We start from the raw sequence: 115343 nt of genomic DNA, 5'->3' as shown, positions 1-115343 counted from the left end.
CGCAGCTGACGGGGATCAGTAAGCCGAGCTCGGATGACAACACGCGCTTTTTAGACATAGACGCAGATGGTTACCCGGAGCTGTTACATTTTGTGGGCAACAAGCTGTCTTATCAGAAAGGCATTAAAACGGGTCTGGCCAGTGGTGCAGCAAAAGCGCTGAAGTTTAACCTGTCGGCACCGAGTGGCTCAACGGCGACTATGATGTCGTACGATAAAGAAGACAACACCTTCCAGGCGATGGACTTTAATGGGGATGGTCGTGCTGATTTCCTCGCTAAAGTGCGAGTGAGTACTTATTATGACGATATTCATCCCCCCTGTGAAAGACCGCCTTTCTGTGAAGATCCCAGAGGGATTGAACCCACTCCAATGGCGGTTAAGGTTAACCATGTCGGGGCCTCTTCAAGCCTGGCAGATCGATTTGGTGGTCAGGTGGAGCGCATCGGTGGTGGTACGGTCACACAGCGTAGTGAATCAGCACCCATTACTCCGGTTAATCTGAGTCAGCTGAATCCGGTGAATATGGTGGGTGGTCCGGCAGCCAGTGCGTTATTACAGGCGGAGCAACAGGCAGCGCAGGTACAGTCACTGAGCCGGACATCTGGCCCTATTACCACTCAGGGCTATCGTAACAGTTACTACTGGAAAATCCTGGTTTCAACAGGGAATGACACCTTTGCAGAGCTTTATTCTTTAGGCAGTACCAGCTCGTATAAAGACATTCAGGCGGTTGAGCTGAATGGTGATGGTCTGGCAGATATTCTGTACCGCAATAGTAACAATGACTGGTATGCCCGGATCAACACAGGCACAGGGTTTGCCAGCGGAATTAAGTTATTTAACTATGACAAGCCGAGCCTGAAGGTGTTTGATATCAATGGTGATGGGATCCCAGAGGTATACCGGGAAGACCATGGAGACCATTTCTACTTCTACAATGGCACAGGATTCACGTATCGTAAACTGACCTCGCATGGCTCTAACTATGACTTTACGACCTTTATGGATGTCACTGGTGACGGTGCTGCAGACAAGCTGGTATTTCAGGGGCGCATGGGTCTTTATCAGAACTCGGATGCACCGACCAATCTGATTTCGTCGGTACGAGACGGCTTTGGTGCGTATACGACGGTGTCGTATTCGACGCTGAACAACCGTAATATCTATACGCCACACAGCGATGCCCGCACTAAGAGCTGGGGCAATGGCCGTGTTACGGATATGAAGTCAGGGGCGCGGGTCGTCAGTGCACTCATTAAGAATGATGACACCATTAAGTACAAGTATCATGGTGCAAAGGCCCAGGTGGGTCGCGGCATGCTGGGCTTCCGTCAGATAGAAGTGGAAAGCGTGAATGGTGGTACTAAGATAGTCACGACCTATCGTCAGGATGGGGATTACCGGGGCAGCCCGGAGCGGGTTCAGACCTATGTGCGCTATGGTAGCGATACGTCTTCCGGTGGTGGTTCAGGTGGCGGCTCTGGCGGTGGTTCAGGTGGCGGCGGTGGCGGGCCTATTGACCCGTGTGAAGTATTTCCTGAAACTTGTAACTGTCGCTGGGAAGCAGACCGAGCCTGTGAGTTACCAAGAGTTGCACCGATAGAGACATTCAGTGCGGCAGAGGGTTTCAACGGTGCACTGGCGTCACCTGTGCGTTCAAACAGCGCCCAGTTTGCGACCATGAGTACGGCTTCTGTTAACACCAGTATCTGGCGTTTAAAATCAGACATGACCTCAAGTTATGGTCGTAAGCAGGAAACAAGCTTTGTCACTGCGAACAGCACTAAGCCTTATCTGGTATATCCATCTAAAACGATCACTAAGCGCTATAACACAGACGTCAGCAGTCTGACGCTGATATCAACCAAAACTAAAACCGTGTCTTCAGTAGACAGTTTCGGTAATCCAGTAAAACACAGCAGTGTGATTGATACGAAAAACGGTTATGCAAAGACGGAAAAAACGAATACGTATGGTTACAGCTATTATGGTGGCCGGGTTACCAAAACGGTAGAGACCAAGCGTTATCTGAACCGTTTGAATGGCACAAATAAAGGGAACTATCAGAATACCCACACCTCAACCTTTGCCTATGACAGCAAAGGACGGTTAATAAAGACCACTGCAGATAACGGTGTGGCGAAAAGCTATACCCTGAACAGTTATGGTCTGATCACTAAAGAAACCGTCTCTAAGTCAGGTTTACCCACCAAGACGCTGGAAACCTACTATGACAGTACTTACCGCTTGGTGACCGGTGAGAAGAACAGCCTCGGGCATCGCAGCACCATAGGTTATGATAGCCTGGGTCGCAAGTCCTATACCCAGACTGCCAATGGTCAGCGTACTTACTATACCTATAATAAACTGGGTCGTCTGACGGGAGAAGTTTCAACCCCGGCCGACAACACAAGCAAAACAGGCGCTAAGGCGCTGAGCACTAGTCAGAGTAAATACTGGTGCACCAGTGGCTGTATCAGTGGGGCTGCTTATTACGAGGAAAATACATCTGAAAGTGGCCCGACGAGTCGACAGTACTTTGATAAGTATGGTCGTGTGCTGCGTGAGTCTAACATGTCTCTGAGTGGCACATTCATCAACGTTGACTATGTATACGATACGAAAGGTCGTAAATACAAAGAGTCCATGCCTTACTTCCACGGTGGCACGCCACTTTGGAATGTGTACAAATACGATAAGCAAAACCGGGTTGTGCAGGTAACCAAGGCAGATGGCTCTATCTGGAAAACCGAGTACAACGGCGAAAGTGTCACGACCATTAACCCGTCCAATCATAAACATACCCAGCTGAAGAATGTAATGGGCTTTCTGGTCAAGGTGACGGATGCCAACAATAAGTCGGCTTACTATGAGTATGATGAAAAAGGTAAAACCCGTCTGTTAACGGGGCCTAAGGGCAATAAGATCCAGGTTAGTTTTGATAAGTATGGTAACAAAACCCGGGTAATCGACCCGGATAAGGGCACGATCAGTTATAGCTATAATGCCTATCATCAGGTAACCCGAGAGTCAGACAGCAACGGTAATGTGATCACGTACCAATACGATGTGCTGGGACGCTCAAAAGAGGTGCAGCGTAAGCGCGGTAGTAAACTGGAACATCATGCGGTCAATACCTATGACAGTGGTGCGTATGCCAAGGGGATGATTGCGGTGACGACTGATAAGGTCACAGGATTTACCGAGCGCTTCTACTACGACAGTTTTGGTCGTACCCGTGAAAAACATACGGTGATTGACGGCAGTACCTATAAGGAAATCTGGTCGTTCAATAATGCCGGTCAGCTATATAAAGAAACAGATGCTTCGGGCAAGTCAGTGACTTATCACTACAATGCGCACAAGCACCTGAGTTCCCTCAAAGACTTGCAGACTAACAGTGTCGTCTGGCAGGCTTCGGCGGCGGATGCCTTCGGTAACATCACCACAGAGAAACTGGGCAGTCGCATTACCCGGACTAAGGTGTTCGATCAGAAGACCGGCTTGCTGACCAGTCTGAAGTCAACGGGCAGTGGCACGTTACAGAACTGGGCTTATAACTGGAGTAATCTGGGCAACCTGACCTATCGTCAGGACCATACGATTGGTAAGAAAGAAACGTTCGGGTATGACAGCCTGAACCGGGTTACCAGCAGTGCGATATCAGGGGGGCCGAGCACCACAATCAGCTATAATGAGCTGGGTAACATCACCTATAAAACAGGTGTGGGCCATTATCATTATCAGTCGAGCCGCCCCCATGCGGTGACGAAAGTCACGGGTGACAGAGCCAATACCTACCAGTACGATGCGGCAGGTAACATGGTGAAGGACAATGCCCGAGAGCTGGTATACAACACTTTCCACAAGCCGGTTTACATCAAAAAAGACAGCTACTGGATGGAGTTTGCCTACTCAGGTTCTGGTAAGCGTTATAAGCGTACTGAATTTGGTGGTGAAAAAGGTTTGCTGTTGCCTATCCTCAACGGGGATATCAGCACCTTTATTCCAATCGCACAGGAAACCCGTTATGTGGGTAATGTGGAGTTCGTTCGCTATGGTGGCCAGAGCACCTGGGTGAGCAAGCGCTACATTGCGGGCAAAGTACTTATTACCACAGTGAACAATCAGGCGACAACACGCTTTATGCTGGACGACCACCTGGGTTCAACGCATGTGATTGCGGATGCCAGTGGTAAGAAAGAGCAGGTGATGAGCTTTGATGTGTTTGGTGCACGTCGGAACGCGACCACCTGGGCGAGAGACTTCAGCGACCAGAATAAGTTCACCAGCAAACTGACACTACGTGGTTACACGGGTCATGAGCAGATGGATGAGGTAGGCCTGGTGCACATGGGCGGGCGTATTTACGACCCAATCCTGGGACGTTTCTTACAAGCAGACCCTATGGTGCAGGCACCGGAGAATATTCAGAACCTGAACCGTTACTCGTATGTGGTGAATAACCCGCTGAATAAGACCGACCCCAGTGGATATATCTTTGCGACGATTGCGGTATGGGCACTGAATGCGGCAATCAGCCAGGGAATTATCACGGGTGTGACAGCGACTGTACTCAGTGGTTTGCTGACAGCCTATTCATACTATGGCCTGGCACAAACAGCAGTAGGCATCATTCAGGCCATTAATGGAGGGGGAACGGCAATGGCCAATTTCCTAGGTGGTTATGCTAAAAGCTGGGCAGAAGGGTGTGCACTTTCGGTTGCCGGAGTTGGCTCCTGTGATGTGCCGTTTAGTGAGCTTAAGGCGCTCTACGTTGCTGGCAGCACACTTATGGATATGGCTACATCTGTGAATAAAGCTAAGGCATCCGAAGGAGCTAAAGATGCTATCAGTGTAACTGCCGCTGATGCTGAAGTAGAAGCACCTGAAAAAGAGGAAACCGCTAAGACGGAACCGCCAAAAGATATTGTTGGTACCCCAGAAATGGACAAGAAAGCAATAGAGTTATTAGGCGGTATGACAGATACTAAAAAAGAGCAGTCCGTTGTCGTGAAAAAAGATGGTGGATTGATACAGCCTGACAAATGTGTGAACGAGAAATGTTCGTTTTCTATCAAACCATCGGATGATCTCTCATTCGTTGCTCATACCCATGTTGAAAGTGATGAATCTAATCGAAAGCTTAGAAAATTGATCAATGAGAAGCGAGAAATCCCGGGTCCCGGTGACCATGGTTTCCTGGAGAAAAAGAATATTCCTAACTATATAAAAACCCCAACTGGTGCTATCAGGGTGCTGGAAAAGGTCGGTGGACAATATCGGGTCAGAACGCTGTCAGGTGAAGCAGTTCCGACAGAGTGGAAACCAAAGGACGCCGTCATTTCAATTAGTGCTATTAGAAGGGCAAGAAGGGGTAGGTAATGACACCAATGAAAAGTTACCTTATGCTTTGTATCCTTGTTTTCTCATCACTTGCTCAGGCAAGTGATGAGAAAGAACAATACAAACGAACGGTATTTGAAGAGTTACTCAAAAATCCAGAAAATTACCACGACAATTCCATCAGTATTCGCGGTGTGTACTTATTTGGCTTGGATTTTTCTACACTATTTCCAGATTATGAAAAATATGAAAAAGACGATTTTGAGAACTCCATTAGTTTAGTACTTCCTGATGACTCAAATCTCGAAACGGCATATCAGCTCAGTGAACTTCATGGAAAGTGTGTGGAGGTTACAGGTGTTTTTGATGCGGCCTTTAGAGGGTATGGAGGGTTTAATAAAGGAACGCTAATGAAAGTGTTTAGTATTGAGCCCTGTACGAAGCAGAATTAGCAGAGCGCTTGATCTATAGCATTAATGCAGAGCTTTCTCGCCACCTATTGTCTTAAATAGGTGGCGTTTTTGTGAAAGACACTAACTCGATTCAAGAGACAAATAGAGGCTGTCTATGCTCACTTAAGCTAAGTATGCGCTCCTAAATAACGATTTTTTAGTGACTTGTTAAATATATATATTTTTTGTCGTACAGCCCTAGCAGATCATTTTGCTTACTTCTCAGCATACTGAGATGCGGTGATAATAGGTGCCATGCCTGAGTGAGTTGCCCTTTTGTTTACATTAGAAATAGCTGTATGCAATTGATGATGGGGGTGTGAACTTGTGGTTTATTTTTTGTTCTTTTTTGGGTACCATTGTACCGATAACTAATAAAAGGACGTAATGACAATGAAATTCTCTACACTTGCTATTTCCGCTTTATTCATCACTTTCGCTGGTCAGGCTACTGCAAGCTGCGATAAGTACAGCTGTGAAGGCGTATCAAACGTTGTATTTTCTTCGGTTGTTGCCAACACCACTCAGGTAAAAGTGAAGTTCCCTCAGGGTACTAATGCCACTTTGGCTTGTAACCTGGATCAGGAAGAAGCGGCTGCACTGAATAAAACCAGCGAGAACTATCGCAATATGCAGTCTATGCTACTGACTGCTGTTGCCGCTAACCTGCCCGTTAAGCTCACTTTTAATCAGGCTTCTGCGAACTGCCAAATCGATGAAGTTGAAGTGAAGGTGGTTGAATAACACCACCGACCAAATTGTCGATACGGTTATACCTCTGTGCTCAAGTCAGAGCATTGCATTCAGATATCCTGATTTTGTGTGCAACAGGCTGCCCGTGTCTCTGTGACACTATCAAGGCCCCGGGTGAGAAATATGCTCATTCTGGGCTTCCCTGCGCGCGCGAGGTTTCTTCAAACTGAATGTGTGTAAATGCAGACAGGTATTAACGTCAGATAAAAATAACAAACAAAGTGAGCAAACATGTTTAAGTACAAAGGAACCCTGGCCCTGATGCTGGGGGCTTTTAGTGTGTCGGGACAGGCCAGCCCGGTCACCCCCAGCAGCGATGTCTGGGGAGACAGTAACGGCCACCTCTATTATCAGCAGCCTGTTAAACAGGTTACCACGGCGGATGACGCCCCGGTCAGTATTCGTGTCCATAACGCCATGCCCTATGTGCGCGTGGTCGAAACGGCAAACGGATACAAACTGGAGTATCTGTCAAAGCAAGACTTTACGGCACTGCGCAACGACCTGGACGTGGTCGGTAAGCGTCTGCGAAGTGATTTTGACGGAGATGGTCAGCCTGACATTCTGATGCAGTCCGATCTTGGACATGAATTGCTCATTTCAAATGGCCAGGTACGCCCTTACCGTATCGGCATTGACCTGCGAGACATCGGTACGCGGATGCAGGTACGCGATGTAAACTATGATTTTCGTAGTGACTTTGTGAACCCATCTGCCGAGCTGGTGCATTATGCTCAGGCGACGGGGCTGAGTTCAGCCATCAACACCAATGATTATGTGGGCTCACTGTCGGCAGAGAGTAACGTGTCACCCAGTGGTGAGTTTACTTATTCCATTCCCATCACCACGGGTGAATCAACGGGTGGACTGAAGCCGTCTGTTTCTCTGAGCTATGCGTCTAATCCCAACAATGGTCATGTGGGTGTGGGATTTGCCATTGGCGGACTCAGTGCCATTACCCGCTGTGAGCAGAATATGGAAACCGACGGCAAGGCCGGTGCGGTTAACTTTGATAGCAATGACCGCTTTTGTCTGGATGGCCAGCGTCTGATTGTGAAATCGGGTCAGACTTATGGCGCCAACAACACGGAATACCGTACGCGTCAGAACAGTGGTCAGAAAATCATTGCCCATACTTCCAGCACCAGCACAGGTCCGTATGCCTTCACGGTAACGGATGTGAAAGGCAATAAATATACCTATGGTAAATACAGCAGCACCTCGGATGCGTTGATTAACTCAAAGCAGGGTAAGGCATTTGCCTGGGCACTGAAGCGTGTTCAGGATGCTTCGGGTAACTACTACACCTACCACTATACTAAGGTCAGCGGTAGTCTGGAGTATTACCCGACGGCGGTGAAGTATTCAGGCTATGGTACAGGCGGCACCCGCAATGAAATCCGCTTTACCTGGGAAGACCGTGTAGATAAGAACAAAGTTTCTTATCTGAAAGGGAACAAGGTTGGCCTGACCAAGCGCCTGAAGCAAATCGACTCCTATTATTCAGGGAACCTGCTGCGTAAGTATAAGCTGACGTACCGCTATATCGGCACCGGCGTTACACAAAGTGCGCTGCAAAAAGTGCAGGCCTGCTCGTCGGACAACAGCTGTTTGTCGCCGACGGTATTTAACTGGAAGACGCGCGGTAGCATTCGCCTGGGGTCAGACATTGGTCGTGACTACTCCAGAAACAGCCGCTATAAAGCGCACCAGTTTATGGATTTCAACGGGGATGGTCTGACTGACATCGCGTTTGTGCGTAACGACCGGGGCAGCTCGTCAGATCATTTATATATGATCCCGAATACGGGCAGTGGCTTTGGCGATGAGCGTCGTTTTCATGATATTGCTACGAAAACCTTCCGTAAAACCTGGAAAGTCATTGACTATGATAAGGATGGTAAAGACGACATCCTGTATATGAAGGGCAGCAGCCAGTACTGGCAACTGATGCGTCATACTTCAGCAATGAATTTCACCACTACCCAACTGAGCGGGATTAGTAAGCCGAGCTCAGATGACAATACGCGCTTTTTAGACATAGACGCAGATGGTTACCCTGAGCTATTGCATTTTGTGGGCAACAAGCTGTCTTATCAGAAAGGCATTAAAACGGGTCTGGCCAGTGGGCAGGCAAAAGCGCTGAAGTTTAACCTGTCGGCACCGAGTGGCTCAACGGCAACTATGTTGTCGTACGATAAAGAAGACAACACCTTCCAGGCGATGGACTTTAATGGTGATGGTCGTGCCGACTTCCTGGCGCAAGTACGTGTGAGCACCTATACCAGCGGCGGTGGCGGTGGCGGTGGCGGTGGCGGCGACTGCGACTTTGAAGGCAGGTGTGAAGACCCGGTAGGGGTTCAACCAATAGAACCTTTTTCAGCCAGCACACAACACTTAGTCTCCCGCACGGCTAATCTGGGCGATAAATTTGGTGGTCAGGTAGAGCGCCTTGGTGGCGGTTCAATCCCACTAAACAATGAGTCAGCACCTATTAAACCAGTAGAACTGAGCCAGCTGAATTCGGTGAATATGGTAGGTGGGCCAGCCGCCATGGTAGCACTCCAGGCGGAGCAGGCACAGCAACTTAGCCGGGTATCAGGTCCCATTACCACACAGGGCTATTCACATGTAACTTACTGGAAAATTCTGGTCTCAAAGGGCAATGACACCTTCGAAGAACTTTACTCTTTGGGTAGTACTGGTGCATACAAAGACATTCAGGCGGTTGAACTGAATGGCGATGGTCTGGCAGATATTCTGTACCGCAACAGTAACAATGACTGGTATGCGCGGATCAATACCGGTACAGGGCTTGCGGGCGGGATCAAGTTATTTAACTACGACAAGCCAAGCCTGAAGGTGTTTGATATCAATGGTGATGGGATCCCAGAGGTATACCGGGAAGATCACGGAGATCATTTTTACTTTTATAACGGCACGAACTTTACGTACCGCAAAATGACTTCTAATGGGTCGAACTATGACTTCACGACTTATATGGACGTCACGGGTGATGGCAGCGCAGACAAACTGGTATTCCAGGGTCGTATGGGCTTATATCAGAACTCGGATGCACCGACCAACCTGATCTCGTCGGTACGAGACGGATTTGGTGCGTATACGACGGTGTCGTATTCGACGCTGAACAACCGCAATATTTACACACCACATAATGATGCCCGCACCAAGAGCTGGGGCAATGGCCGCGTTACGGATGTGAAGTCCGGCGCCCGTGTGGTGAGCATTCTGGAAACAAAAGGCGAAACCATTAAGTACAAGTATCACGGTGCGAAGGCCCAGGTGGGTCGTGGTATGCTGGGTTTTCGTCAGATAGAAATGGAAGCGGTCAATGGCGGGACTAAGGTTGTTACAACCTATCGTCAGGATGGCGATTACCGGGGCAGCCCGGAGCGGGTTCAGACCTATGTACGTTATGGCAGCGACACGTCCACCGGTGGCGGCTCAGGTGGTGGCTCCGGCGGAGGGTCGGGTGGCGGCTCCGGTGGCGGTGGTGACTTAGATCCTTGTGAAGTATTTCCGGAAAGCTGTAACTGCTCCTGGCAACCTGGTGAGCGTTGCGAAGCACCAAAGTTTGCACCAATAGATACTCTGGCTGCCTCAGCCAGGACTTTCAGTGCGGCAGAAGGCATTTCTGCTGCTGGGATACAGGCATCGCCTGTACAGGTAAGCAGTGCACAGTTTGCAACGCTGTCTACGGCGTCGGTGAATACCAGTATCTGGCGTCTGAAATCAGATATGACGTCGACTTTTGGTCGTAAGCAGGCAACGAGTTTTGTTACTGCCAATAGCACCAAACCCTATATTGTCTACCCGTCCAGAACGGTTACTAAAACCTATAATACAGATGTCAGCAGTCTGACGCTGATAGCGACCACAACTAAAAATGTTACGGTGGACAGTTACGGTAATCCGTTAACGCAAAGCAGCATAGTTGATTCGAAAAATGGCTATGCAAAGACAGACACAAGAAATACTTACAGCTACAGCAATTACGGTGGGCGTGTTACTAAAACGGTGGAGACCAAGCGTTATCTGAACCGTTTGAATGGCACAAATAAAGGGAACTATCAGAACACCCATACCTCAACCTTTGCCTATGACAGCAAAGGGCGCCTGATTAAGTCAACCGCAGATAACGGTGTGGTGAAGAGCTATACCCTGAACAGTTATGGCCTGATCACTAAAGAAACGGTTTCTAAGTCAGGCTTACCTACCAAGACGCTGGAAACCTATTATGACAGCACCTACCGTTTGGTCACGGGTGAGAAAAATAGCCTCGGGCATCGCAGTTCCATAGGTTATGACAGCCTGGGTCGTAAGTCCTATACCCAGACTGCCAATGGTCAGCGGACTTACTACACCTACGATAAACTGGGCCGTCTGACGGGAGAAACTTCAACTCCGGCTGACAATACAAGCAAGACTGGCGTTAAGGCACTGAGCAGCAGCGAGAGTAAATACTGGTGTACCAGTAGTAATGGCTGTGTGAGCGGTGCGGCGTATTACGAGGAAAGTGTGTCTGAGAGCGGGCCTACCAGCCGACAGTACTTTGATAAGTATGGTCGTGTGTTGCGTGAGTCTGGTATGTCCCTGAGTGGTACATTCATCAACGTTGATTATTTGTATGACACCAAGGGTCGCAAGTATAAAGAGTCCATGCCTTACTTCCACGGTGGCACGCCACTTTGGAATGTGTACAAATACGATAAGCAGAATCGGGTTGTACAGATAACTAAGGCAGATGGCTCTATCTGGAAAACCGAGTACAACGGCGAGAGTGTGACCACGGTTAACCCGTCTAATCGTAAAAATACCCAGCTGACAAATGCGATAGGCCTGCTGGTCAAGGTCACAGATGCAAACAGTAAATCGGCATACTATGAGTATGATGAAAATGGTAAGTCACGCCTGCTGACTGGCCCTAAGGGCAATAAGATCCAGGTCAGCTTTGATAAATACGGCAATAAAACCCGTATAATCGACTCTGACAAGGGCACCACCAATTACAGCTATAATGCCTATCATCAGGTAACCCGAGAGTCAGACAGCAATGGCAATGTGATCACGTATCAATACGATGTACTGGGCCGAAACACAGAAGTACAGCGCAAGCGCGGTGGCACGAAGCTTGAGCATCATGTGGTGAATACCTATGACAGTGGTGCGTATGCCAAGGGGATGATTGCTGTGACGACCGACAGGGTCACAGGATTTACCGAGCGTGTTTACTACGACAGTTTTGGTCGTAGCCGCGAAAAGCATACGGTGATTGACGGCACTACTTATAAAGAAGTTAAGCATTATAATAATGCCGGTCAGTTATATAAAGAGACAGATGCGTCGGGCAAGTCAGTGACTTATCACTACAATGCGCACAAGCACATGAGCTCCCTCAAAGACTTGCAGACGAACAGTGTCGTCTGGCAGGCCTCGGCGGCGGATGCCTTTGGTAACATCACCACAGAGAAACTGGGTAGTCGCATTACCCGGACTAAGGTGTTCGATCAGGAAACGGGTTTGCTGACCAGTCTGAAGTCAACGGGCAGTGGCACGTTACAGAACTGGGCCTATAACTGGAGTAATCTGGGTAACCTGAATTATCGTCAGGACCATACGATTGGTAAGAAAGAAACGTTCGGGTATGACAGCCTGAACCGGGTTACCAGCAGTGCGATATCAGGGGGGCCGAGCACCACAATCAGCTATAATGAGCTGGGTAACATCACCTATAAAACAGGTGTGGGCCATTATCATTATCAGTCGAGCCGCCCCCATGCGGTGACGAAAGTCACGGGTGACAGAGCCAATACCTACCAGTACGATGCGGCAGGTAACATGGTGAAGGACAATGCCCGAGAGCTGGTATACAACACCTTCCACAAGCCGGTTTACATCAAAAAAGACAGCTACTGGATGGAGTTTGCCTACTCAGGTTATGGTAAGCGTTATAAGCGTACTGAATTTGGTGGTGAAAAAGGTTTGCTGTTGCCTATCCTCAACGGGGATATCAGCACCTTTATTCCAATCGCGCAGGAAACCCGCTATGTAGGTAATGTGGAGTTCATCCGATATGGCGGCCAGAGCACCTGGGTGAGCAAGCGCTACATCGCGGGCAAAGTACTTATTACCACAGTGAACAATCAGGCGACGACACGCTTTATGCTGGACGACCATCTGGGTTCAACGCATGTGATTGCGGATGCCAGTGGTAAGAAAGAGCAGGTGATGAGCTTTGATGTGTTTGGTGCACGGCGAAACGCGACCACCTGGGCGAGAGACTTCAGTGACCAGAATAAGTTCACCAGTAAGCTGACACTACGTGGTTACACGGGTCATGAGCAGATGGATGAGGTGGGTCTGGTGCACATGGGCGGGCGTGTTTATGACCCTATTCTGGGACGTTTCTTACAAGCAGACCCCATGGTGCAGGCACCACAAAACATTCAAAACTTTAACCGCTATTCGTATGTGGTGAATAACCCGCTGAATAAGACAGACCCCAGTGGTTACATCTTTGTTACCTTAGGTGTTGGCCTGCTAAAACACGCAATCTTGAACGGTTTCATTACTGGTACCTTGGCAGCTGCTATTACTACTGCAATTACTGCGTATGAGTTCTACAGCACAGTGCAGTTTGTGGTAGGTGTGGTTCAGGCCATTGATGGTGGCGGAACTGCAATGGCAAATTTTGCCGGTGGCTTTTTAAAGGGAGCTATCAAGAGCTTTGGAGTAAATGCCTTGCTAAGTAGCACTGGCTTGGGTCATGAGGCGGATGAATGGGCTGATTATCAATCTGAACTGGCCGATGAGTATGGGCTTGAAGGGTTGTCAGATTATTTTGCTGAAGAAGCCGCTGAAATCCGAGCTGATAGAGAGCTAAATACTAAAGAGCTGACAGCGAGTCTGGCACTTGGGAACACTAATATGGGCAGGCGGGATGCTGAAGCGATGCTCGCTGGCAAAGTTACAGGCGAAGAGCTCACCATGGAACGCATCGAGGTTGTTGGTTTTGCAGTTTCTTTTGCGCCCGCGGTAGGCACCCCTGCATGGCTGTATCGCGTTTATCAATCCAGCCGTATATTTAAGCAAGCGAGGGTTGTTACAAACAGCATAGCTCGTTTATCTGATGATCTTGCAGGAACCTTTGCTGGTGGAAGATATACTTCAAGGGTGCTAGATAAAGATATGGTATTGTACCGAGCCGGTACAGGAGATAGGCCACTGGGGCAGTTTTTTTCAAAAGATAAGCCCATAAGCGAGATTCAAACAAGAATTGATAAAGCAGTATTACCTGTGTGGCCCGGCGGTGCAAAGTCTCCGATCGACACCGTTTTTAAAGTTCGAATTCCCGCTGGAACGACAATTCATACTGGCCGTGTTGGCTCTCAAGGTGGACACTTTGTCGGTGGTACTCAACAGATAGTAGTTGAGACACCTTGGTTGCTTAAAGGTGTTAAGGTTTTAGGTAGCTCGCCTCTAAAATAGGAATATATATGAAGAATGTAACTTTGTTAATTTCGGAAATTGAAAAAATTATTGAGCTCCTTGTCTCAGTTGGCGAAACAAACTGGGTCGGTTCATTCAATAACTTTAGGCAAAAATTAGATTCCACCAATGCGGAGAACTTAGAAACTCTTCGCAGTGAAATTCTGAGAGTATATGGCGGAATGGGATCTTTTAGCGACCTTGTTTTATATGAGCAAGGTCAGCCTATGATAAAGGAAAACCAAAAGTTAGATGAGTTGAGAACAGAGCTATTTCGCATCTTAAACGATAGATAAAGTTACAAAGGAGGTAACAACTGTTGCTCAATGGATGAGTTAAACAGAATACACTAAGTCCATAAAAGGCAGTGTATAAAATTTGAGTAGATACCCATCTTACAATGGCGTACAGGATGTACGCCGTCTACCTTTAGATAATGCTCAATGTTTTGAGGCTGACGGATTATGCCAATGGCAAGGAAGAGGCAGGTTAGCTTATTAGACACTAAGCACTACCACTTTATACCCGGTGTGTCCTCCGGGTATTACTGTGCGGGAAAGGCTGTGCAATGGGCATGAATTTTGGAAAACATATATGGACGCTCCAGCGGTATCAAGCTATCTCGCTCTTTTACGTGTTTTGCTAATCCCGATACTTAGTCTAGTTCGCTGTAAATGTGTTTCCTTTTAAAAGAGTGACGATTTAAATAACATTAATAATTTTTATAATAAAAAACGAGGGTGAAAAAATGGGAAAAATTATCGTAGTATTACTTGGGGTTTTATTTTCAAGTAACTTAGTAGCCTCTGATTTTACGGGGAAAAAGCTCACTGGCGCAGCTGTTTATCATCATGATGGCAAAAGTATTTTATTTGTCAAAATTAATGATACTAACCACATGGCAGCCTGTGCAAGTACTAAACGTTTTGCTATTGACAGCACAGCTGCAAACTTCAAGGAAATGGTCAGTGTTGCGATGATGGCTTATGCAACAGGGGAGACTGTTCATATAAAAGGTATAAAGGACAGTTGCAAATACTGGAGTAATTCTCAGGATTTGAAAGGCATTGCGATTGGTTCAATACCTTTTTAAACTTCAGTTTTCCAAAGGTGGTTAAATAACCTGTGTCCACTAATTTAAACCACTGCTTCAGGGCGTAATAATAGCGCCCTTAGCTGTGATTCGTTGATTTTGAGCTGGCTAGTATTTCGGTATAAACATATGGACGCTCTTGCGATGTAAGGCTGAATGGGCCTGCGAGATAGCTGATGTAAGCTATCTCGTTCTTTTGTCTGTTTTGCCATTCCCGATGTTTGGCGCAGTACTCTGTAAATATGTTGATCTGATATTTATTGGGCTGGTTGATTATTCTGCATCCTAAATGAGTTCCGAGCATGCAAACCTGTACTTTGCTGAGACACCGACCTAACCATTTAAAGCATAGCCACAGTTGGCTTGTGAGTTTAGGGGGGAGTTACACCCGAATCATCTCGATTAAGGAGCAAACCCTAAAATTACACTAGCCGCCAGATAAACCGACTGCCCGTTACAATTAGGGCCTGGCCGGTTATCTAGGCGAAAGTTTAATTCTGTGGTTCCCACCAGTTTGGTGTCTTACCAACCGGTAACGCAACGGCGTTCAGTTGCACTAAAGGCAGCCTTTCTTTGGTACTGACAATTGTGGTGGCAAATATAGTTGGTGTGAAAACTATCATACTGTTGGGCGCCTGTGCTCCTGATGCAGCTTGCCAGTTAGCCAGGTTCTGGGTAACTACTTCTGCTGCATCTGAAACCGTGTCGTTGCTGACAACCTGTTCAAACAAGAACACCGGAAGATCTGTGTTGAATGTTGATGCTTCGCTCGATAAGCCCGGCGTGACACTGGGGTCAGCTTGGTGAGCCATCACTTGATAGCGATAGTTGATCGCACTTTCATACCTGAGTGCTGGCCTGGAACCATTGGTAATACTCCCTGGAGGGGGCGTCTTAAGTTGTTGCAATAGCTGCTCAACCCCAGCTTGCAAATTGTCTGCATTTGGCAGTTCAACATTTTGTCCCACGTTAATCAAAGGCACTACTGGGTTTGGCCAGTATACGGTCTGAGTATGATAGACAAATGCAGGATTCGTCGTCTCGGGTGATGGCGCCAGGTTGCGATTTCGTTCGGTATAAGCGCTGGGGCGAACACTTTGGAAATCAAGAATATAGAAATTGGTCCAGTTCAACTCTAAATCAACAGGCAATTCATCTTGCTCGGCAATATAAGTCATGCTGCGATTATCCGCTTCATGAGGCATTTGCCGATAGCCGGTGATCTGTGGCCAGGGTGGGATCTCCTGACTTTGCTCGCCAATAAATGCCAACAGCAAGTCCCCACCTTCAAGTTGATCAATAGCATAATGCCATGACTGGGTGTCATCTTGCTCGGCCAGTTTGGTTGCTTCGCTATTTGGTTGCTCTGGAGCGTGCCAGCTAGGCCAAGTGTTTGCGACCCCTGTGACCAATTCGCTAAACTGTGTAACTGCATCACGATTTTGCTCTGAATCCTCTCGACCGATAGCATTGATATTTGCTGCCAGTTGCGGATATTCAAACTCGAACCTAGCGAGAGCCTCAAACAGATCTTCAGGTGCCGGACGAGAGGCAGCTGCATTTTGGCTGCTCATTAGCAAAGGCTTTTCACTTAAATCGTTGAGCGACAGGTTAAAGTGCAGCATTAAGTTTAAAGTATCCTGACTGGCAACCGGACGCGCCATGCTTACACTGAGATTCCAGCTTAATGCATCACCGATTGTATTAATGGTTTTACGCTGTACAGCACTGACTTTGCGCAATACTGGCAAAGGAGGGTAGGTCCGCAGCGGTATAGGAAGACGCACATCACCAATAGGTTTGGTCAATGTATTTTGATGCTCGTCGGATAAGTTTTTAGGATTCTGCTGAAGCACATAGGTCAACCAGCTGGAAGGCACATAGCCACACTTGGATGCCCTACTATCCCTTAAATGCTCAAGTTGACTTATCTGATAATTCAAACTGGTATTCACTGCGTTTTGCCGTGCGGGATCTTTGGCTGAGATCAGTGAATTTAGCCATCCTTTACCATCCACCAATGACAATGTTGCCGGAGTCAGCGAAAAAGGCAACTCACTTTGTTGCGATGCTGACTGGCTCTGTAAAGTCCCATATAATCGTGGCGGATATGCCTTGTCTCCATCAGGCTCCAACTCGCCATTGAGTTTGACATTGGCTTGCAATTGCATCAGCGCAGAGAAACCATAGTCCTTGCTAAGTGATTGTAACAGCGCCTGACGCCAAGTTTGTTGCGCAGAATTGATATCCCCACTGCCTTTGGCGAGGTTGTAGATATACTCGATGCTGTCGCCTATGGTTTCAGCGAGACTTTCTTTGTTGTTGACGAAGGGGTTGTATAGCTCATTGTCATGTGTCGACGCTCGGGCTGTACCGGTTGATATCATTGGGCTGAATACAGTTTCGACAGCATTGAGAAACTCCGCGCCCCAGGTATCCATATCGACTCCGTTGAATATCTGCGTCGTATCCTGCCATTGGCCGTCTGTGCTGTAATGCCTCAGGTTATCCACTTTGCGAGAAATTAACCGAGTACTCAATGGCGGCGGGGCATAATAAACCGGTTGATGCTGCTCGTCATTGAGGATCTCTACTGAAGTACCGCGTAGTTCACTCCAACGTTGCAGCCAAATGCTGCGCTTGCCAAATGACTGGTGGCCAATCTGGCTATCCATACCGGTAGCAACTTTAACCGTTCCCTCAGCATCGTCAAATTGATAGTAGGCTTTTTCAAAAGCAATCGCAAAAGTCGTCAGGCCACTAGGGGAGTTGGTTTTGTCATCATCATTATTGTTCGGAATAACTGCTTTTTGCTCTACCGGCTGTATCGCGGATATCACCCGGCGCACATTGGGCACTAAGCTGGCAATTTCATCCTCCACATTACGACGATAAAACTCAATACTCACCTGAAGCCGCTGTAAGTCATTTTTCCATGTCTGTGGGTAGTTTTTATCTAAGGGCAGCTCGATACTGACAGGGGAAAAAGGCGCATCTGGGTTAGCATTAGTAAGCCATACAATCACTTTTTCGATAAATGTCAAAAGGTTAGCCTGTACTTCATCTCCCTTGCTGGTTTTGTATATCAGCCCTCGGTTTAGCACCTCACTGGTGCTTACCCCTGTGTTCATGTTTTTGTCAGCTAATTGAGATGCTATTAATTGATAGTGTTGCAGTATATTGAGTCTTTGAGGTTCGTTTACTTGTCCCAGGTCATCCAGGATAATGTTGCTATCCAGGACAAACTCGAAACGTAGTTTATTGCCGCTGTTATCAACTACTTTGTAACTGGTGGTCACCCCAACCCAGTCACCGATGCCAAGAATGGTGTCATTGTATTGTACAACTAAGTCCGTTTTACGATTGAAGCTATCGGGCAGGCTGTTGCCAAATACATCCTCACTGGAGATCTCAATGGTTAGTACATCGCCAATAGCAGCGTAACGCCCGTCTGGCGTGCTCAAATCACCGCTGGCAAAGTTCTGTTGGTATAGCCATTTGGGTTTGGTGTCACTAACATCCTGTGGCGTTTGTCCACGGCTCCAATTGTACTTTTTCGGTTGGCCGTTAATAGCAGTAACTCGATAGCTAAGTATCTGGTAAAGTCCTTTAAGATAGTCGCTGCTAATGGCATCGGCTTCGATTGGCGCATTATCCCATTCGACCTGCCAGCCAACGTCGCCACCTGGATAAGCTGCATTATATTGCTTAATAGGCGTTCCTAAGCTATCTGAGGCCAGAGTAGCGAAAATACCATTGTCTTTTTCTGGTGGGCTACCAATCAAGGCATTTTGCCATGGCACGGTGCGAATTATACTGTCCTGTTGGGTAAGTTGAACCAGCAAGATCAGTTCCGCGTTACCTTGTTTGAACAGACTTTTGTCTAAGCCTTCGAGCTGTAAATAGAATCCTTTACTATTGGTTGTTGAAACCTCCCATACCAATTGCAGGAAGTCAATTTTCTGCTGCACACTCTCTGCGGGTTTAGAATAATTGATACAGTTGATAGGTCCATCGCTATCGGTGACATCTGCCCCATTTTGCCCACTTGGCATATTATTGGTGGATAAATCTGTACGAACTAATACTGACGGCGAGGTTGTAGATTGCCATTGTCCCTGGCCACTGCTACTTAATAGCTGAATTTCATCAACAGCGGCCTCTTCCGATGCGATTGCTTCGAGTAATTTTTGTAGCAAGGCTCTATGAGCTTCATCGCAACCCAATAAAGAGAAAATGTTGCTTATAATACTATCGTCCGGGCTGTTAGGATCGGGTATTGCCGCCAGTTCAACTGTAATTGCCAAGGCTGCACTGGCCTGCCAATCTGAGCCAGCACCATTCAAGTCGGCATGTGCGGTCTCGCCATCTTGCGGTCCATGTTGAGACAGTCTGAGCCATGGTGCATCTCCATCTTGTAGCTTGTTTTTCGCCTGAGCGATCGATTGCATCAGCCCTGCCGAAAAGCTGCCAATCACTTTTTCGCTGTTATCGCTTAAACGCCAGTTATTCAGTTGATTGAAAGCCAAAGTAAGGTTGGCTGGCGACAATGGTTGCAGAGGTTTCAGCAGCCATGGAGTATCATCCGGTCCTTTTTCGTGGACCATATCAGGGTCCAGTGACGCCCTGGTGTCCTTATTTACAGATAAGTATGAAGGTGCATCATCAGCTTTACTCAGGGTTGCATCCAATAGCCAACGATTACCGGATTTATGCAGTGTAAATTGTTGACCAGTAAGCGCGTATAGAGACTTCAATTGCTCGTTGTTGTCGCCAATCGGTAATCTGACACCGGCCATCATAAAGCGGGAAACAAACCCAGACAGGTCGCCCATACTTAATTTCTTAATCGCAGCGTCAAGAGTCTTTTGCTCGCTTTGTTTTAGCATTGCGATGAGTTGTTGTGCCAGCATCATAAAGTAGTTATTAAACACCATTTGGCACATCGACAGACCGGCCGTGCACGTCCCACTGTTTTCTGCCCGCCCTTGCTGGTCGAAATAGCGTCTGATGACATCGAGGTAATCCGGTTGCATCTGCTTGGCACCAAACTGATTTGACCCCTTATACAACTGCGAATCGTCAGTATTGTAATGCAGTATCAAATCTGGGTGGGCAGCCATCACGACGGTGGCTGTGTCCTCTGTGAACTGGGCTGAACCGATATTGAATCTGAACAGGGCCGACAACGCCGATTCCAAGTCTTTGGAGAATGCACCTTGCTGAAGTTTTACAAGGGTGTTGTCCAGCTGTGTAGCAAAATTGCCATCACCGCCATAATGACCAATCAGCCACTTTGCCAAACTAATGCACATTAAACCAAATGGTGATTCAGGCCCATCGCTGACCATGGTTAGGATAGCGACCCCTTGGGGTTTCCAAGTGATGTTGTCGTCGCTGACGGAAGTTGTCAGCAAGGAAAAATCAACAGGCAAGTCCACGGGATCGGCGGGGGTGTAGATAAACCCTGGCCCGGATTCAACAAAGTTTGCCTGCTGCGCACCAGGTGCCAGCGCATACTTGTCAATCAATGCCGTATTGTCTCTTTCTCCTAGTACATTATTAGGGGTTGGGTTGTCTAAACTTGCTGCAGGTCCTGAGCCGAAGGTAAAATTAAACAGATCCAGCCTAGTTTCAAATGAAAAGCTTAGCTTGACAAAGATTACTTTCAATGAAGCCTGGGCCTTGACCTTAACGTTAATCAATAACGGCGTACTGTGTTTGGTTTCTATGGCAAAAGCGATGTTAAAAGAAAGGCTGATAGAGACCGAAGCTGCAATCACTACAAAGTCAACTTTACCTGACAGCTTACCGGTTAAAGACTGGCTTATTGCCCACCACCAATAGTCCACGCCGTCTTCTGTTAAAGTACCGTTGTAGGAGGCTAAAAACCCTTGCACAGTAAGACTTTGGATCAGGCTTGCAGTGGCTGACAATGGCCCGACTTTATATTTTTCTTCCAAGCCACCTGCAAGCCCTGCACCAAACGACCAGATCAAATCAAAGTGGTCGCCAAACTGGTCTGGGGCAGCGGCACTACTGAGCTTGGCCAGATAGAAACCCGCTTTGGCTATCAGGGGATACGGACCGGCTTTAAATGCCACAGAAAAGGGATGCGCATCTTCCCCTTCAAATGGCCAACCAATAGCAAAACGCCAATCGCCATTCGTCCATATGGCAATACTAAAGTTGGGCAGGCTCAGCTTAAAAATCCCCAGTTTGAGATCTTTCAAATCGACATAAATGTCGGCTGACCACACCCCCAGTTGATCATTAACTTTGCGATATATGATGGTAAATTCAAAGTTATCGATGATTGAGAGAAAGCCCTTGCCTGGCTTGTCACCTGGTTTTGGGCCTTTCATCATTAGTGACGTTAACTCACCACCAGCAGGTGGTACAGGCTTACTTTTACTGGTATCGATTTTGACTTGTGCGCCATAAAACGAATCGTCATGGAGCAACACCGTCATACCTAAGCTTTTAAATTCGAACTGAAGGCCTGCCAGTACACCGGCACTGGAACTGTAGAAAGGGTCTTTGGCTGCCTGTTGCTGAATAAATTGTTCAACGGTTTTACTGGTATATGGATTCAACCGCTCAAATGTCTCTGAAATCACATTAGGGTTGGTGGGGTCGGTGACGATATCAAATGAGCGCCCAACGAATGTGCTGGGTACACCATCAAGGCTAAGAGCCAGCGTGGGTCCACTCCAATTGCTATCAATGGACTTACCCTGATACAGAATTGGATTTCCTGAGCCCGGTGAGCCAGGGGCGCCAAATAAGCCGAGATCTTTGGGCTTGTTGGAATAGTTAAACATCAGGTTCAGTAGTTGGCCTTGAAAGTGTACAAACAACAAGGCGTAAATAGAACTGTCTGGTAAAGCCACCTGGTTGAGTTGAACTCGCTCAAAACTGGTATTGATCACCCCTTCCAGTTCGAATCCACCTGCGCCATTAAGGGTTGACGGCAAACTCAGCACTAAGCCGACCCCCTCATTTTTCGAGCTTGCTTTTGGATCCCAACCTATTGATATATTCGCACTGAGCTCTGTCTTATCAGACAGCAACATGCCAAGTGACCCCAAAGGAACGCTAAAATTGATGGAGAAAACTGCGTTGCCGGAAAAATCTTCATCACCGACTGTGATTTCCCATACTCCAGGTAAGCTCTTTTCTAGGCCTCCAGGCTGATGGCTTAAGGAGTCAATCAAGCATGGGAAAGTGGCATCAAAACTCAGCTTTCTTGAATAGCTGAGTCCCTGGTCGACCATCAGTCCGGATAAATCTGTGGTTATCGGCCCTTCGATATCAGCACTGTTATCAGACCTGATCTCTGTCGTTATATTGAAGCCATAGCCAGATATGCAAAGGCCTGCTGTTGGCAAGTCTGGCTCGTTGGCATCATCAAATTCTCCATAGGAAAATAAGTCGCCACCAATGTCGTCGTCAAAGGCCAGCACACCATCTATACGAAAAGTCGAGTAGGCCAGCACAGTGCCATCCTCATCAGGCTCTTGTCTGCTAACAGGCACTAATTGTGCGTTGGTGATCGATTGGGCTATTAAGGGAGTGAAACATTGGCCATGACTATTGTATTTAAAACTGCGCGGTTCCTTGGTGGCAAAAAGTAAGGTTCCTGTGCCATCTTCAGTGAGCGTGTAGACACCATCGATCACTATGCTACCGGATGTTTTATTATCCTGCTCTGTTGCTACAGCCAAATCAACCGGGCACTCGAGCAACTGATCAATAGAGAAGCCAATCCGGGAATCGAAAACCACAAGTTTGCTGTTTGCATAGCGAACATTAAATAGCAACACCTGAAAATCAGGAAAGCAACTGGGTGCTTCCAGTTCGTGTTGATAATGGATCACACTGAACAGTGAGCTGTAATCGAGCCGACTACCCACACTATCGATTCGATTGGTGGTTATTCCAAAATGATGGGCGCGTAATTGCCCTTGTATACCTCCCAATAAAATCTGAATGTCTAACGGCAACGACTGGTAATCCAGTGGAACGTTAAAAAAGAGTACGCCGTTCCAATTGGGGTCCTCCGCCATTTGTCGAAAATCGGCAAACAGGTCTTCGCCATTTTTTGCCACCGCCAGATACTCTTGCAAGCGGCTCTGTACCTGGGTTAAATCTTGGTCACCGACCAAGCTGGTCCACCTGTCGGGATGGTTTATTAGTTCGGCTAAGCTGACGTCTGGCATAAACTTGAAGATGACTATGGATTCCTCTTCGCCATTGCCAGGTTTAATATCGAAAGTGAAATCTCCTAACTGAATTTTGTTCTGCATTGGAGCCAATGCGCTGGCATCGGTTGCGACCAAAAACAAATTATCGTTCAACATGGCATTAGCAAACAGCGGGTTGACTACGCCATTGGTGTTTGCTGTAAAGGCAAGCTGTTGATCTGGGTTTTGTGGGCTGGTGGCCAGGGTTATCTGATTAATGGTGCCAGCCGGAGGAAGCGTGTCGCTTACCTCATTTAACTTGGCCAGTAATCCCAGTGGGGTGTGCATATAGCCACCATCAAACGGTTGACCGAGATTGATATCAAAAAATACAGGACCATAGCTCTGGTTAAAATAACTCGATAATTGACGACGCCGGCAAGGTGCCACGACAAGATTTTCAAATGCAGCTAGTTGGCCAGCAGAAAGATTGGCATTGGGAGACGCTATCCCGTGTTTGTTATCTTGAAAAAAGACGCCACCGTACGGCAGCATAGGCACGAATGGGTTGTTTTGCGGATGAAACTGCACCAGGCTGGCACCTACCGCAATGGGAAATCGGTCACTTTGCTCCCCAGGTTTGTCGTTGACTGAAACAAAATAAGTAGCGCTGGCAGCCTGAATACAATAGCTGCTACCGAGTTTTCCAACGGCTTCTTTTGCCGCAGGAATGACTTGCAGCCAGCTCGAACTCAATGAGTCATCTGGCACTGCCCCTTCCGGATTTTGTCTTTTATCGATGTTGACAAAAGCAGGTAGGCCAACTTCAAACGCTAGTATATCGCCTTTACTCAATAGAAAAAATTCGTTGGCAGACACGCCACAGCGTAACGCGATAGACGAGTTTGAAAGCGCATCGTCGTTCGAGCCGACTTCGTAGTGGCCTACTGGGCATAAATAATAAGGGGTGTTATCAGTCAGACTGTTTCTGGCCCAGGCAAATCCGGCCGCAGCTTCAAGTTCAGTGCTTATTAACGGCTTCAGGGGAACAGCAGAGTTTGCTGTATTGTTAAAGTAACAGGATGATATATCGACCTGCTCAGTGGCATCCGGTTGCAATACCATTCGGGTTCTTCGCCCATCTAAGGGGGCCAGTTGCTGAAAAAACACTTTAAAATTAAGATTATTCTTGGTCAAAGCCTGCTGTTCAGCCGGGGTAAAAAGCGGGTAATTGATGGTGCTCGCCATGTCAGCGTCATGTCCGAAGAACATTTTTAATTCGCCGCTAAAATATTGATTGAGTTGATAGTGGCTCCATTGCCAGTCAAACACCATTGCACCACAACGGTCACCGCTAAGTGGAATATTGATGAGTTCCGGCTTGCTGCCAATGTCTATCTGTTGTTCCTGCTGTTGTAGTTGTACCGCAATTTTCTGGCCTTCTTTGGGGTTGTTGATGACAAATTGCTGCATCTTCGCGTCAAGTGTTAACGTTGCACGTCGGGTAAGCAGTAACCCCCAGCGATTGCTCAGACCGGCTTCTATGCCACCGGCATCTACCGCAAAAAAAGTATCTTCAAAGACTGCCCCGACATTAGTTGTTTGCAGCGTTTTATATCTTTCATCAGGCTCGTCACAATCGAACGCCAATCGCCAGGCAAGTCTCGAGGTTCCCAGGCCCGTTGTAATTATGTCGTCACTATTATCCAGCTCGGTCAGGAGTTGGTCAGGCGCAACCAGGTCATTACTAAATACGTAGCAACCAGATATATCTTCACTGTCTGCCAAAGAAAACTCAGCTAATGGTGCAGTGCTGCCGTGGCCAAAATAATAAAAATACAGGTGCCCCTTTTGCTGACCAAGCGGGTTGAAGAGATAGAGAGCGGTTTGCTGATCTGGATGGGATTGCTGCAAAACAAATTCATGGCCAGCATGTTCGTTATCCAAGCTACGACGGTTATCGGTTTCCAGGGGAATATCAAGATCAAGAATTTCTTCACTAGGGCTTACAAAAGTACGCTTGGCCATGGGGGGTCCTTAATAAAAATAGGCAGTTAAAAAACTGCCGTTTGGTAGGTCCAAATTTTCTCTGACTGAAATCGAGATTAAATCAGGTATTAATTAACACGACTGATATGAATACCGTCTGTAGAACCGGTTTGGTCTTCTCCAGTCACTTGATCTTGAAAAATAAAGTAATACTGATTCAAGTTGAGTAAGCGAGTATTGTTGGTGGTAATGGTGTAGCGGCTCGATGAGGCCGCGGCATCAGAGGTAACAACCAAAGTATTGTTACGATTATCAGCGCCAAAGACATCTCTGTCGTCCCGGGCTTTTATCGGGTAAGGGTGCGCCTGGGATTTTATAACTGAAGGTTGACCAGCATCACTGGTGATAACACTAAAGGGTTCCAGGGTGTATAATTCACCATCGTTTAAGCGTACTTGAATGGTATTGGTTGTTGAGTTGATAAAGCTTGCTGTAGCCATGTTTATGTCCTTTATATTAAATGGTCTGAGACCGTGGTTGCTTGCAATCGATAATTGCCGATTGATTAATATACTCATTTCAATAGCTAATGAAGCTGGTCGGTTCACTGCCAGGTATCAAAAGCCGTGGCCGTTTGTTGTTGAGAATATGAGAGGGTAAAGCAGCAAGTAACTTAGTCGCTTCGGTTTGAGAAAGCCTTTCAACTAAGATATCTTTGGTGCTGCCAAACTGGTCAGTTCCAACAACCCAGTCGCCATACACGTAGACACAAATCTCCAAGTTGACAGATACATTCGAGACAATGCGGTATGCTTGATAACTCTCGAACGCGGTTGAAAATATCAACAAAGTATTGTCATTACCGTTTGCCGCAAATACGTCTCTGTTTAAATGACTGGAAACTTGTGCTGACCAAGCGTAAAAAGTAAAAACCGTAGTTTGGCTTTCCCTGTCATCTGCAAGCGAGTCACCGGCCTTAATCACATGGTTTTCAAGTGCCGAATTCAAGTTAACCGAGAGCAGGTTTGGGCTTGCATTAATGATATTCGCCTTGGCCATATTACATTCGCTGTTTAAATCTCCTCGATATTGCAGGAATACGGGTGTAAAACATGAGCAGAGCTTGGATGAAAATGAGAAGAATTAATATTACATGGGCATTACGCCCATTATTTGATTTGACTCGCTGTCTGGCGAAGTAAGGCGAGAAGCAAGGCATGGGGTGCCGGTTGGTATGCGTCGTCTAAATCCCTTCTTGTCGCTAAGTATGCTTAGCTCTTCAAGTAATATACTGGATCTCAACTTGGCGCTGGGCACGCCTAAGTTGAGAACTGCGAGCACATTGGTCACCTTAAATTAACTGAATAATTAAAGTGCTAAAGGTTGACGACCTTGCTGCATGAAGTAGCAGTATCTGTGAGGTTTTGTTATCCCGTTTTTCAATCTTTAGTTGAGAGTTGTAACTGAAGGAACTCTGCACGATGTTGTTTATCGCACAGCTTGCGGCTAGCCGGATTGATCCACCGTCATATAGCCCGCTTAGGTATCGACGTCCTGTTATGTTTAGGCGGCAACTGGTTCTGTGTATCCTTCAGAATATTTGCCAATTAGGTTTCTGGTTTTGTCCTGTATACTCAGTTACTAACAACTGCGGGCAGTCAGTGTCATCCACTCAATTTGCTATCAATGATGAACCTGCTTATGTTGTTTAATTGCCCATGCAGTAAATAAACCTGCACTGATAAACATAAACAAGCTGTATATGCTTGGTGCAATAGACATCACTTCATTGCCTAATAAGCCTGTGGTCACTAACAGAGCGAGCGTACCATTTTGCAATCCGACTTCCAGTGTGATGGTGCGGGTTTGCGTGACTTGATGCAAGAACGTGCGGGCTACCAGAAACCCTGCCAGCATAGAAACGAGGTTAAGTACGATCACCGCAGGCCCTGCCAGAATTAGATAATCGACGAGCTTGTCTTCAAGCTTTATACAGATACTGATTATCACCAGCAGTAATACTGCAACAGAGAAACGACTGATATACGGACTGGCTTTTTTTGCAAATTCAGGCCATTTGGCATTGATGGCCATTCCTGCTAATACGGGGATAACTCCAACCACAATGAGTTGTAACCAGGCCTTGAGTACCGGAAACTCAAGTAAGGTGTTGTTTTGCCCGTAATAGCCGATTGCCCAGGCGGCCAGAAAGGGGAGAGTAAAAGGGGTTATAAAGCCAACAACCGCGGTTAAAGACACCGACAGGCCAACATCCCCTTTTGCTAAATAAGTGTAAAGGTTGGACGTTGTGCCACCGGGGCACAGAGCCAAAATAAATAAACCTATGGCCAGTTCGCCACTTAACCCGGTCAATGCAATGGTCGTAACAGCAAGCGCAGGGAGTAAAATAAGCTGACAGCTTGCTCCGATGAAAAAGCTCTTAGGTTGATGGTAGACGCGTTGAAAATCAGCACGTGTCAGACTCAGGCCGACGCCAGCCATGATCAGGATTAGCGCAATGGGTAAGCCTATTTCAATTAAAGCAGATGGCATGTTTTTGTCCTTGTTTTGCCTGGTTCAGCTTAATTTTAACAACGGATGTGATATGCCGTTACAGGTAATTTGTACAGGTAGGATGTGAAGGGCATATGACGACATGGCTGGGTGACAAGGATCGGCTTGTCACCCAAACAAGGCTAAAATTGATAATTGACTTTGAGGTAGCCGCGCCGTCCGACCGTGTCATAGGTAAACACATCGGTGTTGGCATCGTTCCATGACGTTAAAAAGGGGGGGCGTTTGTCAAAGAGGTTATCTATACCCAAAGATACAGAAAGTGTCTCAGACACCGAGTAACCGATTTGAGCATGATGATAAATAATGCTGGGTACCTCAGCGCCAATAGGCCCGCCACCATTTTCATCTTCTGCTTTGCCGATATAATGAATGCGATATGTGCCTTGCCACTTTTTTATGTCGAATTGGGCTGTGAGATTCGATTTCCATTTGCTAAAGCTGCCTCTGTCTGAGGTGATTTTACCCAGTAACACTTCTGTTTCTGCGCCGGCAAAAGCGGTATTGTCATGTTTCAGTAGGCGGGTGGTATCCCAGACAAATCGGAAGTCAAACGCCTGATGTGCAGAGTCGATACGAATGTTCAAATCTATCCCGGATACGTGTTCACTCGCTGCATTCATCGGGCGTTTTTCAAGCGCTGTGATTTGATGTGTAATAGGGTCTCTTGAAAAGCTGTCACAATAGGCGCTGTAGGTTGTCGGGTCGCTGTAGCAAAGGCGCAACATGTTCGAACCAGAAACAGCATTGATGGCGTTATCGACTTTAATATCGAAGTAGTCTAAAGAAGCTGACACCAGTGCATTTTGAAATACGACCCCTAACGTGATGGTATTGGCTGTTTCCGGCCCAACGCCAGGGTTACCGCCAACCCCTGTTCTGATGGTTGAGCCGTCCTGCACAAAATCATTGGGTATACCTTCAGCTGTACAGTGAACCAATATCTGACCCGTTGCACCTTCACAGGGGTCTATCGTGATGAGGTTTTCAACATTGGTGCCGCCAAATTGTTCGGTAATGGTTGGAGTTCTGAAAGCGCTGGAGCGCACACTTCTTAGTAGCCAATGTTGGTTTACACGCCAGGTTAAGCCGAGTTTATAGGTGGTTTCTGCATTAAAATATTGGTAATCGGAATAACGTAGTGCCATGTCCGTTTTTACTGACTGCGCATAGGGTAAGTCGTTTAGCAGTGGGACTGAAATCTCCAAAAATGATTCTTTCACTTCGGAGCCGCCTGCAATCGCATCCTCTTCACCATTGCTTATTGCGATGGGATCAGGATGACGCCAGCCATTTTCTTTGCGTATCGTTAAGCCGGTCGCAAATGCCAGAGTGCCCGTTTGCAGTTCCGTAATATCACCAGTTAATTCAAAATTAAGTGACTGAAGTCGATTGCCGCCTGTACCTTGGCGCTGATAGGTTACGTAGTTGATGACTTCTGGGGTAAGTTCATCAACCCCAAAGTAATCTCCGCAGGGGATGACCGCATTCAGTTTCGAGCTACAGACCTGTGCATTGAGTGTTTGGGCTACTCGGGCGTCGTCAAAGTCATGGCTCCAGCCATCTGTGCCCGTGTTTTTCCCCCAATTGTAACTGGCTTGCCACAACCAGTTATTTGACAATTCGCCTGACAAAGCAAAGGTTGTTTGGGTCGTGTTTGTTTCCTGATAAAACTTAGGATCGAGCACTTCGGTATTTCGTCGACGCTTTAAAGTAAGGTCTTGCCCGGTGGGGTTGAAGACAAATTGCGAGGATACATCAACTGGTTGAAAACTTCTGGGGGTAACGATTTGATCCGACTGGCGGTTGGCGTAAAGCACAGAAGCATTAAGCTGAACCGCCGCGGTAAGTTCATAGGAGACAAACGTTGCCAGGTTAAGGCGCTGCATAGGGCTGTATGCGTTGAGCGCTCCAAACCAGTTGTACCCATGTTTACTATTATCATAGGTTGCGTAATGGTCGCCATTTTGTCCGGCAACCTGATTAAACTGTACTTCCTGACCATCGGCTAACAGTGCCCGTCCACCTATGGTTGAACCTGATGAAATACAGACCAGTTTTCCGTCTGCTTCAGTTAACGGGCAGGGATTACGCCTGGATTGAAGCGCATTTCCGTTGTCGACGTAATTTACATTGATGGTAGCATGGCCTTTGTTGAACTGACTACCTGCGGAAAAATTCAGTTCTGCATTTTCGGTATCTTTTTTGCTACTTTGGCCAATTTTGGCTAAGAGTATTGCGCCTTCAAAGTCGGTTTTAGTTATGATATTGACAACGCCCGCAACGGCATCGGCACCATAAATTGCTGATGCCCCATCTTTTAAAATGTCAATGCGCTCGACACTTTCCATTGGGATCATATTAAGGTCCGGGCTGTCATTGGCGCCAGTTCCTCCTGCGACAATGCGTTTACCATTGAGTAAAACCAGGGTGCGCTTGATCCCCATACCACGCAGGTTAATTTGCGCTGTTGCATACCCGTTGTTGGTCCAGTACGCATTGGTAGCATTGCCAGCAGACCCTGCCGATATATTCAAGCCTTGCAGTACCTCTTCAAGGTTAGACAGGCCCGTTATAGACAGATCTTCGGCCGTTAAGGTAGTGATGGGGCTTGCCGACTCCAGTTCAATGTTTTGAATTTTAGAACCTGTGACTTCAAAGCGTTCTATATGAACAGTTTGCTGCGCAGAAGCAAAATACGAGAGACTCAAACCCATCAGCGCAACGGAAATTTTAGAATATGAAAACATAACGATGACTCTTGGAGAAATTGCCGCGAGTATAATGAACTTAAGTGAGTTTGAAATGTGGCAAATTGTCGCAGGGCTTGCCTATTCTGTAGGTTAAATTAAAAGCAATACAGTAATGAAAGTAAATAAATATGTCCGAGTGATGAACAGGCTTTTCCTAAAAGTTGATTATGATATAATCAATAAAGGTACAATCTGTTTTTCATAACGTATTTTTTAGAGTGTTTTTTTACTCAAAATGCTTTGTTTCATTTTAAAATATAGGGGAAATAAGAGAATGAAATTAGCAAGTTTCAAATTTGCCTTTGGAATTAGTCTTTTGCTTTTTAATGCCTTCGCATTCGCTGAGGGTTGGACTGTAGCAACCAGAATCACATCGGTGGGCCAATATGGCTCTAATTCAACTTTTTTCACCACTGAAGCTAACGTTAGCCAATGTGGAGATAAGAAAAAACTATTCTTTTTGACAAGTGATGCAACCGATCCTGACAAATTTTACAGCACTTTGCTGATGGCATATGCATCTGGAAAAAGAATGAAAGTGTATTTACATGATCCTGTTGTGTGTGGTCCCGAGAATGCTCAAAAAATAAATGCTGCAAACTTTTTCTATGTTTTTGATTAGTGTGTTTTACAACTAAAGTAAAAACGGCCTGTTTCTGAACAGGCCGTTTCTATATCTAGTATGTTATTGGTGCTGAAAGTTAATAGAAATCACTGTACTCAGCTATATAGATATTACTCAGACGCTTCAATTTCAAAACTATAAACAGCTGCCCCTTTTAAGAGTGAAGTATCGGTATACATATTTCCAGCCGCTCCCTTTTGAAACTCCAGTCTTAGGGCGTCAAATTCTCCAGTGAAATTCATTGCTGCCACATCCAAGTTTAGTTCAAAGCCTTCAACAGTGTCGACAGCCATATTTAGGCTTGTACCAAACTCAAAGGTGGGGATAGTTGCCTGGGGTTTACTGAGAATTTCCCATTTAACTTCGCCATTGATGGTATCGTCCCAGCGCAATGTGATGGCGACCAGGTTGATGCGATCATCAACATCGGAGAAGTCATACTCGAATAGGTTGCCATTGCTCTGCTGGGCCATAGACTGTGCAAACTGCATAAAGGCATTTTGTAAAGCCGCGTCATAAAGCAGCGGATCAGTTTCGCTGGGTTGACCGTCATCAGAAATGCTATGCACGGTGGCAGAACTGGTAAACATATCGAAGCCAGGTAAAGCTGCGCGCTCGGAAATAGAGTTGTATGCATAGCTGGTGGTTGCAAGTTCAGGAAAAATATATTTATGACGATAATTAGGACCAACTAGAAATTGCGTGCTGAGTTGCTCACTATCGTCGAATGACGCCAGGAGTACACGAGAGTTCACACTGTCTATTTGTGATAAAGGTAAGTCGACGACATTAACTCTCACACCTGGGCTATCAAATGCTTCATCCGTTAACTCGAGTGGATCTGAGCCTTCCAGGTTGAACAGACCACCACGAACATCACTGTAGTCTTCGTTACTAATATGTAGGATCGTATTTTTACTTTCAGCATCAATATATGTGCTGCCAGGTAGCGCGTCATGTAAGGCCATTTCGTCGCCTAGCAGCCCGCTGATATAGTAATCAGGTTGACTGGCAGAAAGTGCACTGAGATCAACTTCTTTTCTGGGGAAGTCACAGGTTTGCTGTCGGTCAAATTCAATGATGCCATAATCAGTGTTAGCAACATCCAGCAATGTAAATAACTGAGTTGCCATCGGTTCGTTATTCGTGCTTTTAGCGATTAGCGAAACATGATGTGTATTTTCTGGCAGAGTCTGCGCGAGTTTGCCATCTACGCCTGTTTTTGCGCTAGAGATGACCTTGCCACTGACATTATGAAAAATCACTTCTGCAACTGTCGGTGTGGTCGCGTTACTGCATGCGCTACCCAGTGTTGCTGTCACTGAAAATACAGGGGCTGGCTTGTCTGGCGTTGGTGTTGAGGTAATAATGGGTTTTGTTTGTTGTTCTTTGCTTGCAACCGAGTTATCGTTTGATGAGCCGCCACACGCCGCGAGTGTTAGTGCTGCACTGACAGCGATAAAAAGTCCTTTATACTTCATCTTATCTCCAATTTATAAACTCTTGTTTTTTGACATTTTAATATCAATTTCATTCTAACAAACTTCGCATGTACTTGTCTTGTGGACAGCATGCTTGATTTGTATTCAAAACTGATAGATTTGTTTTTTGATACCTGCGGGCAAGTCTGTGGGGGCGATAGTTGCATCAAGGCAGACTGCAGATAAGCGCTGCCTTTGTTAGTTTAAACTATTTGTGGGATTAGAAGTCGCTGCAGGGACCTGTGATCACACAAATCATCTCCTGTGCAGGGGCACAAGCCATCGAATCACCCGGAGGAGGGCAGTTACGATAAGTTCGATAGTTGCTGTTTGGTTCAATCTGGCCACCGGCCACATTGGGTGTCTGAGCCTGGTTAAGTTGCTGGGGTTGAGATAGAGATTTCAGATTCGACTCTCTTACTTGTCGTTTCATAACATTTCTTTAGTTATTGATTTAACTCGTACCCCCCAAAGATTTTCCTGTTGTGGGTACATTTAACCTGGTATCTAGAGCTGGTGTCGTCAATATGATTAATTTGTTGGCTTTTTGATTTTTTCTGCTCTTTGACTGGGTCTGGCAACAGCCCGCTCACATTGAAGCGCTGACACTGCATCCATCAGTGGTTTGAGCCGCTTAAAAGCGCTACAATTCATATTCAATATTTGCAGGCAGAGAACACCGCGTGACCGTTGATCGTCAACTTATCAGTACTTTACACACCGCATTTAACGGAATATTCCAACAATCTTTATATGCTGACAAAGTCATACAGCACCACTTATACGACAATCCCCACTGGCGTCGTGAAGACAAAGCGTATTTTGTTACAACTCTGTATGACCTCGTGCGCTTTATTCGCAAGTTAGCCTATATTAGTAATGCCAGCGAGCAAGATTTTTGGCCTGTTTGGCAGGCTTTTCAGTTACTCACTGATAAGCCGGTCCCCGATTGGCCAGAAATGCGAGACTTTTCAAAGGCTGAGCTATTAACTCGACTGAACACAGCGCCACAAGCGATTCAGCTTAGCTATCCAGACTGGCTGAATGCTTTGGGGAGCTCTCAGCTTGGCGAGCAATGGCCAGAGGTTGCTGAAGCGTTAAATCGCGCTCCGGGTTATTATATTAGAGCCAATACCTTAAAAACTTCGACAGACGCCTTGGCTAGTAAATTGGAGCGGGAACAGATCTCCTGTGAGCACGTTTCTGCTACGCTACCTGATGCGTTGGTCATTCAGGCGGTAGATAAGCTATTTAAATCCAGCGCATTCCAGGCAGGTGAGTGTGAAATGCAAGATGCAGGCTCTCAGCAAATTGCGCCGTTACTGGATGTTTCGCCAGGCATGAAAGTGGTTGATGCGTGTGCGGGGGCTGGCGGTAAAAGCTTACATCTTGCAGCCTTAATGAAGAATAAAGGCCGTCTGTTGTCGATGGACATCCATCAGCATAAGCTGGATACGCTTAAAAAGCGGGCAAAGCGTGCCGGCTGCCATATGATTGAGACGAGGGCGATTAAAAACAATAAAACCATCAAACGCCTCAAAGATAAGTTTGATCGGGTTTTACTTGATGTGCCATGCTCCGGGACCGGTGTGTTACGCCGTAACCCAGATAGCAAATGGCACCTTAGCGAGCAAAGCATTGACGATCTGATTGCGCTTCAGGCCGACCTGCTACAACGATATAGCCAGATGTGCCGTCCGGGTGGCAAACTGGTGTATGCAACCTGCTCTGTACTTCCGGTTGAAAATCAGCAACAGGTCGCACAGTTTTTAGACGCAAACCCTGACTGGACTCTACAACAGGAACTAAGTTTGCTGCCGGGGATAAATTCAGAGTTTGACGGATTTTATGGCGCCGTATTGCGCCGTAACGAACTACCACAAGATTAAAATAGGACAAAAACATATGAATCCCATTATTGCTTTACTCAAAGAGCACAACATCAGTGATGAAAAAATAAATGAGGTATTTCAGGCGCTGACTGAAAATCCGCTGATGGCTATGGCCGTTGTTCAGCAGCTTAATATTCCAGCTGAAAAACTACAGCAGCTGATGGCTTTAGTGATGCAGAACCCGGGACTGATTAAAGAAGCGGTTCAGGAGTTGGGTCTTGACTACGATAAAGTCGAGCAGGCAAAAGCGCAGCTTAAACAGTAAATCACATCACTTATACTCGTTGGCCGGGGATTCGGACCGGCCATTTGTTTCCTCGCTTATTTAAACTACCTATCAGACAAACTCACTTCCTTTGACTAAACTAGATACTATTCGCTTGGTAGCACTTATTTTAGAGAAGGACACTGAATGCTCTCCAGCAAAACACTCGAACACGATTCCCCTATGGTCTTTGTGCTGTTTATGGCCATCGCCTGTTTGTTTTTTTTCTTTCGACCCGAATTCATGCCGCCTGTACAGCAGAGTAGTGCGTCGAATGAGGTACTTTTTCCGAAAAACCTTAAGTCGTATCTCAGTGATCCTAATGCCAAGGCTGTATTGGGGATTGATGTGTCACACTATCAGGGCACTGTTGATTGGCAGAAAGTTTCGCAAGCAGGTGTGCAGTTCGTTTATATCAAGGCCACCGATGGCATGACCTATCGAGACCCACAATTCTATGCTCATTTTAGAGGGGCAAAGTCAGCGGGCTTGCAAGTGGGGGCATATCACTTCTTTGAATCGGACGATGACCCCACTAAGCAGGTCGATAACTTTATGGCAACCCTACAGGGGCTGGAATTGACACTGATGCCCATGCTGGATGTGGAGATCACCAGTAATCGTACACCGCAACAGATCAGCAATGGGGTTGCGCAGTTTATGGAAGCCGTGAAGCAGCGAACAGGGTGTGAAACCATTTTGTATAGTTATGGCGATTTTTGGCAAGAGAACTTATCGGCCCAGTTCGCTAACCAACCTTTTTGGCTGGCTGATTATGCTGACAGCCCCGATGTCCCTCAGCAGGCACATGCCTGGTGGTTATGGCAATATTCAGATTCTGCCCAAGTTGCAGGTGTGCGCACTTCGGTTGATATGGATGTGGTGATAGCGGGAGAGCCGGGGCTAAATGCTTTGAAGTGCACAAGTATGGGAGCAAAATCATGAACTTTGCGAAACAGCTTTGGCAACACGAGCACACGGTGATGCGGGCTCTGCTACTACTGGTGGTGGTTATTTTTTTTACCCTTGCGGTGATCCATTATCATGACTGGCAGCATCAACCGGATGCCGTATACCTGAGCAATCAGGCATACCTGCATCATGTTGAAGCGCAGGCCCTGGACGATTTGTTTTATCTGGCAGAGATTAACGGGCTACTCAAAGTGGTGGAAAGCAGCCAGGTGGGCGTGTCATTTATTGCCGAGTTTAAGGTTGATGTCGGTAACATGATTACGACAGTGACACATTACCTGCAGCAAGGCATTAATCTGAACCTTGCCTCATTGGTTGCTGTAGAGATACTGTCGTTGCTTAGTGAGGCTGCACATGTCATTGCTATGCCGCTACTGATTGTCACGCTATGTGGCGCGATGGTTTGGTTATGCGCTGAGTTATTTGCTTTGCCTGTGGTGCTATGTGCTGTTTTTAAACGGATATGTGAAGGACTATTGTTGGCTTTTGTATTGCTACATCTGATGTTGCCTTATGCTATTCATATTAGTGGTGCCATTAGTCAGTCTGTGAGTGCCAGCTATAAAACCACGGGTCGTACAGCGTTGTTGCAATATCATCAGGATGTCACACATGGACAGAATAAAGCGTCATTAAAAGACAAAGCGGAGTCGAGCATTCATGAACTGGAAAAAGTATCACCTAAGCATGTCAGGTATCAGCAGAACGCTTTGTCGCATTATTTAGTGAGTACACTGGCGGTGAATCTGTTTGACTTGATCTTAATGCCGTTATTGCTTGTTTGGGGGTTCTTTCGCATAGTGAAGGGACTTTACCTGCATGCACAGGAAACTTACCGGATAACAAAAAGAAGTGATACCAATTTGCTTAATTAAGTGTTCTATTTTGAGGCGAGAAAATATAGTCGATAACACCGCTCCCGCGTCCTGCTATCGCTGAGGCACCTACATCCCTATAGGCGAGGCAAAAATTTTGCTATTTAGTTGCTCTAAATGAGAAGTTTTTAACGCTGTTAGCGTCATATTTGCTCCTTCAAATAGACCAGGTATTAAGTGAAATTGGTATGAGCGTATAGAAACGATAAAAGGGCCATAAAGGCCCTTTGGTGAAGTATCGTTCAAGTTAGTTTGGTTACTCTAACCCCTTAAAGCAACCAACCAATTGTTTTGCAACTGAGGCTTATCTCATTAAGTTTCTAAGCTAGCGAGAGGAAAAACCCTGCAATTGCTGCGCTCATTAGGTTAGCCATAGACCCTGCTAAAACCGCCCTGAGCCCTAAGCGTGCGATATCCTTTCTTCGACTCGGCGCCATACCGCCTAATCCGCCTAGTAAGATGGCTATCGATGACAAGTTAGCAAATCCACATAACGCGAATGTGACAATCGCTTGTGTGTGTTCACTTAACGTGTCGCGATAATTCATAAAGTCCAGGTAAGCAACAAACTCGTTCACAACCAGTTTCTGGCCGATAAAGCTGCCTGCCTGAGTGGCTTCTGCCCAAGGTACGCCTAACATCCAGGCAACCGGAGCAAATACATAGCCTAAAATCTCTTGTAGCGTCAGTGTTGGATGGTCAAACATCCCACCAATACCACCAAGTAACCCGTTTAATAGTGCAATCAGTGCCACAAAAGCCAGTAACATTGCACCAACGTTCAGTGCCAGATGCATACCGCTTGACGCGCCAGCTGCTGCTGCGTCTATTACATTAACCGGCTTGTCGTCGCCGCTATCAACCTCTGCGAGGTTTTCTTTTGGCTTTTCGGTTTCCGGCACAATCATCTTGGCCATCAGGAAACCGCCTGGTGCTGCCATAAAGCTGGCTGCAATCAGGTACTTTAATTCAACCCCAATAGCAACGTAGCCTGCCATGACAGAGCCTGCTACTGTCGCCAAACCACCTACCATTACGGCAAACAGTTCTGACTGGGTCATCTTAGGGATAAAAGGCTTTACGATTAAAGGTGCTTCAGTTTGTCCTACGAAGATATTTGCCGTTGCTGACAAAGACTCTGGTCTGGACGTTTTGAGCAGCTTCTGTAGACCACCCCCTAAGATTTTGATGATCCACTCCATAATACCGATGTGATATAACACACCGACCAGGGCTGAGAAGAATACGATCACAGGAAGTACCTGGATCGCAAAAATAAACCCTATGTTGTCCGCACCGGCCAAAGGACCAAACAGGAAGCTGATCCCGTCATTGGCATAGCCGATCACGGATGAAACCGCTCTCGACATAGCCGCCAGCGCGTTTTTACCGGCTTCTACGAAAAGTACGAAGCCACCAATGAGTATTTGCATGATAAATGCGATACCCACGGTTCGATAATTAATGGCACTACGCTTGGTGGAAGCTGCGTAGGCGATGGCTAGTAGCATTAACATGCCGACTAAGCTCATTATTGTTGTCATGCCAGATTGTTCCCGTATTATTCTTGCAGTAAATATTTTATTTTACTTTTAATAATATCAATCGCAACGCGATTCATACCGCCACGGGTAACGACCAAGTCGGCATTGTGCTTTGAAGGCTCAATAAACTGGTAAAACATAGGTCTTACCGTTGCCTGATATTGCTCAACCACCGAAGAGATACTTCTACCGCGAGTTTCTATGTCTCGTTGCATTCTTCGCAGCAGACAGATATCAAGCGGTGTATCAATAAACACCTTGATATCAAATTCTTCGATTAATGCTGGATCGCTTAACAGTAAGATCCCTTCAACGACTAAAATCTTTGCCGGGTTTACCGTGCGTGTCTCACTACTGCGTGTATGTTGAGCATAGTCGTAAGTCGGTACTTGTACAGACTTACCTTGACGCAGTTGCGTCAGGTGCTCTTTCATTAACGCATGTTCAAACGCATCCGGATGGTCATAGTTCGTTTGAGTTCTGTGTTCAAACGGCAAATGCGATTGATCTTTATAATAGGCGTCTTCTTCTATAACGGCGATGGCACCCGACTCAAGTTCGTTTACTAGTTCGTTATAAATAGTTTGACTAAAAAGAGACTTACCGGACGCAGATGCGCCGGCGATGGCTATAATTGTTCGTGTCACTAAAGTTCACACCCAGCAGTTGCTAATGTTGGAAGATCACAATAGCAAAAAAGACACGATTAATCTCTTTTGCCTCGCTTAAGGAGCAAATTTAATTGTTTTGGTTATAACAAAACAGGACTTATGTCCGCTGGTCCAATTAGTGTTGAAATTTAATTAATATGGGGACAAATGGATTTTTGTTATGCTTTTATGACAGCGGACTTATGTCCTGTACGTTAATTTGGGCTACAAATAAAGTAACACCCTCTGACGAGTAATCACGACCTAAAAACAAAATCGTTGTGCGTCAGAATAAATAGATGAGAGGTAGATTATGGCAAGAGCAATCATATTAATGGCAGACAGCTTAGGGATTGGGGCTGCACCCGATGCCGAGAAGTTTGGAGATGCTGGTGCTAATACCTTAGCTCATCTATTAGCAGCATATAAGCAAGAAAAAGGTGAAGCCTTATCTTTGCCTAATTTAAGTAAGCTTGGACTTATTGCAGCATGTGAAGCCGCAGGCAAAGAAACCTGTGAAGTTGCACAGCGTATTGAACCGCAAGCTGCATGGGGTTATGCAAAAGAATTATCCAGCGGTAAAGATACGCCGTCTGGGCACTGGGAAATGGCAGGCGTACCTGTGTTGTTTGAGTGGGGTTATTTCCCCAATACACAGCCTTGTTTCCCACAAGAATTTATTGATGAGTTGTGCAAGCGCGCAGATATTCCCGGAATTTTGGGTAACTGCTATGCATCAGGCACAACCATTTTAGAGCAACTGGGTGAAGAGCACGTCAAAACTGGCATGCCAATTTGCTACACCTCAGTTGACAGTGTGTTTCAAATAGCCGCACATGAGCAATCATTTGGCCTTGACAAGCTTTATCAAGTATGTGAAATCGCACGGGCACTACTTGATGAAATGAATATAGGACGAGTGATTGCGCGGCCATTTATAGGCACTTCTAGTGCCGACTTTATTCGTACTGGTAATCGACGTGATTACTCCGTGTTACCGCCCTCACCGACAGTATTAGACAAACTGGCGAACGACGGTGGTGAAGTGATCAGTATTGGTAAAATCGCTGATATCTATGCGCATCAAGGTATTACACAAAAGCATAAAGCGCCTGGCCTGATGAATTTGCTGGAAAAAACCAGTGACGTTATGCAAAGCGCTCCGGATCATAGTTTGATTTTCACTAACCTGGTGGATTTCGATGAAAAATTCGGTCATCGCCGCAATGCGGTGGGCTATGCTGAGGCGCTGGCGCAGTTTGATGCTTATTTACCGAACATCATTAACCAATTAAAAGACGATGATCTGCTGTTAATTACAGCGGACCACGGCTGTGATCCGACCGCACCGGGCACAGACCACACCCGCGAATACGTGCCAGTATTGGCGTATCGTAATGGAATGAACAATACTCCGTTAGGTGAAAGAAACAGCTTCGCAGATATGGGTCAGACGCTGGCTCAGTGGTTTAACTTATCTGCTTGTGATTATGGTGACGGCTTTGCAGCCCAACTCGCTAAGGCTTGAATTAAAGGAAACATGTTATGAGTACTCCGCATATTAATGCTAACCCAGGTGATTTTGCAGAAACGGTGCTAATGCCAGGGGACCCACTGCGTGCCAAGTACATTGCTGAAAACTTTTTGCAAGACGCACGTCAGGTAACGGACGTACGCAACATGTTCGGTTTTACTGGCACTTATAACGGTAAACCAGTAAGTATTATGGGCTCTGGTATGGGTATTCCATCCATGTCTATCTACGCTCGTGAGCTGATTGTCAGCTTTGGTGTTAAAAACTTAATTCGCATTGGTACCTGTGGGGGTATCAACCAGGATACTAAAATCCGTGACGTGATCTTTGCACAAGGTGCAAGTACAGACTCAAATGTAAATCGCGCTCGCGTACGAGGCTTTGATTTTGCTGCCATTGCTGACTTTGGTCTGCTTGAGAATGGTGTTAACGCTGCTCGCCGTCTGGGTATTGAAGCAAAAGTAGGTAACGTATACACCACAGACACTTTCTATCAGGCTGACAGCAGCTTTTACCCTGAACTGGATAAGTTAGGTGTACTGGCTGTTGATATGGAAACAGCTGGCCTGTACGGTGTTGCTGCCGAGTATGGTGCAAAAGCAATGGCGCTATTTACGGTGAGCGATCACGTAATCACTGGCGAAGCAACACCACCAGAAGAGCGTCAAAGCACGTTCAATGAAATGGTTAAAATTGCCCTTGAGTCAATTTAAAAAATTTGGTCCTGCCCAGGATCTCCCTGTTCCTTGGTAACGTAATCGCAGAGTTTTGGAGACACGCCTAAAACAACGCGAATCACACCCAAAAAGCCGCACCTAGTGCGGCTTTTTTTTATCTGAAATCTATTGCCCTCTGTCTTGTGTTATTCATTTTCTTGAATATCCGGGGAGGCGCGACAATGATATATGCCTTTACCAAATTAAAGAGCCTGTTTCGAGAATAGTTTTTCGTTGAACATTCCTTGCAGACATTTTGTCATTTTATTTCTTCTCAGTATTCGCTGAACTGAAATAAATGTATGCGGGTTGGCGTTTAATCTTACCAGTTAGCTATATACTCAGGGTATGCGGTTTTATATTAAGGTCTGAGATGATAGTTTTTCCGACTATGTTGTTATCCTGGGGAATGGCCCTGTCAACAACAGCATCCTGTAATGTGCCGATAGAGTTGCTGAAATCACAAGCATTTAACCAGCCTCAACAAGCTGTGCAAACGTATTTAAGCAATCAGGAGCGTTTTCAGCGCGCAACCTGCGCCGAGGCGGCACTGGCATATCGCTATTTGTTGATGGCTGCAACTAGGGTACAGGACTGGAAACTCGTCGAAGAGGTCGCTCAAATACTTCAGTCGGGAAGATTATCTTCTCACGTTACGGGTAAAGAGCTTAATGTTATAAATAACATAGGCGTTGCCTATCGTAAGGTTGGGCAACCTGAAGACGCACTGACGCACTATCGTTGTGCGTTAACATACGCCAACAGCCACGATCAACGAGCGCTTATTAAAATCAATATTGCGATAGTACATCGCAATGCCGACCAGCCAGCGATTGGATTTCGTCTACTTCAGGGAATTGAGGAAAAGTACCTACCGAGCATTATCCTAGCCGGATTGCATGTCGCTAAAGGCAATACGGCTTTGCAGCTCAAACGCTATGATGAGGCGCAGCGCGCGTATCAGCAAGCGCGTGAACACTATCTGGCTGTGGGAGATAAACGCAATGCACAGGCTGTGGTGGCAAACATGTTGGTCGTTGCGCTGGCCAAAAATGATACGCAAGCATATGATCAGCTGCGCGCCTTGAGCATTCTGGAGGTCGACATGCTGACAGAGCAAGGAGGGAGGTTTATTCAATGGCTCGACACCTTCCGGTCATATAGTTCTGCTAATAATCTGAATCAGTCACAACGACAGCAACTGCAGGATATAGAGACAATTGCGGCGGACTATATCGAGTTTGTTATGCTGTTGTCGGCGCGTTTTAGTCTAAATCAGGCTGTGGCAAGACCTGTTCGAAATAGCGCTGAGCAACCTCAGCTTTCGAGTGCACTGGCCAAACGCTGGTGTAAAGGGATGTAGTGTTAGCGGGCTTGATTCATATAAAAATTTGTTTTTACCTCACTTTATGCCAGATTTAAGGTGCAGGTATAAGAAAACTATCGGGAGCAAGTATGGCGAACTGGGTGAATGGCAAAGTGGTTGAAAAGCTGTGGTGGACGCCCAGCTTGTTTAGTATCAAAGTTGCGGCTGACATAGACCCTTTCACAGCTGGTCAGTTTACTAAACTGGCATTACCCGTTGAAGACAAAAAAGTATCGCGCGCATACTCTTTTGTGAACGCGCCTCAGGACCCGTTACTTGAGTTCTTTTTAATTGAAGTGCCAGATGGACAATTGTCAGCTCCGTTGGCAGCGCTGGACATAGACGATGATATTTTAGTGGCAGGCAAGCCTAGTGGGTTTTTCACGTTGGATGAAGTACCAGATGCCAGTGTACTGTGGATGCTGAGTACAGGTACGGCGATAGGCCCTTTTTTGTCTATGCTGAGCGATGGAAAGCTGTGGAAGCGCTTTGATCGGGTTGTACTGGTCAACGGCGTGCGTCATGCACAGGATTTGTGCTATCAGGACATGCTACTGGATACCGAAAAAATCTTTAAGCAGTTCAAATATGTGCCCTTAGTTAGTCGGGAGAAGACGGCGCATACGCTGTCCGGAAGAGTGACAAACCTGCTCGAGAGCGCAGAGCTGTGCCGCCATTGTGGTTTTGAGCAGCTGCCAGCAGACAGCCAATTTATGTTGTGTGGTAACCCGCAAATGGTGAAAGACACGACGACATTATTACAGACGATGGGCTTTGCTCGTAACCGGCGGGCACAACCTGGGCATATTACGGTAGAGCAATATTGGTGAGCGTCAGGCAATGTACTCGAATATTGACACTTAGAAACGCAAAACTTCCCAATGGACTGGCCTGATTCTGTATTCTGGCAACTGAATTTGCTATCGTGCACGCCAATTAGTCCCATGAAAAGGTAATTTATGAAATACCTATTTGTACTGATTGGATTGGTTTACTCAATTATTGGGTCGGCAAACCCTGCGCTTGATGAACAGGCCAGCGATTATCAGTTAACAAAGACAGAGCAGGAACTGGCGGCAGAAGCTGTGGTCGACAAGCTTATTCTGGCGTATAACGCGCAAAACATACGCAAGTTTATTGAGTTATATGCCGAAGATGTTGAGTTTTACATGTATCCGCAAACCTTGATGTTTACGGGAAAAGAAAAACTGATCGAGCGTTATGGGCTAATGTTTAAGAAAATGCACTGCCTTAAAGCTACCTCAATTAAGCGCATTACGCATGGCTCCATCGTGATTGATCATGAAACTTCGGAGATTTGCAGTAAGGAGGCGGGTGTTGTGGACAAACGCTCGGAATTTGTGACCAGCTATCAAATTGAAAACGGCAAAATTAAAAAGGTCGTGTTTTTTCGTTAAGTGTGTCAACCACCAAGGCTATGCACAGTGTTTTTCAGGTACATAGCCTCAGCACAGATGAGTGCCGCTACCAGTGCTCAACCAATTCCTTAAAGCTCGGGTTTGTCTCCAAAACTTGAAATGAGGGCTCGTTATTGAGCTCATTCTTTAGGTTTGGCGAGTAAGCCAGGGCCATTTTTATGTCGGCAATCGCATCAGCATATTGATCCAGCAGTGCATAGGCACAGGCGCGTTGCCAATAGGCATAGCCGTAGTCACTATCAATTTCAAGTGCCTGATTACAAAGGTTAATAGCGGGCCCTGTTTGTTCCAATTCAAGCAGTGCATCGGCTTTGTAAACCATTGCTTCAACATCATCGGGGTGACGTTTCAGGATTTCGTCGTACATCTCGATTTTGCCATGCATGTCACTTTCAAGATTTGCCCGCATCCATAACGAGTGAATTTCGTTTGTAATCGTGATTTTTCGTTGGTTGTTGAGAATTTCTTCTGAGCGCTCTTTGAGTTTTTCTTCAAGCGTTCTGAGCCTTTGTTCATATTCTTCGGTGATGTTTCCGACTCTGTCATTGACCGTTTCTTCAACTTTATTTTTGATATCCCGTAATGAATTCCAGCCAACCAACACGAGCAGTGAGGCAGTGGCTGTGATGATGAACAGCACATTGTTGATGGTATCCGTGGTATAGGTCAGTGCGCGATCGGCAGCATCAAGCTGTTTGTGGGTGAGCTGTAAAGTGACATCCTCACGCAGCTTTTGTTGATCCTGCCGTAAGGATTTTAGCTCGTCTAAAATATAGCGCTCCATTAATGGGCGATACATTGGCTCTTGCAGCCTTTGTAATACTTGTTGCTGCTGTTGCTCGGTTAAGACGGGAGCAGGCTGAGCGCTATTTGCTGCGAGTGCGCCGCAATAGAGCAAAGTGACGAAAATAAGGATATTTTTTAGCATAGCAGTGATCTGTTTGAGAGTTTAGTCTAGCATGGTGCATGAGAGGCTTAGAAATTGCAAAACCATCAGGTATGGTTGGGTGCTATTTGGTCAATACAATGAGGGTTGAGGTTAAGTAGATTGCATGAGGTATTGCACGATCTTTAAGTTATTGTTTTGCTCCGTAGTGGCTGTTGCTATCTTTGCCTGCCGTCTGGTAGCTGCTCATCCACATCTGCAGCCGCGCCCCGTCATAGTGCCAGAATCAGAACCGACTATTCAACTTCAAGTTGTCACGGAAGAGTGGGTGCCTTACAACTTTACCAACGCGCAGGGGCAGGTAGATGGACGTGCCACTCAAAAGGTGCGGGAAGTGCTTGACGCTGCCGGGATCAGCTATGAAATTTTGGTGTTTCCCTGGACCAGAGCCATGAAAATTGCCCAAACTCAACCTAACACTATGATCTACTCTATTTTTCGCACGCCAGACCGTGAGGCCCGGTTTGAGTGGGCTTGTCCTCTGTTAAGGCCAGTCAAAGAACACCTGTTTCGCCTCGCTACACGAAATGACATACAAGTTGAGTCTTTGGATGATGCTAAACGCTATATTATTGCTTTGGTCAGAGGCAGTGTGACCCACGAATATCTGCGTGCGAGGGGGTTTAAGGGCGGAGTTAACCTGGATCTGTCTGCTGATCCCAGTTCGCTGGTCAAAAAACTACTAGCGGGTCGGGTAGATTTTCTTATGACTACGGAATTCACCATCTATGAGGCCCTGCGTTTGATTGAAGAGCCTTATGAGGTGGTGACTTCTGCACTGGAGGTGCGAGATCGTTCCGGCGAGAGAGCTTGTCTGGCATTTAATCCGGATACAGACAGTCAAATTATAGATAAGGTCCGCCGTGCCTTGGCTGATCATAACCGCAGTTATATTGGCCCATAACATAAGCCTGTTATCACACGACCCACCAAACGCTTCTGTCTAAAACTTGAACAAGCATTTCAACTCTGTCACAGTGAATTGGCAGCACTGTGCGTGTTGCTCATATATAAAATAATAACATCAAGGAGTTAGAAGTGAACGTATATAGAATCTTAATCTCCATCATACTAGGTATCTTGTCTGGTTTGAGCTTTTCCAGCGTCGCAACCAGCTTGGCTGAATTGCATGATATTAATAAAGGCAAGTTTTTCCTTTACGATAATAGTTCGACTGGTCCCACCTATGAACTTGTTCTGGCCAAAAATGGCACGGGAAAATACGCACGGCAAACTGAAAGCCAGATAAGCTGGAGTAAAGTCGATGATGGATTACAAGTTAACCTGGCCTCACCGGAACTTATCTGGGCATATCAAGATCAGGGCGTTGAATATCGCTCAGAAATATACCAGGTGCATGTTTTTCCGTCGGAGGAAGGTGTTTCCTTTGCACAACACATGCGGGTAGTGCGAACGGATACGATGGAAGTGGTTGAAACGCAGGTACAGCACTTTACCGGAACCCTGGTGCCAGCTAAGTCAATGCAAGACTGGCGAGTTGATCTTACTGAGGGAACTTGGGTGCTTCCCGCGGTTGATTACATCCTGTATGAAGAGTTTGATATACCTGCATTTGGTGCTGTCGAAGCGAATTTTTTTGCTAATGGGGATGGCCAAATAACGCATCATGATAAGACGGTGAGCCGCTTTAAATGGCGTATTAAGGGCAATCGTCTGGTGCTGAAATACTGGCAAAATGGTATTAAAAAGAAACTTGTATTGAGGATCACAGAGTTATTGGCAGGGGTTGGGTTACGTGTTGTGATCAAAGCCACAAGTCATACAGGTAAAGCGCCGTTGTTGCGCACGGGGTTGATGATTAAAGATCAGAAAACGCACTTCAATTATGAGAATACGGTGGGTACCTGGTTGCGTGGCGCAGTTCGCTATGACTACTTTGAGGATCACGTTTATATTCCCAATGTGGCTTTCGGGAGCGCAGTTTGGTCATTTAATCAGGCTGGTGAAATAGAGCGCCAGAAGATTATTCACCCTCAGCTGGGTACGGTCCCCGTCTGTCCCGATGATACTTGTTATGTGTCTTGTACTTTTACGTTAAAGCTGTTGGCGCAGGACGAAGGAGCTCTCTACGTTTCAGTGCAAACAGACTCTGAGTTGGTCGATGCTGGCCCGCATTTTTTTATGGGTAAGGCAATTGTTAAGTTCGATTTAAAGCCATATCAAAGCGTAGCCGCGTTTGATTATTCGTGGCTTGGTCAGACAATGCTTACTTTCAAATCTGGGAGTGAGTCTGCGCTATATTACTTCATGATGGTGCCGTCAGAAACAGGAGTCTGGGAGTATGTTTACGCGAAAGAAGCGCCGAATAATATTCAGGGCAAGTTTGCCGTGGTTGACGGTAAGCTGCATCTTGAGGGTGAACTGGAGACACAAGTTTTGGAGATCCAGCAATCGAGAAGGGATAGCTTAGATGTATGCCGCTACATTCAGGGTAGCTCGTGTGCAGCCGGTGACACTATGATTTTGGAGTTTCATAACGGCACCGACCTGCTTAAATAGGGCTTCGTAGCACTCATTGCATAAGGTCAGCCGGTGCGCAGGCTTTATGCAGCTGAACCGGACAGAAGCTGATATAGCACGACGACTAATACCACTGAAATACACACCACCAGATAAGGTATGGTAGTAGAGCGTTGATTGGAGTCAGCTACCAGGTGCTTTTGGTACAATTGTTGGCCATAGCCTGCAGCGTTGTCTAACTGCGTGTGATTACGACGTGGAAATGTCAGTATGCCCAAAGTAGCCAGTAAGCCGGAATTTAACCACTGTCCTTTAAATAGGGTCAGCATTGCCAATGTAAGCAGGGCAATGCCAGCGATCCATCTGATTAAGTAAGTCATAGTGCGTCCAATGCAATAATAAAACCAGACTGTACTTTAGAGTTTGGGATCTAAACTTGCAAGTGAATTGTTCCTAAAACAAGTAAATTACAGATTTAACCTATTTCTCCTACCAATTGGGTAGGTTATATCTCACATTTTGCTCATTTCTGGATCTAGCTGTTTTGGTTTACCAGACCCAATTCTACTGCTTTTAATGTCGCTTGCGTGCGGTCTCTGACCTGAAGCTTACTCAGTAAATTTGAAACATGATTGCGAATAGTCCCCTCCGCTTTAAACAGCTGGCTTGCAATTTCTTTGTTTGATAGCCCACGCGCGATGAGGACAAGTATTTGTTTTTCTCTGTCTGTGAGCTCATCCAATGCTGATTCAGCCTGTTTAAATACGTTACTTAAAGCACGTTGAATAACCAGTTTTCCCTCGTATACTGCTTTAATCGCTGCTTCTAGTTCTTCTAACTCGACGTCTTTAAGCATGCAACCATTGGCACCCAGTTGCAGGGCCTGTTGCAGCTTTGTAGTATCATCGAAGGTGGTCAAAATTAATACTTTGGGTGATTCACTGATGGCATTAAGCTGCTCCAGCACGCCAACCCCATCGAGTTCAGGCATACGCATGTCTAGCAAGATAACGTCTGCATCAATCAGGCCTGCGTTGTACTGATTCATAAATTCCAGCCCGTTTGCTGAGCTGCTGTTACATTCAATGTTTTCACAGAGTGCGAGTAGTGCCTGCATGCCCTGTCTGACTAAAGCTTGATCATCGACCAAGTGAACCTTTATTCTATTCATTATGGTGTGTTTCCTTAAACTGAACTCGCACGATAAAGCCTTTTGGTGAACTTTGCCAATCAAACTGACCCCCAAGCTCATCAACCCGTTCTTGTAGACCCAGTAGTCCATTGCCAGGCTTAATGAGTGGCGCAGCTGTACCGTTATCACCTATTTGCATCCTAAACTCTGCGCTGGCTGACGGGCCAAATTCAATATTGACCTGCGTGGCGTTACTATGCTTAAGGGTATTGGTGATACTTTCCTGGCAAACTCGCAGGATACAATGGGCATGGCTTAAGCTTTGTAATACGGGATGAGCGTTAAACTGCAATGAAATATGGACCCGGGGTACGTGATGGATCAGCTCAGTGAGCACCGCTTCGAGGTCAAGTGACTGCTCGGTGCGCTTATCACTGACGAGCATGCGGATCTTATCCAGTGTTTCACGGGCAAGTGTATAGCTTTGTTGTAGCTGAGACTTTAGAGGTTCCTGTGCGGTTCTTCTGGCAACATCAAGGTTAACGATCAAACTGGTTAACTGATGACCCACATCATCATGTAGTTCTCTTGCCAGTAATAATCGTTCTTGTCTTGATACGGACTGTCCGAGTAGCGATTGCGTGGCCAGCAATTGACTGTTTGCCAGTTGTGCTTGCTCTTTGGCCGTTCGCTCTTGCTGCATGCGATGGCTTACCACGTAGGAAAATAAATGAAATGAGGCAAATAACATCGCTTCTACCCAAGGCCATGGGTGTTGCCAGTAGAGTTTTTGGATCAGCAGGTAGGCAATGCTAGCGAATAGTATGTAGCTGTATGACTGAGCCGGTGATAAATAAAAGGTCAAAATGGCGATGAGCATTACGCTGTAAATTAGGTATACCGATGACGGCAGTAAAAAACCCGTGCTGTGGATCAGTAAAGCCATTATCGCCAGTAGCCAGTATCTGACCGTATAACCATAGCTGTGCCGGGACTCATTGGTGACCAGCAAAATTAAGGGTAGCAAGGTCAGATGTGGCAACCAGGCCCAGAATGAGGCCTGTGATAAGGCAAGCAGACTTGGTACAGCAACCGCGCACCAGGTCACGAGTGCGGTTGTAAGCATAGAAGGTTGGTATTGAAAGTAAGGCTGCACAATAAAATCATAATTATTATTTATAATATGTACTTATATCAGATCAGAGTCAGAAAAGAAGCATGACGAATGTCATTAGTTGTTAGTGACAATAGTGACATGAAGGTCGGATTATTTTTCCCTAAGCTGGATGAACATCAACTAGGGAGCTAACAATTATGCAATACCTTCATCAATTTTCTTTAATTATTCACATCATAGTGGGTAGCTGTGCATTACTTTTATTTTGGGCACCAATCCTGGCTAAAAAAGGGGGGAAAATACACAATCTGTCAGGTAAAGCTTATGCTTATAGTATGCAGCTTGTCTCTCTATCAGGGATTTTGTGCTGTACACTGGTTTTGATCGATCCCATTTCCGTTTATCAGGAAGCTTATCTTCAGGCACAAAATCAGGCTGACTTTATAAATACTGCGCGTGAGCGAGCCAGCTTTTTACTCATGCTGTCCTTTTTGGTTCTGGCGTCGGTTATGCATGGTATGCGCGTGCTTAAGGATAAGGCTTCGCGCCTGACAGTAAAGCGCCCTGATATGCTTTTCAACTATTTTGCTTTGTGTGTCAGTGCGTTATACGTTGCTTATCTGGGCGCTCAAAGTGGTCAGGTGTTATATCTGGCGTTCAGTATTATTAGTATGATTGTGGCAATTAAGATGATGCGCTATACCTTTGCCCAAACAGTAAAGCCGCGCCAATGGATTATTGAACATCTTAGCGCAATGATTGGTTCGGGTATTGGTGTTTACACAGCGTTCAGCGCTGTTGGTGGCCGCTACTTGCTTGTTGAGGTATTGGGGGAGCAGGCAATATTGTTGGCGTGGCTGGCCCCTTCGGTTTTAGGAACCCTTGGGCTTATTTTTGCTAAACGTAAATATCAGCAGCGTTATCGGGTTGCCGCAAAGGACAATTTAGCCCATCAAGCTGCGACCTTCTGAGCCTTTATAGGTGCGTTGTGCTGAAATGCAGTATTTTCCAGCTTAGATAATTGTACCTGTACCTGACAAATTAAGTAATTGGTTTGGGTACATTTATCAATCCTGATACAAAGCGCCTACAAATGGTTACTGACCGTCTATGCTTGTAGTTGTATGGTTGAATTATGACCGCAATGACAACAATCCGACGGGGCTGACTATGAATAAACTCTCACTGATATGCCTGATGCTTTTTCTTACTTGCCAAAGTGCATTGGCGGTCCATTTAATCGGCCAGACTCACTGGACTATGCTTGAACAAGACAAGTATTTTAAGTCTGACAATACTGAGCAATACCTAGAGCTAGACATAGCATCCGTCAGAGCAACACTCCAAACGCTAAACATGGTAGATATGGTTTTGCCGCTGCCAAATGGGCAATTTGTAACGTTTCGCCTGGTACCGAACCAGGTGATGGCACCCGAGCTGGCAAAGAAGTATCCAGAAATTAGGACGTTTAAAGGTGTTGAAGTAGGAAAGCCTCAAAATCAGGGCACCTTTGATCTGTCACCGAGAGGGTTTTATGGGATGTTTGAACACCAGGGGCAAACTGTTTACATTGACCCTCAGTCGGCGTTAAACAACTATCGTAGTTATGTTTTTAATCCAGCGGTTCATCATGACCATGCTCAAGACATCAAACGTCACCGCGCAATTCGCTTTCCAGGTATATCTGACTCTATGGCAAATAAACCAGAAGGGCTGATGCAAACCAGCCAGATCAGTGAACAAATAGTCTACCGTCTTGCTGTCGCAGCTACGGGAGAATATACCGCTTATCATGGCGGTACACGTCAGCTAGGTCTGGCTGCCGTTGTGACTATGGTAAATCGAGTGAACCAGGTCTATGCGCGGGATCTTGGGGTCACATTTCAGCTGGTTGCTAACAATGACCAGATCATTTTTGTGGATGCTGACACGGATCCATTTACAAATACGGATGAGGACATCAACGGAGATACCATTTCACAAGCGATTGAAAACGTCATGAGTGACACGGATTATGATATTGGACATTTGGTGGTAACCTCAGGGGGAGGCGTTGCCGGGCTGGGGGTGGTTTGCTCAACCCAGAAAGCGGCTGGTTTGACTGGCAGCCCTATACCTGAAACAGACGCGTTTTATATCGATTATGTAGCTCACGAAATTGGTCATCAGCTAGGTGCTGAACATACTTTTAATGGTTTGGTGGGCGCCTGTCAGGGCAATCGCTCCGGCTTATCAGCCTATGAGCCGGGCAGTGGTTCGACAATCATGGGGTACACAGGTATCTGCGGTGAACAAGATTTACAGCAGAATTCAGATCCCTTCTTTCATTTGCATTCCATTGAGCAAATGGTTGCAGTGACGCGTCAGGGGGTTGGGAGTACTTGTGGCGCCCGTACTAACCTGACTAACCAAAGTCCAGTGGTTGATGCCGGTAGCGATTTTACAATACCCGCACGCACGCCATTCATTTTAACAGGCAGCGCAACCGATACTGATTCAGATACACTCAGCTACAGTTGGCAGCAGTTCGACCTAGGGTCGGCTACAAATAGTGCGAGCCAGGATGCCATTGACTCAGGGTCGGGGCCTTTGTTTCGGGTCTTTAATCCAACAATGGATCCGGTCAGAACCTTTCCTAAATTAATTGATATTTTGTCAAATAGTGTGGCTTATGGAGAGGTGTACCCTACAACAAGTCGCACCCTTAACTTTCGTCTGGCAGTGAGAGATGGTCAGGGGCATGTTGCCAGCGATACGATGCAGGTGACTGTGGTTGATTCGCAAAATGGATTCACCGTAACGCAGCCTGATAGCAGTAGCCAGTGGCTAACTGACACACACACTGTGACCTGGGATACTGCGAATACCCAGAATGCTCCGGTTTCTTGTTCCAGAGTGACCATTAGCCTTTCTACCGATGCTGGTGTGACTTTTGGCACATCATTGGCGAATGGGGTCGATAATGACGGGCAACAGGAAGTATTGATCACATCTGCAATTAGCACTAACTCCGCCCGAGTTCGGGTTGCTTGCACCGATAATATCTTTTTTGCGATTAACTCCGGCAACTTTACAATCAATTCTGATGGCCCACCAGATCCGATAGTGCCTGTGTTTGAATCTCAAAGCCCGATTTCTGTTGCGGAAGATGACCGTGTACAGATTAAAAAAGAAGATCTTAACTTTGAGCTCGGGCTGGCTGTTGATTTAATCACTCTGTTGCCCGGTGATAACTATACCTATACAGATCTGACAGTGATCCCGAATGAAAACTATAATGGCACGCTGAATGTTGCGGCATTTGCAACAAAGGACAATCAAAACAGTGAACGATTTAACGTAGAGGTAACGGTTACTGCAGTTAATGATGCACCCGTTGTGGAAAACGACAGTGCTAATGTGGAGTTTCAGGCAGAGCAAGTATTATTGACTGTATTGAGCAATGACACGGATGTTGATGGTGATGTGCTGAGTATCTCTGCTGTGGATTATCAGGGAACCGGTACGGTCACGATTGCGTCTAACGGTTTGCTCTATACGGCCGGCTCCGATTTTTCTGGCTCTGATACAATCGGTTATACCGTCAGTGATGGTAATGGAGGCACTGCATCTGGTAGTGTTGAGGTCATTGTTGAGGCTGCACCAGTTGAGCCAGATCCCGAACCAGATCCTCAGCCCGATCCGCAACCGGATCCACAGACTCCTACTCAATCTCTGGATGATGGTGGTTCAGGGGGAACGTTGTTTGTACTGCTTTGGTTATTGATCGTTGGCGCTTGCTGTAGGTTAGGAGTGAAAAAAAATGAAAGGTAAATTAACCGTTCTGAGTGCTTTACTCAGTGCGGGATTGGCAGCGGGATGTCAGGGGATGAATCAGCAAGAGACTGCTTCAGATAGTAAGCTTCAACAAGAACTTGCGGGGGCAATGGATAAGCAAGATTTCCGTTTATATTACACCACAGGCCGGCGACCTGTGGTGCCGGGCTTCGAGCAATTTGAATTTAAAGCGCTTGAGGCCCGATGTGGTGTAAAAGCGATGCCAGGCAGCGGAGATACCTTGCGTAGTGAAGCAGATAAAGCAGCACGAGCAGAAGCTTATCAGTACGCGAGAGCATATAACCTTAAAATATATGATGCGTGTTTAAACAGGTTGTAAATGACGACACAACAAAAAATACTTTTAATAGATGATGATCGAGAACTCACGCAGCTGATGTCTCAATTTCTGCAAAAAAATGGATATGATGTCGCTTGTTATGAACAGGGAAATGGGGCTGTTGCGCGCGTTGAAGAGTTCGCACCGGATCTACTAGTACTCGATTTAATGTTACCGGGTCAAGATGGCCTGAGTATTTGCCGTCAGATCCGGGGGCGTTTTACCGGGCCCATTATTATGCTGACGGCATTGGTAGACGATATTGATGAAGTAACCGGGTTGGAAGTTGGTGCTGACGACTATTTGTGTAAGCCCGTTAAACCTCGAGTCTTATTGGCGCACGTTCGGGCACAATTAAGACGCCATAACATGCTTGTGACACAAACCAGTCAGACTGTGCGAACAATTAATGATGGCGAAATCTGTGTTGATTTAGCAAAACGCAAAGCAACATGCGGTGACAAAGAGGTTTTGCTGTCCAGTGCTGAATTCGAACTGTTATGGTTACTGGCTAACTCCGCGGGCCGGATATTGTCGCGCGATGAACTGTATCGCACTATCTTTAAACTTGAATTTGATGGTATGGACCGCTCAATTGATTTGCGCATCTCCAGGCTGCGCAAGAAACTGGGGGATGACCCAAAAGAGCCTAAAATTATTAAAACAATAAGAAATAAAGGATACCTGATTGCAAGTTAATGTTTTACGGCTGAGCGTATTTATCGCCCTGGCCATTGTGCTCAATAGTGTAGTAGCTCTGACAGTGCGCGATACCTTACTTGTTGAGATTGAAACCCGATATATCGAAACGCAAAATCAGTTTTTAGATGAAGTTGGGGCCAAAGTTCAAATTGAACTTGCGCAACCTGCACCACTCTCGTTATCTGAACAGCAGATGCGTCTTGAAGCACGGTACGATACTCAGGCGCTGGTGGTGAGGCGCAATGCTGACTTTTATTCACAGTCGCAGCTGAGCGAATTTGCTGAACTTGAGAAACAGCAAGCGCTGGTCGATTACTTAAATGCCACACTGTATTTTGTGCTGAACGATAATGAGGTGCTCGAAATCGGCCCTTTGGTTGATCAGGATGTCTATTATTACTTGGTTGATTGGTTTGACTGGCTTATATCGGCCTTTCTTAACCTGCTTTTACTCCTCGTTTTCTGGTATCTGAATATTAAAGAGCGCAATGTGTTGGCTGAACGACTTGCTCAAATGCCCGTAGCGCTGAGCCAGCCTCAGGATCTGAAGAGCAGTCTGCAACAGCTTTCGCAATTAGTTGACGCACAACTAAATGAAGGTGAGGCGAGAATAACGTTGCAGCGAGATCTGTTACATGGTGTGGCGCACGAGTTTCGTAGTCCTATGGCCAGGATGCAGTTTGCATTGGATATGCTGGAAGATGCAGAAGAGGAGGAGAGAGAGGCGCTCCATACCAGTCTGAATCAATCACTACAGGATCTGGAAGGCCTCGTCAGTGAGTTGTTGTATTACGCCAGAGTGAAAGACAACTCAGTAAAACCAAAACAGGTTGTGTTGCAAATGAGCTCTGTATTGCAGGAAACTCTGGACAAGGTCGCCCCTTTTTATCCTCAGGTTGACTTTGAACTGGATGCGCAAGAGATACATTGGCAAGGCGATGAAGCTTTGATAAAGCGACTGTTCACCAACTTATTGCGAAATGCAGGTCGTTTTGCCAGGCAGAGGGTTTGCGTTGAGCTCAGGGAGCAGTCTGGCGAGTTGGTGGTTCGTGTTATAGACGATGGAATAGGCATACCGCCGGGAAAACAGGCGCGTATTTTTGAGCCATTTACCCGGCTTGATCCCAGCCGCTCTCGGGATTCCGGAGGTTGTGGACTGGGGTTGGCGATAGTCCAGTCAATTGTCAGCAAGCATGATGGTACTGTGCGTGTGAGTGAGGAAAGCACAGATCTGGGCGGAGCATGTTTTGAGATCAGGCTGCCAAAGCGTGTAACTACGAAAAGCGCGGTTAATCCAGTTCATTAAGCAATTGTTTGATGTCACCGCGGACAGTGTCAATATCTTTAACCACCAAATCAACAGCCTGGGTACTGGCATAAATATTTTGCCAGTTATCAGACCAGGTAGCTTTGAGTGTGGAGGCACTTTGTTGCAGTTCACCGTTGGTCAGGTAGCTGAAATCATTGATTAAGCCTACGCTTACCCAGCCTTTTCTCGGGCTGCCTTGTGTTTTGTCCTGATCATAATGAGCGATGTAGATAAGCTGTTCAAGTTGTGCCAGTTCTCTAAGCATTTCGAAACAAGCCGTTCGTATATTATTGTTTTGTTCGGAGACCTCAAGTCGCCAGGCGTTGTAAGTAAAGCCCACAAACGCAAATAACATACTGGCGATCAGGCTCATCTGATATAGACGGACTTTTTCACTAAGTTTCATAAAACGCCTTATTTCGAGGGAGCCTGGATAGGATTTGGAAGCTGATACTGGCTAAGCCAATTTGCGTTGAGTGCTTTTTGCAGCAGTTGCATAACGGCTTGTGTGCCGGCTTCAGTATCCTGATGCAAGTTGGCTGCGGCTTCGCAGACGAAGCTAAAAGGCAGGCCCTCTTTCAGGGTAGTCAGACATATATAATCACTGTGAGAGAGCGGATGAAATGCGGTGCGTAAATCGGGCTCGCGAATAATCAGCCAATAGTGTCTGGTTGCAAGTTCAGCCTGTGGTGGGGTGTCTGTTTGTTTCAGTGCCTGCCAACTCTCAACTGCGGAAAATTGACACGCGAGTAATCGCGCACTTGGATGCAGCATAAAAACGACATTGGGCCATAAATTAGCATGGATCTGTTGCAGTGCCTGCATTGTCAGGCGAGGTGCATCCGGTGCATCAAAAGCCTGCAACAAGAGGCGCTCAAACTGGGCTATTTCGCTCAGTATCCCATGGTCAGAAAAAGGGGAGTGATCCGCGAGAAACTCGGGAAGTCTATCACCAAAGTGTCGCAAAGATGGATCAGTGGATGGATATTGAGCAAGAAATCCATTCACCATGTCATCAAATAAGTCGTCGCCTAAGTAAAGGCCGAGCATTTCATGGTCCTGTTCCAGTACTTTGGTCAGGCGAATACGATAGGCATTTTGATAGATTGAAGCTCTGTCCTGAATACTTAGGCCTGGCTGGGGAGCAATCTGATTGAGTAAATCTGATTTCGTGCCTGTGAGCATTGCAACAAATGCTTGCTGAAGTTGGGCTAACTCAGCCATTGGACCTCCAACTGAGCGGGGCAAGTTCTCTTGCCTGGTGCAACTCCGCCATTAGAGTTTCAAAAGGAGGGAAGTTATCGTCTCTTTCGATCATGGTATTGACCGCCGGCCTTGATTGCGTGTAACGCTGAAACAATTGCCAGACGGCGTCGCATACAGGTTGATCATGTGTATCGACAATATGACTGCCGAAGTCGCTGTGTCCGGCCAAATGTATCTGCGCAACCGCTTGCTGAGGGATCGCGTTGAGATAATCCATGGCGTCGAAACCATGATTTCTGGCACTGACATAGACGTTATTGATATCAAGCAAAAACTGACAGCCAGACTGCTGATGCAATGCCGATAAAAAGTCCCACTCAGTCATTTGGGACTGATGATAGGTGAGGTAGCTGGAGACATTTTCGAGGATAACGGGGCGTTCTAAATAATCCTGAATAACGTGTAAACGCTCACATAAATGTGTCAGGGCTTCTTCTGTATAAGGCAGTGGCAGTAAGTCATGGCTGTTAAATTCACCAAGAGATGAAAAACACAAGTGGTCAGAAATCCACACTGGGTTGACGCGTTGAATGGTGCGCTTAAGCTGCTCAAGATATTCGAAATTTATTGCTGACGTGCTGCCAATCGACATAGACACACCATGCATTGCAATCGGGTAGCGCTCTTTTATTTGATCGAGGTAATGCCATGGCTTGCCGCCATCAACGAAATAGTTTTCAGAGATTATCTCGAACCAGTCGACGTCCGGCTGAGTTTGGATAATGTCTTCGAAATAGCAGGTTCTGAGTCCCAGGCCAAATCCCAGATAAGGCGGTATAGCTTTCAATGTGTCTTCCGTTTAAAGCAAGAGGTTAGGATCAGCAGGCATATCAGGTGTCTGCCTGCTGACACAAGGCTAGTTTGTTAGCTGTCGACTTTGCCACCTATGTCCTGGCATGCTTTGGCTGGCATTTTTACAAACCCAGTACCTTTGCAGGAGGCATGGCCACCACAGGCATTGTTAGCGGTTTTACAGTCATTGTGACCACCGCAAATGTTGACGTCATTGCACTTTACAAGGTCAGATTTGGCTACTGAACCAACCCACTTATCTTTTACTTTACCACCCACATCTGCACATGCTTTAGTTGGCATAGCAACAAAGCCGGTCCCTTTACAGCTGGCTTGTCCTGAACAGGCATTGCTTGCGGTTTTGCAGTCATTATGGCCACCACAAACGTTAACATCATAGCAATGAACCAGATCGGTACTCGTACCACTGGTATTTGCATTTGCTGTATTGGATGACGTGTTGTCTGTTGAGTTACAGCCTACCAGGCCTGCAACCATGACCGCCATCGCGGCCCCCGTTAGTGCTTTCATATTATCTTCCTCATTGAGTGTGTGCCAAACTGAGCGTGGCGGTTACCTGACCCAAAATAACAACTCTCTTTTATTCAACAGGTAGTTCAGCAGCATGTTCATGCCCGTACTTATCGGTAGTGTTTAACTACCTGAACATGCTGCTGTAACGACAAGACCTGAGTCAGATGAAATTCATTTCAGTGTAGTCGAAAATTTTTTGTCCGAACAAAGAAAATACACGTACCTGAACGTCGGTATTTGAACTTGTTCAGGGCAGGAAAGTAATACATTTAGTTATTGTAAATGCTATATTTATCAATTGGTTATTGTTTTTGTGAAAGAACTCCTAATTAAACTTCACGATGCTTATTATAATCGCTCCAAAAATTTACCTCGCATGTTATTTTCGAGCATAGAAAAAGTGACCAGAATAAGTCTCAGCCCGATTAATGAGGTATCTGAACAGCCATTCAATCGGCCCCTGAGTGAACTTTCGACTCCATAGCATGGCAAAACACGACGCTGACAGGCAAAAAATCAGGCTGCTAAATAGCGCCATTTCAATTGACTGATTACCAAGCATGTTGAGTGATTCCAAGATTCCCATACCAATAATTACGTGTGTTATATAAAAAGTAAGTGATAACTTTCCGGTTTGTTCCAGCACTTTAAGTATAGTTGTATGCGCAAAGTACTGGGCCAGCTTGATACAGCTTATTAAGATAAGCACAGCACTGGCAGTGGCACATACAAGATATTGTGGCAGAGGTGGGATTGGTCCGGTGCTCAGCAAAAATGTGATATCTTGATCTTGCATTCCTGCCTCCACAGCAAGCGTGCGTAACAGGTAAAATATACCCTCGACCACGATTAAAATAACAAGCGCGCCAACAAAGAGTTTTCTCTGTGTGGCGATGTTATGCAAAGGTTGACGGCCCAGCCAAATACCAAATAATAGAAAGGCAACCCAGGGAAACACAGGATGAAAGCCATTGTAAAAAATGCGTCTGATCAGGCCATCCAGAGTCCATAAGTCAAGGTAAGTGAGTGTTTCCCACTGCCAGCCTTTGGAGTAATCAATGATAAGCAATAGTGCAGGGAAAGTGGAGACAATCACCGCACACAGTGTGAGTAGCGTGCGATGAGAAGCGAACAATAGCCATGAGGCCAGAATAAAGTAGCAGCCGTAAAAGTGCAGAATATCTGCTGGCCAGACGGGCAAATAAAGTAGCCCGAGGCAAAGTAGCAGAATACCACGCATGATTACTTTATTTTGCAGTTGTTTTCGCTGAAGTAGGTTGTGGTTTTGCACTTTGCGAGCGCTCAATGTCAGCCCGACACCTGCCAGTATCACAAACAGCGCTGCGGCACGACCTTCCAGTAAACTGCTCAATGACAGCAGCTGCGGGTTGCCAGTTGTTGCGCCCATAACAAGTTTAAAGTTAACGACCACCATACCAAAAATTGCCAATGCTCTGGCAAGGTCAATACCATGGATCCGCGCGCTCATCTTTGTTCCTTTTAGGATATCTGGTGAGTTTAAGTTAAGTGGAGTGGGCGGAATATTCCGTAAATAAATGTATAAAGTTGTAACAGACACAGGTACGAATTATTGATACGTGTCCCAGAGGGGTTTGAAGACGTAGCTGATTGTGTGATTAACAATGCGGAGGATCGCATTATCACCAGATAGCGAACTTGTCACCCATATATTTGCAATAACTAATAAAGTATCCATTGATGAGCAAAAGCAAACCGCCAGCAAGGGCTGCCTCGTTTATGAGTCCCAGCAAGCAAAAAAACAAGCCAAAACCATGTAAAATACGCTCAAGCCTGATGAGCAATGATCTACCAGGCTGGCGTTGAAATGTTCCTAGGAAAAACCAAATCCGTAGCCACAGTGGCCGTGGTGATGCATGTTTATTGGTCATAAATGATTCCTGTTGTAATGTGCTGATGTCAGTGTCTAGTGCAGCGGCAAGGCATTTTAGAGACTCCAGACTTGGAGTGTGACCCTGTTCTATCCGCTGAATTGTGCGAATATTTAATCCAGACATCATAGCCAGTTGAGCCTGAGTCAGGTGCTTGCTTAATCTGAGTTGTTTGAGGATCATAGTGTTACTCGCTGCAAAGTGATGTCGAAAAGTGTTATCCATAAGCCTCAGCATAAGCAAGGGGTTTGCACCGACTTTTTTGTGACAAAGTATAATTTTCATATAGTTAGCTATCACCAGATATGTCATCTTGGACAGAAAACGGTGCCTTGTTAACTGGAATAAAGACAGATTTACCGGGGGCTTTTAGGGCTACAATCGTGGGCTTCACAGGCTTGTAAGGTTTTTTTTTAACCTGTTTTTGCAGTGTAAGTGCAGGCACGTTTTATTGCATACGTATTCAATAGACGTTTAATCGGATCTCTCTATATTGTTACCGTGATGTAAACATTACCGTTATGACAACAACAGAGAACATACAATGATTAAACAGTCACTCAAAGTGCTGAACACAGCACTCATCGCCGCGGGGTTGGGCATGTCTGCTCAGGCACTGGCCACCCCCACAACCTTTGTTCATTTATTCGAATGGTCCTGGCAGGATATTGCGACCGAATGTGAAACCTTTCTGGGCCCAAAAGGTTACGCCGCCGTACAGGTTTCGCCACCCAGTGAACACATTACCGGCGCTCCCTGGTGGACACGTTATCAGCCTGTCAGTTACCAGCTAGAAAGTCGTAGCGGTAACCGTGCTCAATTTATTGATATGGTGACGCGTTGTAAGGCCGCAGGTGTTGATATTTATGTTGATGCTGTGATTAACCATATGGCACACGGCAGCGGCACAGGCGTTGCGGGCAGTACATTTGGCGACAAGCATTACCCAATCTATAGTCCACAGGACTTTCACGAAACATGTGCAATAAATGATGCCGATTATGGCAATAACGCTTGGCGGGTACAAAACTGTGAGCTGGTAGGTCTGGCTGATCTCAACACCTCCGCGTCGTATGTCCAAAATACACTGGCAGGTTATTTGAATGACTTGGTTGGTATTGGGGTCGCTGGATTTAGACTGGATGCCAGTAAACACATGGCGTCATCGGATATTGCCGCCATCATGGGCAAGGTGAGTGGCGACCCTTTGGTGTTTCAGGAGGTAATTGATCAGGGAGGGCAGGCAGTACGCGCTGATGAGTATTTTGCAAATGGGTTGGTTACTGAGTTTAAGTACAGCACCAAGCTGGGTGACACCTTCAAGTCCGGTAAACTGGCCTGGCTGAGCAGTTTTGGTGAAGCCTGGGACATGATGCCTAGTTATCTTGCGGTGGTATTTGTTGATAATCATGACAACCAGCGAGGCCATGGCGGTGCCGGTAATGTGGTGACGTATGAAGATGGTGCACTGTATGATCTGGCCAATGTCTTTATGCTGGCCTACCCATATGGCTATCCAAAGGTAATGTCGAGTTATGACTTTAACCATGACGGTGATGCTGGACCGCCGGGTAGTCTTGTGCACCAGGGCAGCACCTTAAACTGCTTTGCCAATGAGTGGCAGTGTGAACATCGCCGCAGCATGATTGCAGGTGCCATGGACTTCAGAAACAATACCACAGGCCACTGGACAGTAAATAATTGGTGGGATAATGGTAATAACCAGATAGCTTTCTCCCGTGGTGATGAAGGGTTTGTGGCCATAAACCGTGAAGGTTTTAGCCTGAACCAGACGCTGCAAACCGGTCTTACTGCTGGCGTTTACTGTGATGTCCTCAGCGGTGGTAAGAATACTGCGGGCGATACGTGCCTTGGTAATCAAATCTCGGTTGATCAAAATGGGCTGTCGAGTATCAACATTGGCGCAATGAATGCTGTGGCAATTCATCATAACAGCAAGCTGGGGGACACGCCGACTGAGCCGGTAGGCGACTGGCAAAGAACAGTCGTGTTTATCAAAGCTGAAACGGCCGCAGGTGAGGATCTGTTTGTTCGTGGTGGGCTGGATCATACCTTCGCAGCTTCCCTGGGTCGCAACTGTGACCAGGATCCGCTGCAATGTGCGATGCCCGTTCGCCACAACAACCTGAAAAACCCGACCACACAAGGCTGGAAACAGGGTGACAACTACCTGGACTGGCATGGAGCTGAATCAGGCCAAAGTGCGGAAGCTCTGGGCAGCGCACTAGACTGGACAACTAATTTGTGGCCTGCCGAGTGGGGGACCAAAGCAACGGTAGAAAGCCATGGTTACGGTGAAACCCCGTTGAATCAGTGGGGTGCGCACTACTGGATGCTGGATGTGGACATGGATTGTAGTCAATCCCACAATGGTTGGTTTGAAATCAAAGCCTTTGTTAAAAATGGCGAGGGCTGGGAAGGTGATATTAATCAGGCTAACACGCCCTACAGCAGCAATAACCATTTTGCGCGCTGTGGCCAGATCTCGGTGTTTGAATTCAACCAATCCACTGCGAGTTACATCGCATTTTAATCTCTAAACCACTAAGTTACGTCTGGCGGCGGTCATACTCCCTGGTGACCGCCGCATTTTTACCGGTGCCATTGAGGTTTACGAGAATGAATAAGCGCCCTCGAGTTACTCCAAAAGCTATTGATATAAACAGGTACTGACGTAGGGCGATCGGCATCGTTCAAGCCACTAATTACCGTCCATATTTGATTGTAATTGCACTTGCCACGCAGATTGAGTTGCTGAGACAGTATCAGCTCATCGTTAACGTAAACGAATGTAAAACGAGATGGATATATAATTTTCAGTTCAAACAGAGGCTTGAATAATAAATTCTTCAGGTCAGTTTTTTTGAAGTGAAAATGCAGCTTGCATAACCATGACTTCATAAGTAAATTGCCCGCTTTTTGTTCAACCAATCATCCATTGAGGCAACTCACTGGTGCTCTATTGTCCGGACCATGAAAGCGAGTATGAAATTTAAATACCTTCTAGTATTGATGCTTTTAACATTCAGTTGTTTTGTCAAAGCAACTGTTGATAAGAGCTATTTTACGTATAAAGATAAGAGCGGCGCAATTTACGTCGAAAGCCCAAAGCAATTTGTGTTGATTGCTGTCGATCAAGTGTCGATCCCTCTTTTGATTTACCCCAGTAATGGTCTGATAAAAATACAGTATATCAATGGTCAGTGGGTCCAATCGTTTCTCAATGGGCATGAATGGGAAGCTCTAAAACCGAGTCTTATCAAAGACAGTTCACTTTTATCACGTTTAAAAAGTGTCAATCTTGGTGCAAATGGTGAAGAAGGACTCATCCTCTATACCGATGCAACATCCTATTATCCGGCTACTTTACTATCTCTAAATAAGCAAAGCGGCTATGTGAATGGAGTAGAAATCCCCACAAATATTAATCTGGGGGCTTACACATTAAAGGATGTTAACGGCGATGGAATCATTGATGTCAGTTTTCATGACGAGGTTTTTCTTGGCAGTGCTGATGGTGGTTATGTTTACACCAATAAGCAAGTTGCGACACCAGCGACAAAGGTGGCATTGACTACTGGCCACTTCAGAGTCGATGAGTCAGGTCAGTCTACTTATACAATCCCCGTTTCTTTGCCAACTGGTCCGGGAGGCATAAAACCTTCTGTTGCAATTTCCTATAGCTCTGGCAGTGGTCCGGGAAATGCAGGCTATGGGTGGTATGTTTCCGCAGGGTCCAGCATTACCCGGTGCTCCAAAAACATTGCAACAGATGGTGAACAGTCAGCAGTTCGTTTGTCTAGAAATGATGGCTATTGTTTGGATGGGCAGAGGCTTTTACTGGTTAGTGGTACTTATGGTGCTGCAAATAGCACTTACCGAACAGAGCTCGCGAGCTTTTCTAAAATTACCGCTGTGGGCAAAGACAGCATAAACACCGGTCCAAGCAGTTTTATAGTTGAAACAAAAGACGGGGATGTTAAATATTATGGCTTAAGTTCAGATTCTAATGTAAAGCCTGCAACGCCCTCAGATAACCGAAAAACAACACATACCTGGGCTCTGTCTAAGGTCGAAGATGTTTATAACAACACAATTCAATTTCAGTATGACAAGAGTGAGCACTTAGGTACGCACAGGCTCACTTCGATCCTTTATGGCCAAGTAAGCGTTGCGTTCAATTACGCTATGCGAAATACAAGGCATTCTGGCTACCTGTTAGGAGGAAAAACCCATTCGACCAGGCGTATAACAAGTATTACAGTGACTAAGAGTGGCGAAGCTTATCGTCACTACGCCATCAATAGTGACGGTAGTAAGCATGACTATATTGATAGTATTCAGGAGTGTATCTCCAGTGGTGGATCATGTAAGCCAGCAACTCAATTTGAATACAATAAATCGTTAGACGAGACAAAGTTTACGTTTAGTGGCTTTCAGGAGTCGGGCCTCAGAACGACGACGTTATTTGGCGACTTTAATGGTGACGGTAAGGCGGATAAAGTCTTTACAGATAAAACAGGTAAACAGCTAACGGTTGCGATTACAGAAGGGATTACTGACACGGTCACTAGAAACCTTAAATCAGCGTCTGCCTTCCAACTGGCAGACGTCAATGGTGACGGTTATACGGATATTATCTATGCTGAAAATAGTATCTGGTATGCAAGGGCTTTTCAGCCAGGTACCGTCAACCGTTCGAAATACATATGTGAAGATGAGTTTCTTAAAAACGAAGATGACTTATTCTGCCGTGTGGTAGATTATGTCGAGGAAAGGTCTTTTAGTAACGCCCAGAACCTAGGTATTAGTTATGGCGCTCAGCCTGCCATGTTGGCAGACGTCAATGGAGATGGTTTAGTTGACTGGTTGCATGCAACGGGTAAATCACTTGGCTACCGAGCAAATATTGCTTCAAAGGACACATTAGGACGCAAGTACGATAGCAATATAAAGTATTTTTATACGTTTACTGATAGGGACTTTGGGCCGGCCAGAACCGGTTGTTCAATTAGTCGACAAATTGAGACCAAGTTCACAAAAACCGGAGATCTTAACGGCGACGGTATTTCTGACTTCGTTGTTAAGCTAAAAAGTGCGTACCGCCCCAGCAGCAGCTATGCACGTTGCTCTAACACAGCAGATGTTTTTACATATAAAGTACTGATAAGTAAGCAGACAGCAAACTATGACGCGCACCCAATAGATTTAGAAAGTGATACAGATTTGCGTTTTGCTGCGCTTAACCAGGATGGTTATGCTGATCTTGTATATACAAAGAAAGGCATTTGGTACTCCAGAGTATCAACGGGCTCTACCACCTCGCCATTTCTCCCTGAAAGGCGCTTGCCGAACATTGATGAAAAACTGGGATCTGATGCATACAAAGGTAATGTGCACTTTGCAGATATTAACAATGATCAGCTTTCTGATATTGTAGCTTTGCAGCCTATCCGCACCATTGTCAGGCATGGCGAGTGTCGTAATGAGAATGGAGATCCACGTGAAAGGCCTGTTTCTGGAGAGCCTCAGCTAGAGACGCGACAACAGTGTCCGCCAGGAGAGTACTGGGTGCCAGCGAAATATGGGGATGGACTGCAAACCGTATATTGGCTTGGTAAAAGCATCGGTGCAGCATCTGCTGTCTATGAGTACCATAAAGTTGGTTCTGCGCTGCCCACAACTAACTATACCCTGAAGCTCGCCGATGTAAACGGCGATGGGCTGCCAGATATGTTGCGCAGTAACTCGACTCCAATGGCAGATGCAACCTGGAATCAGATATTAAATGATACAAAATCGGCGCAAGGGGCTGAACACCGTCTTGTATCTATTACTAATGGCTTTGGTGTAAAGACCAGTATTGATTATAAAAATATCAAAGACCGCTCGGTATACACCTATATCCCGGCACTTAATACACTGGGCAAAGTCAATGCTTCCTTCTTCTCACCTAAACATGGAGTTTGGGTTGTCAATGAAGTTAATAGCGATTCGAACACGCTGGCTGGCTTTAATGAGCGTGTTGGCGTGCGCTATGAATATGCCGGTCTGGTTATTAATAAGAGAGGAAGGGGCACGCAAGGGTTTCATCAAATCTCAACGACTGATAAGCATAGCGGTGTAAAAACCTCTACCTACTATCACCAGAACTGGCCGTATACCGGAAGGCCCGCGAGGACGGTGACTTATACATCTGATGATCTGTTGATTGCCGAGGCTAAATCAACCTGGTCTACTTCTAAAAGCCACCTGGGCGAGACGTTCGTTTATTTGAGACAGGCATCTGAAAGGGGCTGGCAGATAGGCACTGATAATGAGCGCCGAGAGATAAAACGAGTTCTAACGGTGAATAGTTATGATGAGGGAATGTCCGAAAAGTGGGGGAATCTGACAAAAACAGTTGTGAAGACATTTGCGGCAGATAACACAGCTTTGATCTTTGCTGATCATACGACAACCAACATCAATACTTATCATACGGAGAATGATGGGCTGAGGTTTGGTCGACTTAAAAAAGCCACTGTTACGCAAGAAATGAAAAATGGGTACAGAAAGGCCACACGTCAGACTGAATTTGAATACTATCCAAACTTGATGCTAAAAAGCGAGACTGTCGCAGGGGAATGTGCCTCTGAGTCGGTGACGCGTCCGGCAACTGGATATTGTGACAGATATAACACTCATACTAAAAGTTATGAATATGATGCGTTTGGCAATGTTAATAAAACCACTGTTTCCGGATACCATGGAAGCCGAACCAGTACAAAACAGTACGATAGCACTGGTGAATTGGTTATTCAAAATACCAATATACAAGGTCACAAGACATCATACCTGTACAATGGAACGAGATCAGCCAAGGGGATCATTCATTCTAGTTCAGTCACAGATCCAAATGGGTTAACGAGTACCAGTTTCTTTGATGCATGGGGGGATCCGGTCAAAACGATCCATGCCGATGGCAATGAATCGAGACAATCGACCCAATTGTGTGGAAGCAATAAATTGTGTGCTGGTGTCAATGGGTATTACTTTACTCAGTCTGTTGAGCCAGGCAGCTCACCGGTTTACACGGTCTATGACAAGTTTGGCAGACAATCCAGAAGTATTAAGTATCTGTTAGATGGGACTCAGTCATATGAAGACATTACATATGACAAACATAACAATCCGCAGAGTAAAACTTTGCCGTATCGCCCTGGAGAGCGACCAGAAAGTTTCCAGTACCGCTATGACAAATACAATCGTCTGACCACGTCCACAAAGCCCGGTGGCAAATCAACTAGTATCAATTACTACGGTAATGACACGGTAACATCTGATAATTCGAGCGCCAATGATGGTGTGGCTGTCAGAGGTTACTACCGAAGAGAGCGTGTGGATATTTTGGGCCGCACTGTATTTAAAACTGAGCCTTATGTCTTCGGTGCCGATTACAAAAAGGTTAGTAAAGTTGTCTTCGAATATGATGCATTTGGTAATCAGGTGACTGCCCGAAATGAGATTTATGACGTCAACACCAGTACCTTTAAATCCTCAGAGATACATACAGAATACGACAACTATGGGCGTAAGCTTAAAGTCAAAGATCCGTCCAGAGGTGAATGGAAAACTTTTTACAGCACTTTTGGTGAAATAAAGTCCGTCATTACAAGCCGCAGTAGTGCAGGTGACGTTTATGAAAAGCTTGAACACCACTATGATAGGTGGGGGCGGATTCAAAGAACGGTGCAAGTTGAAAAGCAGATTTCAAAGCAGTTAATTCAGTGTTACGTATATGGTGAAAGCAGTAGTGCAAGAAACTTAGGGAAACTCATTGCTACGCATCAGTATCGAGTGGGTAAGCCGAAGCCAAGCAGGCCGAATGCACGTCCTCCAATTTGGAGCTGTGACCTGTTAGCCAGCAGAGCGACACCGTCACTTAGTAAATTCTACTACTTCGATGGGTTTGGCAGGCCGAGCAAACAGGTTACAAGCAATGAAGGTGGTGAATTTGCAATCGTAAATGGTTACAACAGTGTTGGTCAGCTAACTGATCGGGCATTGCCTAATGGGTTGTTTGTAAAAACACTTTATCGTCATGGGTATGCCTATAAGACAATTAATGCACAAACCAATACGTTACTGAGTGAAATTAAAGAAGTTGATGCGCAAGGTCGTGTTACAGAGCAGTTGTTGGCTGGTGGCGTTACAAGAGCACAGGCTTTTGAAAGTGACAGTGGCTTCATCGATTCTATTACTATCAGTAATGGCAGACAAACGCTATACAATGTGACCTACAAGCACGATGCTCGGGGAACAACGCGCTCGCGTGAAAGCACGTATTATGAACCAGGTTATGGCAGTGACTGGTTTAAATATGCGGAGACATTCGAGTATGAAGATAATGGGTTACAACGACTTGAGAGTCGTACGGTTACGCATTCAAGCAGTAATTATGCTACGCCTCTGAGACTTGCGAACGAAAGCTATAGCTACGATGGTTTTGGTAACCTGAAATCGCATTCAAATGTGGGTACATACCACTACAACAATAAGAGTAATCCTTATCAGTTAAGCAGTATCAGCGGAAAAGCTGGTAAGCGCAGTTACTCAATGCAATATGATGAACATGGAAACATCGTAAATGATGGCCAGCGTAAGTTCTTTTATACGCATTTTGATAAGCCGTATAAAATACTGAAAAACAGCTCTACTTATACTGAGTTTAAATACGATGAGAAGCAAACGCGATACTATCGTAAAGATGTACGAAGCATAAATGGCAACATTCAGACTAAAGAAACTTACTACATCGGTAAAATTTATGAGCTGACAAAACGCGCTGGCGGTAAGGACGGTTACGGAAAAGCACTCCCTGACCAGATTGAACACCGTTGGTATGTTGCCGGTGTAGTGATTAGCGAAATCGAAGGGCAAGGCCTGAAAACCGAAGTTGCACACACGGATATGCTTGGCTCAACGGTAATGGTGACCAATGGCTCTGGTAATGCGATTGCACAGTATTTGTATGACCCATGGGGTAAGCAGCAGCAGGTGTATGCGTCATCGGGATTATCTCTTAGCTTGATGCCGTTATCTCAGATGCGTGGATTTACCGGTCATGAGCAAATAGATGATCTTGAAATTGTGCATATGAATGGGCGGATCTATGACGCGAATATTGGTCGTTTTTTACAAGCAGACCCATTCGTTCAATTTCCGGGCGTAACACAAAGCCATAACCGATATAGTTACGTGCTCAATAACCCATTGACGTATAACGATCCAAGTGGCTACTTCCTGAAAAAATTGATGGAAGTTACTGGTATTTCGTCAATATTGAAGGCTATAGCTAAAGTACCTATTCTCGATGCTGCCGTCAGTATCGGACTTACTTTCGTAGCCCCCTGGTCTGTAGGTATCTATCAGGCATTGAAAACCTACGCAGTTACAGGGAGCTTTGGTGCTGCATTACGAGGGTTTGTGATTTCAAATCTGACAATCGCTGCATCGTCAGTGATTGGCAGTCATCTACCCTTTGATGGATGGTATGCCGTCGCGAATGTGGCATCGCACGCAGCAGTTGGTGGCATTGCCTCTGTACTGCAGGGTGGGGAGTTTGGCCATGGTTTTGTCAGCTCCATGGTAACGGCTTCCATGAAAGGATTTATGAACCCCCAAACGGGTACTACAGCTGATGCCGTGCGCAGAACCGTAATTGCAGGCCTTGTTGGAGGAACTGTGTCTGAAGTGACCGGCGGGAAGTTTGCAAATGGTGCGGTGACCTCAGCAATGCAGTGGTGGTTTAATGCTGAAAATGGTGGGAAGTTTGCGGAGAAAGACGACCAGGCACTCACAGCTATGCAAGATGAAGTAAGCAATGCAAAAGAGCTCAATAAGAAAGGTTCAACTCGCGATGAAGCTCGTATGAGGCTCGCTACGTTGGAAGAGATGTTAGCGGAAAGGGATTTTTCTGGTAAAGAACTAGATTCTATTATGAAGCTAGATAGAGCTACAGTTAACTACAGGCTCCAAAAGGTTTCTCAGAGTATAAGCTCTGGGGGGCTAAATAACCTTGCGTTATCAACAGGTGAAATTACGTTAAGCTACTATGAGGGAGGGTTAGACCTGGCAAAAGGGAACTTCAGGGGGGCCGTTCAAAGCTATGCTGAAATGTTTTGGGGGGTAATTGGGGCGGTTGATATTGACTCTAATAATGGTGCGTTTATGGAAAGTTATAATCAGGCACTTACCAGTAATGTAGGTGATTTACTCGAATACAGGCTAAATTCGGCTTTGAAATAGTGCGTTAGAGGTAATAAGTGAAACATTTAATTTGGTTTTTTTTAGTTCTGTCTATGTCAGTATTCGCTCAAGAGAATGTAACTTTATCTGGGTGCAGGGATGCCTATATAAAGGAAGTCATTCCGGGTACAGTAAACAACTTGAAAGGTGACCGTTGTGATTTGGGTGGGGTGGATAATCTCCATATTGTAGTATTTGGAGGCTACAGCTATATGAGTGCTGATGATCTTATCGCACTCATACTGAACTCCAATACGTTTATCGAGGGGGAGTTATCGTTATCTGACAGGTTGGTAGCAGAGGTTACAAAGGTGTGGGTTAAACTAGGTCTTAGTACAACTCATTTTGATATTTTTATCCCATTATTCAGCAGCTTGTTTTATGGCGACTCGGTTTCTGTAAAAGTTCTAGCGCAGCCACAACCGAAGTGTACTTTTTTCGAATTAACACATGAGTACGGATTGGTTCAATTGCTTGGGATCAAAAATGTCAGTGCTACAAACATCTTAAATGGTACTGTGTATCAATACTACCTGGCTTATATTGATTTGGAAAATGAGCAACAGTTGAAGCTGAGTAACACCGAATTGTTGTTGGAGTCCTATTGTGCATTAGAGTTTGAAACGGAAGGAGTTCGTGAGGCTCTGATGCCACCCTCGCCAATAAAGCTTAAAGAGGGTTAACTGATGAATATATCCTTCCTAAATTACTACACTGTTGATTAGGGTAAGGAATTACATAGTTACATGGACTGCTACTAACAGTTGCGAAACACCCATTCAAAGTTGGCGCTCAGTGAGCGCCCTTTTTATGTGCAATGATACCAGGGCAGGTTCAACTTGGAAGTGTACCAGCTTAGGATGGATGTTTTGCTATTTAATTGTTATACCGGTTAGGCTTTGAGCGTGGGGGAGTTTGCATTACTTGTGTGGTTTGTAATTCATTCTACTGTTTCTGAATTCTGGTCCGAATTGTGGTTGTAAGAGGGTTTTTAGTGCTTGAAACTGTTTTTTTAATTAACGTGTTGTGCGTGGTGTATTTTACATCAAAGTACATTGGCTCACTCGATGACGTTCTGGCTTTGGGTTGTAAGGATGAACTAAAAAAGCTAGTTGTTTTTCCCAATTCAGTTGAAAGTAAGTTCATGTTGATGAAAGATATAAAATTTTACTTTTTATTAATGACGGGGAAATATAGAAAATCTATAGAGTCGAAAGATCTAATAAAAGTACTAGATAAAAGTAGGTGGTATCTCCTGATGCAATACCCATTTTTAGTTGTTGTCTTTCTTGTTCCAATATTTGCAAATTTTTATGCCTAAAAAGGACAAAAACTTCAGCGTGCAAAGTTAAGGCGATATCCATTAAAATTTGGCGATTAGTGAGCGCCTTATTTTTGTGTAGTAACATCAACACAGTGAGAAAGTTAACTGTTACCTGAAATTGGCGTAAAGAAGATGTGCCTTCTATATTTAGAAAGCACCCAATGGATTTAGGGTGTTGAATTAAAAATAACATGGTAATTATTTTTGTGAATCTTTATTGAGTCGGTCATTTAAATTTTAGCAGGCTTTAATTGCAAGGTTTGGCTTTATGTTTATTTTTAGGTTTAAATAAAAAGAGGGTAATTATGAAGTGTTTTGTGTTTGTATTATGTATAATTGCATCTTGCTCTGCAAATGCGGTAGTACATGTGAAAGATGCGGTAATAGAGAGTGTTTATTGTGGGTATGTAGATACCTATGATATGTGTTCGGTGTTATTTACCTCAGATACGGTTATGCATGGTCTCGAAGGCAGTTGCCATACTTTACCTGCTAAACGCATGCAATTTAAAGGTGATACTCCGATGGGAAAGACATTGTTATCACTGGCGTTGACCGCATATACGACGAAAGTTAAGGTTGACGTGTATGCCAGAGAAAAATGCACTATATATCCTGGATTGTCAGATGTGAATTTTATCACGCTAAAATAAAGCTTGTCTTAGCTTGGTGTTCGGTAATTATAAAGGAGATGGTTTACATGGGCTGCCAACTAAAATTGGCATATGGAAGTGCGCCATTTATCTATTGGTAATACTCGATGTATTGAGGGTGATAGATTATGCCAGTGGTATAGAAAAGACCGATCAGCTTACCGGATGCTAAATACTACTAGGGTATTTTTCGATGTGAGGACAGCTATCTTAACGGGGAAATCGGGTTAACCCGTGTGGGTTAAGTGGGTCACTGAAAACTACTTATCTGTTTGCCAAAGTGCAATGTAATCTGGTTGAGGTGTACCTATATAAAACTCGACGACGACCCGCTCGCTAAAGAGCAGCTGGTTATATCTGGATTTTTTGAGAAGATTTAACTGACACTCCAGAATTTACTTTGCAAGATTTAGTGTGGCGGCAGTTAATTTGCTCGTCAATGTGGGAATCAAACAGTAAGCCCTTAAGCATAGCAACCAGGCATAGCAGGGGAATTTATTGTTGCTTTATGCTCGCTTAATTCTGTGGATATGCATCAAAGGTTATTGAGCTTGGCGGCATAGGAGATGGCCTTGATTTCGTGTTGCATCAGTTCAATTAACTCTCTGGCATTCTTTTCAGTGATAGATGTGATGAGCCTGACGCGTTTTTTACAGAATAATTCGAACAGCATGCCGACCCGGGCTGCATGAAAATCTGAGGTAATCACATACGCATTGTTGTAGTCCAGGCTGCTCAGAAGCTCACTGGTTTTTTGCGCATCCTCGAATGTATTGGCTGACGATATCCCCTGAATAAAGTGCATCGGCTGGGTAAGCTGGCCTTCGATGTAGTGTCGCATATATTCGTAGTGTGGCGTTGTTGTGGCATTAAAGTGTGGACCAAAGCCACCGGTAAGCACACACCGGATCTGATGCTTGCTAAGCACTTCAATTGCTTTGTCTGCCCGCTCTTTCGCCAGGCTGGAAAGCACGCCGCTATCATCATTGGTGCAACCTAATACAATCAACACATCTTTGTTTGTAAACGCCATTTCTATCCTCTTTGAACCTGGGCTATGTCTTTGAGCAATTTAATCTGGTCAGGTAATAGTACTTAAATGCACAGTACAGATCATCCGTCTTTATTACATGGGATGTGTGACAGCCATTTGTAACAGTGTTGATGTCTATTATTTGTATTTTTGCACTATTCCTGTTGGGGGACGTCTGTGCACTTTGAAAGAGGCACCTGGAATACATTCTGATATCTGACTTTTAGGACAAAAACTCTAATAAATTCAATTGAAAGCATGCATAAAACTAAAGTGCTAATTTTTTACCCAAAACATAAACGAAAACCTCATTTACCACAAAAAGGTAATCTTGAAAGTAAAATGTAAAAATAAATGTGTATCTTTTTGGTGTTGCGCAACATATGTAGAAATGAAATTTTAAAATTCTAATAAAATAATGAGGAAATTATGAAGTTTAAATACGCTGCAATGTTGAGCGTTATCTCTGCGATTACATTGTCACCGGTTGCAAATGCTTACCTGTATAAAGATCCTGGCTATGTTGAGCGTAATGCGCGTTCGATACAAAAGAACAAAGTGATTGGCCAGTCTCATCAGTATCGTGATCAGCAGGGCTGGATGTACGTTGATCAGGTGCAAAATGGTGCTACACAAGGTTTTTATCAGGCTGGAAACTGGCTAAAGCTGAATAACCGTAACTTTAAAATGTCCATCGGGGAGCTGGAGTTTTCGTTTAACCCCAGCAAACTGGATTGTACTCAGGGCATGAGCTTTAATTTTACTGTAGGTGAAGACACTGTCGCAGCCTTCAAGCCAAACTGTGACGATCTGTTAGATGCTTCGATCACCTATCCTGTTGAGTATTACTTTGATCTGATCCCTGAACCCATTAAGCCTAAAGTTGAGCTGCCGCTTGACCCTCTGGGCCTGCTCAAATTAGGCGTTAAATTTGGTGCGGGTATTGAAGCCGGTGCTGAATTTACCGTGGGTGGTGTGATTGGTGGGCATGGCAACGAAGAGCCATTTGAGGTAGACGGAGTAAGACGCCCTGATTATGTCTATGCTGCTGTAGAGCCGTTTGTCGGCGGTGTAGTATCCAGCTCGGCGTATGGATCGTTTGGCCATGGCATCTCTGAAGCCGGTGTTAAAGGTAAAGTTAACTTACTAAAAGTGAAGGGCAAGGGCTATGTAGAAGCCGGAATCCGTCGCATCGTTCAGGATGAACAAGTGATTGAACAAGGCTTCCTGGAGCTGAAGGTAAGCACTAAGCTGACTGGTGGAGATGGCAAGATCCAGGCTTACTGCAAAAAGCTGTGGGGGTTGTTGCAGTTTAATGTGGATGTCCTGAAATGGGACCCGCTGTATACGCGTGAAACCGTATTGTACGAATATGCAAGCCCTGTTTGGGAAGATCTATAACCCCTGGATGTTGGTGGCCTGAATAAGGCCACCATTTCGAGATAGCTTTATGAAAAAAATAACGATTACGCTGGCTTCTTTTAGTCTATTAGGCATCTTGGTTTTCGTGGCTAATTTGTCATTTAAACAGGCCTATCAGAGCCCAGACGCTAAAGCACTGCGCACTGCTAACCCCAATCACGTCAAGAACCAGGCGCATATTTCTGGATATCAAGTCCATATACAGTCTGCTGTATTGAGTGATAAAGGCACTGCGTTTGCTCACTCTGATTTAACATGGAAAATGTACTTTCATCAGGCTTTGGGGAATGCTTCAAGGTCTGCCGCGCTGCTAACCGATATAGAATTTGTCTCTGATAATAAAGCTCAGCACATGCCGCAGCAGTTACCGTTTTACTTTTCTTATGACGGACAGCAATTTGTACATTCAGATCTGTTGGGGTTAGCGCAGTCTCATCCGTTATCCGTGTTGCCAAAAATACTGGATCTGATGAGCTATTCACTAACAGAAATACTAACCTTCAATGATGCATTGGGATCAACGACATATCGCTTTGAGCAAGATGGCAATGCCATTGGCAGAGAAATTGTGAGGCAACAGAGGCAAACCAATAATAAAGCGCAAGAAAGCTGGTTACTCACATTAAAAAACGCTGATCATACTATGACCAATCAGCCAGGCCTGCTCACGCTTGAGTACAGTCATACGCAAACTTTGCAGCAAAACACGCAACAGTATCAAATTGTACAAACTGTGAAAATACAGCCTGTAGAATACCAGCCATTTGCTCTGGCCAACTGGAGCGCATCTCATAATGCGAGTATCCCATCGTTAGATAATAACCCGTCTGCACCGGTCGTGATCACTGCGGAGAACTTTATGGCACAGTTGGAGCAGTTATCTGGTTCTTTGGATCCCATGCTGGCAAAAGAAATCGGGAAGTTCATGTTAGAGAACTACGATCATAGTACCATTAAGGCCTACCTGACGGAGCATGCTGGTCTGAACTCCGCATTGATCTATTCGTTGCAAAAAGCACAGACACCGGAGGCCGAACAAACCCTTGCTGACTTGCTGATTGAACGCGACCTTGACCATCCCTCTTTGCAAAAGGTCGCAATGGCACTGGGCAGAATCGAAAATGCGTCAAATATTGCATTTACCAGCCTGCAAGCTGTGGCAGACGATCATTCTGACCAAACATTGTCAGGCGTTGCCTTGCTGAGTATTGGCACGATGAATAAGTTTTCGCCAGCTCAGTCACAGCAGGTGGAGCGATTATTAGAACGCAAATTGACCGAGCCACAACAGCTGCCAACAGCCATTTTGGCGATCGCCAATAGCAAAAATCCAGCTTTGGTGAACAGGCTGCCCGAATATCTGAACCACACAGACGGACAAGTCAGGCGCAATACAATCAAATCGTTGGCGAACAATGAAGTCTATCAGGATCAGGTTGTCACCAGCCTGACCGATGCGCCAGATGTGAATACAGTGGATGCGTTTGTCAGGACATATCAGCGTGCTGACTACACGTTATCTGAGGAGAATATCGGCAAACTGACGGCGTTTTATCAGGCAACAACACACCCAATAATTAAAAAGCGTCTTGCGTCGATCATTCAACAGTAGTCATAGGGTGGTCGTGTGTTTATGCCACTCTTTTAGCAATTAACAAACGCTAAAGAGTGGCCAGCTTACTAACTTATGTTCATCCAGTCATTAAGGCTGCACGTAATATTATGTAATACCAAGCTTACCCCGGGCCTTCTAACCTTTCATCACTTATTAAACGGTCAATATGAGGAATAAACCGATGAAAGATGTATTTTTTGGACTAGCAGAACAATACGACACAGGCAGTATTCCCAACGTAGCGATTAATGCTTCTGGTCAGATACTGGAGGTACATAAGAACGAAGAAGGTTATAAGCTTTACTATCGATTTGGCAACTTAAACAAAGCAACTGTAAGCTGGGGATCCAGTCACCACTATGATGACGGTAACACGCCTGCTGTGGCAATGAACAACCGGGGTGTTGCGGTTGAAGTTCATAAAAACCAGGCTGGCTCTACACTGTACTATCATGTCGGGGATGTGTCTTCAAACGGCGTAAGCTGGCATAGCTCTCATAAGTACGACAGTGGTATTGAACCGCATGTTGCAGTCAACGACGATGGTATTGTGGTAGAAGTTCATAAGACTCAAAGCCCATTTAGCAACGGTCTTTACTATCACGTGGGGCAGGTAAACGGGAGCAAAGTTGATTGGCATTCCAGCCATGAATACGACTCAGGTTCGGTTCCTCAGGTCGCCCTGAATAATAATGGCTACGTCGTTGAAGTACACCAGTCTCAAAGTAAATCAAAAGTCTGGTATCACGTGGGTCGAGTGAATGGCAGCAAAGTTGACTTTGGTAGTAGCCATGAGTTTGGGTCGGGTACGGCGCCAAGTGTCGCGTTAACCGACGATGAAATGGTGATAGCAGTATGGAGTCAGGGCACAAAGCTTTATCAACGCCAGGGCCAAATTAGTGGGACTCAAATTGACTGGCAAAGTGACGCTGTTGAATTTGATGATGGTCAGCGTCCTTCCGTTGGCATTGCTAATAACACAGCAGTGCAGGTGCACCCTTCAGAAACAATTCTATACGGATTGTGGTATTCCACCTCCATGCTCACAAACCGGGCTTCATGGATGCAAGACAGGTTAAGCGAACTGGGTAACAGAACTATTTCAGAATTGGCCCTGCCAGCTTCTCATGATTCGGGGATGTATAAAGGTGGACTAGCCGTATTTGGCAAAACGCAAGACTTGTCCATTAAAGGTCAATTAGAAGCAGGAGTCAGATACTTCGATTTGCGCCCCAAATGGATTGGCAGTAAGTTTGTTATTTATCATGGCCCAATTACCGGACCTGACTTATCAGAAGTATTGTCCGACATTCGTGCCTACTGTGAACAAGGCCATAAGGAGCTTGCTATCCTCAAGTTTTCTCACTTTGATGGCATCAATAGCGCTAATTACCCTGTATTTCGTCAACAAGTTGAAGATGCAATAGGTGCATGGATGGTTAAAACGAAACCTGAAGGCAAGCGTCTAGCTGAGGGCACGCTCAGTGAATACGTAAACGACGGTACAGCAATGATGGTGGCCGTTGGCAATGATTTAGCAATTGACCAACCACAGCAAGGTTTTTGGGTTTATAAAGACTGGGATTCGGGCTCTGTTGCTCAAGCTGATCTCACCGTCTTTGATGAGTATTCTAATACCATTAGTTTTAGCTCGATGAAGAAAGACCAGTTTGAGAAATTCGAGACATTTACCGGCAAGTGCAAAAAAGATCCAAGCGTGCCGTGCGATCTCTTCTTACTCTCATGGACACTCACCCCGCCAACAGCCGTATGGCCGGTCTCCAAAGAAGCAAACCGGGCATTAGGCAGTGCAATGGTCGAGCTGCCTGAGAAAAATCAGTACGGTAAAATAGTTAATTTGCTGTATGTCGACTATGTCGAATACGCGCGGGCGACCGATGTGGCGATAGCGCAAAACAACACAAACCAGTTCTAAGAGTTCGCCAGGCTCACCGGGGAAGGAAATTAGACTTTTCCTTTCCCGTTTACGAGCAACGTAACAATCAGGTGTTGCGCTTTAAACCGAAGGCGCCTGGTCTTTTCGTTCTTACCTTCTGCATTCATCATTGCAGAACACGCTGATCATACCTTTCTTAGCGTATCGAGTAACTGTACAGCAAGCTCCCCACAAGGGGCGGCCTCGTTGTTGTGATTTAAGTGCTATTGTGAAGAGACAGCACAGGCCTAAACAGTAAACAGACTAAGAGAATGAACGATGAACACAGAACAAGCATACAATATTCTGGGAAACGTGCTTTGTGCCTACTTCGACCCTGACGAGCCATTTGATAAGCTGGAAATGATATTAGAAATTGGCGATGGTGCGACAGCTGAAACGGTATGGAAGCACTTTAAAGGCCAGAAAACATGCCCTTCCCTTAGTGTGGATATCCCGCTTCAGGCTGCAATTGATTTACATAGTGCTGCTTTTTTCCTTCGTGATAACCTGCTCGAAACAAGCAATGAGCAGATCTGGGGGTTGGTTTTTACCCTCCACCCGGATAGCAGCTTTAATATAGAGTACACCTATGAAAAGTCTGACTGGTTAAAAGGCGGAGAGTGAGCGTACTGCCGGATTAGCTAAATTTTAAAACTAAAATGCCCGACTTGGCGGGCATGTTTGTTGATTATTGAGTGGTAATTTGTATTACCGTCAGCTTGCCCGGCGTTGCTGCCAGAATGCGGCCTCATGCCAGCGCTGCTCTTGTTGGTAGAAGTATTCTCTTTGGCTGAGGTAATTAATAAACTCATTGCCTATGAATTGCCGGTACTCAGCCAGTGTAGTTGGCTTGTTATCCAGCCAGTCTGCGATGGCGTGTGCTGCTTTAAGCCCGGTTGCCAGCGCTTTGTAAACCCCCTGAGAGCTGATGGGGTCATAGCAGGATGCTGCGTCGCCAACTGCCAGCCAGCCATTGCCTGCCGGAGGGTTAAGCAAACTAGAGGGGGTTTTCCAGTTGTGTAAATGCGCAGGCGGGGCGAGGCTGTGTACGCGCTCTGCCACATGTGCGCTCTGATGTAACAGGGCGAACCAGTTTTTGGGGTCTTTCAGCCCATGCTCTTTGGCGATATGGGCATCGGTTGTCAAACTGACCACCAGCTGGTTGTTTGGAATAGAGGCGCAATACCACCAGCCAAGGTCGATGGCCTCAAGCAAAGTCAGCTTGAGTGTATTTAAGTCGGTATCTTTGCAATCAAAATAAGCGGCAATGCTTAGCATCGTATCCTGCATTTTGGGTTGGGCGCCGAACCTGCGTGCAACGATGGCAGACTGACCTGTGGCATCCACCACAAAACGACATCGTACAGGCGGCTGATCGTCAAAAGATAACTGGAATGGATGGAGCGTGTTGTGCTCAACAGAGACAGACGCAAAACGCGTTTCACAGGCAAGGTGACCCCCCCTTTGCTTAAACTGATCTGCCATAAACTGGTCAAAGCGACGTCTGTCGAGATGCCAGCCCGCGCCATAGGGGTTGAACAAGTTATCATTAAACCCCAGTTGTGCGCTGCCCCAGCTGGAGAAACTGCCCAGGCAAGGTTCATGGTCTTGCTGTTCAAAGGCATCAGCAATGTTCAGGCGTTGAAATAATTTACGGGTGTCAGGCGGAATACTCTCACCAATTTTAGGTTTGCTGTAGCTACCAGCTTCGGCAAGGAAAACCCTGCCGACGCCGATATTTTGTAGCGCGATCCCCGTGGCTGTCCCTGCCGGACCACCACCCACAATGGCCACGTCAAATTCCCTGCTGTCATCAATCGCGCTCATTATGTTTCCTTATTTCTTTTTCGTTGCTGTGCCATTACCACCGATCATTGGCCAGGGAGTTGGGTCGGCTAACTCAGGTTCACAGCCCTTCAACCGGCTTTCTACTTCAAGGTAAACATGGTCAGCGTACTGTTTGCCATCATCAATCACCGTGCCCTGAACTATTACGCCAATGTCGTCCCACTTGGTCAGCATTTCCCGGTATTCCCAGAAGCGCCCGGCATTGGCTAAGTCATGTTTATCTTCTGGAGAGTTTTCCTGTGGATAAGTGCCGGATCCTCGTACCGAGTAACGCTGTGCCGGTAGTTCTTTGCTATTGATATCATAGTCTTGTGCTACATAAACTGTAACCGGGCGCTGCGCCGGCCACGACCAGTAGAGAGTTTCAGAATTGAGGTCATTCGGTGAAGTCTGGTGAATAGCACAGGAGTTATAATCCGCATGCCAGGGCAGGGCCATAAACTTAGTAGCATCACCTGGCTCTAAACCCAAATGCTCAACGTCTTCATGTTGTGGGATCCAGCCCAAGCCCAAAAATGGCTTGTCGGTTTGCACGCTTGCGTAGTTAAGCGGCTTATGCTTGATCCGAAATGGTCCTGCACCGGTCAGCCAGTCCTGATACATGGCGGGCTCGCGAATGATCCAGGTCATATCTATGCCCGGGCTAAAGCGTCCACCTAGGCAGTTTTGCAGAGTCGCCCGATCCAGGTATTCGCCCTCATTGAGCTTTTGCGCGCTTGTGTGCACATAGTTATGATTCGACCAGCTGTGCAGGAACTGATACTGAGTAACGGTGGGGGTTAAAAAGGGTTTACCACCTGCTGCACTGGAATCACCTAACGCCAGAGGCATCAGTGGTGCGCCTTCGTCAATCGACTGCGAGCGCCAGGTTGCCTCGGTGCCCGGATTAGGCTGACGAATATAGGCTAAGCCAGCTAAAATGGTGCTGTCCGGATCGTCTTCTGCAACGATGGCGTCTACCGATTTGTGAGCCTGGATAGCAATTTCAGGTAAGTAGGCGTTCCACAGTTGCTGCCCGGTCGCTTTAAAGATCGGTTTAATGTGGTCATCAAATGCCGGTTTATAATCCGGATTAAATTTACCATCGCGATATAACTCAGGTTGTAAATTCAGCTTTCTGACAAAGGTATCGTAGGCTTCATCAAACAGAGAAACCACATTCAATGTTTGTGGTGCGTAACTGGGGTCGGTCACAACCGCCCAGCCGCCGAATACTTCTTCGATGCTACCGTCGTCAAACTCAACCACAGCCGTCACTGGACCGTCTGACGTATCGTCAAACCACTGGTCGTTGTTGACGGGCCCTTCAATCGGCACTGGCTTGTCTTTGCTATCGAGCCTCCAGCCAACAGCCTTGCCATAACCACCGGCAACAATTAGACGCCCTTGCGCATCGGTGTGTAGCTCACCCAGGCTGGTGATCCCGTAAGGTGTGCGTGCTCTATGGATGTCGCTGCGGTCCACCACGTCCTTAATCTTAAACTGAGCACTGCTCACCTGTTCATTTTTCTCTGGAATATCCAGGTAGTCAAAATGCATATACGGGAAAGATTTAGGGTAATCCGCTACTTCAACTTTATTACCGTCTTTCAGGTAAGCCGCTACTTCGCTGTTATCAAACTCAGCCTCGGGCGTCTCCCGGTCAACCACGCGTGGGCCTGCGTCTATGACCAGTCTGGATAACCGGCTTTCATTGTAAGGGTCCAGGCCCTCAGACAGGTTACGTAACACCGGGAATTTACCATTTTCGTAGGCAACGACACCGTGGTCGTCGTCGTTTACGAACCAGGCTGATTTCTTATTGGCCAGATGCACACACCATTTGATGTTAGTCACGGTTTTGCCCTGAAAGCTGGCGCCCATAGTCAGCTCCTGGCTATGGCCTTGTTCAGGGTAGCTCGGCTGATCAACGTCAGTGTAAGCAAACACACGAAAGCGTGCTGCCTGGCGTTTAAAAGCACCTTGCTCATCGCGCAATTGAGAGCTGGTGATCACTTCATCTGTAGCTGGATCGAGCGGCAATCCCCCCGTGGTTTTCTGTGGTTTGCCTGGCTGAGGTAGTGCAGCGATGCTCTCAGGCGCCAGGTAATATTCTTCACTGTTACCAACGCGTGCAATGCCAATAGCAGGATGAATTTTGAATAGTGTTTTAGACATGATGACATTCCTTATTGATCATTTGGCATTGAAAACAAAGGCAACACGCCATTTTGCCAGCAGGCTGAGATAGCTGCGCCATTTTTGTACATCACTACTGCAAAGTCATCCGGGGTGTTCCCTGTCGTGAAGGTTGTATTCATGATTTCCAGAAATTCGCTAAAGTGTTGCAACTGAATTTGTTGCAGGCTCTTTTGTCGTTCACCGTAAGGCACAAGCGCGTGGGTTTCTGGCAAAGGCTGTTTTAACAGGTAAGTGAATTTTTCGTAGTGATCCCATGTAGGCTGAATATCATCGGCACGATTTTGATATTCTGGCGGAATATACTGTGCTGTTTTTTCATACCCTTCTCCCTGATCGGTGATTAAATCGATAAGGTTGTAGGCCTGAGTCAAACCATCAGAACCAGCTTCGGTGATTGTCAGCTGCGTATCAGGGTAAAAGTTACCAAAGTGGTTTACCTGTTTTGCGTTGGCCTGAAGTAAATCAACACGTGCTTCACAGCCAGCTTTGATTGCAGCGTATAACTCGCCAATGGAGCCATATTCATCTGTGGCACCGGTGCCGCCTTTCTCTTTCCAGGTGGGGAATTCGATAATACACATGGTATTCAGTCTTTCCACGTCAAATGCGCCGATGGCCGTTGAATGTGGGAAGTAGATGTTTTTCGGGTTAGGGTCATCCAGGTCAAAATCCAGATGTGGAATGGTTGTGCCGTACAGAGGGGCGCGGATCTCAAGATTAGTGCCATAGGCGTTGGCAAGGTTTGCTGCGCTTTGCAGGTGTAACATCTCCTGGTTCACGACCGACTTGATCAAGCGACCAGCTTCAGTAGATTGATCTTTAATGGAATACATAGCAGCCATGTAAAATGGAATGGTGTACATCTCAACGTCAACCGCCCACTGTAAGTGTTCATGTAATTGTTCAGCAGTCCAGCCACATGTCACTTTTTTTGGCTTTTGTAATGGTTTTGCCATCAAAAAATTTGACGGGTTCTCGAGTTTAATCATTTTAGTTCCTTTATGGGTTAAGTCGCTCACTTACGGATGTTTATTGCGAAAGGAACTAACGTGCGACCCCACACGGACTACCTGGCTCCGAGAGCATTAAACCTGTATAGCAAGCAGACTTCGACGGTACATATAGAAGAGACAAGGTCAGAACTAAGCGAGCTGACGATAACAGACGGCGTTATCACACTGGGAAGTTCAGGCGCTGCGTTTGTCTCACCAAAAACTAGTTCAAGTAAACGACAAATCAACTAAACCTGACATTACATCGGCATTACAGGCCATGGTATTGCAATAGGCTGAGCAATTGAAGAAGAGGTTTTATATAACAATCATGGTGTTACTTGGACCATAAGCAAATCTCAAAGTGATTGGTGTGGATTTTCATACGTTTTAAATTTTAACGTAATTGCCCTAATTCTTGCATCTGTAACACAATGCGTGTTTGGCCATTTCAGTGAAAACGTCGCGTAACTTCAAAACTTATAAAAAGTTATTAATTATCAATTGTTAATTTGCTAATTCAGCTGTTATCAGGAACTTGATGAGCGAGCGTAGCCTAAGCTTTGGGGACTTTTTAGTGTGTTTTTTAAACGATGAGGCTTGACCTCTTACCACTATGAACTACTCTTTTGTTGCTAAATTGTAACTTTTGGAGCAAGTAAATGAAAAAAATAACACTCTCACTCTTACTTTGCGTGATGTCACTCTTTGCGCAACTGGCGCACAGTAATGATGAGCTCGAATACCCAGTAGTGCTGGTTCATGGCCTGTTTGGTTTTGATAATTTGCTAGGGGTCGATTATTTCTATCGGGTGCCTTCGGTGATCCGCCAGGAAGGCGGGAATGTTTATGTGGCAGAAGTCTCATCGGCACACAACTCAGAGCTGCGTGGTGAGCAACTGTTGGAGCAGGTTGCGCTGATCAGAGCATTGACAGGCAAAGACAAAGTCAACCTGATTGGCCATAGCCAGGGCGCACAAACCATTCGCTATGTGGCATCGGTTAGGCCCCAATGGGTTGCATCGGTAACCAGTATTGGCGGGGTTAACTGGGGTAGCCGCTTTGCTGATGTGGTGCGTGGAGGTGTAGATCAGGGGTCTTTTTCAGAGCAGTTCTTAGCGTCTTTGGCCAATGGTCTGGCTGGATTGATTGATTTATTGTCAGGCAAGCCAACGGCGCCCAAAGATGCCCTTGAAGCGCTGAGCGCACTGACCACTGAAGGTACCATTGCTTTTAATCAAAAGTACCCTGAAGGCGTGCCGGCTCAGTATTGCGGTCAGGGTGAGACGCTGGCCAGTAACGGTGTGTACTATTTTTCCTGGAGTGGCAGTCGGGCATGGACCAATCTGCTGGATCCGGCTGATAATGCCTTGTTGTTGTTCTCAGGTGTATTTGACGAAGCCAATGACGGCCTGGTTTCGGCTTGTTCAAGTAACCTTGGTTACGTGATTGGCAATGATTTTAAGATGAACCACCTGGATCAGGTTAATCAGACCATTGGGATTCATCACCTGTTCGAAACGGATCCTCTGACTGTGTATCGCCAGCATATTCGCCGTCTGAAGGGGTTAAATCTATGAGGTATTGGCGTCTACTTTCACTCAGTTGTGTTGGGCTAAGTGTTTGCCTTTGGACTCTGTTACTCGAACGGGACCCTGAAGTAACCACTGAGATAGTGACTGGCTCCGCACGCGTAGTGACGGAGACGCCACACCAGATTAAAGCGCAGTTTGAAGCTGTGATGCCAGCAGAGCCTGAGCATTGCAGCGTCATTACCCGGGCACATAAGCATCAGCTCGACGACTGGGTTTTGTTATTGCAAAACGAGCAACTGGAACAGCACTGGGCGCAACAGACACATCGCCTACCACCCTGTTTGAGGGATATCGCCCACGATTATATGGCCTATAAACAGGCACTGACTCAGGTAGATACTAATCTGACTATGCACGAGCGTTTTGAAGCACTGCAAACGCTTCAGGGACTGTACTTTTCCGCTGAAGTGATAGCCGCTTGGTTTGAAGGCGAGAACCGTTGGCATGCTCAGACCTTAGCACGCTGGCAGATTTTATCTGACAAAACCCTGAGCGAGCAGACCCGGACTGAGCTGATTGACGCGCACATCAGTCAGTTACCGCAAACAGAGCGACAAACGATTGAGGCCACCCAAACCCTGATCACGCTAAAACACAGTTGGCACAACATGGATTACAATCAGCTCAGTGCCCGGTATGGAGATGCAGCAGCACAGCGGTTGATGCAAGTTCGTCACAATCAATCCAGTTGGACGCAGCGAGTAAGCGAGTATAAACAACGACGGTCTGAGCTTTTAGAAAAAGGCGCGTCTGATGAAGCACTGACATCGCTGACACGCGACTTGTTCACACAAAACGAGCGAAAAAGACTGTCCGTTATCTTGTCACAGGCGCATTAATCTTTAAGGAGACAACATATGCCTTATTTTCGACATACGCCATTGTCACACCGGGAGCGGCCGGTGAGCCAATAAGAAATACGGTAGCGGTTTTTTGCAAACACTAAATAGAGTTTGTCTGCTAGTGGCTTTATGATTGGCCATCTTAGTGGCGCGTATAACCATCCCATCCCCACCAGTCGCCAGGCCTGATGTGTGACATCAAGACCAAGTATTAGATTACCGTCTGCATCGAGCGCATGTAAAATCGTATTTGCTTCATTTGCGTCAATGGTTGGATACTGTGCAAAGTCCTCACTGTAGATATCTACTGTTGCGATCCGCTTTGCCGTGTCGCGTTTTGTCAGTGTCGTCATTTCCTTTACGCACAGCGGACAGGTGCCGTCATAAAATATGGTTAGTTCACGCATAATCTGTTCCCATTGCTTTTAACACGATACGCTTTACGCCCAAGGCCAGATCAGTATTGGCCAAAAGCAACCTGATTTGCATATTATCTCATTGAATAGAAAAGTCGTCAGTGCCGAAGGTCTAAAATATAGTTCAAGTTCGGGCTGCAATGGCAGCACAACATCATTCAGCACAGGAGTCATTGGTCAACTCGATTTTGTAATGATCCAATACGTATTTAATCAGTGTGTTTTATGCTTGTTAATGAGGGTTTGTTTTTTGATCTCTATTTGTTTTTTATTCATAAAAACAGAAATTTAATACTGAATTCTTAATAAATATTCCATTCCCCCGCATTTGCCAATCCATTATAATGGTTGATTAAATATTGAGTTGTGGCGTGTGGAATTTATACGCCTCTCGCAGCTGGTACTGCACGCGTTTTATAATTCATACTGCTGCATAGGTATGCTGATTTCAAACATAAATGCCTCAGTGCTAACTCAATATACCGTATTTAATGATAACCGCCAGAGTGCTACCTGAGGGGCGAGCTCTGGCGGTTTTTTGTTCACTTTAGTCATTATCTAATTAGGGACCTATATAAAGAGCATGGCAATAAAAGACTTATCAATTACCAAACAAATTGGCCTGAGTTTTTCATCTGTATTTTTAGTTTTTTTCGCAGTGAGTTTACTGACCTATAACGGACTGAGTGGCGTCCGCGATGATCTGAGCTTTATTGTGCAAACAAGTATTCCCTCTGTTGAGATAGTGAAGGATATTAAAATAGACTTGACCACCATACGTAAAGACGAGTTTGGTGCGACCATGAACCCGGAACATCCACAAATGGCCGAGTGGTTGTCTATTTTGAATGATTTACGAAGCGGCGTTGATCGTAAAATACATCTGTACAGCCAGTTGGACGTTTCAGATATAGAACAGCGCCAGTTTGAGGCCTTTGCCCGGGCATGGCGACAGTATGCAGCCGCAACCTCTGATTTCAATTCTCTGGTGCGTAATGCCAAAGTAGCTCAGGCGAATGACATTGTGCTCAACAGCTATCCTACCTTTTCCAGAGCAATGGATGAGCTTAGTGCACTGGAAAAAATAAACAGTGACAATGTGGGCAGCGCTGAAAATTCAGCGGTCAGGGCCGTTAACATAGTGATTAAGGCCATTATTATTAGCACCTTAGTGTCAGCATTAATGATTGCACTGATCTGTATCGTGCTCAGTGGGGCAGTCAGGCGACCGCTGGAAAAAGCCATGAATCTGGCTGGAAATATCGCAAACGGCGATCTGAGTACCCGCATTGAAATCGATTCGGTGGGTCAAAATGAACTTGGCTCCTTATTGGTATCACTGGAGAAAATGCGTCAGCAGCTAAATGGCCTTGTTGTGAAAATAAATGACAGCGCTATCTTACTCTCTTCTGCTGTTGAAGAGGTTAATATGATCTCGGCACAAAATGCCAAAGGCATGGAGAATCAACAAAATGAGTTGCAGTCCGTTGCCTCGGCAATGACTGAAATGCAGGCAGCAGTGACTGAGGTGGCACAAAGCACAGAAATGGGGGCAGAATCCGCTAATCAGGCACATACGAAGTCTCGCGAGGGAAGTGTTGCACTGAGAAGCAGCATTTCACATATTTCTGCTGTGGCGGATACCGTCACGCATGCGGGAGATCTGGCCGTCAACCTTGAAAAGAACTCTAAAAACATCAATGTGGTTGTGGACGTGATCCGCGAGATTGCGGAGCAAACTAATTTACTGGCGTTAAACGCAGCCATTGAAGCGGCACGTGCAGGTACGCAAGGGCGAGGTTTTGCCGTGGTAGCTGATGAAGTGCGTTCACTGGCACGCCGGACACAAGATTCAACCACACAAATTGTCGAAATTGTCAGTGATTTGCAACAAAAATCTAAAGAGACAGGCGAAGCCACCCGGACTTGTCAGACGGGCATTGACGTGTGTGTTGAGCAAACCGAAACGGTCAGTAAAACCATCAGTCAGATTGAGCAGGAAATTGACAGCATAGCCGCCATGAGCACTCAAATTGCGGCTGCGTGTAACGAGCAGTCAGTGGTGTCGGAAGAGCTTAACCGAAATATTGAGAATATTAATATCGCGGGTGTTGAAATGACAGAAGGCGCAAATCAAATTTCTCATGCCTGTCATGAAATCAGTGAACTGGCGCATGACCTCAAATCTTGTGTTGAGCAGTTTAAGCTATAAATATTATTTCTATCAGCCGGGTAATTCATTGCAGGAGTTTTCCGGCAACAAGTCAAACAAGCCCTGATCCGCAAAAGTAATCAGTATTGATAGAATACTTGCCCTGAGTGAGGGGTTGTCAGCTAAATTGATAACACCTCCTTTTACCTTTATGGTTGCAATTCCAGCATGGTTATAAAACACAATAGCAAGCCAACCTAAAACTGCGGTTTCAGTATCGCAGGTGTAATACTGTGTCATTGATATTTAAGCAGACCCTTTATCATAATGATGGTCAGTTAAATATCACATGACTCAGGAAGTTATAGTATGGCAAGCAACGATGAATTTATGAAACAAGCTATCTTTATCGATACGATCGGTGCCAGAGGGCATGGTAAAACGACCTTAACCGCAGCTATCACGCAGGTTCTGGCAAAAGATCATATGGCTGTAGCACAAGACTTTGCCGCGTTAAATAATGCGCCACAATACAAAGCCCGCTCAGGTGTAACCTTTTACCGCTCGGAAGCGGTGTATGAATCCTCGGCCCGAGTGTGCATTCAATATGATTGTCCCAGCTATATGGACCACGCTAAAGGGATCAACAGTGGCGAAACCAGAGTCGATGCGGCAATTCTGGTGGTCAGTCAGGAGCCTGATTTTAGCATAGCATGCGACGAGTACCTGATGCTGTTGCGAGATTTCGGCGTCAGTCACATCATAATATTTATTAATAAGTGTGATTTGGATCAGTACGACGAGCTAACGGGGCTTGTCGAGTCACTTGTTAGAGAGCAGCTTAATGGTTACGGGTTTGATGGTGACAGGGCACCCGTGATTTATGGTTCGGCATTACAAGCGCTTGAAGGCGTGCCCGTTTGGGAAGACAAAATACGCGAGTTAATCAGGACGATGGACAGCTATTTTGTGGACCCGGTATTATTTAAAAACCAGCCTTTTATGATGCCTGTCGAAGACATATTTACCTCGCCGCGTCGTGATACGCAAGCTTATAGCAGAATTGAAACAGGTACTATACGAGTACACGACCCCATTGAGCTGGTTGGTATCAGAGATACGCGGCAGACTAGCTGCTCAAGCATCGATATTGGGGCTCACCCACAAGAAAGGGTGAGTGCGGGGGATAGTGCGGCGATAGGTCTCAAAGGGATCCCACGCTCTGATATTGAAAGAGGGATGGTGCTTTGCGAACCGGATACGCTGAAATCATGTCAACGTTTCGAAGCACGGGTTTATTGCTTGACCAACGAAGAGGGTGGACGCAGAACCCCTTTACACAATAATTTTAAAGCTGACTTTAGCCTCCATTACCTTGATGTGGCAGGCACGGCGGACTGGCCTCGGAACATTGAAATGATGATGCCCGGCGATGAGCTACATGTAACCGTCAGGCTCAGTAAGTTTATGGCTGTAAAAGTGGGTACAAAGTTCGAAATTCGTCAACATGGTCAGATTGTTGGTGTGGGGCACGTGACAGATACCTTTGACTGAGTGTGAGCAGGAAAAAGGATGGCCGGTGCGGTGAGTTGCTAACGTGTCAGTGCCTGTAATGACAGGCACTGACTATTGACGAGTAATTATAGCTGATGGCGCAAGTCAAAGCGGTCCAGTTGCATGACTTTGTGCCAGGCTTTAACAAAGTCTTCAGCAAATTTTTGCTGGGCGTTGTCATAGGCATAGACTTCGGCCACGGCGCGCAACTCAGAGTTTGAGCCAAAGATTAAATCGACGCTGGTGGCCGTAAAGCGTTGCTTGCCTGTACTTCGGTCAATGCTCTCATACAGACCTGCCTGGCTGGTTTTCTGCCACTGATGAGACATGCTCAACAGGTTGACGAAAAAGTCATTGCTCAGCGTGCCCACTTTATCGGTAAATACGCCGTGTTGAGATCCTGAAGCATTGGCACCGAGTACGCGTAGTCCGCCCAGCAGCACCGTCATTTCTGGTACAGTCAGGTTTAACTGATCAGCTTTATCGACCAGCATCTCGGTCGGCGAACGGTAGCTTGCGTTGACATCAAAATAGTTTCTGAAGGCATCCGCTTTTGGTTCAAGCAGTGTGAATGAGCCAACATCGGTTTGTGCCTGAGTCGCATCGGTGCGGCCAGGAGTAAAAGGCACAGAAACTGCGATACCCGCATTTTTGGCTGCCTGCTCAACGGCTGCTGCACCCGCCAGGACAATCACATCAGCCATGGATACTTGCTTACTGCCACCCGCAGCACGGTTAAAGCGCGTCTGTACAGCTTGTAACTGATTTAAAACTGACGATAGTTCGTCCGGGTTGTTAACTGGCCAGTCCTTTTGTGGGGCCAGCATAATGCGGGCGCCGTTGGCACCACCGCGCATATCCGAGGCACGGAAGCTGGCAGCAGACGCCCAGGCAGTGCGAATAAGCGCCGGTACGCTGATACCAGTTTGCAGAATATCCAGCTTGATTGCTTTGGCATCGGCTTCATTAATTAAAGCATGGTCGACTTTAGGGACTGGATCTTGCCAGATCAGTGCTTCGTCGGGTGCTGTATTGCCCAGATATCGAGTGCGTGGCCCCATGTCGCGGTGTGTCAGCTTGTACCAGGCTTTGGCAAAGGCCAGGCGATATTCTTCCGGGTTCGCTAAAAAGCGTTCGGCAATTTTACGATACTCAGGGTCGTACTTGAGTGCCAGATCTGCGGTCGTCATAACTGGGGAATTGAACTTCCCTTTAACATGCGCATCCGGAACTGATGTGTGTAGTGCTTCGTCTGTTGGGATCCATTGAATCGCGCCGCCCGGACTGCGGGTCTGCTGCCATTCAAAGTTCAATAGGTTTTGCAGATATAACGTAGTCCAGCGGGTTGGAGCCTGAGTCCAGGCGCCTTCCAGGCCACTGGTTACGGTATCTTCTGAGTGGCCTTTGCCACATTTGTTTTTCCAGCCCAGCCCTTGCTCTTCAATAGCTGCGCCACCGGGTTCTTTGCCAACGCATTTGCTGGCTTTGTGGGCACCATGCATTTTACCGAAGGTGTGGCCACCTGCGATTAGCGCCACCGTTTCTTCGTCATTCATGGCCATGCGACCAAACGCGACGCGGATGTTTTTCGCCGAACCAGCCGGATCTGGCTTACCTTTTGGTCCTTCCGGATTGACGTAGATTAAGCCCATATGAGTGGCACCCAGCGGGCGCTGGAGTTTACCGTCTTTTTCTTCGCGATCACTGGCCAGCATTTCAACCTCCGGACCCCAGTAGACCAAATCAGGCTCCCAGTCATCCGTTCGGCCACCGGCAAACCCATAGGTTTTGAAGCCCATATTCTCAAGACCAACGGTACCGGCCAGAATCATCAGGTCGCCCCAGGAGATCTGCTCTCCATATTTTTGCTTGAGTGGCCAAAGCAGGCGTTTTGCTTTATCGAGGTTGCCATTGTCAGGCCAACTGTTGAGTGGATCAAAGCGCATTTGTCCGCCATCACCGCCGCCGCGACCATCCAGTGTCCGGTAGGTACCAGAGCTGTGCCACGCCAGGCGAATAAACAAAGGCCCATAATTGCCCCAGTCTGCTGGCCACCAGTCTTGTGACGTTGTCAGTAATTCGTTCATATCACGCTTGAGCGCAGCCATATCTAACTGGTTATATGCCTGTGCATAATCAAAGTTTTCGCCGAGCGGGTTGGAGCGGCCGTCATGGTCACGCAGAGGCGACAGGTCAAGTTGGTCTGGCCACCAGAACTGGTTCGATTTGGCCACGCCTTTGGGTACATGACCACTACCGACGGCGCCTTTTGGTTTACTGATTTCGCTATTAGAGTGACTGGCTTGCTGAGCATCATTGCTACTTGCGCAGGCGCTCAGACCCGTGATCGCAACACCCACCAGTGCGGCCAGTGCTGACTTTTTAAACATCATCGTTGTTGTCATAAAGGTTACCTTTTTTCTTCAACATACCTGTCGACCAGCCATATCTACCCGGTCGTCAGTGCATCTACTTAATTCTTTGAGAGTATAATTTTTTGTTTGCAAAATTGTTAATAGGATTTTTCGATGCCTGTATTCGTAAAAATCAATCATGGCTGAGGTAGATACAGATAAGAGGGGGTAGGACGATTTTAGAGCGAGTTGTGAAAAACGAACGAGCGCAAAGTTCACACTCTTCATCGCAAGCCTGCTTGAGTGCATGTAATTTACTTGATAGGTTTTCTTTAAATCTGCATTGATGTGGTTTTTATCTCAATGAGAGATATATGAGCCCATTGAGGCGGTGAGTGTATTAATGCTTAATAATATGCCTTTTAAGGTGTAAACCAGCTTATGTGATAATATAAATTTATACCCTGATAAGCCTTTGCTTTTAGATGAATCAGTGAATCATAAACACAATTTAAAGGAAGTTATAATAATGAAAGTATTCTTTACAGCTATGGCTGCGGCAACACTACTGGTCTCTACATTCAGTCGAGCTGAAGCGGTTACCGGGACTGAGTATCAGGCTGTCGTTGACACCGCATACACCTACTTCAATGGCGCGGCAAAGGGCGATCAGGCACTGCTGGCCAAAGCGTTTGATTTGGAGTTTGGCCATATCAAAATGATCCGGGTAGACAAAGAAACGCAGCAAGAAACGGTCAGGGTGATTTCACTCAAGGAGTTCGCTGGTTATTTTAAGGAGGCCACAAAGGATAAATGGGAAGCCAATATTTTATCTGTTGATATCGTAGATGGTAAAATGGCGATGGTTAAACTGGATTTTCACACCCCGAAAACACACTACATCGATTATTTGGTAATGTATAAACGTCAAAGTGCGTGGCGTATTGTGACTAAAACCTTTGTCGCTAAAAGCAAATTGTAGGTCAGGAAGCGTTTTTGCATGACGAATCAGCAAAGAAAACAGATTATCCTCAGTGCGATTAAGCGCGCGGAATGTGCAGACAATCATGATGTGCTGCGCATTGCCGGAGCAGAAATCGAGTGCCTGGAAGCTGTCCCTTTTGGTTCAAGAAATGAAATCATGCGGATCTGTGAAGATATTGCCGACGGTGTGATAGATGGCAGTGAGTCGATCAAAAGGTTAATGATGTTTTTAAACTCTATACCAGATTAATGCGCTTTTATCGCTTCCAGGGCGGCCGCAGTGCTTCGATAAGACGAGCGTCATATGAGCTCATCGGAGGCTGCGCAGAGTTACACAACATTGGGGCTGACAAGGATTATCTGGCCATATTATTGATACGATTTTATCAACGCTTTCTTTCTCCCTATAAAGGGTTTAGGTGCGCGCATGCTGTTGTTCATTAGTAAAAAAGCCACCTGCATGGCAGGTGGCCGCTAAGATTTAGTCTTCTTTATTGTCGGTTCGGTATTTCTCAAACCAGGCCAGGATGTTACCTACTTTACGTGCTAGGTTGGAAGGTTTGGCTGCGATACCGTGATAAGCCCCCTGAATACGCACAAAGGCACTGTCTACGCCTTGCAGTCTTAGTGCACCGTAATACTGCTCACTTTCTGCCATTGGCGTACGGACGTCAAGTTCACCGGTGAGCACCATAGTGGGGGTTTTCACATTGCCGACCAGAGACAGCGGCGAGCGGTTCCAGTATTGCTCGTAGTCATTCCACGGCAGATCGCTAAACCAGTAACGTGTCATGAAGGTATAAATGTCAGAAGCACCGATCATGCTGGTCCAGTTGATAACAGGCTTTGCTACGACCGAAGCTTTAAAGCGGTCCGTTTTGCCGATGATCCAGGCCGTTAACGTCCCGCCGCCTGAGCCGCCGGTGACAAACAGGTTTTCCTCATCAACATACCCTTTTGCAATGACGCCATCGACCATATCCATCAGGTCATTGTAATCTTCTGACGGGTAGTTTTTATCAATTTGGTTGGCAAAATCAGCGCCCATAGACGTTGAGCCTCTTGGGTTACCGTAGACAACGACGTAGCCAGCAGCGGCGAATAACTGGACTTCGGTTGAAAACTCAGGGCCGTATGCAGTGTGTGGACCACCATGAATTTCCAGGATAAGCGGGTATTTTTTCTTGGGGTCGAAGTTTGGTGGGGTGACTATCCAGGCTTGCAGGCGTCTTCCATCGACACTGCTTTTCACTTCCATCAGCTCAGGTTTATTAAGCGTTTTATGGTCAAATACATCGCTATTCAGGTCGGTCAGCTGAGTGACTTTCCCACGTTTGGAGACCACCGCTAAGTCGGCAGGGCGCACGCCAGTGGATTGAGTGAACACAACTTGCCCATTGTCAGCCACATCATAATGGCCTGACGTATAAGGACGACCCAGACTCATGCCACCCAGTGCATCTGTTTGCGTTTTCATCTTGCCAGATAAAGAGACATACGCGACGTGTTTTTTACCTTCGTTGTCGTAACTGAAATACAAGCCTTTGCTGTTGTCGGCCCACTTTACATTGCCAACACTACGATCAAGATTAGGTGTCAGACGTTTAATGTCTGAGCCATCCGGGTTCATCACATACAGCTCAGTGATCTGGTTTGATTTACCATTGTCTTCAAAGCCAGTAAATGCCAACTTTTTGCCATTAGGGCTCATCTTTGGACTGCCCTCTGGGCCAGACATCGCAGTTAGTTCAGTGACTTTTGAAGTTAAGACATCAATCGCCATCAAATCGCTGTTGAAAACGTCAAACTGCGCATCATCGTGGGTATTGGCAGAGACAATGATCTGCTTGCTATCTTTTGTCCAGGCCAGAGCGCCCGCGAAGTCATGTGCACCTGAGGTGATCTGTCTTGGTGACCCGCCAATTGCTGGGACCACATAGACGTGCATATTACCCGGGCGTTTCATTCCGGCACCGTCACGCTGGAATAAAGTTTGGTCGATATACTGAGCATTATCGGCCCACTTAGCATCTTTGGGCTTAAAGTCGAGGCTAAACAGGGGCTTGGATTTGCCCGGCGTAAACATGGAGAAAGCCAGCTGCTTGCCATCTGGCGAGAAGCTCAACCCACTGGGTGTCATGCTGACATCGGTCACCCGTGCAGTAAGGCCAGTGGCCAGATCGCGCATATAAATCTGTACTTTGCCTTCCTTGCTAGAAAGATAGGCCATTTTGGTGCCGTCGGGAGAAAAGACCGGGCTGAAATGGTTTTTAGAATCGGATAGCAATGGCAGGTGTGTCTTACCATCTAATGATACTGTCCAGAGGTTCCTTTTCAGGCTGTCCGTCATGATATCCATGCTGCGGCGTTCATAAACAACTTGCTTACCGTCAGGCATGACCACCGGGTTGGCGGCATACTCGATATTGAACAGATCTTTATAAGTGAGGGTGTTGTTAGTGTGCTCAGACTCAGCAGAAAGTGCGGAACCGGACAATGCCAGCGCAATACAAGATGTTAAAATAGAAAGCTTTTTCATTGTTTTGGTACTCTACTTGTTGTTGTCGTTGACCGTCCATACGCCTGTATAAGAAATATAAACCGTCGCTCGATACATCCCCTATTTATGATATGTTATAACACTTTTTGGAATAGATACGCGGTAAGTGGCAGAATTATCCGACAATTAACTGATACGTCGGATAATTTATGGATAAAAATTTGCTATCTCGCATAGTCACGAGGTATCGTGCCGACAGTTTGATTTTCTAATTTACTCAGAGCTTTCTTTTCGCGGCGCCTCCGCCATGCCGAATATCGTGGGTTCATCAACACATAGTTTAAAATCATGAACAAGTCATACCAATATACCCTGGCTGGGGTGGCCGCTATTTTGCTGTGGAGCGCCGTGATGGGATTAGTCCGTGCTGTAACTGAAATGCTGGGACCTATAGGTGGCGCAGCCTCGATTTATACAGTGGCATCTGTATTTCTGGTAGCAGTGATGGGCGTGCCAAAACTCAGGCTGTATTCGCCACGTTATATCCTGATCGGTGGCAGTTTGTTTGTCGCTTACGAGATCTGTCTGGCGCTGGCACTGGCAATGGCGAACTCGCGGCAGCAGGCTGTAGAGATGCTGGTAATCAATTACTTATGGCCGGCACTGACCGTCCTGATGGCAGTGCTCAGCAGTGGCAAACCATGTAGTAAGTGGGTTTACCCAGGTATTTTTCTGGCCTTTTTTGGTGTCGCCTGGAGTATCACAGGAGAGCAGGGACTGACCTTACAACAAATAGCCACGAATGTGGCCACCAACCCTGTAACCTATGCAATGGCTTTGGTTGGTGCATTTTTATGGGCACTTTACTGCATTTTAACCAAACGTATCGGGAACGGACAAAATGCCATTACCTTATTCTTTATGATGACCGCCGTAAGCTTATGGCTTAAATTCGGACTGAGTAATGAAAGCACTATGGTGTTTGATGCTGAATCCACCGGGTTACTATTGTTGACTGGCGTTGCATTAGGAAGTGGATATGCACTTTGGAATTACGCCATTATTGGTGGCAATATGGTATTGCTGGCTACTTTGTCTTATTTCACACCTGTACTTTCAACGGCACTTTCGTCCCTGATCTTGGGGTTAGTGTTATCACAGAGCTTTATACAGGGCGTATTTATGGTCACTGCGGGATCTTTATTGTGCTGGTGGGTCACTCGTACTCAGTTCAATCAATGAAATGACATGCGTAGCCTAAAATGGGCTGACTGGTATCAGCTGAGTCCAATGGCAGACAGGAACAAATATGAATCATCTCACAGTTTATTTGGTTAATGCTTTTACAGAGCAAGGCAAGGGCGGAAACCCCGCAGGTGTTGTACTAAAGGCCGACGGTCTGACAGACTCTCAAAAGTTGGCCATTGCGCGGTCAGTGGGGTTTTCTGAAACCGCGTTTGTCTCATCAGACAGCGAGGCCGATTTTGCGTTGTCTTTTTTTACGCCAACGGATGAAGTCGACTTTTGTGGACATGCCACTTTAGCAGCGTTTTCTGTGATGTTTGAACAAGAGCTTATCAGCGACGGGGATTACACGCAAAATACCAAAGCGGGTCAGCTTGGCGTAACAGTCGAGGCAAATGGACGCATAGTGATGGCACAAAACCTCCCTCAATATATTAAGCGCTTTAACTACGAAACGATTGCCGACCTCATTGGTCTGGACGTGTCTATATTAAGCGCAACTCAATTGCCAGTCGAAATAATATCAACAGGATTACCGGATATCATTGTACCCGTAGCAACAGGGCATCTGGATAAGATTAAAGTGGACCAGCAGGCCCTGAGCGACTTTTCCCGCCAACACGATGTCATCGGTTTGCATGCGTTTGAGCTGAGTGATGCCGGTGAAGTGTTCACGGCGCGTTGTCGTAACTTTGCGCCATTGTTTGGTATCCCGGAAGAGTCAGCCACAGGAAGCGCCAGTGGGGCACTGGCGTGCTATTTAAATCAATATGTGTATCCTGCCCGGTCCAACCATTTTGTGTTTGAACAAGGACGTGCGATGGGATGTACCTCGCGTATCACCGCTGAACTTGAATCGGATGAGCTGGGGGTCAAGCGCGTGCTTGTCGGCGGGATGGCTCAGATCACAGGCCAGAGGGGGCTGTCTATTTAAGTTGATAGGTCATAACTGTACAGAGCAAAGCCGCTCATCGCTATCTCTTTTAACTTTCTGTTAATTTAGGTAGTCTAGCTGGGATTCAATTTTCGGAGGTATTTCGCGATGTTGCGAATTCTAGTAAGTGCTGGCCTGGGACTGGCAATGACGACTGGTGTGGCCGCCAAAGAGGTGATGACGCCGGAAAAACTTTGGCAGGTAAAACGTGTCAGTGCATTGGGGCTAAATAAAGACAAAACCCACGTCATTTACAAAGTGACTATGCCCAGTGTTGAGATGAACAACTTTGACAGCAAAGTCTATCAGGTGCCGCTCAAAGGTGGAACGCCTCAGCTTCTTGACGCCTACCAGGGACTGCTGGCAAACAGCAAAATCTCGCCTGATGGCAGCAAAAAACTGTTCCACGAAAAGGTTGAAGTGGAAGCCGTGCTGGCATCTGACAGACACAAGGCGCTGACTCAAGCAAATGCCTATGTGTATGATGACCTGAACTACCGTCACTGGGACACCTGGAAAGATGGCAGCTATAAGCATGTGTTTTATCAGGATCTGAAAACAGAAGAAAAAGTCGACATTATGCTGGGGCAACCTTTTGATAGCCCGACTTCTCCATTTGGCGGCGGCAGTGATTATATCTGGGGACCTAAAGGCGAGAATATCTATTATGTGAGTAAAAAGCTCACTGGTGCAGAATATGTTGCCAGCACCAATACCGATATTTATCGTTACAACCTGGCCAGCAAGCAGACGACTAACCTGACACAAAGCAACCCCGGTTATGACAAGTACCCCGCATTTTCGTCAAAGGGGCACCTGGCCTGGTTGCAAATGACCACACCTGGCTACGAAGCTGATAAGAACGACATCATCATCAGAGGTAAGGGTCAAAATATTAATTTGACCGCACACTGGGATGGCACCGTAAACAGCTTTAAGTGGAGCGAAGACGGTAAACACATTTACTTTGTGGCGCCAACCGACGGCACAATCCAGTTATTCCAGGTATCTGTAACTACCAATCCAAAAGCCAGACCGGCTATTAAGCAGCTCACCCGGGGCCAGTTCGATGTGAATGGCATTGTAGCTGCACTGGATAAACAGCTGGTAGTAACGCGTAATAGTATGAACAAAGCGAAAGAAATTTACCGCTTTGATTTAAAAAGCCAAAAGCTGAGCGCACTGACTAAGGTCAATGATGCATTTTATGCCAATATGGACCTGCCAACCGTTAAAAAGCAGATGGTAAAGACCAAAGATGGCCAGGATATGCTGACCTGGGTTATCTATCCGCCAAACTTCGATGAAACGAAGAAGTATCCGACTTTGTTGTATCTGCAAGGTGGCCCTCAGTCTGCACTCTCACAGTTTTACTCTTTCCGTTGGAACTTCCAGGTAATGGCGTCGCAAGGTTATATTGTGGTTGCACCAAATCGTCGTGGTATGCCAGGACATGGGGTTAAGTGGAATGAAGACATCACTCAGGACTGGGGTGGTAAAGTGATGCAGGATTACCTTGATGCCATTGATGAGGTGTCTAAAGCGTCTTATGTCGATAAAACTCGTATCGCAGCAGTCGGCGCTAGTTTTGGTGGTTATTCCGCTTTTTACCTGGCTGGCAATCACGATGGTCGATTCAAGTCCTTTATCGCACATTGCGGTATCTTCGACCTGCGGAGCATGTACGGTAGCACAGAAGAAATCTTCTTCGTTGACCACGAGTTTGGCGGTGCGTACTGGGAGAAAAACGCTGCAACCGATAAAACTTACGGGGCCTTTAATCCAATCAGCTATGTGGATAAATGGGATGCACCTATGTTTGTTATCCACGGTGGTAAAGATTACCGGGTACCGCTGGAGCAGGGGATCCAGGCATTCCAGGCAGCGAAATTGCGTGGTCTGAAAAGCCGCTTCCTGTACTTCCCTGAAGAAAACCACTGGGTACTCACACCACAAAATGGCATTGTCTGGCAACGTGAATTCTTTAAGTGGCTGGATGACACACTTTAATTAAACGATCACGGGCCCGACTATGAGGCCCATGAGCTGTTTATTAAGATTTACTGGCCGAATGACTTCGGTCAGTAATTTTATAGATATTAGATAGTTACGCCTCAGTAATTGCCTTTCTTATTGTTACCAATGCTCTAGAACTCAGGGCACTTCTTTTTTTGTTAGTACTTTTTTTGTTCAAGTGACAATATCTTGCGTATTTTGTTTTATATTTAGGAACAATTTGTGGTAATTTGTTGATTGTTTGGCACTAAGTAAACAAGTAGTTTAAAATCAGGATAATCTACATGGAATCGACAATAAAAAAAGTACTCTTATTCACTTTAGCATCCACTTCCCTGGCTGGGGTAGCGCTTGCGAAGGAGAAGCTGCAACCGCAACCACGTGCAGCTATGGGCGATGTTAGAATTGTGGGTGGGGGGGAAACAATACCATTTGCCTATCCATTTATGGGTAGCCTACAACTTTTTAATGGTGATAACTATGGCCACTATTGTGGCTCTTCTCTGATTGCGCCGAATAAAGTGTTGACTGCAGCTCATTGTGTTGAAGGCTGGAGTGCCAGTGACTTTGCGGTGAGGTTTGGTGGTCATGACCTGACAGATGAAAGTCAGGGGCAGCTCTATAAAGTAACTGATATCGTCATGCATGAACGCTATCGTGATCAATATAACTATAACAATGACATTGCGGTTCTTACTCTGGAATCACCTGTTGAAGGGATAACACCGATTGAACTGGCAGACCCTGAACTGAAACGCAGTTATGTTGTGGGTGAGAACTTTAAAGTGATGGGGTGGGGGGCGCTATATGCAGGTGGCCCTTCGCCAGATAAACTCCATGAAGTGGACGTGCCTTATATCTCAAACGAGGTTTGTAATGATGCCCAGCATTACAACGGTAGCATTTCAGATAGTATGATTTGTGCCGGATTCGATGAGGGAGGTAAAGACTCTTGTCAGGGGGACAGTGGCGGCCCTCTGATCGTCAATCGTGATAGCCGTTGGATCCAGGTTGGTGTCGTTAGCTGGGGAGAGGGGTGTGCTTATGAATTCAAACCTGGTGTATATGCTGATGTTGCTGCTTTAAATGAGTGGGTGATTCGAAATCAGCAGTACGTAGGGTTCCAAGCTGCTGATACAGTACTCGCAGACAAGCCAGATACTACAGTGTCAATTGCCTTAAAAAACAAGTCAGACCTTACAGTTGATATCGCAGCTATTCTGCTATCTGACGCGTCTGCAGGTGTGAGTATCGCATCTGAAAACTGTACTACTGCTGCGATTGAACCAGGTCAGCAATGCGATGTATTGGTTTCTACATCGGACAGCATTAAAGAGGGGCAGTTTACCTTGAGCGCTGAGCTGGTAAACCAGGACGTATCGTCGCGCAGCCATACCTATAACTACGAGAAGATCCCAGCCAGCCAGGTCGATATCAACGCACACATGTCTTCAGAGTCTTTCGTGCAATGGTACACAGGTGGTGACGCACCGTGGTTCATCAGTGAAGAGACTGCTGCGGACAATACGCAAACACCACTTCTGGTGAGTGGTGACATAACAGACGGGTCGGAAACCCCAGAGTTGAATGAGTCGTCACAGAAAACTATTTTGATGGCTGAAATCAATCATGATCTGGCTATGGGCATTGATTTCGAGTACCTGCTTTCATCGGAACTTGGCTATGACTTTTTCACTTTTTATATCAACGGTGAACAAGTGCTAAGACAGAGTGGTGAATCCAATTCGTATGAGTCAGCTTCATTTGAGTTGGGTAAAGGCTTAAATACTGTGATGTTTGAGTACTTCAAAGATGGCTCCGTCAGTGATGGTAATGATAATGTTGTGCTCAAAGCACTGAACATAAAAATGCGTGAAAATCTAAGCCCTGCTATCAAGCTTGCAGAGGCAGAACTCAGTGTAAGAAGTGGTATGGAGATTACCCTTGATGCAACTGGGACAAGCGATCCGGAAGGAAACAGTTATACGCTGGCCTGGACTGATATCAATGCACCTGAAACTGTATTGAGCACTGAAGAAGCGTTTAGTTTTGTAGCGCCGTTAGTCAATGAGACCGTAACTCAGGTATTTGAAGTCACTGCAACTGATGAGTACGGTGCAGTATCTAAACAACATGTTACTGTGACCATCGATGAAAACAAGCAACCAGTGATCAATGTCGCTGAGGCGAGCATTGAGGTTCGAGGTGGCTCTGAGTTTACACTAGATGCAAGTGCGACGATCGATCCTGAAGGCGATGCGTTGTCTTACACTTGGGTAAATCTTTCAAGCGATGACTCGGCATCTATTGCTGAGACAGCCATCATGAATTTGAAGGCGGGTGAAGAGCAGATTGGTCAAACTCTGGTGTATGAGTTCACAGCAGAAGATGAGTATGGTGCCAAATCGTCACAGTTGTTTACGGTAGCGATTGTTGAAAACAAAGCACCCCAGGTTACGTTGACAGCCAACTCAACTTTGGTTGCCGCGGGTCAAAATATTGAACTAAACGCATCGGCTTCTGTTGACCCGGAAGGTGATACGCTGACATACAGCTGGGAACAAGTATCCGGGACCAGTGTGAATGTTTCTGGTAGTGACGCACAATTAAGTGTAACAGCACCTGATATCACTCAGAGTGAGGTGCTTGAATTTGCCGTTACAGTAACTGACTCTTTTGGCTTATCGTCAACTGAGACCATTAAAGTTGCTGTAGAAAAGTCTGCCAGTAGCAATAATGTAACCGCAGAACAGCCTAAAAAGGACAGCGGTTCTTTTGGTTCCTTTGCCTTGTTGCTGATGTCTTTGGCGTTGTTTACTCGTCGTATTAAGAAGTAACCAACCCTGAGATTTTTTAGAGGCATTACAATTGTCTAAACATGCAAAAATACCGTCACTATCAATGTAGTGGCGGTATTTTTTTGATCATATCAGCCCGTTCTGCTTTATCGGCGCCAAGGGCGGGTGGATAATGGTAAATCAGTGCGATCCGATTAGTCGGTTGCCTGGCAGTTCTTAACCCTGCGTACGCTTTGTAATGCCCGGTAAAGTCTTTGTTTGTCTTTGCCTGTTAAGTTATCGGTGACTAGCACAGCATTAAAAACAGGCTCCAGTTCCGGGGTTAAGTTGCCATGTTTTGCCAGGTGACTGGTCAGTGTTTCGAGTATGGCTGAGCCGAGATGATTCAGGCTATGTCTTAATTTGGTGAGATCGGCCGTTTTGTTGGGCACGCCTTCAGCCAGCCATTGTGCGCGATATCGATATTGAATCGCCTTGGCCGCATCCATCTGTGCCTGAAAAAATGCCTTCACACTATTTGTATCCAGGCATTGCTGTCTGGCTTGTTCCAGCGCTTGTGAGAGCACTACAACTTCACGGGATAAGTCTTCAATGGGTTTGTGCTTGTTGGCTTTAAATAGCGCCACAGACTGCATTTGAGCAAGGCGCTTATCAATTAACGAAAACACAGATTTACCGGAGTCCGATCGTGCATTTATTTGTGTTTGAGCTTGAACCACGACCTGTTTTAGTGCTGTGCGTGCTTCGTCCACGTTGACTTTGTGAGGCCGTTTTTCCAACTTCATTAAGGCAAATAAGGTTTGGTTATCTGCGTTATCCTGAATGCCCACTTCACGCAATGTCAGCTTAGGATACACTGCTTTAAGTGCACAACTGCCGATTGCAACTGTGTTTTGATTAAATTTTCCATCAGCGAGTAGGCGAGCCGCTTCGTTGGTGCCTTTTGGCACAGGTTTGGTTTTTATCTGATGCACACTGAGCCACCGGTTGATCTGTTTCAGAGCTGCCGGGTGAGAGGCTGCATGCGTAATTTTACTGGTGTTGTTTAATCCGAATACACACATTTCGATGGGCATATGCACAGACGCTTTGAGTTCAATGACCCGATAGTTGCGCATTGCATTCACAATGGCCGGGACCAGTTGCCCTTCGATGGTGGAGTTGGCCAGTGCGCTGAAAGCCCACGCATTATTTTCAGCAGCTGTTGCGTAAGTATTATCAGGCGTGCCCGAGTAAAGGCGTTGAAAGGTCTCTGCGTTACGGTCTGCCAGCAAGTCGAGAGCTGCGTGATTAAAACTTCCAGGCCCAGCTTGTACGTATACTGGGGCTGCCTCGGCTATGACTGCCGACAGTAAAACAGATGAAGCAAGTAAGTGAGATAAAAGGCGCAATTGTAAAGGTTTCCAAAGATATATCAGACAACAGGCATGCTAGCAAAATTGCAACTGCGTGTCTCAATAAGAGAGGGTTTTAGACTGTGTTTAGCATTTTATAAATCAGCAGGTGTGAGACATGGTGGTCGGCGTTAATCTGTACTGAGACCCGTCGGGTGTGCTTTAATTTAAAGGTGACTTTTAACATCCTGACTTTTGTAGATCAGTTATCTGCCTGAATGGTACAAGGGCCGGGATTACGCCGGCGCTTTTGTCTTATTCTTACTCGCACTCAAGCTTTGTGCCTCCACAGTACTATGGAGAGGCGTTTGGATTAAGCTGCTCGTCAATGAGGTATAACAACAGCATGGCTTTATGCCATTGCTGGGTTAGCTGCCACATATCGGACAAACCATTAATATTGCGGACCATATTGTCAATTGGCAAAGTAGCGTTGGTGCCGGCAAGGATCAGATCGTCTTTGACGTCGTCGTGTAGCTGTTGCAGTGCTCTGAGAGCGGCCTTAAACGATTCTGTGTTCATTGATGGTGTTTCTAAGCTGGTCTTCATAAAGTGGCCTAGCTGAGACTGATATTCTTCGAGCTGGGCATGCAGTTCAGGATGTTCGGCTAATGCTTTTTGTGGTTGTAGCTGAGCGAGCTTTTCAACACAATGGCAGCAGGTAAACAGGTAGTGTTCAATGCGCATTAATTTTGCCAGTAAACCCGTGGTTTCTTCAGACAGAGCTGATTGCTCAACAGTAACAATGAAATTAGTAATGTGCTGGCATAACATCTGGATGGTATGTATTTCCTGCTCTATGGCCAGGCTATCGAGAGGTTGCTGGGATTTTTCGTATTGTGCCAGCAGTTTATCGGCAACTAGCTTAGTTTCGAGCAGCACTGCATTGGTTGCCAGTGCCGGGGTCTGGGCAATGTTTCTATCCAAAAAGCGTGGCCGGGAGGCCGTTTCCTCGGCGCTACAAAAGCGTTTCATCAAAAACTCAGCCAAGCGATTGTTGAGTGGAAAAATGAGCATCACGCCTAACACGTTAAACAGGGTATGAAATAGTGCCAGAGACAGTGCAGGGTTGGCTGTCAGGTTAAAAAAGCTGGTGAGCTGGGTTATCAGGTAAAATAGTACGGGCAATATTGCAAAGGCGACAAGTGCCGTGAGTGCATTAAAAACGACTTGAGCCGCAGCCACGCGCTTGGCATTAGAGGTGGCGCCAATAGCTGCCAGTACAGAGGTTGAGGTAGTACCAATGTTCGCACCTATGACCATGGCTCCAGCCGCATAGAGACCTATCATGCCGCTGGCTGCTGCCGTGATAGTGAGCGCAATGGAGGCGCTGGACGACTGTGTAAGTGTGGTCATGACAATACCGACCAGTAGAAATGTCAGCATACCGGTCAGACCCTGAGCAGTGAACTGGCTTAGGTCAAACCTTGTGACGACATGTTCAAATGCGCCTTTAAGTATATCTATGCCAATGAAAAACAAGCCAAAGCCGACCAGTGCGAGCCCTGCGGATGCGAGCCGGGTTTGTGGTCGAAGCAGTTTCATCAACGCGCCTAAACCAATTAGAGGTAACGCAATGGCTTGAATATTGAACTTAAAGCCCACTGCGGCAACCAGCCAACCAGTAACGGAGGTGCCAACATTGGCACCATAAACTATGCCCAGTGCCTGATGCATGGTTATGAGGCCGGCATTAACGAAACCCAGCGACGCCACGGTGACTGCACTGGAAGATTGGACCAGCGCGGTCATACAAAAACCTGAAGCGATGCCCCGCTGCGGGGTTTTAGTCCAGGTCGCCAGTACTTTACGTAGCGAACTTCCCGCAGCGAGTTTCAGGCCGTCGGTCATCATACCGATGGCAACCAGGAAAATCCCCAGGCCGCCAAGCAAACTGCCTAATAACTGAAATGTCTCTGCCATTGCTTGCCCCATTTTATTGGGCAAACATCACAGAAATAAGCAGCTTGCCCGTATCACTTAACTGTCATAAAAGTATCAAGTTTCACAAAATGGCGGTTGTTTGAGGTCAACTTTTGCCACAGTCACAGGTTTACAAAGATATAAATAGTATTGCCTGCAAGTCAGAGGTTAGCAAGAAAGGGCTAATTTTCAGTTGTTTGGAAACCATGCTATAGCTGTTTCTGTAAAGTGTGACTTGTGTCGCACTTTTTTAACTGTTAAAGTGCGACAAGTGTCACATCAAAAGAATAATAGAGATGAAACCCAACACCACCGAACTAGAAATCCTCAAGCTACTGTGGCAACAGGAGCCACGTACTGCAAAAGAGATTCACGACGCCATCGCTGATCGTTTCAACTGGTCATATTCTTCAACACGTAAAACACTTGAGCGCATGGGCGATAAGGGTTTGTTGAGCATTGGTGAGCAAGGCAATAAAAAGTCGTACACCGCGAAGGTTGAGAAAGTACCCACTTTGGCCGCTTACGCTCAGGAATTTGCTAAAAATGTACTGGAACTGGATGGCCCATTACCAGTTGCTATGTTTGCTGACAGTCGTTTGATTGAATCACAGGAGCTGGAAGAGCTCGAGCACTTGCTGGAATCATTATCTGAGCAGGATAAGCGGGGCTAATAAAATGAGTTTGGCAACGTTACTTTCTCTTCTTCTCTCGGTACTGGTGTGGTGCCTCGTATGTGGTGCCTTGGTGCAGGTGGGTCGCTTTCTGAGTCGTCACCACCCGTTCGCCCCCGGCCTATGGTGGGCATTGTTAGTGCTCAGTTTTGTGCCTTTTGCACCGCTCCCTGAGATGACGCTGGATGAAGTGATCCCGACGGTGTTGTATGACTTTAGTGAGCAGGCGGGAAAGCTGCAGTTAAGCACTGAGATAATGCTGACGACTGAGAACCAATGGAACGATTTGTGGATATTTATCGCGCTGATATTCGTGATGGTACTGCAAAGCATTCGTAAGGGGATGTGTTTACTCAACAAACTTGCCAGCCTGCGCGCTTTAATGAGCAGTGCCGAGCCGCTCCAGGCAGATCTTAGTGCGTCTTTTTCATCGCTTACTCAGATCAAAGGCCGTCAAGTGCCCGTATACGTGCTACCTCTGAATTGTACGGCGTTTGCTATGGGGGTTAAAAAGCCGACTATCGTGATGCCGCAATACTTTGCGACTTTACCTGAATATAAACAGAGGACTCTGCTGCTGCATGAAGTAACGCATCTGGCTCACAGAGATCATATTGCCCTTATGGTATGGCAAGTACTCAAATGCCTGTTCTGGTTTAATCCAGCTATTGCGAGGATGGAAGCAGCGTTCATTAATGCCATGGAGGCACGCTGTGATGCGCAAACCATAGGACGTTACGGCATTGATCGGCAACAGTACGCAGCCACTTTACTGGATGCCCTGAAGCACAGCACACTAAACAAGACACCCAATGCAGTCGCCGGGTTTGCATCGCAGGCATTATCCCTGGCTGATTATAAAAGTCGCCTGGTGCAAATCATGAAGCCAGTGAAAACGCGGCATCGTTTTGTCACACTTAATATACTGGCGATCGCCATGTTTAGCGCTTTCGTCTCTTTCCAGGTGAGACCCTTATTAAGTCCTCAGACACCTAACTGGCAACTACCAATGAATGATTACAAGATCAGTTCTCACTTTGGTCACGTATGGGCCTTTCGTAATCACAAACCTCACGGTGGGCTTGACATGGTTGCAGCAAAAGGTACGCCTCTTGGCGCGATGGCAACGGGAAAAGTGCTGGTGGCCGATGAGATAACCCTGGCAAAAAATTACGGTAAAACGGTACTGATCCAGCACAGCAATGGTTACCAGAGTTTATATGCCCATCTGGATAGTATTGCTGTGTCACAAGGTGACTGGGTATCTGCTGGAGAGGTCATCGGCACTTTAGGTGACAGTGGCCGGGTGACCGGGGCTCATCTACATCTGGAGATCCTGGCTGACGGAAAACGCCTTGATCCGCTGAGTATTTTTCCAAAGGACTAAATTATGAAATACCATTTGATGATCGCCATACCTCTGGGCATGGTGTTAAGCACCCTTGTGTCTGATTTACCTGAACAGGCCTCTGAGCAATGTGATAATGTGGATACGTCAGTTGTCGCTGAACAGAAGCCTAATGTGAACCAGAACAATGGCAAATCGGTGTTGGCTCAGCAACCTGCCGCCGCTCAGTCACCCGCTGCGCCTGAGCATTCACCAAACACTGAGCACAAGATCCTGACGCTGTCAGCGGGCCAGTCTTTCACTGCTTTGCTGAAACCTTATGGTGTGAGCGAACGGCAGGTGTTTAGTTTACAGAAGTTAATGGCACCTGAGGTGAACCTGAGTCAGCTACCGGTTGGGCAAAAGATAAAAATTGATATCACAAAAGGCAAACTGAGCTCTATTACCCTGGCAACCGGATTCGCGCAGCGCCTGAATGTGTCGATGACGGGCCAGTGGCACAAGCGTCTCTATCAACTGGACACTCGTCAGGCCCAGTCTGTCCATGATGTCGCAATCACACAAAGCTTATATGAGTCACTGGTTGAGGATTCTGTGCCATTGGATGTGATCAATCAGACCATCACGGTGTTTTCACACTTTGTGGATTTTCAGCGCGAAATACATCAGGGCGATGCATTAACTATGATGTACGACAAAGCTATTTTATCGGTGAAGGATGGCCTGCAACAGCAGCTTGAAAAAGCGGGCCAGCTAAAGTTCGCCAGGTTGCAAAATCAGGGAGAGGATCTGGCTGTATACCACCATCACACTGAGGGCGGGCAAAGCGGCTTTTACTTTGCTGATGGTCGCCCGGCACAAAGCTTTTTACTTAAAACTCCGTTAAATGGCGCGCGATTATCGTCAACTTTTGGTAGTCGTAAACATCCTATTCTGGGATACACCCGTTTGCATGCCGGGCTTGATTTTGGCGCACCTGTTGGTACACCTATCTTTGCTGCCGGTAACGGGACTATTAAAAAAGCAGGGTGGGGAGGTGGCTTCGGCAATCGGGTTGTGATCCGCCATGCGAATGGCTATGACACGCTGTATGCACACCTTAATGGGTTTGCAAAGGGAGTGAAACCAGGCACCCGTGTCAGACAGGGGGAGGTAATTGGCTATTTGGGTAACACAGGATTGTCTCAGGCGCGTCATTTACACTATGAAGTGCACAGGCATGGCAAACCCATTAATCCATTATCCCTGAGGCAGGTAAAACAGCAACGTCTTGACGGCAGTCAGCTGGCTGATCTCCAGCAGAGTATCGCGCGTGTACATCAAAATCCACTGCTAAATCAGTACGTTTCGGCCATACCGGTAGCTGATAAGTTGTAACTTTGGATGGGAGATATGAACAGTAGAGCCTGTTTATGCTCTACTGTTCAAAAATCAGCGAGCTGGCTACTCAACCACGTAATGGCGGTTGTTTAGCTCTAGTCTGAGTACATTATTGTTCAGATAAGAGTAGGTCATCGGGCGATTAGCTGCATCAACCTGACCCTGGTTCTCGATGGTATTTTCTTTGATTAAGTTAGGGGTAGCCGTATTCGTTGCATAAAGCTTAATCCCGTAACTAAGTGGGTGCACAATGAGGTTTTCACTATATTCATGGGCATCGCCACCAGATATCGTATTGTCTTGCTGCGCTGGATTACGGGCAAAAATACCGTTTTCCCCTGCGTATAGAATATGGTTATTATGAATCTTCAAACCGTCGCCATCTAGCATCATGCCATTGCCGCCACTACGATAGATTAGGTTGTCTGATACTGTCACATGATCACCGCCAACCTGAATACCAGTGTTCTGATATTTAGGATCGAAGGGACTTACGCCAGTGCGGTAGATTTTGTTGTTGCGGATCGTTGCATCCCCAGCCACTGAGTTAAGCTGGATGCCATCGGCACCAATGTTTTCCAGGGTGTTGTTGTAAATATCCACGTCAGTTAGCTTATGCGGATATACCGTTGTTGCGACACCATCACACTCCAGCTTGCGGCTCTTCCCTGTGTAGCCGATGTACATGCCTTCGCCTGTTTCTGTGTCGTGAATGTAGTTGTGGTGAACGCTGAGTCCACGCATTGTGAAGTTTTCCTGCCAGGTGGCCGGATCGCAGGTTGGATCTGTTTTAATCAGCAAGCCTGCAAACCGCGCGCGGTAGATCTCTAGATTATCAATCTCAATGTACTCGCTTAGCCCACCAATGCCTACTGTGCCGCCAAGACGCATACCATAGCCAGCTTCATCACGGCTGCCGGTAATGCGCAATTGAGAGGATTTCTCCACGGCAATACTGTACTCGTAAGGTGTAGTTGTAACCGTGCCATTTTCGTTGCGGATCACGACCGGGTTACCTGCTTCACCGTGCACATTGCGAATACGCAGCGGACCACGTTCCCCGGCTGCCAGGCAGATGGTGTCACCAGCAACCACTGCCAGCGCGTCGCCATCGATCAAATGATGGCTTGAAGGGATCACAATGTCGCATTGAGAGGCCAGGGCCTGAGGAATAGCACATAACGCCATCGCGCCAGAGATTAGAGTTAACGTGAGGGTTTTCGTGTCTTTCATTGCTTCTTCCTTATTGAAGTCGTCGTTACACTTATACCAATTTGCTTAATTAAGTGTTCTAATTTGAGGCGAGAAAATATCGTCGATAACAAGGAAAAAATTTTGCTATTTAGTTGTTCTAAATGAGAAATTTTTAACGCCGTTAGCGTCATATTTGCTCCTTCAAATTGAACGGGTATTAAGTGAAATTGGTATATTATTGTTCAACGAAGATACCACAGCAGAATGCGTTAATATCCTGCCTGTTTGGGGGGGAGCGCTGCTGCTCACATGGTTAAAGATGGGGTCATACAGCACCTGAGTCACAGGCAGGTGCTGACACATTTGTTGCCATCGACAGCATTCCATACCTCAATGCAGGCAAGGTTATCAAGCTGACGGGTATCATTCGTCAAAACGCATTGTGCTATTAAATGAAATACTTGTCTATTATTTAGGTAATATTTTGTTACTCGTTTTGAATGATGTTGTTAAGTATGGCCAGCTCGTTATTGGTATTGATCTGCACCCAGAGCGGGAAGTGATCGCTCAGCTCATAGGTCCATTTACTCTCAGGGATGCCGGTATCATCGAATAACGCTGCCATCAGACCATTGGCGGCAAAGTCAATTACACCGCCCTAGTCGGCGTAACTAAACGCATGTCTGGCACGATGCAGAATTTGGTCATAGCGTTTATTACCGGCACTTGCTGCTGTGTCATTGATGTCTACCAGCGCCACTGGCATCTGTAATCCGCTTGACTGGGTGAGCGCCTGGTAATAGCGATCACCAATTCGGGGGATGTTGAAATCTCCCACTACAATGAGATCTTCATCAAATACCGTGTCAGCGTTGTCTATCCAGCGGCTTTTTATCCAGTCGCCAAAACTGGCCAGCTCCTGTTCGCGACCCGGGCGGGTGCCCCAACGGGCATGCATGGCCAGCATCATGAAATCAAAACTGCCAGCTTTGAATGAGGCCATATAGGGGGCACGCCACCAGGATTGCTCGCTGACGTACTGATCACCTACTTTTTGCCTGTCGGGCTGCGCTTCTGCGGCGAGGCCGGTAAACTGGACCATGCGCTTGTCATATACAAAGGCGGTGCGTTCCCAGTTGCCGCCAAAGTCACTCTGCCAGTCACTGATCACAAATTGCCAATTCGGACCCAGCATATGCATCACGCGTTTGAAGTCGGTTAAATCATCTCTTAGCTCGGTAATGGCAATGAGATCAAACTGGTAAAGAATACGCGTGATCAGAGCAATGGCCAGCTCACTGCGGCTGCGTTTGCCAAAGTCGCGGATATTCCAGGTGGCAATATTCAGGGTTTCATCCAGCATTGAGGGAGGAATATGGCTATCTTCAATGCGCTCTACAAGTAATTTTAGTTTTTTGGCTGTGGCTTTTGAAAGGTGTGTCAGTTCCATGGGTTACCTTGAACGGTGATGAATAGATTCATAAAGCTAGACCAATTTGTAATAAATACCAGTGGCTTACTGTGTCAGCCATATTTTTAATAGCAGGTTTGTGCAACAATGGTAAACTGAATAAAATAACATATCTCAGGAAAGAGAATGAAAAAAAGACTACTACTGCTTCCAGCAATGATGTTACTTGGTGCCTGCTCAGACAGTGAAGTGGGCGATGTATCTCTTGGTCTGTTTACATTGAAGGACATCAAGTTGCATTCAATGACGGATCCGATTGTCACAGGCGTAACGTGTCATGTTGCCAGCATTGAGGCCGATCTTAGTTTGTCAGATCCCAGCGACAGCTCTATTGCCTGTCGTCAGACCGGAGAAATCACGCCTCAAATGATAGCCCAGATAGACAAAAGCAAGTCTGGTGAAGTGGTGTTCAAACAGTCAAAAAGTGTGTTTTTCAAAGCCATGAAGGTCAGGCGTATTTATGATTCCGAACATCAGACCTTGATGTACCTCTCTTATACCACTAAAGAAACCTCGGGTAGCTTTAAACATAGTTTGTCGACGGTGCCTTTATGGGGCACGCAGGCTTATTCTGAGAAAGCCATTAACCCCTAGAGTCACTACGCCATGACTGGGCAGGTGGTCGCGTTGGTGATTAACAAAGTGTTACCCGAGTACCTTGCTTGCCTATGTCGGTCTGTATAAACTGACGCGTTTTCGTGCCAAAAGAAGCCTGATAGCTCTGCAAGCTGTTCAGGGAAGAGCAAAAAGTTGAGTATTATGAAGCAGCTATACATCATATTCGCCATCGTTCTGATGGTTTGGTTTAATCCTGTCCAGGCACTCGGTGAGCGTCCTGATGTGACTATTTCGTCTGCCCCAGGTTGGGTTACTAAGCAGCCATTAACGGCATTACCTGAAAGCCTGCGCAAGCCGCTTCATTATCGACTGGTTGACAGTCAGGTGAGTGACAATGCAGAGCAGACGTCCTTTTCTCATAACCGCTATGTGTTTACCGATGCTGCCGGCGTTCAGGAAGGCAGTACTGTCAGAGTGCGGTTCAATCCAGCGTATGAAAAACTGGTATTTCACAATGTCACTGTCTTTCGCGATGGCACAGCGGTTTATCAGTTAGCCCCGCAGGATATTAAAGTGATCAACGCGGAAGATGACCAGCAAAATAATATGTATCTGGGTTTGTTTGATGCCCTGATCTTGCTTCAGGATATCCGCGTCGGTGACGAACTTGACTACAGCTACAGTTTGTCCGGAAAAAACCCGGTATTGGGTGATCGTTTCAGCTACTTTGATAACCTTGGCTGGGGCGTTGCGGTCGATCTGTTGACCTTTAAGCTCACCTTACCAGATGATAAACAAGTAGCGCACAAAGTATTCGGTAACCCTAATGCCGAGGTGCAACACCAGAAAAGCGATGGTACGCAAACCTTTACGGTTCGTGTCGAAAACAGCGTAGCTCATACCGTTGAAAACGAACTACCTGGCTGGTTCAGCCCTTTTCCTTATATTCAATTCACCGAGTTTAATTCCTGGCTGGAAGTGCAGGACTGGGCGGCGCAATTGTTTCAGGTAAACACTGAACATAGTCCAGAACTTAAGGCCTATATCGCTGAACTTAAAGCATTGCCAAAGCACCAGGCAATTGAGCAAGCGATCACCTTTGTACAGGATGAAATCCGTTATCTGGGCCTTGAGCTGGGTGTCAATTCGCATCAACCTAACATGCCTCACCAGGTATTTGAGAAACGTTTTGGTGACTGTAAAGATAAAACGCTGCTACTGAATACCTTGCTGCGTGAGCTAGATATAGACGCCCAACCTGCCTTGGTGTCGACGGATAAACGTGCCCATATTAGTGAGTATTTGCCAACGCACAGCGCCTTTAACCATGTCATTACTCACTTTACATTGGATGGCGAGACATTCTGGGTTGATCCGACGATTAACTATCAGGGCAGCAGATTGTCTAGTTTGTATCAACCTGATTATGGCAGCGCTTTGCTGGTGGATAGCCAGTCAGGCGCTCTGACCACAGTAACCGTAAAATCGGCACGCCATGGTATTGATATTAATGAGATGATTATCGCCCCTGATTATGTGTCGCCCGTACAATGGCGGATTGAGTCACAGTATTATGGCTGGCAGGCTGAACGATTGCGATATCAGCTGGCCTCTTCAGAAAAAAAGGTGTTTCAGGAGCATTCGCTAAACTATTACGCGCAATTTTATCCTGGCGTACAGGTAAAGGCACCGATTAGCTTTGCAGATAATCGCCAGGACAACGTGATCACTGTGGTGGAATCTTACTGGGTGCCTGATTTCTGGCAACCACTTGAAGATGGGGCTGCTGAATTCTACCTTGCCGCAGGGAATGTCAGCCAATACGTTAAATTACCTCAAACCGTGCGCCGTAAGCAGCCACTGGCCAAAGTATATCCACTGTCTTTGTCTCAGCGTGTCACCTTGCTCATGCCATCAGATATTGACTTCAGTGCGTTGGCCTATCAAAAATCCTTTGCCGATCCTTATGTGCGAATCGACAGTGCCATGGAGTATGACCGCCGCCGAGTGACTTTTCACGCTCAGTATGAGGCCCTTCAGGAGTCCGTGCCGGTTGAGGCGGTGCCTGCGCACCTAAGTAAGCTGAAACAGGCCAACAAGTATAGTGGTTTTGGCGGCACAGTCAGCGAAGTGACGACTAACCCTCACTACACCTTATTTAAGGATTTTGTTAAGCAACTTGAGAACAAAACTAAGATGAAATTTGTCGGAGAATCACTATGAAGCGCATATTAAGTCTGCTGGTTTTAATCTTGGTTGTGTCTGGGTGTGCGTCCACCAAAAAAACCGCTTTTATTGAATCGTCAGCATCGGTTTATGAAGCGAACAAAAA

At 46.3% G+C, this 115343-nt stretch carries 79 protein-coding genes and 1 pseudogene (2 of these 80 running past the window's edge); 47 read left to right on the top strand and 33 right to left on the bottom strand.

Going from position 1 to position 115343, the window contains the following annotated elements:
- The 6 genes from CWC22_RS21995 to CWC22_RS21970 form a co-directional block, all read left to right on the top strand.
- Positions 1 to 5387, top strand: the 3' portion of a protein-coding gene (locus tag CWC22_RS21995) for an FG-GAP-like repeat-containing protein (RefSeq protein WP_195879870.1). It extends 1753 nt beyond the left edge of the window; the window shows 5387 of its 7140 coding nt (coding positions 1754-7140); the start codon falls outside the window, past its left edge; the stop codon is at positions 5385 to 5387.
- Positions 5387 to 5800, top strand: coding sequence for a hypothetical protein (locus CWC22_RS21990; protein WP_138539777.1), 414 nt, complete (start codon positions 5387 to 5389; stop codon positions 5798 to 5800). The genes CWC22_RS21995 and CWC22_RS21990 overlap by 1 nt, the downstream gene beginning before the upstream one ends.
- A 393-nt stretch (positions 5801 to 6193) precedes the next feature.
- On the top strand, positions 6194 to 6544 hold the full coding sequence (locus CWC22_RS21985; protein WP_138539776.1) for a hypothetical protein: 351 nt from the start codon (positions 6194 to 6196) through the stop codon (positions 6542 to 6544).
- A gap of 240 nt (positions 6545 to 6784) precedes the next feature.
- Positions 6785 to 14062, top strand: coding sequence for an RHS repeat-associated core domain-containing protein (locus tag CWC22_RS21980; protein ID WP_195879868.1), 7278 nt, complete (start codon positions 6785 to 6787; stop codon positions 14060 to 14062).
- Positions 14063 to 14070: 8 nt separating this feature from the next.
- Positions 14071 to 14358 carry a DUF6966 domain-containing protein gene (locus CWC22_RS21975; RefSeq protein WP_138539176.1) on the top strand — a complete coding sequence of 96 codons (288 nt, stop codon included), beginning with the start codon at positions 14071 to 14073 and terminating at the stop codon, positions 14356 to 14358.
- A 452-nt stretch (positions 14359 to 14810) separates the two neighbouring features.
- Positions 14811 to 15155: a hypothetical protein gene (locus CWC22_RS21970; RefSeq protein WP_138539175.1), complete on the top strand. Its 345-nt coding sequence runs from the start codon at positions 14811 to 14813 to the stop codon at positions 15153 to 15155.
- 491 nt (positions 15156 to 15646) lie between these two features.
- On the opposite strand, the gene CWC22_RS21965 is transcribed toward CWC22_RS21970, so the two are convergent.
- From CWC22_RS21965 to CWC22_RS21945, 5 genes are all read right to left on the bottom strand, one after another.
- Positions 15647 to 25369: a hypothetical protein gene (locus CWC22_RS21965; RefSeq protein WP_138539174.1), complete on the bottom strand. Its 9723-nt coding sequence runs from the start codon at positions 25367 to 25369 to the stop codon at positions 15647 to 15649.
- 89 nt (positions 25370 to 25458) lie between these two features.
- Positions 25459 to 25830 carry a hypothetical protein gene (locus CWC22_RS21960; protein ID WP_125557867.1) on the bottom strand — a complete coding sequence of 124 codons (372 nt, stop codon included), beginning with the start codon at positions 25828 to 25830 and terminating at the stop codon, positions 25459 to 25461.
- 79 nt (positions 25831 to 25909) lie between these two features.
- The gene (locus CWC22_RS21955; RefSeq protein ID WP_138539173.1) at positions 25910 to 26389 is read right to left on the bottom strand and encodes a hypothetical protein; all 480 of its coding nucleotides are present in this window, start codon (positions 26387 to 26389) and stop codon (positions 25910 to 25912) included.
- Positions 26390 to 27013: 624 nt separating this feature from the next.
- Positions 27014 to 27883, bottom strand: coding sequence for a bile acid:sodium symporter family protein (locus CWC22_RS21950; protein ID WP_138539172.1), 870 nt, complete (start codon positions 27881 to 27883; stop codon positions 27014 to 27016).
- A 143-nt stretch (positions 27884 to 28026) separates the two neighbouring features.
- Entirely contained in the window at positions 28027 to 30654 is a 2628-nt protein-coding gene (locus CWC22_RS21945; protein ID WP_138539171.1) for a TonB-dependent receptor domain-containing protein, read from the bottom strand.
- 277 nt (positions 30655 to 30931) lie between these two features.
- Here CWC22_RS21945 and CWC22_RS21940 point away from each other — a divergent pair, with 277 nt between their 5' ends.
- Positions 30932 to 31279: a hypothetical protein gene (locus CWC22_RS21940; RefSeq protein ID WP_125557859.1), complete on the top strand. Its 348-nt coding sequence runs from the start codon at positions 30932 to 30934 to the stop codon at positions 31277 to 31279.
- 113 nt (positions 31280 to 31392) lie between these two features.
- Here the strand turns inward: CWC22_RS21940 and CWC22_RS21935 are convergent, their stop codons facing one another.
- Together CWC22_RS21935 and CWC22_RS21930 are read right to left on the bottom strand one after the other, a co-directional pair.
- Complete coding sequence (locus CWC22_RS21935) at positions 31393 to 32763, bottom strand: hypothetical protein (RefSeq protein WP_138539170.1); 1371 nt, start codon at positions 32761 to 32763, stop codon at positions 31393 to 31395.
- A gap of 220 nt (positions 32764 to 32983) precedes the next feature.
- The gene (locus CWC22_RS21930) at positions 32984 to 33196 is read right to left on the bottom strand and encodes a hypothetical protein (RefSeq protein WP_138539169.1); all 213 of its coding nucleotides are present in this window, start codon (positions 33194 to 33196) and stop codon (positions 32984 to 32986) included.
- Between the two features lie 250 nt (positions 33197 to 33446).
- Here CWC22_RS21930 and CWC22_RS21925 point away from each other — a divergent pair, with 250 nt between their 5' ends.
- The 4 genes from CWC22_RS21925 (at position 33447) to CWC22_RS21910 (ending at position 36767) form a co-directional block, all read left to right on the top strand.
- Positions 33447 to 34652: an RsmB/NOP family class I SAM-dependent RNA methyltransferase gene (locus tag CWC22_RS21925; protein ID WP_138539168.1), complete on the top strand. Its 1206-nt coding sequence runs from the start codon at positions 33447 to 33449 to the stop codon at positions 34650 to 34652.
- Between the two features lie 16 nt (positions 34653 to 34668).
- Positions 34669 to 34920 (top strand): DUF2999 family protein, encoded by a 252-nt coding sequence (locus CWC22_RS21920; protein WP_049865270.1) that lies wholly within the window; start codon positions 34669 to 34671, stop codon positions 34918 to 34920.
- Positions 34921 to 35067: 147 nt separating this feature from the next.
- Positions 35068 to 35865: a glycoside hydrolase family 25 protein gene (locus CWC22_RS21915; RefSeq protein ID WP_138539167.1), complete on the top strand. Its 798-nt coding sequence runs from the start codon at positions 35068 to 35070 to the stop codon at positions 35863 to 35865.
- Entirely contained in the window at positions 35862 to 36767 is a 906-nt protein-coding gene (locus tag CWC22_RS21910; RefSeq protein ID WP_138539166.1) for a hypothetical protein, read from the top strand. Before CWC22_RS21915 ends, CWC22_RS21910 begins: the two co-directional genes overlap by 4 nt.
- Before the next feature lie 320 nt (positions 36768 to 37087).
- On the opposite strand, the gene CWC22_RS21905 is transcribed toward CWC22_RS21910, so the two are convergent.
- Positions 37088 to 38311, bottom strand: a complete 1224-nt coding sequence (locus CWC22_RS21905) for a NupC/NupG family nucleoside CNT transporter (protein ID WP_138539165.1) — start codon at positions 38309 to 38311, stop codon at positions 37088 to 37090.
- A gap of 17 nt (positions 38312 to 38328) precedes the next feature.
- A complete protein-coding gene (udk, locus tag CWC22_RS21900; protein ID WP_049865267.1) occupies positions 38329 to 38958 on the bottom strand; it encodes a uridine kinase in 630 nt (209 codons plus the stop codon).
- 316 nt (positions 38959 to 39274) lie between these two features.
- Here udk and CWC22_RS21895 point away from each other — a divergent pair, with 316 nt between their 5' ends.
- The 5 genes from CWC22_RS21895 (at position 39275) to CWC22_RS21875 (ending at position 43995) form a co-directional block, all read left to right on the top strand.
- Entirely contained in the window at positions 39275 to 40489 is a 1215-nt protein-coding gene (locus CWC22_RS21895; RefSeq protein ID WP_138539164.1) for a phosphopentomutase, read from the top strand.
- A 17-nt stretch (positions 40490 to 40506) separates the two neighbouring features.
- Complete coding sequence (gene deoD, locus CWC22_RS21890; protein ID WP_010380169.1) at positions 40507 to 41208, top strand: purine-nucleoside phosphorylase; 702 nt, start codon at positions 40507 to 40509, stop codon at positions 41206 to 41208.
- Between the two features lie 376 nt (positions 41209 to 41584).
- Positions 41585 to 42574, top strand: a complete 990-nt coding sequence (locus CWC22_RS21885; protein ID WP_138539163.1) for a tetratricopeptide repeat protein — start codon at positions 41585 to 41587, stop codon at positions 42572 to 42574.
- 92 nt (positions 42575 to 42666) lie between these two features.
- The gene (locus tag CWC22_RS21880; RefSeq protein ID WP_138539162.1) at positions 42667 to 43407 is read left to right on the top strand and encodes a ferredoxin--NADP reductase; all 741 of its coding nucleotides are present in this window, start codon (positions 42667 to 42669) and stop codon (positions 43405 to 43407) included.
- A gap of 129 nt (positions 43408 to 43536) precedes the next feature.
- Complete coding sequence (locus CWC22_RS21875) at positions 43537 to 43995, top strand: nuclear transport factor 2 family protein (RefSeq protein ID WP_125557838.1); 459 nt, start codon at positions 43537 to 43539, stop codon at positions 43993 to 43995.
- 67 nt (positions 43996 to 44062) lie between these two features.
- Here CWC22_RS21875 and CWC22_RS21870 read toward each other — a convergent pair whose 3' ends face one another.
- Complete coding sequence (locus CWC22_RS21870) at positions 44063 to 44944, bottom strand: tetratricopeptide repeat protein (RefSeq protein WP_138539161.1); 882 nt, start codon at positions 44942 to 44944, stop codon at positions 44063 to 44065.
- Positions 44945 to 45068: 124 nt separating this feature from the next.
- Between CWC22_RS21870 and CWC22_RS21865 the strand changes: the two genes are divergently transcribed.
- Together CWC22_RS21865 and CWC22_RS21860 are read left to right on the top strand one after the other, a co-directional pair.
- The gene (locus CWC22_RS21865; protein WP_230090702.1) at positions 45069 to 45866 is read left to right on the top strand and encodes a substrate-binding periplasmic protein; all 798 of its coding nucleotides are present in this window, start codon (positions 45069 to 45071) and stop codon (positions 45864 to 45866) included.
- Positions 45867 to 46000: 134 nt separating this feature from the next.
- Positions 46001 to 47482 carry a hypothetical protein gene (locus tag CWC22_RS21860; protein WP_138539160.1) on the top strand — a complete coding sequence of 494 codons (1482 nt, stop codon included), beginning with the start codon at positions 46001 to 46003 and terminating at the stop codon, positions 47480 to 47482.
- Between the two features lie 44 nt (positions 47483 to 47526).
- Here CWC22_RS21860 and CWC22_RS21855 read toward each other — a convergent pair whose 3' ends face one another.
- The 3 genes from CWC22_RS21855 to CWC22_RS21845 all read right to left on the bottom strand — a co-directional run bounded on the left by CWC22_RS21855 (position 47527) and on the right by CWC22_RS21845 (position 49701).
- A complete protein-coding gene (locus CWC22_RS21855; RefSeq protein ID WP_125557832.1) occupies positions 47527 to 47823 on the bottom strand; it encodes a hypothetical protein in 297 nt (98 codons plus the stop codon).
- A 155-nt stretch (positions 47824 to 47978) separates the two neighbouring features.
- Positions 47979 to 48614: a response regulator gene (locus CWC22_RS21850; protein WP_125557830.1), complete on the bottom strand. Its 636-nt coding sequence runs from the start codon at positions 48612 to 48614 to the stop codon at positions 47979 to 47981.
- Entirely contained in the window at positions 48607 to 49701 is a 1095-nt protein-coding gene (locus tag CWC22_RS21845; RefSeq protein ID WP_230090701.1) for a sensor histidine kinase, read from the bottom strand. The genes CWC22_RS21850 and CWC22_RS21845 overlap by 8 nt, the downstream gene beginning before the upstream one ends.
- A 188-nt stretch (positions 49702 to 49889) precedes the next feature.
- Here CWC22_RS21845 and CWC22_RS21840 point away from each other — a divergent pair, with 188 nt between their 5' ends.
- From CWC22_RS21840 to CWC22_RS21820, 5 genes are all read left to right on the top strand, one after another.
- Positions 49890 to 50663, top strand: a complete 774-nt coding sequence (locus CWC22_RS21840; RefSeq protein WP_138539158.1) for a hypothetical protein — start codon at positions 49890 to 49892, stop codon at positions 50661 to 50663.
- A 199-nt stretch (positions 50664 to 50862) separates the two neighbouring features.
- Complete coding sequence (locus CWC22_RS21835; protein ID WP_171045122.1) at positions 50863 to 53505, top strand: reprolysin-like metallopeptidase; 2643 nt, start codon at positions 50863 to 50865, stop codon at positions 53503 to 53505.
- Positions 53495 to 53848, top strand: a complete 354-nt coding sequence (locus tag CWC22_RS21830; protein WP_138539156.1) for a hypothetical protein — start codon at positions 53495 to 53497, stop codon at positions 53846 to 53848. Before CWC22_RS21835 ends, CWC22_RS21830 begins: the two co-directional genes overlap by 11 nt.
- On the top strand, positions 53849 to 54547 hold the full coding sequence (locus CWC22_RS21825; RefSeq protein ID WP_138539155.1) for a response regulator: 699 nt from the start codon (positions 53849 to 53851) through the stop codon (positions 54545 to 54547). It begins immediately after the preceding gene.
- Entirely contained in the window at positions 54537 to 55856 is a 1320-nt protein-coding gene (locus CWC22_RS21820) for a sensor histidine kinase (RefSeq protein ID WP_138539154.1), read from the top strand. The genes CWC22_RS21825 and CWC22_RS21820 overlap by 11 nt, the downstream gene beginning before the upstream one ends.
- Here the strand turns inward: CWC22_RS21820 and CWC22_RS21815 are convergent.
- From CWC22_RS21815 to CWC22_RS24650, 7 genes and pseudogenes are all read right to left on the bottom strand, one after another.
- Positions 55840 to 56265 carry a hypothetical protein gene (locus CWC22_RS21815; RefSeq protein ID WP_125557816.1) on the bottom strand — a complete coding sequence of 142 codons (426 nt, stop codon included), beginning with the start codon at positions 56263 to 56265 and terminating at the stop codon, positions 55840 to 55842. The two genes, CWC22_RS21820 and CWC22_RS21815, sit on opposite strands and share 17 nt — an antisense overlap.
- A gap of 8 nt (positions 56266 to 56273) precedes the next feature.
- Entirely contained in the window at positions 56274 to 57083 is an 810-nt protein-coding gene (locus CWC22_RS21810) for a DNA-binding domain-containing protein (RefSeq protein WP_138539153.1), read from the bottom strand.
- Positions 57076 to 57912, bottom strand: a complete 837-nt coding sequence (locus tag CWC22_RS21805; RefSeq protein ID WP_125557812.1) for a DUF692 domain-containing protein — start codon at positions 57910 to 57912, stop codon at positions 57076 to 57078. The genes CWC22_RS21810 and CWC22_RS21805 overlap by 8 nt, the downstream gene beginning before the upstream one ends.
- A 77-nt stretch (positions 57913 to 57989) precedes the next feature.
- A complete protein-coding gene (locus tag CWC22_RS21800) occupies positions 57990 to 58448 on the bottom strand; it encodes a hypothetical protein (RefSeq protein ID WP_125557810.1) in 459 nt (152 codons plus the stop codon).
- A 382-nt stretch (positions 58449 to 58830) separates the two neighbouring features.
- Complete coding sequence (locus tag CWC22_RS21795) at positions 58831 to 59940, bottom strand: DUF418 domain-containing protein (protein WP_138539152.1); 1110 nt, start codon at positions 59938 to 59940, stop codon at positions 58831 to 58833.
- A 172-nt stretch (positions 59941 to 60112) separates the two neighbouring features.
- A complete protein-coding gene (locus tag CWC22_RS24495) occupies positions 60113 to 60361 on the bottom strand; it encodes a hypothetical protein (RefSeq protein ID WP_228553166.1) in 249 nt (82 codons plus the stop codon).
- A gap of 30 nt (positions 60362 to 60391) precedes the next feature.
- Positions 60392 to 60544 (bottom strand): annotated as a pseudogene (locus CWC22_RS24650) (helix-turn-helix domain-containing protein); the annotation flags it as partial.
- A gap of 361 nt (positions 60545 to 60905) precedes the next feature.
- On the opposite strand from CWC22_RS24650, the gene CWC22_RS21785 reads away from it, so the two are divergent.
- The 4 genes from CWC22_RS21785 to CWC22_RS21770 all read left to right on the top strand — a co-directional run bounded on the left by CWC22_RS21785 (position 60906) and on the right by CWC22_RS21770 (position 72649).
- Positions 60906 to 62915, top strand: coding sequence for an alpha-amylase (locus CWC22_RS21785; RefSeq protein ID WP_138539151.1), 2010 nt, complete (start codon positions 60906 to 60908; stop codon positions 62913 to 62915).
- A 452-nt stretch (positions 62916 to 63367) separates the two neighbouring features.
- The gene (locus CWC22_RS21780; RefSeq protein ID WP_171045121.1) at positions 63368 to 70672 is read left to right on the top strand and encodes an RHS repeat-associated core domain-containing protein; all 7305 of its coding nucleotides are present in this window, start codon (positions 63368 to 63370) and stop codon (positions 70670 to 70672) included.
- A 17-nt stretch (positions 70673 to 70689) separates the two neighbouring features.
- Positions 70690 to 71355, top strand: a complete 666-nt coding sequence (locus CWC22_RS21775; RefSeq protein WP_138539149.1) for a hypothetical protein — start codon at positions 70690 to 70692, stop codon at positions 71353 to 71355.
- A 946-nt stretch (positions 71356 to 72301) separates the two neighbouring features.
- Positions 72302 to 72649, top strand: coding sequence for a hypothetical protein (locus CWC22_RS21770; RefSeq protein WP_195879891.1), 348 nt, complete (start codon positions 72302 to 72304; stop codon positions 72647 to 72649).
- Between the two features lie 535 nt (positions 72650 to 73184).
- Here the strand turns inward: CWC22_RS21770 and CWC22_RS21765 are convergent.
- On the bottom strand, positions 73185 to 73682 hold the full coding sequence (locus CWC22_RS21765) for a YdcF family protein (RefSeq protein WP_138539147.1): 498 nt from the start codon (positions 73680 to 73682) through the stop codon (positions 73185 to 73187).
- A gap of 429 nt (positions 73683 to 74111) precedes the next feature.
- Here CWC22_RS21765 and CWC22_RS21760 point away from each other — a divergent pair, with 429 nt between their 5' ends.
- The 4 genes from CWC22_RS21760 to CWC22_RS21745 all read left to right on the top strand — a co-directional run bounded on the left by CWC22_RS21760 (position 74112) and on the right by CWC22_RS21745 (position 79282).
- Positions 74112 to 75083: a hypothetical protein gene (locus CWC22_RS21760; RefSeq protein WP_049862959.1), complete on the top strand. Its 972-nt coding sequence runs from the start codon at positions 74112 to 74114 to the stop codon at positions 75081 to 75083.
- A 49-nt stretch (positions 75084 to 75132) separates the two neighbouring features.
- Positions 75133 to 76716, top strand: coding sequence for a hypothetical protein (locus CWC22_RS21755; RefSeq protein WP_138539146.1), 1584 nt, complete (start codon positions 75133 to 75135; stop codon positions 76714 to 76716).
- A gap of 184 nt (positions 76717 to 76900) precedes the next feature.
- Positions 76901 to 78655, top strand: coding sequence for a hypothetical protein (locus CWC22_RS21750; RefSeq protein WP_138539145.1), 1755 nt, complete (start codon positions 76901 to 76903; stop codon positions 78653 to 78655).
- Positions 78656 to 78934: 279 nt separating this feature from the next.
- Positions 78935 to 79282, top strand: coding sequence for a hypothetical protein (locus tag CWC22_RS21745; protein WP_138539144.1), 348 nt, complete (start codon positions 78935 to 78937; stop codon positions 79280 to 79282).
- A 90-nt stretch (positions 79283 to 79372) separates the two neighbouring features.
- On the opposite strand, the gene CWC22_RS21740 is transcribed toward CWC22_RS21745, so the two are convergent.
- The 3 genes from CWC22_RS21740 to CWC22_RS21730 are packed head-to-tail and all read right to left on the bottom strand — an operon-like array spanning position 79373 to position 83676.
- Positions 79373 to 80485 (bottom strand): tryptophan 7-halogenase, encoded by a 1113-nt coding sequence (locus tag CWC22_RS21740; protein ID WP_138539143.1) that lies wholly within the window; start codon positions 80483 to 80485, stop codon positions 79373 to 79375.
- A 9-nt stretch (positions 80486 to 80494) separates the two neighbouring features.
- Entirely contained in the window at positions 80495 to 82663 is a 2169-nt protein-coding gene (locus tag CWC22_RS21735; protein WP_138539142.1) for a LodA/GoxA family CTQ-dependent oxidase, read from the bottom strand.
- An 11-nt stretch (positions 82664 to 82674) separates the two neighbouring features.
- Complete coding sequence (locus CWC22_RS21730; RefSeq protein ID WP_138539141.1) at positions 82675 to 83676, bottom strand: ferritin-like domain-containing protein; 1002 nt, start codon at positions 83674 to 83676, stop codon at positions 82675 to 82677.
- 665 nt (positions 83677 to 84341) lie between these two features.
- Between CWC22_RS21730 and CWC22_RS21725 the strand changes: the two genes are divergently transcribed.
- Together CWC22_RS21725 and CWC22_RS21720 are read left to right on the top strand one after the other, a co-directional pair.
- Entirely contained in the window at positions 84342 to 85259 is a 918-nt protein-coding gene (locus CWC22_RS21725) for an esterase/lipase family protein (protein WP_138539140.1), read from the top strand.
- The gene (locus CWC22_RS21720) at positions 85256 to 86113 is read left to right on the top strand and encodes a lipase secretion chaperone (RefSeq protein WP_138539139.1); all 858 of its coding nucleotides are present in this window, start codon (positions 85256 to 85258) and stop codon (positions 86111 to 86113) included. Before CWC22_RS21725 ends, CWC22_RS21720 begins: the two co-directional genes overlap by 4 nt.
- A 23-nt stretch (positions 86114 to 86136) precedes the next feature.
- On the opposite strand, the gene CWC22_RS21715 is transcribed toward CWC22_RS21720, so the two are convergent.
- Complete coding sequence (locus CWC22_RS21715; RefSeq protein ID WP_138539138.1) at positions 86137 to 86523, bottom strand: thiol-disulfide oxidoreductase DCC family protein; 387 nt, start codon at positions 86521 to 86523, stop codon at positions 86137 to 86139.
- 592 nt (positions 86524 to 87115) lie between these two features.
- Between CWC22_RS21715 and CWC22_RS21710 the strand changes: the two genes are divergently transcribed.
- Positions 87116 to 88744 (top strand): methyl-accepting chemotaxis protein, encoded by a 1629-nt coding sequence (locus CWC22_RS21710; RefSeq protein WP_138539137.1) that lies wholly within the window; start codon positions 87116 to 87118, stop codon positions 88742 to 88744.
- Between the two features lie 12 nt (positions 88745 to 88756).
- Here the strand turns inward: CWC22_RS21710 and CWC22_RS21705 are convergent, their stop codons facing one another.
- Entirely contained in the window at positions 88757 to 88984 is a 228-nt protein-coding gene (locus tag CWC22_RS21705) for a hypothetical protein (protein ID WP_138539136.1), read from the bottom strand.
- Positions 88985 to 89053: 69 nt separating this feature from the next.
- Between CWC22_RS21705 and CWC22_RS21700 the strand changes: the two genes are divergently transcribed.
- The gene (locus tag CWC22_RS21700; protein WP_138539135.1) at positions 89054 to 90238 is read left to right on the top strand and encodes a GTP-binding protein; all 1185 of its coding nucleotides are present in this window, start codon (positions 89054 to 89056) and stop codon (positions 90236 to 90238) included.
- 86 nt (positions 90239 to 90324) lie between these two features.
- Here the strand turns inward: CWC22_RS21700 and katG are convergent, their stop codons facing one another.
- On the bottom strand, positions 90325 to 92643 hold the full coding sequence (gene katG / locus CWC22_RS21695) for a catalase/peroxidase HPI (RefSeq protein WP_138539134.1): 2319 nt from the start codon (positions 92641 to 92643) through the stop codon (positions 90325 to 90327).
- Between the two features lie 478 nt (positions 92644 to 93121).
- On the opposite strand from katG, the gene CWC22_RS21690 reads away from it, so the two are divergent.
- Positions 93122 to 93574, top strand: a complete 453-nt coding sequence (locus CWC22_RS21690) for a nuclear transport factor 2 family protein (RefSeq protein ID WP_138539133.1) — start codon at positions 93122 to 93124, stop codon at positions 93572 to 93574.
- An 18-nt stretch (positions 93575 to 93592) separates the two neighbouring features.
- On the top strand, positions 93593 to 93826 hold the full coding sequence (locus tag CWC22_RS21685; protein WP_138539132.1) for a hypothetical protein: 234 nt from the start codon (positions 93593 to 93595) through the stop codon (positions 93824 to 93826).
- Between the two features lie 231 nt (positions 93827 to 94057).
- On the opposite strand, the gene CWC22_RS21680 is transcribed toward CWC22_RS21685, so the two are convergent.
- Entirely contained in the window at positions 94058 to 96115 is a 2058-nt protein-coding gene (locus CWC22_RS21680) for a S9 family peptidase (protein WP_138539131.1), read from the bottom strand.
- Positions 96116 to 96424: 309 nt separating this feature from the next.
- On the opposite strand from CWC22_RS21680, the gene yddG reads away from it, so the two are divergent.
- The 4 genes from yddG to CWC22_RS21660 all read left to right on the top strand — a co-directional run bounded on the left by yddG (position 96425) and on the right by CWC22_RS21660 (position 103108).
- On the top strand, positions 96425 to 97318 hold the full coding sequence (yddG, locus tag CWC22_RS21675; protein ID WP_171045120.1) for an aromatic amino acid DMT transporter YddG: 894 nt from the start codon (positions 96425 to 96427) through the stop codon (positions 97316 to 97318).
- A gap of 67 nt (positions 97319 to 97385) precedes the next feature.
- Entirely contained in the window at positions 97386 to 98255 is an 870-nt protein-coding gene (locus tag CWC22_RS21670) for a PhzF family phenazine biosynthesis protein (protein WP_138539129.1), read from the top strand.
- A 108-nt stretch (positions 98256 to 98363) separates the two neighbouring features.
- The gene (locus tag CWC22_RS21665) at positions 98364 to 100265 is read left to right on the top strand and encodes a S9 family peptidase (RefSeq protein WP_125557747.1); all 1902 of its coding nucleotides are present in this window, start codon (positions 98364 to 98366) and stop codon (positions 100263 to 100265) included.
- Between the two features lie 290 nt (positions 100266 to 100555).
- Complete coding sequence (locus CWC22_RS21660; protein WP_138539128.1) at positions 100556 to 103108, top strand: serine protease; 2553 nt, start codon at positions 100556 to 100558, stop codon at positions 103106 to 103108.
- A 155-nt stretch (positions 103109 to 103263) separates the two neighbouring features.
- Here CWC22_RS21660 and aroQ read toward each other — a convergent pair whose 3' ends face one another.
- Positions 103264 to 104460 carry a gamma subclass chorismate mutase AroQ gene (aroQ, locus tag CWC22_RS21655; RefSeq protein WP_171045119.1) on the bottom strand — a complete coding sequence of 399 codons (1197 nt, stop codon included), beginning with the start codon at positions 104458 to 104460 and terminating at the stop codon, positions 103264 to 103266.
- 297 nt (positions 104461 to 104757) lie between these two features.
- Positions 104758 to 106386 carry a Na/Pi cotransporter family protein gene (locus tag CWC22_RS21650; RefSeq protein ID WP_138539126.1) on the bottom strand — a complete coding sequence of 543 codons (1629 nt, stop codon included), beginning with the start codon at positions 106384 to 106386 and terminating at the stop codon, positions 104758 to 104760.
- A gap of 296 nt (positions 106387 to 106682) precedes the next feature.
- Between CWC22_RS21650 and CWC22_RS21645 the strand changes: the two genes are divergently transcribed.
- The 3 genes from CWC22_RS21645 to CWC22_RS21635 are packed head-to-tail and all read left to right on the top strand — an operon-like array spanning position 106683 to position 109785.
- Positions 106683 to 107060 carry a BlaI/MecI/CopY family transcriptional regulator gene (locus tag CWC22_RS21645; RefSeq protein ID WP_125557739.1) on the top strand — a complete coding sequence of 126 codons (378 nt, stop codon included), beginning with the start codon at positions 106683 to 106685 and terminating at the stop codon, positions 107058 to 107060.
- Between the two features lie 4 nt (positions 107061 to 107064).
- Positions 107065 to 108447: a M23/M56 family metallopeptidase gene (locus tag CWC22_RS21640; RefSeq protein WP_138539125.1), complete on the top strand. Its 1383-nt coding sequence runs from the start codon at positions 107065 to 107067 to the stop codon at positions 108445 to 108447.
- 3 nt (positions 108448 to 108450) lie between these two features.
- Positions 108451 to 109785, top strand: coding sequence for a M23 family metallopeptidase (locus CWC22_RS21635; protein ID WP_230090700.1), 1335 nt, complete (start codon positions 108451 to 108453; stop codon positions 109783 to 109785).
- Positions 109786 to 109851: 66 nt separating this feature from the next.
- Here the strand turns inward: CWC22_RS21635 and CWC22_RS21630 are convergent, their stop codons facing one another.
- The 3 genes from CWC22_RS21630 to CWC22_RS21620 form a co-directional block, all read right to left on the bottom strand.
- Positions 109852 to 111021, bottom strand: coding sequence for a right-handed parallel beta-helix repeat-containing protein (locus CWC22_RS21630; RefSeq protein WP_138539124.1), 1170 nt, complete (start codon positions 111019 to 111021; stop codon positions 109852 to 109854).
- 448 nt (positions 111022 to 111469) lie between these two features.
- The gene (locus tag CWC22_RS21625) at positions 111470 to 111607 is read right to left on the bottom strand and encodes a hypothetical protein (protein WP_171045152.1); all 138 of its coding nucleotides are present in this window, start codon (positions 111605 to 111607) and stop codon (positions 111470 to 111472) included.
- A gap of 33 nt (positions 111608 to 111640) precedes the next feature.
- Entirely contained in the window at positions 111641 to 112432 is a 792-nt protein-coding gene (locus tag CWC22_RS21620) for an endonuclease (RefSeq protein WP_138539697.1), read from the bottom strand.
- A 147-nt stretch (positions 112433 to 112579) separates the two neighbouring features.
- On the opposite strand from CWC22_RS21620, the gene CWC22_RS21615 reads away from it, so the two are divergent.
- The 3 genes from CWC22_RS21615 to CWC22_RS21605 all read left to right on the top strand — a co-directional run.
- The gene (locus CWC22_RS21615; RefSeq protein WP_125557730.1) at positions 112580 to 113047 is read left to right on the top strand and encodes a CreA family protein; all 468 of its coding nucleotides are present in this window, start codon (positions 112580 to 112582) and stop codon (positions 113045 to 113047) included.
- Positions 113048 to 113212: 165 nt separating this feature from the next.
- Positions 113213 to 115234, top strand: coding sequence for a DUF3857 domain-containing protein (locus CWC22_RS21610; RefSeq protein ID WP_138539696.1), 2022 nt, complete (start codon positions 113213 to 113215; stop codon positions 115232 to 115234).
- Positions 115231 to 115343: the 5' portion of a tetratricopeptide repeat protein gene (locus tag CWC22_RS21605; protein WP_138539695.1), read on the top strand. It continues 967 nt past the right edge of the window; the window shows 113 of its 1080 coding nt (coding positions 1-113); its start codon is at positions 115231 to 115233; the stop codon falls past the right edge of the window. The genes CWC22_RS21610 and CWC22_RS21605 overlap by 4 nt, the downstream gene beginning before the upstream one ends.

The sequence above is a fragment of the Pseudoalteromonas rubra genome (assembly GCF_005886805.2).
GTDB classification, from domain to species: Bacteria; Pseudomonadota; Gammaproteobacteria; order Enterobacterales; family Alteromonadaceae; genus Pseudoalteromonas; species Pseudoalteromonas rubra_D.
The sequence above is the reverse complement of the archived record's forward strand: the minus strand, read 5'-3'. Positions and strand labels throughout refer to the sequence as shown.

Bases quoted from the DNA above. Each gene is read 5' to 3' on its own strand.
- CWC22_RS21990 (WP_138539777.1), top strand. From the start codon at position 5,387: ATGACACCAATGAAAAGTTACCTTATGCTTTGTATCCTTGTTTTCTCA.
- CWC22_RS21985 (WP_138539776.1), top strand. From the start codon at position 6,194: ATGAAATTCTCTACACTTGCTATTTCCGCTTTATTCATCACTTTCGCT.
- CWC22_RS21980 (WP_195879868.1), top strand. From the start codon at position 6,785: ATGTTTAAGTACAAAGGAACCCTGGCCCTGATGCTGGGGGCTTTTAGT.
- CWC22_RS21975 (WP_138539176.1), top strand. From the start codon at position 14,071: ATGAAGAATGTAACTTTGTTAATTTCGGAAATTGAAAAAATTATTGAG.
- CWC22_RS21970 (WP_138539175.1), top strand. From the start codon at position 14,811: ATGGGAAAAATTATCGTAGTATTACTTGGGGTTTTATTTTCAAGTAAC.
- CWC22_RS21965 (WP_138539174.1), bottom strand. From the start codon at position 25,369: ATGGCCAAGCGTACTTTTGTAAGCCCTAGTGAAGAAATTCTTGATCTT.
- CWC22_RS21960 (WP_125557867.1), bottom strand. From the start codon at position 25,830: ATGGCTACAGCAAGCTTTATCAACTCAACAACCAATACCATTCAAGTA.
- CWC22_RS21955 (WP_138539173.1), bottom strand. From the start codon at position 26,389: ATGGCCAAGGCGAATATCATTAATGCAAGCCCAAACCTGCTCTCGGTT.
- CWC22_RS21950 (WP_138539172.1), bottom strand. From the start codon at position 27,883: ATGCCATCTGCTTTAATTGAAATAGGCTTACCCATTGCGCTAATCCTG.
- CWC22_RS21945 (WP_138539171.1), bottom strand. From the start codon at position 30,654: ATGTTTTCATATTCTAAAATTTCCGTTGCGCTGATGGGTTTGAGTCTC.
- CWC22_RS21940 (WP_125557859.1), top strand. From the start codon at position 30,932: ATGAAATTAGCAAGTTTCAAATTTGCCTTTGGAATTAGTCTTTTGCTT.
- CWC22_RS21935 (WP_138539170.1), bottom strand. From the start codon at position 32,763: ATGAAGTATAAAGGACTTTTTATCGCTGTCAGTGCAGCACTAACACTC.
- CWC22_RS21930 (WP_138539169.1), bottom strand. From the start codon at position 33,196: ATGAAACGACAAGTAAGAGAGTCGAATCTGAAATCTCTATCTCAACCC.
- CWC22_RS21920 (WP_049865270.1), top strand. From the start codon at position 34,669: ATGAATCCCATTATTGCTTTACTCAAAGAGCACAACATCAGTGATGAA.
- CWC22_RS21915 (WP_138539167.1), top strand. From the start codon at position 35,068: ATGCTCTCCAGCAAAACACTCGAACACGATTCCCCTATGGTCTTTGTG.
- CWC22_RS21910 (WP_138539166.1), top strand. From the start codon at position 35,862: ATGAACTTTGCGAAACAGCTTTGGCAACACGAGCACACGGTGATGCGG.
- CWC22_RS21905 (WP_138539165.1), bottom strand. From the start codon at position 38,311: ATGACAACAATAATGAGCTTAGTCGGCATGTTAATGCTACTAGCCATC.
- CWC22_RS21895 (WP_138539164.1), top strand. From the start codon at position 39,275: ATGGCAAGAGCAATCATATTAATGGCAGACAGCTTAGGGATTGGGGCT.
- deoD (WP_010380169.1), top strand. From the start codon at position 40,507: ATGAGTACTCCGCATATTAATGCTAACCCAGGTGATTTTGCAGAAACG.
- CWC22_RS21885 (WP_138539163.1), top strand. From the start codon at position 41,585: ATGATAGTTTTTCCGACTATGTTGTTATCCTGGGGAATGGCCCTGTCA.
- CWC22_RS21880 (WP_138539162.1), top strand. From the start codon at position 42,667: ATGGCGAACTGGGTGAATGGCAAAGTGGTTGAAAAGCTGTGGTGGACG.
- CWC22_RS21875 (WP_125557838.1), top strand. From the start codon at position 43,537: ATGAAATACCTATTTGTACTGATTGGATTGGTTTACTCAATTATTGGG.
- CWC22_RS21870 (WP_138539161.1), bottom strand. From the start codon at position 44,944: ATGCTAAAAAATATCCTTATTTTCGTCACTTTGCTCTATTGCGGCGCA.
- CWC22_RS21865 (WP_230090702.1), top strand. From the start codon at position 45,069: ATGAGGTATTGCACGATCTTTAAGTTATTGTTTTGCTCCGTAGTGGCT.
- CWC22_RS21855 (WP_125557832.1), bottom strand. From the start codon at position 47,823: ATGACTTACTTAATCAGATGGATCGCTGGCATTGCCCTGCTTACATTG.
- CWC22_RS21850 (WP_125557830.1), bottom strand. From the start codon at position 48,614: ATGAATAGAATAAAGGTTCACTTGGTCGATGATCAAGCTTTAGTCAGA.
- CWC22_RS21845 (WP_230090701.1), bottom strand. From the start codon at position 49,701: ATGCTTACAACCGCACTCGTGACCTGGTGCGCGGTTGCTGTACCAAGT.
- CWC22_RS21840 (WP_138539158.1), top strand. From the start codon at position 49,890: ATGCAATACCTTCATCAATTTTCTTTAATTATTCACATCATAGTGGGT.
- CWC22_RS21835 (WP_171045122.1), top strand. From the start codon at position 50,863: ATGAATAAACTCTCACTGATATGCCTGATGCTTTTTCTTACTTGCCAA.
- CWC22_RS21830 (WP_138539156.1), top strand. From the start codon at position 53,495: ATGAAAGGTAAATTAACCGTTCTGAGTGCTTTACTCAGTGCGGGATTG.
- CWC22_RS21825 (WP_138539155.1), top strand. From the start codon at position 53,849: ATGACGACACAACAAAAAATACTTTTAATAGATGATGATCGAGAACTC.
- CWC22_RS21815 (WP_125557816.1), bottom strand. From the start codon at position 56,265: ATGAAACTTAGTGAAAAAGTCCGTCTATATCAGATGAGCCTGATCGCC.
- CWC22_RS21810 (WP_138539153.1), bottom strand. From the start codon at position 57,083: ATGGCTGAGTTAGCCCAACTTCAGCAAGCATTTGTTGCAATGCTCACA.
- CWC22_RS21800 (WP_125557810.1), bottom strand. From the start codon at position 58,448: ATGAAAGCACTAACGGGGGCCGCGATGGCGGTCATGGTTGCAGGCCTG.
- CWC22_RS21795 (WP_138539152.1), bottom strand. From the start codon at position 59,940: ATGAGCGCGCGGATCCATGGTATTGACCTTGCCAGAGCATTGGCAATT.
- CWC22_RS24495 (WP_228553166.1), bottom strand. From the start codon at position 60,361: ATGACCAATAAACATGCATCACCACGGCCACTGTGGCTACGGATTTGG.
- CWC22_RS21785 (WP_138539151.1), top strand. From the start codon at position 60,906: ATGATTAAACAGTCACTCAAAGTGCTGAACACAGCACTCATCGCCGCG.
- CWC22_RS21780 (WP_171045121.1), top strand. From the start codon at position 63,368: ATGAAATTTAAATACCTTCTAGTATTGATGCTTTTAACATTCAGTTGT.
- CWC22_RS21770 (WP_195879891.1), top strand. From the start codon at position 72,302: ATGAAGTGTTTTGTGTTTGTATTATGTATAATTGCATCTTGCTCTGCA.
- CWC22_RS21765 (WP_138539147.1), bottom strand. From the start codon at position 73,682: ATGGCGTTTACAAACAAAGATGTGTTGATTGTATTAGGTTGCACCAAT.
- CWC22_RS21760 (WP_049862959.1), top strand. From the start codon at position 74,112: ATGAAGTTTAAATACGCTGCAATGTTGAGCGTTATCTCTGCGATTACA.
- CWC22_RS21755 (WP_138539146.1), top strand. From the start codon at position 75,133: ATGAAAAAAATAACGATTACGCTGGCTTCTTTTAGTCTATTAGGCATC.
- CWC22_RS21750 (WP_138539145.1), top strand. From the start codon at position 76,901: ATGAAAGATGTATTTTTTGGACTAGCAGAACAATACGACACAGGCAGT.
- CWC22_RS21745 (WP_138539144.1), top strand. From the start codon at position 78,935: ATGAACACAGAACAAGCATACAATATTCTGGGAAACGTGCTTTGTGCC.
- CWC22_RS21740 (WP_138539143.1), bottom strand. From the start codon at position 80,485: ATGAGCGCGATTGATGACAGCAGGGAATTTGACGTGGCCATTGTGGGT.
- CWC22_RS21735 (WP_138539142.1), bottom strand. From the start codon at position 82,663: ATGTCTAAAACACTATTCAAAATTCATCCTGCTATTGGCATTGCACGC.
- CWC22_RS21730 (WP_138539141.1), bottom strand. From the start codon at position 83,676: ATGATTAAACTCGAGAACCCGTCAAATTTTTTGATGGCAAAACCATTA.
- CWC22_RS21725 (WP_138539140.1), top strand. From the start codon at position 84,342: ATGAAAAAAATAACACTCTCACTCTTACTTTGCGTGATGTCACTCTTT.
- CWC22_RS21720 (WP_138539139.1), top strand. From the start codon at position 85,256: ATGAGGTATTGGCGTCTACTTTCACTCAGTTGTGTTGGGCTAAGTGTT.
- CWC22_RS21715 (WP_138539138.1), bottom strand. From the start codon at position 86,523: ATGCGTGAACTAACCATATTTTATGACGGCACCTGTCCGCTGTGCGTA.
- CWC22_RS21710 (WP_138539137.1), top strand. From the start codon at position 87,116: ATGGCAATAAAAGACTTATCAATTACCAAACAAATTGGCCTGAGTTTT.
- CWC22_RS21705 (WP_138539136.1), bottom strand. From the start codon at position 88,984: ATGACACAGTATTACACCTGCGATACTGAAACCGCAGTTTTAGGTTGG.
- CWC22_RS21700 (WP_138539135.1), top strand. From the start codon at position 89,054: ATGGCAAGCAACGATGAATTTATGAAACAAGCTATCTTTATCGATACG.
- katG (WP_138539134.1), bottom strand. From the start codon at position 92,643: ATGACAACAACGATGATGTTTAAAAAGTCAGCACTGGCCGCACTGGTG.
- CWC22_RS21690 (WP_138539133.1), top strand. From the start codon at position 93,122: ATGAAAGTATTCTTTACAGCTATGGCTGCGGCAACACTACTGGTCTCT.
- CWC22_RS21685 (WP_138539132.1), top strand. From the start codon at position 93,593: ATGACGAATCAGCAAAGAAAACAGATTATCCTCAGTGCGATTAAGCGC.
- CWC22_RS21680 (WP_138539131.1), bottom strand. From the start codon at position 96,115: ATGAAAAAGCTTTCTATTTTAACATCTTGTATTGCGCTGGCATTGTCC.
- yddG (WP_171045120.1), top strand. From the start codon at position 96,425: ATGAACAAGTCATACCAATATACCCTGGCTGGGGTGGCCGCTATTTTG.
- CWC22_RS21670 (WP_138539129.1), top strand. From the start codon at position 97,386: ATGAATCATCTCACAGTTTATTTGGTTAATGCTTTTACAGAGCAAGGC.
- CWC22_RS21665 (WP_125557747.1), top strand. From the start codon at position 98,364: ATGTTGCGAATTCTAGTAAGTGCTGGCCTGGGACTGGCAATGACGACT.
- CWC22_RS21660 (WP_138539128.1), top strand. From the start codon at position 100,556: ATGGAATCGACAATAAAAAAAGTACTCTTATTCACTTTAGCATCCACT.
- CWC22_RS21650 (WP_138539126.1), bottom strand. From the start codon at position 106,386: ATGGCAGAGACATTTCAGTTATTAGGCAGTTTGCTTGGCGGCCTGGGG.
- CWC22_RS21645 (WP_125557739.1), top strand. From the start codon at position 106,683: ATGAAACCCAACACCACCGAACTAGAAATCCTCAAGCTACTGTGGCAA.
- CWC22_RS21640 (WP_138539125.1), top strand. From the start codon at position 107,065: ATGAGTTTGGCAACGTTACTTTCTCTTCTTCTCTCGGTACTGGTGTGG.
- CWC22_RS21635 (WP_230090700.1), top strand. From the start codon at position 108,451: ATGAAATACCATTTGATGATCGCCATACCTCTGGGCATGGTGTTAAGC.
- CWC22_RS21630 (WP_138539124.1), bottom strand. From the start codon at position 111,021: ATGAAAGACACGAAAACCCTCACGTTAACTCTAATCTCTGGCGCGATG.
- CWC22_RS21625 (WP_171045152.1), bottom strand. From the start codon at position 111,607: ATGGCAGCGTTATTCGATGATACCGGCATCCCTGAGAGTAAATGGACC.
- CWC22_RS21620 (WP_138539697.1), bottom strand. From the start codon at position 112,432: ATGGAACTGACACACCTTTCAAAAGCCACAGCCAAAAAACTAAAATTA.
- CWC22_RS21615 (WP_125557730.1), top strand. From the start codon at position 112,580: ATGAAAAAAAGACTACTACTGCTTCCAGCAATGATGTTACTTGGTGCC.
- CWC22_RS21610 (WP_138539696.1), top strand. From the start codon at position 113,213: ATGAAGCAGCTATACATCATATTCGCCATCGTTCTGATGGTTTGGTTT.